Consider the following 115,343-nt stretch of genomic DNA (forward strand, 5'->3'; position numbering starts at 1 on the left):
GCCGAACATGTCGAGCGCCGACGTGACCTGGGGCGAGGTCCACCTGAGGTCGCCGGAGAAGAGCCGCTCGTAGGAGTCGGCGCCGAGCTCGCCGAGCAGGACGGTCTCCATGAGGTGCTTCTGGGTCCACTCGGGGCCGACGGCGAGCGGCACCTTGCCCTTGCCCTTGATGACGGCGGCCTGGGCCAGGAAGTCCGACCACGTCTTCGGCGGACCCGCGATGCCGAGCTCGCGAAGGACGCGCGGGTTGAACCAGATGAGGTTCGCGCGGTGGATGTTGACCGGGACGGCGTAGATCTTGCCGTCGATGGTCAGGTTGTCCAGCAGGCCCTTCGGGAAGACCTTCCGCCAGCCCTGCTCCTCGTACAACGTTGTCAGGTCCTGTACCTTGCCTGACCGGACGTCGTCGAGCAGCTCCAGCCCGGCATGACGCTGGTAGGAGTCGGGTGGGTCGTTGGCGAGCAGCCGGCTGGCGAGAATCGCCTTGGCGTTGGAGCCGGCACCGCCGGAGACGGCGGCGTTGACGAACCGGATGCCGGGGTTGGATGCCTCGAAGGCCTCGGCCATCGCGGCCAGGCCTTCCTCCTCACCGGGTCCGGTCCACCATGAGTAGACCTCGAGCTGGTCGTCGCTCGCACCGCCGACGGTGAACATCGACAGCGACGCGAGCAGTGACACGACAAGCAGCGAGATGATGGCCAGGCGGCCCTTCCACACTTCGAACCTCCCGTGGCCTCGCTGGCGGGCGAATCCGGGTCACTCATGTCGTCGAGTGAACCTAGTGCTCACGGAAGTCGTTTGGTGATAAACGTCCGGTTCGATCAACAGCGTCATCCGGGGGATAACCCAGGACGCACGGATGACTTATATCACAACCCAAAGTATGGTTCGATCCGCCGAATAGCCCGAGGTCAGACCACGACCTCGGGCTATTCGTGCCAGGTGGCAAACAGCAGTGGGCTAAAGGCTGTATGCCTCCACTTCGGACAGTTGGCCGGCGGGCCAGCCGCTGTTCGCGGTGATGGTGATCCGCAGGTACCGGACGTTCCCCGCCGGGAAGGAGAGGATCGCGGTGTTGCCGCTCGCCGGGTCGAAGGCGACGACCGCCGAGCTGCGGAGGATCGTGCCGGTCGCGCCGTCGGTGATCGTCACCGTCTGGGTGCGGGCCGCCCACGCCGTCGACGGGGGCAGGCGCAGCGTGACCTTGCCGACGGACACGGACGAGCCGAGGTCGACCTGGATCCACTGCGGGAAGGCGTTGTTGGTGCTCTCCCAGTAGGTGTTGGCGTTGCCGTCGACGGCGTTGCCGGAGCCGTACGCCTGGGTGTTGGACGACTGGGTGGTCGGCCGGCCCAGCGCCAGGTTCTGCCCGCTCGCCGAGGCGCCCTGCCCGGACAGGACCACGCTCAGCGTGGCCGCGCCGTAGGTGACGGTCAGCGAGCCGGTCCGGGTGCCGGTCGCGGTGGGGCGGAAGGTGACGTTGACGGTGCAGTTCGCCCCGGCCGCGATCGACGTACCGCAGCCGCTCGTCATCGTGTAGTCGCCGGCGACGGTGATCGAGGCGACGGACGCCGCGGCGGTGCCGGTGTTGCTGATCGTCACGGCCTGCGCCCCGCTGAACGAGCCGACGGTCGTGGCGGCGAAGCTCAGCGACGCCGGGTTCGCGGTCAGCGTCGCCGTGCCCGCCGACACGCCCTTGCCGGACAGCGCCACCGAGGCCGACGAGCCGCCGTACGCGACGGTCAGCGAACCGGTCCGAGTGCCGGCCGCGGCCGGGTGGAAGGTGACGGTGACCGTGCAGTTGGCGCCGGCGGCGATGACCGTCCCGCACGTGGTCGTCCGGGTGAAGTCGCCGGTGGCGGTGATCCCGGAGACCGTGGCCGGGCCGGTGCCGGTGTTGGTGACCAGCACCGTCTGCCAGTCGCTGTTGTCGTTGACCGTGGTGTCCTCGAACGACAGCGACGTCGGGCTGAGCGTCAGCGCGGGGGTCCCGCCGCCGGAGCCGTACACCTCCAGGCTCGACACCTGCCCGGCCGGCCAGCCGGTGTTCCCGGTGATCTGCAGCCGCAGGTAGCGCACCGAGGCCGTGACCGGAATGTCCGCCGTGTTGCCGGAAGCGGGGTCGAACGCCACGTCGGCCGCGGGTCGGAGGACCGCGCCGGTGGCGCCGTCGAGAACCGCGACCGTCTGCCGCCGGGCAGCCCACGCGGCGGCGGGCGGAAGACGAAGCGTCACCTTCCCGACCGTCGCGGTGGTGCCGAGGTCGACCTGGATCCACTGCGGGAACGCGTTGTTGGCGCTCTCCCAGTACGAGTTGACGTCGCCGTCGACCGCGTTGGTCGCCGGGTAGCCGCCCTGCGCGCTCGACGAGGTCACCGGCTTGCCCAGCGCCAGGTTCGTGGTGCCGGCGGTGACGCCGGTGCCGGTGAGCTGCACGAGGACCGCGCCCTGCCCGTCGTCGCCGGTGATCGAGTACACCGCCGACTGCGGTCCGGCCGACGACGGCGTGAACGTCACCGTCTGGTGGATGATGTCGCCGGGCGACAGCTGCTGCCCCTCCGACACGGGCGTGGTGGTGTTGAACGCGCCGACCGGCGGCGCCGCCTTGGTCAGGGTCAGCGTGATGTTGCCGGTGTTCGCGATGTCGAAGACCGCGGTCGCCGTCTGCCCGACCGGCACCTGACCGAACTGGACCGGGTTGGGGGTGATCGTCAGCTGCGGCGCGCCGGTGACGGCGGTGCCGGTGACCGGGACGGTGACGGAGCCGGCGCTGCTGGTGACGATGAACGTGCTGTTCGCCGTGCCGGCCGCGGTCGGCGCGTACCGGACGGAGACCGACACGGAGGCGCCCGCGGCGAGGGTCGTGCCGGTGGCGGGGACGCCGGTGGCGGTGAACGGCGCGGCCGGCGGCGTGAAGCCGGTGATCGTCACCGCGGACGTGCCGGTGTTGGTCACGCTGACGCCGAGGGTCTTGTTGGCCCCGGTCGGCACGGTGCCGAAGGACAGCGTCGACGGGGTGGCGCCGAGCCCGGGCCTGGTGCCGATGCCGTGCAGGTCGAACGGCACGGTGCCGGCGTTGGTGGTGAAGGTCAGGCTGCCGGTGGCGCCGCCGGTCGCGGACGGCGTGAAGCGCACCGGCACCGACAGCGTCTGCCCGGTCGTGAGGTTCACCGGCAGGGCGGGCGGCGTGGCGGCGAACGGCGCGGCGGTCGAGATCGCGGTGATCGAGACGGCGCGGGTCGCGGTGACGGTGACGGTCGCGTTGGCGGTGCTGCCGACCGCGACGCTGCCGAAGTCGGTGGGCCCGCTGGTCAGCGCCGCAGTGGTCGGCCGGCCGAAGCCGACGACGTGCCCGTCGCGGGTGCCGACGAAGACCCGCCCGCCGTCGGTCGCCGGGGTGACGAACTTGGTCGCGACCCCGATCGGCGCGCTGTAGCGCAGGTTGAGCCGGCCGTTGACCGGCAGCGCGTCGTAGGCGCGCAGCTGGCCGTTGGCGCCGCTGGACCCGTCGCTGTAGACGGCCCACACGATGGCGCTTCCGGAGGTGGTACCGGTGGACGTCACGACCGGTGAGCCCGAGGTGTAGCCGAAGGTCGACGCGCTGGTCCCGGCGGAGGTGAGCACGGGCAGGCCGGCGCCGTTGACCCCGTACTTGAACGCGCGCAGGAAGCCCTGGTTCTCGACCTGGTACACGTAGCCGCCGTCGCCGCCCCAGAACGCGGGGTGGCCCCAGACGCCGTTGTACGGACCGGCCGGCGGGCCGACGGACGCGTCGCCGCCGCCCGGCCCCTGCGCGTTGCCGCCCAGGTTGTCGCGGTCCAGCAGGTACACGCGGCCGTCCTTGCCGGTCTGCACCAGCAGCTTGGGGTGGGCGGCGGTGCCGAAGCCGGCGGGCAGCGCCATGGGGCCGCCGGAGCCGAAGTCGGTGTCGTCCTGGTCGAGGCGGCTGTTGTTGAACGGGCTGAAGAAGTCCTTCGCGGTGAGGGAGCCGTCGCCGTTGACCTGCAGGCGGATGATCGACTCGGCCAGGGTGCCGGGCGGGCTGGTGCCGGGCCCGGGCGCCGGCGAGACGCCGTTGCCGGTGGAGACGATGATCCGGCCGGGGCCGTCGGAGACGAGGCCGCCGCCGGACTGCCAGATGCCGGCCATGCCGTTGCTGCGGCCCGCCTCGGTGGACCACAGCGTCGTCATCTGCGGCGTCGTGGTGCGCACGCCCGCGACGTAGCCGACGTACGGGCCGTAGTCGCAGTGGCTGGCGAACCCGGCGTAGACGACGCCGTCGAGCAGCAGCAGGCCGGGGCGCTGCGCGGCGGTCTTCGGGTTGAACGTGTTGCCCGGGTCGTTGGTCGGCGAGCCCTGGATCGTCACCGGCCAGCCGGCCCGCTCGACGCCGGTCGCGGGGTTGACCGAGTGCAGGTAGAAGTGCGGGTGGTCGGCGTCGGGGCCGTCGTTGACCTTCGCCATGAAGAACACGGCGTCGGTCGCCGGATCGTAGACGGGCGTGCTCGTGATGCCGATGTTGGGCACCAGGTCGCCGCAGCCGATCGCCGACGCGGGCCACGCCGGCCCGACGCTGCGCGACCAGTTCACGGCGCCGGTCGCCGGGTTGAGCCCGTAGACCCAGTTGTTCTCCGTGACGGTGATCAGGGTGCCGCCGGCGACGATCGGCTGCGCGTACACCTGGCCGTTGACGGTCGCCGAGAACAGCTGCCCGAAGTCGGAGGCGGACACGGCCGACGGCGCCAGGCCGGGCTCGTTGCTGTCCCAGCCGGTGCGCAGGTTGTCGACCGAGACGGTGGTGATGTCGGCATTGGACGGTTGGGGCGCGATGACCACCAATGCCGACAGCGTCAGCGCTGCCGGCAGGAGGCGGATGAGGGCACGACGCATGACACGCTCCTGGCGGGGAACGGCAACGATGAAGGATCGAACCGTAACTTGGTCGATCCTTCACCGCAAGATGCTGACTGCCCTATGAAATTTTGCGACGCCCCTATGTCAACGTTGGAACTGCCACGCGACCGGCCACCGCGGCCGGTCGAACAGGATTCAGCGGGGGCCGTAGCGCTCGGCGGCGCGGGCCTTCGCCTTGGCGGCCTCGATCTTGCGGTCGCGCGGCGGCGTGTTGGTGACGAGCTGGCCGAGCAGCTCGCGGGTCGCGGCCGTGACGGCGGCGACGGCGGCGTCGAACGCGGCCTGGTTCGCCTGCGAGGGGCGGGTCATGCCGGCGACCTTGCGCACGTACTGGATGGCGGCGGCCTCGATCTCGTCCTCGGTCGCCGGCGGCTCGAAGTTGTTCAGTACCCGGATGTTCCTGCACATGCCTCCACCATGCCAGGTCGCCCGCCGGCCGGCAGACCCGCCAGGGTCGCGGCGACGTCCGGCGGTGCGGGCATGGCGGCGATCTCGTCGCGGACCCGCCCGGCGCGGCGGGTGACGGCGGAGTCGGCCAGCAGCGCCCGGACGGCGGCGCGGACCGCGGCCGGGGACCGGTCGGCGAAGGCGACGGTGCGCGCGACCCCGGCGGCCGTCAGCCGCTCGGCGATGCTGAACTGGTCGCACATCTGCGGCAGTACCAGCTGCGGACGGCCCGCACCGAGCGCGGCCATCGAGCTGCCCGAGCCGCCGTGGTGCACGAACAGGTCGCAGGTCGGCAGCAGCACGTGGTGCGGCAGCCAGCCGGCGCGGCGGGCGTTGGCCGGCAGGTCCTCGATGCCGTGCACGCCGGCGCCGCTGACGACGACCTCGACGTCGAGGTCCCGCATGCCTTCGACGGCGGCGGTGAGCCCGTCGACGCCCTCCGGGATCGGCACGGTGCCCATCGAGACGCAGACGCGGGGGCGCACGCGCGGCGCGAAGAGCCACTCCGGCAGCGTGCTGGCGCTGTTGTACGGGATGTACCGCATCGGCAGCCGTACACCGGGATCCGCCGACGACGGGCCCAGCGACGGCGGGCAGGTGTCCACGGTCGCCAGGGGCGCGTCGGTCGGCTGGGCCACGCCGAGGGTGTCGGCGAGGCGCAGCAGCCGGTCGGCGATGTCGGCGAGCGCGGCGCGGTGGACCGCGTCGGGGACGGGCAGCCCCCAGTGGTGCAGCACCCACGGGATGCGCAGCAGCGTGGCGGCGAGCGGCGCGGCGTACTCGACGGGCTCGGTGACGATGAGGTCGGGCCGCCACGCGCGGGCGAGGGCGACGACGTCGGGGCCGGTGCGTTCGGCGATGGCGGCGAAGACGGCGAGGTCGAGGGTGTCGTTGCCGCCGAGGCGCAGGTGCGGCGGCCACAGCTCGAAGAACGACGCGTCGCCGCCGACGACGACGTGGCTGAGCCCGGCCCGGCGGATCTGCTGGCCCATCGACTGGGGCGCGGCGACGAGCACGTCGTGGCCGCGCAGGTGCATCGCCCACGCCAGGGGCGCCAGCGCGTACAGGTGCCCCGGCGCCGGGTTGATGGTGAACAGCACCCGCATCAGCATGCCTCTCGGTTCACGACGGGGAGATCTTCGATGCCGCGCAGCATCGTGCCGGGCGCGCGGAAGCGCGGCGGGCCGGCCAGGCGCAGGCCCGGGAAGCGGCGCAGCAGCATGGGGAACAGCACCCGGGCGTGCGTGCGGGCGAGGGCCGAGCCGGGGCAGTAGTGCCGTCCGGTCCCGAACGACAGCGGCGGCCGGGCGGTGCGCCGGGTGATGTCGAACGCGTCGGGGTCCGCGGTGTACGAGCGGTCGCGGTTGGCCGCCCCGAGGATGCCGAGCAGCGCCGTGCCGGGCGCGACGGGCACGCCGCCGAACTCGCACGGCGCGGTCGCGATCCGCACCGCCACCTGCACCGGCGGGTCGAAGCGCAGGATCTCCTCGACGGCCCGGTCGGCGAGCGCCGGGTCGTCGCGCAGCGCCGCCGCCTGCGCGGGGTGCTCCAGCAGCAGCCGCGCGCCGAGCGTGATGAGGCTCGCCGGGGAGTCGTAGGCGGCGCCGTAGAGCAGGGCGAGGTCGCCCTGGTACTGCTCGCCGCCGCCCGGCCGGTGCTCGCGGACCAGCGCCAGGAGCCCGTTGCCGGCGTGCGCCTCCAGCACGTTGATGATCGTCTCGCCGGCCGCGTCCATCGCGGTGCGCTGCCGGGGCGTCATGAACGGCTCGAACGCGGCGCTCCCGGCGCGGGCGGCGGCCCCGAGGCGCAGCGCGTCGGCGTCCGGTATGCCCAGCAGCCGCCCCGTGACCAGGGAGGCGAACGGCACCGCGACCGCGTCGGCGAGGTTGACCGTCGCCCCGCCCGCCAACCGTGCGGCGAAGTCGTCCAGTACCGACGTGGCGACGGCGACGACGTCGGCCTGCTGCACGGGGCAGCGGCGCGGGGTGAGCCGCCGGGCGAGGGCGGTGCGCAGCGGCAGGTGCGCGGGGCCTTCCCGCCAGCCGAACGACTGGTAGAGGCAGCGGACCAGCCGGTGCTCGCGCCAGCTGGGGGTGAGCAGCTCGGGCGCCTCGCCGGCGCTGACGAACGCGGCGTCCTGCAGGAGGCGGGCGCAGTCGGCGTACCGGGTGAGCACCACCGCCTCCGTCTTGCCGGGCAGCTGCACGGGCAGGACCGGGGCGACCCGGCGCAGCCGCTCGTAGGCCGGGTACGGGTCGGCGTGCGCGGACGGGCGGACCAGGTCCACGAACGTCCGCAGGGCGCGCCGCCGGTCGGTCCCGGCCCAGAACCGCAGCAGCGCCTCGGCGGTGACGCCGGGCCGCTCGAGGTTGGGGCTGTGCGAGGCGCCGTCGATGACCGCGAGGGTCGCGCCGGCCCGTTCGGCGTAGCCGGCGAACTCGGCCGCCGACCACAGCTTCCGGTCCCGGTGCCCGTGCATGACCAGCAGCGACAGCCGGGTGGCACGCAGCTCGTCGGCACGGTCGGACTCCCCCGCCAGGGCGGCGAGGGCGCCGCGGACGAACGCGGGGCGCATCAGCCGCAGCCGGGTCCGCCAGAACTCGCGCCGGGCGACGTCGTCCTCGGGGATGAGCCGCCGCACGACCGGCCACATGACGGCGTTGCCCTCCAGCGACAGCGTGTGGTCGAAGCCGCCGAGGATCTTGCGGTGCTTCGGGCCGTCCATGCCCGGGCCGCTGCCGATGAACGCGGCGGAGCCGAGCCGGCGCGGCTGGGCGAGCGCGGCGGCCCGGACCACGAACCCGCCGTACGAGTGGCCGACGACGTGCGGCGGGTCGGCGCCGCCGACACTGTCCAGGACGGCGATCAGGTCCTCGGCGTGCCGGCGGATGCTGTGGTCGCCGGTGCGGTCGTCCTGATAGTGGCCGCGGTAGTCGTACGCGTAGGCACGGTAGCCGGCGGCGGCCAGGGCCGGCAGCAGCGGGAGGAAGTCCTCCTTGGAGCCGATCAGACCCGGGCACAGGACGACGGGGACGCCGGTGTCGGCGGCCGGCGACGGCAGCGCGCGCAGCGCCGACACGGCACCCCGGGCGGTCTCCAGCACAGCGTCACATACCGTGGTCACCGCATCACGGTACGGCACCTTTCGGACATAACCGGCATTACACGCCGATAAGCGTCCAGGCGCGGGACCCGCCGCGGACCCCCGCCTGGTTGGCGACCAGCCGCACGTCGTCCGGCATCGCCACGACGAGGCGCTCGGCGTTGCCGCCGCCGAGGTACAGCCGGTCCCAGCGGAACACCGGCCGCAGCCCGTCGACGATCCGCAGCACCCGCCGCGACCACCGCCGGTCGCCGAGCCGCCGGCGCTCCAGCTCGCCGAGGAAGTCGTCGTAGGTGCGGCCCCGCGAGTACGGCGCGTGCGACAGCTCCAGGTGCGGCGCCAGCCGCCCCTCGTCGAACAGCGCGCTGCCGAGCCCGGTGCCGAGCGTGAGCACCAGCTCCAGGCCGCGCCCCTCGACGAGCGCCGCGCCGTGCACCTCCGCGTCGTTGAGGACCAGGACCGGCCGGGCGAAGGCGCGCCCGAGCTCGGCCCGCGCGTCGTACCCCTTCCACAGCGCGAACAGCTCCGGGTCGACCGGGGTGTGCGGGCCGGCCTCGTTGACGTAGTGCGGGGTGGCGACGACGACCCCGTGCCGGATCATCCCCGGCAGCCCGACGGTGACCCGGTCCGCCGCCGGCAGGCCCTCCGCGATGCCGAGCAGCACCTCGACGAGCCGGGCGGGCGGCAGCGGGTACGGCGTCGGCACCCGCACCGGCTCGCAGCACAGCGTGTCGGCGTCGTCGACCACGGCGGCCTTGAGCCCACCGCCCCCGCAGTCGATCGTCAGCGTCGTCACCATCCCAGGATTCTGCCTCGGCGCACCCGGGCCGCCGCGATGCGACAGGACACTGCACAGACTCCGCAGAGTTTATGGGGACGACAGTTGACAGGCTACATCGTGTCACCTCTCATGGAAGGTGAGTCCTCCACCCACCCGCAGATCGCCGCCGCCCTCCCCGACCTGCGGCAGATGCCGGTCCGGTTCACCCCCAACGGCTCCCACGTCGTCACGTCGATCGTCTGACGCCGCGCCTGCCCGGGTGACGGCCGGGTGAAAGCGGCACTCGGCGCCGGCGGCGCGGTCTAGCTTCGACGGCATGACCGCCACGAAGATCATGCTGGACGAGGGCGAGATGCCGCGTCGCTGGTACAACCTCATGGCCGACCTGCCGGCGCCGCCCCCGCCGGTGCTGCACCCCGGCACGCTGGAGCCGGTCGGCCCGCAGGACCTGGCGCCACTGTTCCCCATGGCGCTGATCGAGCAGGAGGTCACCCAGGAGCGCTACGTCGACATCCCCGACGACGTGCTGGACGTGTACCGCCTCTGGCGCCCGTCGCCGCTGTTCCGCGCGCACCGCCTGGAGAAGGCCCTCGGCACGCCGGCCCGGATCTACTACAAGTACGAGGGCGTGTCGCCGGCCGGCTCGCACAAGCCGAACACCGCCGTCCCGCAGGCGTACTACAACGCGGCCGCGGGCATCCGCCGGCTCACCACCGAGACCGGCGCCGGCCAGTGGGGCACGGCGCTGGCGTTCGCGGGCGCGCAGTTCGGCCTCGACGTGGAGATCTGGCAGGTGCGCGCGTCGTACGACCAGAAGCCCTACCGCAAGATGATGATCGAGACGTTCGGCGGCACGATCCACCCGTCCCCCTCGGACCGCACCGAGGCGGGCCGCCGCGTCCTCGCCGCCGACCCCGGCTCGCCCGGCTCCCTCGGCATCGCGATCAGCGAGGCCGTCGAGGTCGCCGCCGCCCGCCCCGACACCAACTACGCCCTGGGCAGCGTCCTCAACCACGTGCTCCTGCACCAGACGATCATCGGCGAGGAGGCGCTGCTCCAACTGGCGAAGGTCGGCGCCACACCGGACGTCATCGTCGGGTGTACCGGCGGCGGCTCCAACTTCGCCGGCCTCGCCTTCCCGTTCCTGCGCGAGAAGCTGGCGGGCCGGATGGCGCCCGTCGTCCGCGCCGTCGAACCCGCCGCGTGCCCGTCGCTGACGAAGGGCGTCTACGCGTACGACTTCGGCGACACCGCCGGCATGACGCCGCTGATGAAGATGCACACCCTCGGCCACGACTTCATCCCCGACCCGATCCACGCCGGCGGCCTGCGGTACCACGGCATGGCGCCGCTCATCTCGCACGTCTACGACCTCGGCCTCATCGAAGCGGTCAGCAAGACCCAGCGCGAGTGCTTCGAGGCGGGGGTGCGCTTCGCCCGCGCCGAGGGCATCATCCCCGCCCCGGAGCCGACCCACGCCCTGGCCGCCTGCATCGAGGAGGCGCTGCGCTGCAAGGAGACCGGCGAGGAGAAGGTCATCCTGACCGCCCTGTGCGGCCACGGCCACCTCGACCTGCCCGCCTACGGCCGCTACCTCGCCGGCGACATGGTCGACAAGGAGCTCTCCGACGACGCGGTCGCCGCCGCCGTGGCGCAACTGCCGAAGGTGCCGGCCTGACGGCGCGGGCCTGACCGTGCCGACCTGACGGGTCATGGCCGCTCGAAGCCGCCGAGGCCGCCACGGTACGACTTCCGCGGCGGCCGGGCGTGTTCGCAGGCCCGCGCAGCCCGGCACCGCGGCCCGTGGGAGTGGAACCCACGGGCCGCGGTGGACGGAGGTGCGGGACGGGTCAGAGGCCGGTGTTGAGGGCCGTCATCAGGGTGCCGGACGTGGTGTCGCCGGACATCTCCCAGATCATGCCGCCGAGCAGGTTCTGCTGCTTCACCCAGGCGGTCTTCTGCGCGATGGACCAGGTGTCGTCGAAGGTCCACCACTGCCCGCCGGGGCCGGTGTAGCAGGACGTGGCGATCGACTGCACGTCGTGGTAGACGGTGCAGTTGGGCACCATCGCCAGGAGGTTGGCGTAGCCGCGGGTGCCGGCCTCCTCGGCGAACTGGCCGGGTGCGGCCCCGGTGGCCGTCTGCCACTCACCGTTGGCGGAGCCGGCGGCGACGCCCTGCCAGCCGCGGCCGTAGAAGGCGAAGCCGACGGTCAGCTGGCGCGGGTTGACGCCGGCGGAGGTGTAGGCCGCCACCGCGTTCTGGACGCTGAAGGTGAAGGAGTAGGGGTCCTGGGCGTCGCCGTACAGGTTGCCCTGGTGGCCCGTCCGGTTGGGCTCCCAGGAGTTGTCGCTGCCGGCACCGTGGAAGTCGTAGCCCTGCACGTTGGCGAAGTCCAGGGAGTCGAAGACGCTCGGGGTGCCGTCGGTGCGGCTGATGTCCCAGCCGGCCGCGATCTTCGCCGGGTCGGCGGGGGTGAAGGCGGTCAGCAGGTAGCGCTTGCCGGTGGTGGCGCTCAGCGCGTCCATCTGCCTGCGGAACTCCGCGAGGAGCAGCGTGTTGTTGGCCTTGTCCTGCGCGCCCCAGTGGTTGCCGGCGTGGCCCTCGGCGCCGGGCCACTCCCAGTCCAGGTCGATGCCGTCGAAGATGCCGGCGGCCGAGCCCGCGCCGCCCGCGTTGTTGTAGGTCGGCAGGTTGCCCTTGAGGTACATGTCGATGCAGGAGCGCACCAGCTTCTCCCGCGAGGCCGGGGTGGCGGCCGCATCGGAGAAGTACTTCGAGTAGGTCCAGCCGCCGAGCGAGATGAGCACCTTCAGGTTCGGGTACTTCGCCTTGAGCTTGCGCAGCTGGTTGTAGTTGCCGCGCAGGTTCTCCCAGCCGGTGTCGGCGACGCCGTCGACGGACTGGGCGGCGCTGAACGGGCGGCCGTAGTCGGCGTCCGCGTCGCCCGCGCCGGTGCCCTGGTCGGGGTCCTGCGGGTTGGCGGTGGTGCCGCGGGTGACACCCTGCAGGCAGGTCAGGTTGACCGGGTCGAGGTTGGCGAACGCGTAGTTGAGGTGGGTGAGCTTGGCCGCGGCGCCGGACGTGTCGAGGTTCTTCACGAAGTACTGGCGGCCGTAGATGCCCCACTGCACGAAGTAGCCGACCTTGGCGTAGTTGCCACCGCCGACCGCGTCGTCCGTGGTGACGGTGACGGCCGCACTGGCGGGTGAGGCGTTGTCGTAGGTGTCGCGGGCCTTCACCGTGAACGTGTAGGCCGTCAGCGGCGCCAGCCCGGTCACCGTCGCCGTCGTCCCGGTGGCGGTCGTGACGAGCGTGCCACCGCGGTACACGTCGTAGCCGGCGATGCCGCTGGGGTCGGTGACCGCGTTCCAGGCGAGCGTGACGCTGACCGAGGTCTTGGCCGTGCTGCGCAGGCTGCCGGGCGCCGCCGGCGCGGTGGTGTCGTCCGCGGGGTTGAGCGTGGTCGCGGAGACGGCGGCGCTGTCGGCGGACACGTTGCCGCGGGTGTCCCGCGCCCGCACCGTGAAGCTGTACGCGGTGTTCGGCGTGAGCCCGTTCACCACGGCCGACGGAGCGGTGGAGGAAGCGACCACCGTGGAGCCGCGGTAGACGTCGTAGCCCGCGATCGGGAAGTCGGTCGCCGCGGGGGCGGTCCACGCCAGCGACACGGTCTTCGTCGTGCGGCCGGTGACGGACAGGCCGGCGGGCGCGTTCGGGGCGCGGTCCGGGCTGCCGTCGCACTTGTTGCCGTTGATGCGGCAGTTCAGCGGTTCGGCGTTGGTACCGGTGGCGATGAACCAGAAACTGTAGGGCTCGGTGTTGCGTCCGGCCGCCACGGTCCCGTTGTAGTGCGCGTTCACGACCGTGACGTGGTTGCCGGTCCGCGTGACGGTGCCGTTGTACCCGGTGCCGACGTTCAGCCCGGCCGGCACGTCGAACTCGAGGGTCCACCCGGTGATCGAGGCGCTGGTCGGGTTGCTGACTGTGTACTTGTCGACCCAGTAGGTGCCGTAGTCCGCGGCGGAGAACGCGGCGGTGAGCCCCGCGGGAGCGGCGTGGGCGGTGCCGGGTATCGCTACCGCGGCGGAGACGGTGAGCAGGATGGCTGCGAAGAGCCTGGTGGGGTGCACTCGTGCCTCCTATTAGGAAAGTTTCCTAATAGTCCTCGCGGGACCTGCAGAAAGTCAAGAATATCGATTTGCTTAAAGCATTTAAGGTCTTCGAGGCATGAGCGATATTCGTACCGCGACACCCCATCGCCTGGCCGTCCCCGGCATGCTCGCCATCGGCGGGCTGGCCCTCGCCGGCCTGGCGCACGCGTTCACCATCGCCGAGTCCCTGAAGGGCGCCGACGCGCCCGCCGAGGACGCGGGCCGCGAGGTGGCCTTCGCGTCCAACTTCGGCGTCAGCACGTACGTCTCCGGCGACACCGCCTCCGGGATCCTCGGCGCGGCCAGGCTGCTGGTCCTGGTGCTGGTCATCGTCTGGCTGTACCTCGCCCGGGACAACTTCGACCGGCGCGGCGACCGCAGCGTCGAGTGGAAGAAGGGCTGGACGATCGGCGGCTGGTTCGTCCCGTTCGCCAACCTCGTCATCCCCAACCGGGTCGTCGCGGAGATCCACCGCCGCAGCGCGCCCGACGGGACGTGGCCCTCCGACCGGATCGTCAACGCCTGGTGGGTCGCGCTGCTGATCAGCTTCATCGGCTACACCGAGACCTCGAAGTACGCCAGCGGCGAGGTCATCGTCTACAGCCCGCCGTTCTTCGCCGTCGTCTCCGGCGTCGCCGGGATCGCCGCCGCGGTCCTCCTGGCGCTGATCGTCCGCAAGGTGTCGACGTGGCAGGACAACATTCCGACGAGCTGACGGAAAGTTCTGCCGGCGGACGGGTCGATTTCTTGCATCCATCGGCGCGAGTTAGTAACGTCGGCTCACCAACCATCGCGACGTGTGGATGTGTGGGGCTTCGGCGGCCCGCGCACCTGCCGCCGGCGCGCCCGCCAAGCACCTGCGCCGGCATCGCGTGACCCCCCGACCCTTCGGGAAGGACACCCGCCGATGCACCCCGCGTTCAGAAGAGCCGCGGCGGCGTTGCTGATCAGCAGCGCCGCGGTGGCCCTGCCCAGCCCCGCGCACGCCCACACCTCCATCAACCCGGCCCTGTTCCAGCAGGTCGAGCTCGCCAAGGGGATCAACGAGCTCGGCGAGCCGATGTCGATCGCCGTGCTGCCCGACCGGTCGGTGCTGCACACGGCGCGCAACGGGACGCTGCGGCGTACCGACGCCGCCGGCAACACCTCGGTGATCGGAACGCTGCCCGTCTACACCCACGACGAGGAAGGCCTGCAGGGCGTGGCCGCCGATCCCGGCTTCGCCACCAACCGGCAGATCTACCTGTACTACGCGCCGCCGCTGAACACCCCGGGCGGCGACGCGCCGGCCGCGGGCGCGGACTGGACGCCGTGGAAGGGCGTCAACCGGCTGTCGCGCTTCACGCTCAACACCGACAACACGCTCAACACGGCGAGCGAGCGCACGGTCCTCGAGGTCGGCACCGACCGCGGCATGTGCTGCCACGTCGGCGGCGACATCGACTTCGACGCGGCCGGCAACCTGTACCTGTCGACCGGCGACGACTCCAACCCGTTCGACTCCGCCGGCTACGCGCCCATCGACGAGCGCACCGACCGCAACCCGGCCTACGACGCGCAGCGCTCGGCGGCGAACACCAACGACCTGCGCGGCAAGATCCTGCGGATCAAGGTCAACGCCGACGGCTCGTACGGCATCCCGAGCGGCAACCTGTTCCCGCAGGGCACCGCGAACACCCGGCCCGAGATCTACGCGATGGGGCTGCGCAACCCGTTCCGGATGAGCGTCGACAAGGCCACCGGCGCCGTCTACGTCGGCGACTACGGCCCGGACGCCGGCACCACCGACCCCAACCGCGGCCCGTCGGGGCAGGTCGAGTTCGACCGGATCACGTCGCCCGGCAACTACGGCTGGCCGTACTGCACCGGCACGAACACCAGCACCGAGACCTACAACGAGTGGAACTTCGCCAGCAACAGCACGGGCCCCAAGTACAACTGCGCGGGCGGGCCGACGAACAACTCGTTCCGCAACACGGGCCAGGGCACGCTGCCCGCCGCGAAGCCCGCCTGGATCCGCTACGCCGGTGACGCCGGCAGCCCGCCCGAGTTCGGCAGCGGCTCCGAGTCGCCGATGGCCGGCCCCGTGTACCGCTACGACCCGGCGAACCCGTCGGCCGTCAAGTTCCCCGCCGACCTCGACGGGCACTTCTTCGCCGGCGAGTTCGGCCGCCGCTGGATCAAGGCGATCGACGTCAACGGCGACGGCTCCCCCGGCGCGATCGCGAACTTCCCGTGGTCGGGCATGCAGATCATGGACCAGGCGTTCGGCCCCGACGGCGCGCTGTACGTCCTGGATTACGGCGCCGGCTTCGGCAACGGCGACGCCAACTCGGCGCTGTACCGCATCGAGTACACCGGCGGCGGCAACCGGGCGCCCGTCGCGGTCGCCGCCGCGAACCCGACCTCGGGCCCGGCGCCGCTGACCGTGAACTTCAGCTCGGCCGGCAGCAACGACCCCGAAGGCCAGGCGCTGACCTACAGCTGGGCGTTCGGCGACGGCACCACGTCCACCGCCGCCAACCCGACGAAGACCTACGCGACGGCCGGCACCTACACCGCCACGCTGACCGTCCGCGACCCGCAGGGCGCCACCGGCAGCGCCAGCGTCCGCGTCTCCGCCGGCAACACCGCACCCGTCGTGCGGATCGTGGCGCCCGCCAACGGTTCGCTCGTCTCGTTCGGCGACACCGTGCCGTACCAGATCACCGTCACCGACCCCGAGGACGGCACCGTCGACTGTGGACGGGTGCGGATGACGTACATCCTCGGCCACGACACCCACGGCCACCAGATCACGTCGCAGACCGGCTGCACCGGCTCGATCACCATCCCGCTCGACGGCGAGCACGACGCGGCCGCGAACATCTTCGCCGTCTTCGACGCGGAGTACACCGACAACGGCGGGATCACCACGCACACGCAGCACACGCTGCAGCCGCGGCACCGGCAGGCCGAGCACTTCGCCACCCAGCAGGGCGTGCAGACCTTCGACAAGGCCGGCGCCGAGGGCGGCAAGACCGTCGGGCAGATCGAGAACGGCGACTGGATCGCGTTCAGCCCGTACCTGCTGAACAACGCCACCTCGTTCACCGCGCGCGTCTCCTCCGGTGGCGCCGGCGGCACCCTGTCGCTGCGCGCCGGGTCACCGACCGGCACGCTGCTCGGCTCGACCACCGTCCCGGTGACCGGCAGCTGGGACACGTTCGTCGACGTCACCGGCACCGTCTCCGGCGCGCCCGCCACCGCCGGGCAGCTGTACCTGGTGTTCACCGGCGGCGCCGGCGCGCTGTTCGACCTGGACGCCTTCACCGTCAACACCGGTGGCACGCAGCCGCCGGCCGGGCGGGTCGAGGCGGAGTCGTACACCTCCCAGAACGGCGTGCAGGTCGTCGCCGACGGCACCGCGCACGGCGGCAACCGCGTCGGCTACATCGACAACGGCGACTGGGTCGGCTACGCGGGCGTCAACGTGTCGGGCAAGACGGGCTTCACCGCGCGGGTCGCGTCCGGCGGCACCGGCGGCACCATCCAGATCCGCTCCGGCTCGCAGACCGGCCCGCTGCTGGGCTCCGTCAACGTCGGCAACACCGGCGGCTACGGCACGTTCGTCGACGTCACCACCACGCTGACCGCGGGCAGTGGCGCGCTGTTCCTGGTGTTCGTCGGTACCGGCACCGGCGGCCTCTTCGACGTCGACGACTTCGCCCTCACCGGCGGGTCCACGCCACCGGCGACGAACCTCGCGCTGAACAAGACCGCCACCGCCGATAGCCAATGCGCCGCCACCGAAGGCCCGGCGAAGGCCGTCAACGGCACCGTCAACGGCGGCAACGCCGACAAGTGGTGCTCCCTCGGCACGTCGAAGTGGTGGCGGGTCGACCTGGGCTCGGTCACGAGCGTGGGCCGGGTCGTGCTCCGGCACGCCGGCGCGGGCGGCGAGAACACCGCCTTCAACACCCGCGACTTCGACGTGCAGACCAGCACCGACGGCACCACCTGGACGACCGTGTCCCAGGTGCGTGGCAACACCGGCAACGTCACCACCTCCACGTTCGCCGCCGCCGGCGTGCGGTACGTGCGGGTCAACGTCATCGCACCCACCAGCAACGCCGACACCGCCGCCCGTCTCTACGAAGTCGAGGTCTACGCGTCATGAGAAAGCTCCTCGCGCTCGCCGCGGTCACCGCGACGCTCCTGGCCGCCGCGCCGGCACCCGCCTTCGCCGACACCGCGTTCGACGTCCTCGTGTTCTCCAAGACGGCCGGGTTCCGGCACGACTCCATCCCGGCCGGCATCACCGCCATCCAGCAGCTCGGCGCGGCGAACGGCTTCACCGTCACCGCCACCGAGGACGCGAACGCGTTCACCACGGCGAACCTCGCCCAGTACGAGGCCGTCGTCTTCCTCAGCACCACCGGCGACGTCCTCAACGCCACGCAGCAGACCGCGTTCGAGTCCTACATCCGCGGCGGCGGCGGGTACGCCGGGGTCCACGCCGCCGCCGACACCGAGTACGACTGGCCGTTCTACGGCGACCTCGTCGGTGCCTGGTTCTCCTCCCACCCGGCGATCCAGCAGGCCACGATGAAGATCGAGGACCGCACCCACCCGGCGACCGCGCACCTCGGCGCCACCTGGGTCCGCACCGACGAGCTGTACAACTACCGCACCAACCCCCGCTCGACCGCCCACGTCCTCGCCACCCTCGACGAGACCACGTACTCCGGCGGCACGATGGGCGCCGACCACCCGTTCGCCTGGTGCAAGACGATCCAGAGTGGACGGTCCTTCTACACCGGCGCCGGCCACACCCAGGAGTCCTACTCGGACGCCGCGTTCCGGGCGCACCTGCTCGGCGGCATCCGCTACGCCGGCGGCAAGGCGGCCGCCGACTGCTCGGCCGGCACCACCCAGCCGCCCACCGGCCGGGTCGAGGCGGAGTCCTTCACCTCCCAGAACGGCGTCCAGGTTGTCGGCGACGGCGCCGCGCACGGCGGCAACCGCGTCGGCTACATCGACAACGGCGACTGGGTCGGCTACGCGGGCGTCAACGTGTCGGGCAAGACGGGCTTCACCGCGCGGGTCGCGTCCGGCGGCACCGGCGGCACCATCCAGATCCGCTCCGGCTCGCAGACCGGCCCGCTGCTGGGCTCCGTCAACGTCGGCAACACCGGCGGCTACGGCACGTTCGTCGACGTCACCACCACGCTGACCGCGGGCAGTGGCGCGCTGTTCCTGGTGTTCGTCGGTACCGGCACCGGCGGCCTCTTCGACGTCGACGACTTCGCCCTCACCGGCGGGTCCACGCCACCGGCGACGAACCTCGCGCTGAACAAGACCGCCACCGCCGACAGCCAGTGCGCCGCCACGGAGGGCCCGGCGAAGGCCGTCAACGGCACCGTCAACGGCGGCAACGCCGACAAGTGGTGCTCCCTCGGCGCCTCCAAGTGGTGGCGCGTCGACCTGGGCGCCGCGGTCTCCGTGAGCCGGGTGGTCATCCGGCACGCGGGCGCGGGCGGCGAGAACACCGCCTTCAACACCCGCGACTTCGACCTGCAGACCAGCACCGACGGCACCACCTGGACCACGGTGGCGCAGGTCCGCGGCAACACGGCGAACGTCACCACCACCACGTTCACCCCGACCAGCGCCCGCCACCTGCGGGTCAACGTCATCGCCCCGACGAACAACACCGACGCCGCCGCCCGCCTCTACGAGGTCGAGGCGTACGCCGTGTAGGTTTCACACCCGCCGGTGCCCGGGACCTGCGCGAGCGGTCCCGGGCATTGAGCGGTGTCGAACGAGCCTGCTCTACTGCGCGGATGCGGACCCTTCTCGCGCTTCTCACCGCGGCCGTCGTCGGTGCGGTGCTGTTCCTGACGTTGCCGGCCGGGCCGGCCAGTGCCGCGGCGGTGCGGATCATGCCGCTCGGCGACTCGATCACCGGCAATCCCGGGTGCTGGCGGGCGTTGCTGTGGAACGACCTGCAGAGCGGCGGGAACACGAACATCGACTTCGTGGGGACCCAGCCGCCGCAGGGCTGTGCGGTCCCGTACGACGGGGACGGCGAAGGGCACGGCGGGGCGCTCGTCACCGCCGTCGCCGACCAGAACCAGCTGCCCGCGTGGCTCGCGGCGAGCCGGCCCGACGTGGTGCTCATGCACTTCGGCACCAACGACGTGTGGAGCAACCGGTCCACCGACACGATCCTCGCCGCTTACGGCAAGCTCGTCGACCAGATGCGGGCCAGCAACCCGGCGATGCGGGTCCTCGTCGCCCAGATCATCCCGATGAACCCGTCCAGCTGCGCCGAGTGCGCGCAGCGGGTGGTGGCGCTGAACGCGGCCATCCCCGGCTGGGCCGCGGGCAAGACCACCGCCGCGTCGCCGGTGACCGTGGTGGACCAGTGGACCGGGTTCAGCACGGCCACCGACACCGGCGACGGCGTGCACCCCAACGCCTCCGGCGACCGCAAGATCGCGGACCGCTGGCTGCCGGCGGTCGTCCGGGCCCTGAACGGCACCCTGCCGTCCGGCTCGGCGTCGCCGTCGCGGTCCGTGTCCCCCTCCCCGTCGCGGTCCGTGTCGCCGTCGCCGTCGCGGTCCGTGCTGCCCTCCGACAGCGTGCCGCCGGTGCCGGGGTGCTCGGCCACGTACAAGGTGGTCGGCCAGTGGCAGGGCGGCTTCCAGGGCGAGGTCACCGTCCGCAACGGCGGCACGTCGGGTGTGGCCGGGTGGACGGCGCGGTACACGTACAGCGGCGGCGAACGGATCACGCAGTCCTGGGGCGCCACCGTCACCCAGACCGGCACCGCCGTGACCGCGGACAACGCCGCCTGGAACGGCGCGCTCGCACCGGGCGCCACCGCCACGTTCGGCTTCATCGGCAGCGGTACGCCGGGCATTCCCCCGATCACCTGCGTCTTCCGCTGACCGTCGTGTGACAGGGTGTGCCGGTGAACCGACCGGCGGTCCTGCGAGGGTTGGCCGCCAACCCTGCCCTGGATCCGGTGCTGCTGGCACCCCTGCTCACGGCCGGTGACCTGGCCGTCCTCGACGCGCTCGCCGCGCGCCCCGACCTGACGGCGGCCATGGCGCGGGCCCTCGCCCGGCACCCGGACCTGGACGTGCGGCTGGCGCTCGCCCGCAACCCGGTGGCCGCTCCGCACGTCTGGCGGCTGTTCGCCGAGGACCCGGACGAGGCGGTGCGGGTGGCGCTCGCCCAAGGGCACAGCGCCGACCACCGGCCGGCGGTCGACCTGCCGTTGCCGGGGGACGCGCAGCTCGCGCTCGCCGCCGATGCCGCTGTCCCGGTCCGGCTGGCGCTCGCGCGGCGGCGGGACCTGTCCGAACCGGCCAGGCTGTGGCTCGCCACCGACCCGTCCGCCCAGGTGCGGGAGGCCCTGGCCCGGTCCTGGCCGGCGCCGCCGGAGCCGGTCCTGCGGCAGCTGCTCACCGACCCCGACCCGGCGGTGCGCCGGGCGGCCGTCTCGGACGCGGTGCCCCCGGACCTGGTCGCCGGCCTGCTCGCCGACCCGGCCACCCGGGAGGACGCCGCCCGGCACACGCTCCTGCCGCCCGCCACCGACCCGGCGGCGTGCGGGACGGCGGCCGGCGACGCCGGGCCGGCGCGTGGGGTGGGGGTCGACGTCGCCGGGCTGGTGGGGGACGCCGACCCGGCGGTCCGCGAGGCGGTGGCCGGGAACCCGCGGGTGCCGCTCGCCGCGGTGCTGCCGCTCGCCGACGACCCGGACGAGGACGTCCGCGTCGCGGTCATGCTGCGCTCCGACCTGCCCGACGCCGACCGGTCGCGCATCGCAGCCGGGGTCGAGCCGCAGACCTACCACGTCGCCGGCTGGCTGCTGCCCTCGCACGCGTCGCCGGCGGTCCGTGCGGCGCACGCGCGGTCGCCGTTCGTGTGGTGCCGCCGGGCCGTGGCGTTCTCGTCCGACCTGCCCGCCGAGGCCGTCGCGGTGCTGGCCGCCGACGAGGACCACAGCGTCCGGCTGCTGCTCGCCGAGCACCACCCAGACGTCCCCGGCCACATCCTGCCCGACCTCGTCTGCAGCACCGGCCACGCCCGCTGGGCCCTGGCCCGCCACCCCGCCATGCCGGCCGGCGCCCTGGCGGCCATGGCCCTGGGCGACGACGCCGACCTGCGCCGGGTCGCGGCGACCGCCCCGAACCTGCCGCCGGCCGTCGCCGAGGCCCTCGCCGGCCACGCCGACGACACCACCCGGGCGTACGTGGCGGCCAACCCCGCCCTGCCCGTCCCGGCGGTCATCGCCCTGCTCGACGACCCCGACCCCCGGGTCGCCGAGGCCGCCGCCCGCAACCCCCGCCTGCCGGCCGCCACCGCCGGGCGCCTCCTCGCCGCGGGCGCTCCCCGATGATCCGGAAGACGTCGTCGCTCTGGCGGCAACCATGGTGGGGTCAGGCGGGGACGGCGAGGGTGCCGAGGGCGAGGGCGGCGGCGCCGTAGAGGCCGCCGTCGCGGCCGAGGGTGCTGGCCTCGACGCGGAGGCGGCGCAGGAACGCCATGCCGTCCCGGTCGGCGAGGGCGCGGCGGATCGGGGTGAGCAGGACGTCGCCCGCCGCGGCCACGCCGCCGCCGATGACGACCCGGTCGATGTCGCACAGGGCGGCGGTGGTCAGCAGGGCCGTCGCCAGGGCGCCCGCCGCCCGGTCGAACGCGGCGACCGCCACCGGCACGCCCCGCCGCGCGTCCCCGGCGAGCGCCCGCGCGTCGGCGGCGGGACCTGGCTCCCAGCCGTTGGTGAGGGCCCAGCGGACCATGGCGGGGCCGCTGGCGATGGTCTCGACGCAGCCGGTGGCGCCGCAGGGGCAGGGGGCGCCGTGCGGGTCGACGGTGATGTGGCCGATGTGGCCGGCGTTGCCGGTCGTGCCGAGCCACGGGCGGCCGTCGATGACGAGGCCGCCGCCGATGCCGGTCGACACCACGATGCCCAGCAGTGAGCCGGTGGCGGGGGTGCGCCACCACTCGCCGAGGGCGACGCACTGGGCGTCGCCGGCCATGGTGACCGGGACGTCCGGGAGCCAGCTGGACAGGGTGCCGGTGAGCGGGAAGTCGCGCCAGGCAGGGATGTTGACGGGGCTGACGGTGCCGCGGACCCGGTCGAGGGGGCCGGCGGTGCCGACGCCCACCGCCGCCACCCCGCCGCCCGCCAGGGCCGTGACCAGGTGGCGCAGGACCGACGTGGGGTCCCGGCCGGCGAGCGGCACCTCGAGGCGGTCCTGGATGACGCCGCCGGCGGTGACCACGGCCGCCGCGAACTTCGTGCCGCCGACGTCGACGGCGAGCACGGCGGTCACGGCCGGGCCTCGTTGACGCAGCGCAGCACCGGGTGGCTGAGCAGGTCGGCCGCGCGCAACGACGCGGCGGTGGTGACGGTGAAGGTCGCGGACTCCCCCGGCAGCAGCGTGACGAGCATGTCGTCGACCACCGCGGCAGGGCCGAGCCGGTCGGGGAACAGCGCCAGCTCCCGCAGGACCGTGGTCGCCGTGACCGTCACCTCGTACCCGCCCGGCACCGCGGCGACCGTGCCGGTGAATGCCGCGACCGGATAGTCCACCGCGGGGTCCTCCTCGAAGAACCGGATCGCCCGGGCCGGGCCCGCGGACGCCACGACCAGCTCCCGCCGCGGGTCACCCGCCGCGGCCAGCGCCGGCGGCAGCGGCACCTCGAGGACTTCCCGCGGCGGCACCGTCACCGGCACGTTCGACGAGGCGAGCACGGCGCCGGACAGCGAGCGCCGGGACAGCTCCAGCGTGCCCGTCCACGGTGCCGCGTCGTCGTTGACGAGCGCCAGCGCGGAGCCCTGGAACGTGAGCAGGCGCGGGGCGTAGGCGCGGCGCAGCTCGTACCAGAGCGGCTTGCGCCGGCCGGCGCCGTCGACGGCCGCCCAGGAGGTGACCGGCCAGCAGTCGTTGAGCTGCCAGATGACCGTGCCCATGCAGTACGGCATGAGCGAGCGAAACCGTTGGACCCCGAACGACACCGCGCGGGCCTGGTTGAGCTGCGTCAGGTAGTGCCAGTCTTCAAAGGTGGCCGGCGCGGGCAGGTGCGCGCCCAGGCCGCGCAGCAGCTTCTCGTTGCCGCCCGCGGCCTTCTGGTGGTGGAGCACCCCCGGCGAGTCCGGGGTGAGCGGGTCGTCCGAGACGGCGGCCCGCAGCGTCGCGTACACAGGCGGCCCCTGGAACCCGAACTCCGCCACGAACCGTGGGGTGTAGTCCGCATACCGCGTGTAGTCGTCGCTGCCCCAGACGGTCCAGATGTGCACGGTGCCGGTGCTCGGGTCCTTCACGTCGCGGTCGGGCGCGCCGGAGTAGGGGCTGCCCGGCCAGTACGGACGGCCCGGGTCCAGCGCGGCGACCACGCCCGGCAGCACCGAGTGGTAGAGCGACGCGCCCCAGGTCAGCTCGCCCAGCGAGGACTGCCAGCCCCAGTGCTGGTAGCCCTCGATGTTCTCGTTGTTGCCGCACCACAGCACGAGGCTCGGGTGCGGCATGAGGCGCTCGACGTTGTCGCGGGCCTCGGCCTCCACCTCGGCGGCGAGGTCGTCGGGGTAGGCGGCGCACGCGAACGGGAAGTCCTGCCAGACGAGCAGGCCGAGCCGGTCGGCGAGGTCGTAGAAGGCGTCGGACTCGTAGACCCCGCCGCCCCACACCCGCAGCAGGTTGGCGCCCGCCCCGACCGCCTGCCCGAACCTCGTTTCGAGCGTCGCGGCGTCGGTACGGGCGGGGAAGCAGTCGTCAGGGATCCAGTTGAACCCGCGGACGAAGACGGGGGTGCCGTTGACGACGATCCGGAAGGCGTCCGGGTCGATGGTGACGGTGCGCAGCCCGATCATCCGGGACCAGGTGTCGTCGGCGGCGGTGACGGTCAGCTCGTAGCGGTGCGGCTCGCCGTAGCCGAGCGGCCACCACAGCCGCGGGTCGGCGACGTCGAGCGACAGGGTGGCCGTGGTCGCGCCCTCGGGGACCTTGACCTCGACGCCGGTGCCGTCGATGGTCGCGGTGACGGCGACGGCCTCCGCCGTGCGGCCGCGCTCGATCTCGACCGTGACGTCGACGCCGTCGGCGCGGACCTGGGGGCGGACGGCGGCGAGCCGCGCGCCGGACCACGAGTGCAGGCCGACGGGCCGCCAGATGCCGGACGTGACGAGGGTCGGCCCCCAGTCCCACCCGAAGTTGCAGGCCATCTTGCGGATGAACTGGTACGGCTCGTCGTACGGCCCGGGGCGGGCGCCGAGCCGCGCCTCCTCCGCCTCGGCGTACGCGTACGGGGCGGTGAACGTGACCCGCAGGACGTTGCCGCCCTCGTGCAGGTGGGCCGTGGCGTCGAACCGGTAGCGGCGGTGCATGTTGGCGGTCCGGCCGAGGACGGTGCCGTTGAGCTCGACCTCGGCGACCGTGTCGAGGCCGTCGAAGACCAGGTCGGCGCGGTCGTGGCCGTCCGGCGCCCACTGGAAGGTGGTGGTGTAGGTCCAGTCCGTCCGGCCGATCCAGCCGAGCCGGTTCTCGTTGTCGTCGATGTACGGGTCGTCGATCAGTCCGGCCCGCAGCAGGTCGGTGTGCACGCAGCCGGGCACGGTGGCGGGGACGCCGGCATGGTCGGGCCCGGACAGCGTCCAGTTGTCGTGCAGCGCGCGGTACATGCTCAACCTCGTCGCGTTAGTGAACCGAGTAAGTGGAGATTGACGGTAACGGCGGTCCTCGCGACCTGTCAACGAGGGGCCGCGAGCGGCTAGCATCGGTGAACCGAGAAAGGCGGCCGCAGGTGAAACGACCGACCATCGCCGACATCGCCCGGGAGGCGGGCGTGTCCAAGGGGGCCGTCTCGTACGCGCTGAACGGCCGGCCGGGCGTGTCCGCGGCCACCCGGGAGCGCATCCTGGCCGTCGCCGAGCGCCTGCAGTTCCACGCCGACAGCAACGCCCGGGCCCTGGCCGGCGCGAAGACCCGGGTCGTCGGCCTGACGCTGCGCCGGCCGCCGAGCACCCTCGGGGTCGAGCCGTTCTTCATGGAGCTGATCAGCGGCCTGGAGCTGGAGCTGTCCCGGCAGTCCTACGCGCTGCTGCTGCAGATGGCGCCGGGGCGCGACGAGGAGCTCGCGTTCTACCGGCGGTGGTTCAGCGAGGGGCGCGTCGACGGCGTGCTGGTCTGCGACGTCAACGTCGGCGACCCGCGGGTGAGCACCCTGCAGGAGCTCGGCCTGCCCGCGGTCGTGGTCGGCCCGCCCGGCGTCAGCGGGTCGCTGACCAGCGTCTGGAGCGACGACGAGCAGTCCATGGTGGAGGCGGTGGAGTACCTGGCGGCGCTCGGACACCGCCGGATCGCCCGGGTCGGGGGCATCCCGCAGCTGGCGCACACCGCGATCCGCACGGCCGCGTTCGCCGGCGTGTGCGCCCGGCTCGGGATCGCCGACGCGGTGACCGTCCCGGCGGACTACACCGGCGAGGCGGCCGCGCGGGCGACCCGCAAGCTGCTCGACGGGGCGCGTCCGCCGACCGCACTGCTCTACGACAACGACGTGATGGCCGTCGCGGGCCTGACCGCGGCCCGCGAGCTGGGCGTCTCCGTGCCGGCCGAGCTGTCGATCGTGGCCTGGGACGACTCGCCGATCTGCCGGCTGCTGCACCCGCCGCTGACGGCGCTGACCCGCGACATCGGCGCGTACGGCGAGCTGGCCGCCCGCACCCTCCTCGCGGCGATCGCCGGCGAGCCCGTGACCAGCGCACACGGCGCCCCGGCGCACCTGACCCCGCGCGGCAGCACCGCCCCGCCCCGCTGACGCCGCTCAGGTCACGGATCGGTTAAGGGCTCTTCCCATTCGCCTGACAACGGTGTCATCCTGCGTTCGCTCGAACTAAAACGCTTTAGACACCCCTCGAATGGAGCGCCCATGTTCCGCCGAACACTTGCGGTCGCGCTTGCCCTCTCCCTCGCGGCGTGCGGCAGCGGATCCGACCCGAAGCAGTCCGCCGACGCCGTCTCCCCGACCGACCCCGCCGCCGTCTCCGGCGAGATCACCGTGCTGACCAACCGCACCGACCTCGTCACCGACGGCACCATGCAGAAGTACGCCGACCAGTTCAAGCAGCTGTACCCCAAGGTCACCGTCAAGTTCGAGGGCGTCACCGACTACGAGGGCGAAGTCAAGATCCGGATGAACACCGAGAACTACGGTGACGTCCTGCTGATCCCCAACACCGTCGTCACCGACGACTACCCGAAGTACTTCGCGCCCCTCGGCTCCGCCGCCGACCTCGGCGCGAAGTACAGCTTCACCGACAAGGCCAAGGTCGGCGACAAGGTCTACGGCGTCGCCGGCTTCGCGTACGTCAACGGCTTCGTCTACAACAAGGACGTCTGGACCCAGGCCGGCGTCACGACGTGGCCGACCACGCCCGCCGAGTTCATCACCGCGCTGCAGGCCATCAAGTCGAAGACCGCGGCCACCCCGTACTACACCAACTACCACGACGGGTGGCCGCTGAGCTCCTGGTCGCAGGTCGTCGGCTCGGTCAGCTGCGACCCGAAGGCCAACGACAACCTGGTCAAGGGCGACCCGTGGGCCGCCGGCGCCGACCTCGCCACCGGCGACACGCTGCTGTTCGACATCGTGAAGAACAAGCTCTCCGAGGCCGACCCGACCACCACCAACTGGGAGGACTCGAAGGGGCAGATCGCCACCGGCAAGATCGCGACGATGTGGCTCGGCTCGTGGGCGATCGCGCAGATGCAGGACGCGGCGAAGAAGGCCGGCAAGGACCCCTCGGTCATCGGCTACATGCCGTTCCCGAAGCAGGTGGACGGCAAGTTCTGCTCCGTCGTCGCGCCCGACTACCAGTACGCGATCAACAGCCACTCGAAGAACAAGGCGGCCGCCCGGGCCTGGTTCGACTGGTTCATCGACAAGTCCGACAGCGCCACCGTCAACCAGGCGATCTCCGCCGTCAAGGGCGCCCCGCTGCCGCCGGCGATGCAGCCGTTCACCGCCGCCGGCGTCAAGTTCATCGAGCTGTCGCAGGCCGAGTCCGCGAAGCTCACCAAGGTCGACAACGCCTCCGAGGTCGGCATCAGCAAGCCCGACTACCGGCAGAAGCTGGTCGACACCGCCCGCGGCGCCGCATCCGGTGACCTGCGCGGGGTCCTCGCCGACCTGTCGAAGCGGTGGACCGAGGCCGCCAAGACCCTCTGACGTCTGTCGTGGCGTCGCTTTCGGGCGGCGCCACCCTTCTGCTGTGTTCGGAGCGCCGTGAGAACCCGACTCCTCCCCTGGCTCTACCTGTTGCCCGCCCTCGCGCTGCTGGTCGTCTTCACGTACATCCCCGTCGGCAGCATGATCACCTACAGCTTCACCGACTGGGACGGCCTCGACCCCGACCCCGCGTTCGTCGGCGTGGACAACTACGTGCAGCTCTTCACCCGCCCGGAGCTGTTCAGCGTCTTCGTCGTCAGCGTGTACTACCTGCTCGCCGCCTTCGTGCAGACCGCGGTCGCGATGTACTTCGCGTTCATCCTGAGCTTCAAGCTGCGGCTGCGGAACCTGTTCAAGGGGATCCTGTTCTTCCCGTACCTCATCAACGGCGTCGCGGTCTCGTTCGTGTTCCTGTACTTCTTCCGCCCCGGCGGGACCCTCGACGCGGTGCTCGCGCTGTTCGGCGTGCACCACGAGCTGCTCTGGCTCGGCGACCCCGACCTGGTCAACGTGTCGCTGAGCGGGGTGTCCGTGTGGCGCTTCCTGGGGCTGAACTTCGTGCTCTTCCTCGGCGCGATCCAGGCGATCCCGCCGGAGCTGCACGAGGCCGCCGAGCTCGACGGCGCCAACCGCTGGCACGTGTTCCGGCACATCGTCGCGCCCGGCATCAAGCCGATCCTCAGCCTCAGCGTGATCCTGGCCGTGTCCGGGTCGCTGTCGGTGTTCGAGATCCCGTTCGTGATGACCGGCGGCGCGGGCGACAGCAAGACCTTCGTCATCCAGACCGTGAAGCTCGCCTTCCAGTTCAACAAGTTCGGGCTCGCCTCGGCGGCCGCGGTCGTGCTGCTCCTGATCGTGCTGCTGGTCACGTGGGTGCAGCGGCGGCTGGTACCAGAGGAGAGGACCGACCTGACATGACCAAGGCCTTGAAGTATCTCTCGCTCGTCGTCGCCTCCGTCGTCGTGCTGCTGCCGCTCGTGTCGGTGTTCCTCACCTCGCTGAAGACGCCGGAGGAGATGGTGGGCGGCGGCGACCCCCTCGCCCTGCCGCACGACTGGACGAACCTCTCCAACTACGCCACCGCGTTCACCAACGGGCGGATGCTGACCGCCTTCGCCAACACCGCGCTCATCCTGGTCGTCTCCGTCGTCGGCACCGTGTTCGTCGGTACCCTCGCCGCCTACGCCATCGACCGCTTCACCTTCCGCTTCAAGAAGGTCGTCGTCGGCGCCTTCCTCGTCGCGACCCTCGTGCCCGGTGTCACCACCCAGGTGACCACCTTCCAGGTCGTGGACGCGCTGGGCGCCTTCGACAGCCGGTGGGCGCCGATCCTGCTGTACCTGGGGACCGACATCGTCGCGATCTACATCTTCGTCCAGTTCATGCGCGGCATCCCCGTCTCGCTGGACGAGGCGGCGCGCCTCGACGGCGCCTCCACCTTCCGCATCTACCGCAGCGTCATCCTGCCGCTGCTGCGCCCCGCGATCGCCACCGTCGTCATCATCAAGGGCATCTTCGTCTACAACGACTTCTACATCCCGTTCCTCTACATGCCGTCGGAGGGGCTCGGGACGATCTCCACGTCGCTGTTCCGCTTCAAGGGCCCGTTCGGGGCGCACTGGGAGACCATCTCCGCCGGCGCGATCCTGGTCATCGTGCCGACGCTGCTGCTGTTCCTGTTCCTGCAGCGGTTCATCTACAACGGCTTCACCTCCGGAGCCACGAAATGACGGGTTGTTGGAGAATGGGTTGGTGACGCGACGGCCGACCATCAACGACATCGCCGAGGCCGCCGGGGTCTCGATCGGGGCCGTATCGTTCGCGCTCAACGACCGGCCCGGCGTGTCCGCCCGCACCCGCGAGCGGATCCTCGCCATCGCCGCCGAGATGGGCTGGCAGCCCAGCGCCGCCGCCCGCGGCCTGTCGGTGTCCCGCGCCGAGGCGATCGGCCTGGTCGTCGCCCGCGACGCGGCCACCCTCGGCGTCGAGCCGTTCTACATGAAGTTCATCGCCGGCCTGGAGACCGAGCTGTCGGCGACCGGCACCGCGCTCGTCCTGCAGGTCGTCGCCGACCACGACCGGGCGATCGAGGCCCTGCGCGGCCTGTGGGCGGCCCGCCGCATCGACGCCACCATCCTCACCGACCTGTGGGCCGACGACACCCGGATCGCCGCGCTGTCGTCGATGGGGCTGCCCGCCGTCCTCGTCGGCCACCCGCGCCCCGGCTCCTCGATCCCCGCCGTCTGGAGCGACGACGCCGCCGCGCTCACCGAGGCGCTCGCGTACCTCGCCGCCATCGGCCACCGGCGGATCGCCCGCGTGGCCGGGCTCGCGGCCCTCGAACACACCCGCATCCGCACCCTGGCCTTCCGCGCCGCCGCCGCCCGGCACCACCTGGAAAGCGCCGAGGTCATCGACACCGACTACACCTGGGAGGCCGGCGCCTGGGCCACCGAGCAGCTGCTCACCTCGGCCCGCCCACCGACCGCCATCACCTACGACAACGACATCATGGCGACCGCCGGCCTGCACGTCGCCCGCAAACTGGGCCTCGACGTCCCCGCCAACCTGTCCATCATCGCGGGCGACGACTCGCAGCTGTGCGAGATGGCGTACCCGGCGCTGAGCGCCCTGGCCCGCGACGTGCTCGCCTACGGCGCCAACGCCGCCCGCACCCTGCTCGCCCACCTCGACGGCGCCCCCGCCACCGACTTCCAGGACACCACCCCCCGCCTCCTCCTCCGCGACAGCTGCTCGCCTGTTGCTCCGCAATAGCGCTGTCACCCGCCGGTGGCCTTCGGCCATGGGCTCGCCGCCCCACCGCTGGCGCGGCGGGTCCCGCCGGGGATTCTCACCCGGACCCCAATGCTCGCTTCGCTCGCACAGCCAGCGCTCCGCGCGGCCGGATTGCGCGTGCGCGCCGCACCCGGTGGCCGGCCGCCGCGCCCACCCCGTGATCCGGAAGACCTTGTGCACCCCTGACTACACAACCTCTTCCGGATCACGAGAAACCGGGCCCGCCCAGTACCCGCGGTGACCGGCCGCCGCGGCCCCACCATGATCCGGAAGACTTTGTGTCGCTCTAGGATCACAAACTCTTCCGGATCATGAGAAGCGACCCCGGTATCAACCAGCCCAGCAAGCGAGGGCTGCCGCTGCCCCATGGTCCCGTGCGATTTCAGTAGTCAGAGCGACCACAATCGTTCGGGATCACGGATCCGCTGCAACGCGGCACGTCCGTCCTCGTGATCCGGAAGACCTTGTGCAGCCCTGGGTGCACAAGGTTTACCGGATCATGGAAAGCAGGGCCCACGCGGCGTTTGTGGGGGTTGGGCGCGGCCGGCTTTCTCGTGATCCGGAAGGGTTATTGTCGCGCTGGCGACCAGGAGTCTTCCGGATCATGAGGGTGGGAGCGGCTAGGATGCTGCGGATGGGGCGGCGGCCGACGATGAGTGACATCGCTCAGCGTGTCGGGGTGTCGAGGGTCGCGGTCTCGTATGCGCTGAACGGGCGGCCCGGGGTGTCCGAGGACCTGCGCAGGCAGATCCAGGACGTGGCGGCGGAGCTCGGGTTCGCGGTGCACCGGCCGGCGGTGGCGATGCACGGGGCGTCGTCCGACGCGGTGGGGCTGACGCTGCGGCGTACGTCGGCGGCGTTCAGCATCGAGGTGTTCCGGCGGCAGCTGATCAGCGGCATCCAGGTGGAGCTGTCGGCGCGCGGGTTCGGGCTGGCCCTGCAGTTCGTGGCGAACGCCGAGGAGGAGATCGCCGTCCACCGCAGGTGGCACGCCGAGCGGCGGGTCGACGGGGTGGTGCTGTGTGACCTGCAGCGCGACGACCCGCGGGTGCCGGCCGTGCTCGCGCTCGACCTGCCGGCGGTGGTGGTCGGCGGCACCGGGGAGATCCCGGGGCTGGCCAACCTGTGGACCGACGAAGCGGCGTCGGCCGGGAAGGTCGTCGGGTACCTCGCGTCGCTCGGGCACCGGCGGGTCACGCGGGTCAGCGGGCCGCCGGACATGTTGCACACGCAGGCGCGTACCGACGCGATCGCGGCGACGACGAGGGGCACCGCCATGACGGTGACGGTGGTCGCCGCGGACTACACGGGCGACGCCGCCGCGCAGGCGACCCGGCGGATCCTCAGCGGCAAGCAGCGGCCGACCGCGATCGTCTACGACAGCGACGTGATGGCCCTCGCCGGGCTCGGCGTCGCGGCGGAGATGGGCGTCCGCGTGCCGCACGAGGTGTCGATGCTCGCGTGGGAGGACTCGCCGCTGTGCGAGGTGGTCCACCCGGCGCTGACCGTGCTGCGCCGCAACATCGCCGACTACGGTGCCCGCGCGGCCAGGCTCCTGCTGGAGTGCGTCGACGGGCGGCCGCCGCGCAGCGTCCGGTACACCAACCCCACCCTTGCCGTCCGGGACAGCACCGCCCCCGCAGCCGCCTGAGCAAAAGGCCCAAGCGACCGCGGGGACGGGTACACCGGAAACTCACGCAGGCAGGGTCCAGCGCTGGTTGGTCTGGCCGTTGCAGGTCCAGATCTGGATCTGGGTGCCGTCGGCGCTGGACTGTCCCGTCGCGTCCAGGCACCGGCCGGTCGCCGGGTTGACCAGGGTCTGCCCCACCCGGCTCCACCGCTGGTGGTCGTTGCCGACGCAGTCCCAGAGCTGGACCTTCGTGCCGTCCGCGTTGACGCCGCCGGCGACGTCGAGGCACTTGCCGAGGGCCCGGATCGTGCCGTCGGTCCCGACGGTCCACTGCTGCGCGCTGGTGCCGTTGCAGCTGTACAGCTGGACCTTGGTGCCGTTGGCGGTGCCGGCCGCGGCCACGTCGAGGCACTTGCCGGCGAGGCCGGTGATCTGGCCGGTCCCCGAGCCGCCCCCGCCGCCGGAGCCGGGCACGGTGAACTCGCCCCGGACCAGGACCCGGCTGTTGAAGTACGTGTTCTGCACGGCCGCGTTGTTGTTGTACGCCGGGTCCGTGAGGTACTCCGCCCACACCATGAAGTACGTCCACCGCGGCTGCGCCTGCAGCAGCGCGACGCTCGGCACCTGGCCGACCTCGGCGAGGGCGATCGGCTTGCCGCCGGCGACGTTCAGCATCGCCTGGTAGTCCGAGGTGCTCGGCGCGTACTTCACCCACATGTCGAGCGTCGCCAGGTCCACATAGGACGGGCCGGGCCAGTAGTCGGCGATCGAGCCCATGTTGACGTCCTTGACGTTCCACACCCACACGAGGTTGGTGAGGCCCTGGCCGGCGTAGTGGTCGTGCACGATCTGGAAGAGCTTGCGGCTGCCGTTCGCGCCCGGCCGGCCGCCCCACCACGACCAGCCCTCGTTCATCTCGTGGACCGGGCGGAAGAGCACCGGCACGCCGGCGTTCTGCAGCTGCCGCAGGTAGGGCACGGCCTCGTTGAGGCGGTTCTTGAAGGCGGTGTTCAGCGACGTACCGTCGGTGACCAGCTGGCTCCACTGGGCGTCGCTCAGGTGGCTGAGCACGCCGGCGCTGTCCCAGCCGCAGGTCGAGCCCACGGTCGGCGGGCACATGTGCCAGGTCAGCGCGACGAGCGAGCCGCCCTGCCACTGCCGGATCGCCTCGCTGACCATCGTCTGGCGGGACGACACGTCGGCGGACTGGAACAGGAAGTCGCCGCCCCACAGGCCCGGCGTCTGGCCGGTGAGCTGCTGGGCGACCCTGGTCCACTTGGTCGGGTCGGCGTTGGGTTCACGGTTGTGCTGGCCGGTGACGGTGTACTGCCCGCTGATCCCGCTCAGATAGCTGATCAGCGCGCTGCGCGACGACGCGGGGAACGCTTCGGCGGACTGGGGCCGCGGCTGGGCGGCGACGGCGACGACGGCGGTCACTGCGGTCGCCAGGGCGGTGACGACCACGATCCAGGCTCTTCGCACGGGGGCTCCTTGAAGAAGGTTTACTGAACCGAGTAAGTGCAGGAAACGTACGTCGACCCCTCGAACGCTGTCAATAGAGGTGAACAAATGAAAGTGACGTCGGACGCCGGAGCCACCTGCCGCTCCGGCCGGGGGCCTATGGTTGGACCCGATGGGCACCGATGGTCGGCTGGAGCGTGGATGCGGCTGCGAACGCTGGAGAAACAGGTCAAGCGGATGCTGGCCGGGCTCGACGTCCCGGACCCGTTCGACCTGCGGGCGTTCTGCGCGTCCGTCGCCGCCGCGCGCGGGCGCGACCTGCACCTGCACCAGCTGCCGGCCGCGGGCGTCGACGGCACCGCGTGCGGGCTGTGGCTGGCGACCGACAAGGCCGACCACGTCTTCTACGCGGCCGGCGCCGGCTGGCTGCACCAGCAGCACATCATCCTGCACGAGATCGGCCACATCCTGTGCGACCACGTCGCGCCCGAGCCGGAGCCCGAGGACGTGACCGCGCTGCTGCTGCCCGACCTGGACCCGGCGACCGTCGCCCGGGTGCTGCGCCGCTCGTCGTACAGCGCGCCGCAGGAGCAGGTCGCGGAGATGATCGCCACGATGCTCAACGAGCGGGCCGCCACCACGGCCGCCGCCCGGCCGCCCGCCGACCCCGCCCTGGGCAACCTGTACGACGCCCTCGCCGAGCCGTTCCTGGTCGAGCGCCGTGGCCGGTGACGCCGTCGACTTCGTCGAGATCCTGGTCCTGACCACGTTCTGGGCGTTCACGATCTGGCGGTTCGCGACGCCGCAGACCCCGCGGGGCAAGGCCATCCGGCTCGTCGTGCTGCTGGCGACGGTGTCGTTCACGTTCAACCGGCGGGAGATCTCGTACGCGACCGACACCCTGCTGCACGTGCCGGACATCTCGGTACCGCTGAAGAACCTGGCGACCGTCGCCGCGTCCGCCGGAATGGTCAACCTCGTCGGGCTGCTGTCCCCGGACCCGGCCCGCTTCGCCAGGCTCCGCCGCGCCGCGTACGTGCTGCTGAGCGTGACGGGCGTGGCGATGACCGTGCTGTTCCTGCTCGCCCCGCGCCGCCCCGAGCGCTACGACTTCGTCTACGAGCAGGCCGGGACGCCGCTGGTCACCGCGTACGCCACGCTGACGCAGCTCGGGCTGACCGTCGGGCTGATCTGCGCGCTGGTCCTCTTCCGCCCCGCCGGCCGAGGTGCCGCGCCGTGGCGGCTGCGGATCGGGATGTGGCTGCTCAGCGCCGGTGCCGTGGTCGGGCTGCTGTTCATGGCGAACCGCGTGATCTACCAGATCAGCCACGCCGCCGGCAGCCGCGCCCTCGACCACCCCGTCGCGCAGAGCGTCTCCCGGATGCTGCTGGCCTTGATGCTGCTGTTCTTCGGCACCGGCGCCGCCCTGCCCGCGATGGGCGGCCTGCGGCGCTGGACGTCACGCTACGTGGCCCTGCAGCGACTGCGCCCGCTGTGGCGGGACCTGGCGACCGCCGCGCCCGGTGTCGTGCTCGGCGACCCACCCGGCCGGCTCGGCGAGTTGGTCGCTCTGCGCAGCGTCGAGCTCCGCCTGTACCGCCGGATCATCGAGATCCGTGACGCCCAGTGGCTCCTCGCCGGCCGCGCGGGCGACACCGACGCCGACGCCACCGCCCTGCGGGCCGCGGTCCTGCGCTCCCGCGGCTTCATGGATGACTCCGGCGGGTCCGTGACCGCCGGTGACGATGTGGTGGCGCCGGGCTTGCCCCCCGGCAGCGGCCCGGCACCAGCTCAGGAGCCGGCACCCGTGCATGCTCCGGTGCACACCGCAGAGCAGGCCCCCGGCCCGCCGAACGCCTCCCAGTCGGCCGGCGGGCCCGATGTCGACGCCGAGGTCCGGGCGTTGCTCGGCCTCGCACGGCGGTACCGCGTCGCGGCCGCGCAGGGTCTCGTGGCCACCCCCGTTGCCTTCGCCGGCCACGATCCGTCCCACCCGGAAGGATGACGTCAACTTCAGTTTATGGGGCGACATCGTCCATAAATCTGAGCTTATGATGGAGATTTCCATCGCAGGGGTGCGATTGTCAAGCGTCTACGTCCCAGGAGGCCATGTGACCCTCGCGGAGAAGCTCGACCGTCTCTTCAGCACGGTCCACCCGCCGGGTCGCGGCGAGTACAGCTACGAGGAGGTCGCCGCCGCCATCCGGGCACGCGGAGTGATGATCTCCCACACGTACATCTGGCAACTGCGCAAAGGAGCACGGGACAACCCGACCAAACGGCACCTCGAGGCGCTCGCCGAGTTCTTCGGGGTCAACGCCGCATACTTCCTCGACGACGAGGCCGCGCGGCGCATCGACGAGCAGCTGGAGCTGCTCGCCGCGCTGCGGGACAACGCGGTGCGGACCATGGCGCTGCGCGCGGCCGGGCTGTCGGGGCCGAGCCTCGAGGCGATCCACGGCATGATCGAGCACGCGCGCAGGATCGAGGGCCTTCCGGACGATCCTCCGGCCACCGATGTGGTGCGAAACTGACACGCCGGGCGGGGTGTTGGCCCGAGGGCAGGCGACGGTAGCGTGGCGGCGGATCGCGCTCGCGATGGTATGGAGGGTTGGCACATGTCCCAGGGCGGAGAGCTGGCGACGGCTCGCGAGGATTCCGGCGCGCGGCCGGCCTTCAAGGTCGCGCTTCGCGGGTACGACCAGGGACAGGTCGACCAGTACCTCGCAAAGCGGGACCGCGAGCTGGCCCAGCTCGCGCAGGAACGCCGGCGGATCGACGCGGACCGGCAGGACCTCGACACCCGGCTGCGGTCGATGCAGGCGCAGCGCCAGCAGCTGCAGCAGGAGCTGAACGAGGTCAAGGACCGGCCGGCGCAGGTCGACAAGGCCTCGTTCCGGCACCTCGGGCCGATGGTCGACGACATCCTCGCGCTCGCCGAGAAGCAGGCCAACCAGATCACCAGCACCACCCAGGAGCGGGCCACGAAGCACCAGGCCGAGGCCGAGAAGGTCCTCGCCGACGCCCGTGAGCTGGCCGCGAAGACCCTGCAGGACCTCGAGGACGAGCTGGCGAAGCGCCGCACCGAGGAGCAGCAGGCGTACGAGGAGCGCCGCGCCGCCGCACAGGCCGAGCTCGCCGAGATCCGTGAGGTCGCCGAGCGGCTCCGGGCCAACAGTGAGGCCGCGCAGCAGCGCGCCGAGCAGGAGGCCGCCAGGATCAACGAGCAGAGCGCCGCCCAGATCAAGCACACCCAGGCGCAGGCGAAGGCCCTCCTGGAGGCGGCCCACCTCAAGATCCAGCAGGAGATCGAGGCCGCCCGCAAGCAGACCCAGCAGGAGCTGGCCCAGTGGAAGGCGCAGGCCGAGAAGGAGATCGCCGACCACCGCGAGGCGACCGAGAAGGAGATCGCCGACCACCGTGAGGCGGTCGAGGAGGAGCTGGTGCGCCAGCGGACCGGCGTCGACGAGCAGTGCGCCGCCGTCAAGGCCGAGGCCGAGCAGCACGTCGCCGAGCTGCGCCGCCGCGGCGACGAGCAGAACACCGCCGCCCAGCACCAGCTCGCCACCGTCCAGCGCGAGATCCAGGCCCGCCGGCAGGCCCTGTCCCAGCTGCAGGCCGAGCTCGAGACCAACCAGCAGCGCCTGGCCCAGACCCGCCGCGAGGGTGCGACCACCGAGCGTGAGGTCCAGCAGTTCCAGCAGCGCCTGAAGGAGACCCGGCAGGACCTGGCCGAGGAGATGGCCCGCCTCGAGGAGGCCCGCTCGGCCGCCGAGGGCGCGGAGCGGCACGCCAAGGAGGTCCGCGCCCGCGTCCAGCGCGAGGCGAAGCGGGTCGCCGACCTGGCCGCCGCCGCCGTCATGGCCGCCGCCGCGGGCGGCGAGACCGGCGAGTACGCGAAGATCCCGGTCCGCACCCCCGCGGAACGCGCCGCCGACCAGCAGCGCCTCGCCGAGCAGCAGCGCCTGGCCGAGCAGGAGCCGGGCGGCGGCCAGCCGTCGGCCGGGCCCTCGCCGCAGCCCGCTTCTGGTCAGCCTTCCGGCCAGCCTTCCGGCCAGCCTTCCGCTCAGCCTTCCGCGCAGCCTTCCGGCCAGCCTTCCGGTCAGCCGCAGCCCGTGGCCGGCCAGCCGGCGCCCCAGCCGGTCGCCGTGAACCCGCTGACCGGCCAGCCCGTCGCGGTCCGCCCGCACACCGGCCAGCCCATCACCGGCACGGGCCACCCCCTCGCCGGCCGCCCGCTCGCCGGCATCCCTGTGACCACGAACGGCACCGACCCCGCGGCCCAGGACACCGAAGCCGCCGACGCCGACCCGGCCGACGACAGCGCATCCGGCGAGCACGCGTCACTCAGCACCCCCAACGGCGCCAACGGCAACGGCAACAGCGGCCTCAACGGCAACGCCGCCGAGAGCGACCCCGACGCCGACAGCCGCTCCGGCGAGCACGCCCCGCTCGCCCCCAACGGCCGCAGCGAGACCAGGCCACGCAGCCTGTTCGAGCCGAGGTCCGCCGCACACGAGGCACAGGACGCCGACCGCCCCACCGCCGGCAACGGCTACGCCCGCCACTCCTCGGACCACCCGGTCCCCACCCAGCGCGACGCCCGCGACCAGTCGGACGCCACCCGCTAGACCCCTACGGTCGGCCCCACGCCCGACCCGAAGTTCCACCCACCGGCCCGGAGCAGCGACCCCGCAGCTCCGGGCCGTCGCACGCCCGCCAGCTCAGCGCCGCCGCACGCTCGCCGGCTCCGCCAACCGCCTGCCTCACCGGACCGGTCCGGGCCGCGCACCCGCGCCAGCTCCGCCAACCGCATTCCTGGCAGGTCTGGGCCGCGCACACGCCGGCTCCGCCAACCGCACCCCTGCCGGGTCCGGGTCGCCCCATGGTCGTCGGCTCCGCGCCGACCGCATACCCGCCAGATCGCCCCAACCGCGCACTCGCCAGATCCGGGTTGCCGCGCATCCGCCAGATCCGGCCCGCCGCGCATCCGCCAGATCCGGGCCGCCGCCTGATCGTCGGCTCCGCGCACAACCGCACACTCCCCCAGGTCCGGGTTGCCGCACAACCGCCGGGTCCGCGCCAACCGCAGGTCCGCTGGTTCCGGGCAGCCGCATGACCGCCGGTCCGCGCCAGTCCACCTCGGCATCCGTCACACCCACGACGCTGGCAACCGCAGCACAGACCGACACGCCCGGAGCGACCACCACGCGAGTCCGGCCCCGCATGCCCGCCGGGGTCCCCGTCCACACGTTCGCCGGTCCGCCGGTCCGCCGGGGGTCCGCGCAAATCGCACGCCCGCCGGGTCGGCGCTCCGCCATGTCGACGGGTCCAGAAACTGTCCACCTCGGCATCGGTCACACCCACGTCGCTGGCATCCGCGAGACAGACCGCCGCCCCCAGGCAGACACCACACACGGCTCCGGGGCGTCACACGGCCGCCGCGTCTGGTCCGCCGATGCCCTGCGCCAGCGACGTTCGCACCATGTGGGCGCCGGCGCCCGAGTCGCGCAGCACGCGCTTGCTGCATCCCTGGGGCCGTGACCGTTCGGCCTCGCGCCGACGGCATGCCCGAAGGGTCCGCGCCAACCGCACGACCGATAGGCCGGCGCCAAGGCCACGCCGCGCCCGGGCCGCGCCCGCCAATGCCGCGCCCGTCTGGGCCGTGCCGCGGGCATGTGCCGCCGGTCCGGGCTCGTCCAACCCGGTGCCGGTCACGCCTGCGGCGCTGGCAGTCCGCAGAGCAGAGACGATGCGGCGGGGGTGCTGGCAGCCTGCGGCGAAGAGGTAGTCGGTGACGGGCCGACCGCTTTCACGACCGTACCACCGCCGGGGAAATCGGCGTCTGGCGTCGTCACCGACCGTAACACCTCGCGGTCACGACTACAAAGCAGTGTCACCGGGGCGCTACAGGGTGCGATGAATGTCGGTGGGGAATTGCGTAAGGCGGCAGAAGTCGCAGAGGTGGGGGAAGCCGGAAGGCGCCACCCCTGGAGGTCCGGGGGTGGCGCCTGGGAGGCGGTGCGGTGCGTGTGGCCAGCGCCGTGCCGACATAAATAGGCCGCTCTCTAAGCGACTTGTGCCCCGACTTGGAATCGGGGGGCCTGTCGGCGAGGCCTGGCGCAGTCCCGCAACACCTGTGATTCAACCGGATCCGTGGCGTGGCGCCAACCGAATTACAGGGTCGTGGCGAACAGTGACGCGTACACGAGACGGGAGCCGTCCGTCACGACCTGGCCGGTGGCTGCGGGGCCGGACACAGTGGACAGTCGCAGGTCGAGGTAGCGCTCGTCCTCGATGACCGAGTCCGGCTGCCATGCGGCGCGCGACAGCCACTCGCTCACCTCGTCCGCCACGGACTGGCGGCGGCGGTGCAGTGCGGCCCGGATGTCGTCCAGCGAGCCGGCCTCGCAAGCGGCGTCAGAAACAACAGCAGCGGCAGGGGTGGAGGCGAACCACGCGGCCGGGCCGTAGGCGAAGCAGACCAGCGCCATCCAGACCTCCGCGAAGTAGACGGGGTCCGGCGCGATCTCCACGCCGGCGAGGGTGTCGCCGACGAAGAAGAGGGCGCCGAGCTGGCCGTCCAGCAGCTCCAGGCGGCTCTGGTACTGGGTGAGCACCGCACGCTTGCGGGTCAGCACCTGCTCGAGGTGGCCGCGGGCGGGCAGGCCGTACCGGCCGTTGAACCGCGCGATGTCGCCCCAGAGCTTGCTGTACTGGTTCGTCCCCCGCAGCCCCAGCGCCGCCGTGCGCAGCTCGACCGGCAGGATGAAGAACCACTGGTCGCGCTCGGACAGGTAACCGCCCTGGCTCTCCTGCACGCAGCACGCGTCGTCGAAGCGCAGCGTCTGACCGGCCGCGATGAACGCCGACCGGCACAGGGCGTGGTTCTGCGCCGCGTCCTGGATGTAGCCGACGTGCAGCGGCACGATGGCCACCCCGGAGGCCGACGGGTTGGTCAGCTCGACCTGGCCGTACGTGACGACCCGGCTGAGCTTCAGCCCGCTGCGCGGCGGCGCGATGCCCGGGTAGGATGGCCCGAAGACCGGCACCATGGTCAGCGCGCCCGCCCGCTGCGGCGGGCCGAGCCGGTAGCCGGTGGTGTCCACCCCGGCCGGGACTGGCAGGTTCACGACGACGCCCCTTCCACGACAGTCTCGAAGGCCGACAGACGGCGGCGCAGCTCCGCGACGATCCACCGGTCCGCGGCGGCACCGTCCACATGGGACAGCAGCCACAGTACGAGCGGCGCCAGGTCATCGGTGTGCCAGAACGGCAGCTGCGGCAGTGCGGGCGCGGGCCGGCGCAGCGTCAGGTCGTCGGCGGGGCCGTACGTGGCCTGGCAGAACACGACCGGCGTACGCACGCCCGCACCCGGCAGCGCCGCGGTGACCCACGCCAGGTCGCCCGGGTACACGTTCTCGTACCCGTCGGAGGCGACCACGACGATGTCCGGCGCCTCCGCACCGGACAACGCGTCCAGCACCCCGGTGGCAAGATCGGTAGCCCCACCAAACCCGCCCGTCAAAAAGCCCGAAAAAGACCCCGACGAGGAACCGCCGACCGGCACCACGACGAGCCGCGCGCACACCCGCTCCAGGACCAGCCGCAGCGCGGCGACCTGCGACGCCACGGCCCACTCACGCTCCCCGTACCCGCGCATCGACGCCGAGTCGTCCAACACCAGCGCGACCGTGCCCTCGTAGCGCGGCAGCCCGGCGACGGCCGCGTCGGTGTAGCGCTCGACCGCCGGCCGCAGGTCGTCGCTCGGCCCGCCGCGCAGCAGGTGTACGAGCGTCGCCGCCAGGTCGCCCCGGTTGGTGGCGGTCACGGTCGCCGGCCGCTCCGTGCGCAGGTCGAGACCGCCACCCGCCGCCGGGAGCGGCACAAGCGACGTGCCCGCGCGGTGCTCGTACACCAGCGGCACCAGCGACGCGACGGTGCCGGCGGACGGCACGGACCGCAGCAGGCGGTGCCGCGGCGCAGCGCCACGGCGCACCGCGTCGAGCACGGCACGGGCGGTGCCGCGGCCGAGGGCGTGCTCGAAGCAGTCCTGCACGACGGCCCGCCGCGCGGCCACGATCTCGGCGGCCCGCGGGTGCTCGAGCAGCACGGTGAGCGCGGTCCGGGTGACGTGCTTGTGGTTGGCCCGGCGGCGCCGGACGGCGAGCAGCACGGTCAGCACGTCGGCGGGCGCCAGCCCGAGCGCCAGCACGCGGGTCACCCGGGCGAGGGTGTCGCGGACGGCGTCGCCGAGCCCGGCCCGGGAGGCGAGGAGCAGCTGCAGCAGCAGACGGGCCCGCTGCGGGGCGAGGATCCCCGGGGTGAGGGCGGTCAGCGCGTACCGCTGCGGGTCGGCGAGGTACGCCGAGGCGTGCACCGCCTCGTCGTCGAACAGCACGGCTCCGGCGCGCGGGACCCGCAGCGCCGTGTCGTGCCGCTGGAGGTGCCGCACGAAGTCGTTCATGCCCGTACGGTGGCATGCGGAAAATCACTGGAACGAATGCTTTTCCGTATGCAACCGGGCGCCCGCCGGCGGCGTGTTCCTGGGCATGGCAGACGCCGACACGTTCGCGGAGTTCTACCGGGACACCTACCGGGGGCTCGTCGCGCAGCTCGTCGCGTACACGGGCGACCTCGGCGAGGCGCAGGACGTGGCGCAGGAGGTGTACGTGCGGGCCTGGTCGCGGTGGCGGCGGATCAGCGCGTACGACGATCCGCGGGCCTGGATCGGCCGGGTCGGGCACAACCTCGTCATCAGCAGGTGGCGGCGGGCCCGGACCGCGCTCGCGGGCTGGACCAGGCACGGCCCGCCGGCGCCGGTGCCCGGGCCGGACCCGGCGACGCTGGACCTCGTGGCCGCGCTGCGCCGGCTGCCCGAGCCGCAGCGCCGCGCCCTCGTGCTGTACCACCTCGGCGGGTTCGCGGTCGCGGAGATCGCCCGGATGGAGGGCGCGCCGGAGAACACCGTGAAGGCGCGCCTGGCCCGCGGCCGGCAGGCCCTCGCCCCGATGCTGACCGTTGCCGACCCGACCGGCGACCCGACCGGCGACCCGACCGGCGACCCGCAGGATGTGAGGCAACCATGACCGGCGTCGACGACGCGTTCTCGAAGCTCCGGCAGCACGTCGACGCGGCCGCGGTCGCGCCGCCGGCGGCTCGGATCGCGACCCTGGGGCGGCGCCGCCGCGCGGGGCGCGTGGTGGTCGCCGGGCTGACCGTCCTCGCGGTCCTCACCGGCGGGTGGTCGGTCCTGCACGACCCCGACCGGCAGGCCGCGCCGATCCTGCCTGCGGTTTCGGCGTCGGTACCGGCGGCGCCGACCCCGACCGGAAACCGCCCCGAACGCGTCCCGCCGGGCTTCCTGGTGGGCGAGGCGGGCGGCGTGGGCGACACGGGCGACGCGGGCGCCGAGCAGGCGATCGACAATCATGACTACAACGCGGGGTGCTTCGGCACCCCCGTCGCCCGCCGGTCCCTCGCGCTGTTCTTCGGGAAGGAGGCGCAGCGGGTCCAGGCCACCCAGTCCCTGTACGTGTACGCGGACGAGGACGCCGCCAAGGCCGTCATGCGGGACCTCCGCCCGCGGCTGCGGCAGTGCAGCGGCTTCGGGGACGCAGAGGTGCTGCAGCCCGTGGCGAGCCCGCCGCTGGGCGCCGAGGCGCTGACCGTCACCGTGGCGCTGCCGCGCGACGGGGCCGGTGAGCACACCGGGGAGCCGTACAGGTTCGTGGTGGTCCGGGTCGGCACCGCGATCGCCGTGCTCGACGGCCTCGGCGCCGACAGGTGGGAGGCGCTGCTGACCCAGGAGCTCGTCGGCCGGATGTGCCCGTACAAGCCGAACTGCGCCCCGCCGCCGTCGACGGTGCGGGCCGTGGAGCCGGTGAACGGGGGCGAGGCGTGGGCGGTGGTCGCCGGCGTCGAGGGCGTCCCGGTCACCGAGAAGGCCGGCGACCTCGGCCGGCTCGGGTACCGCGCCTCGGTCGTGCCGACCGGCTGCGACGTGGGGTCCGCGGCGGCGCTCGGTGGCCTGCCGGCGACCGGCTACACGGTCGTGTACTTCGCCACCGAGCAGGACGCCAGGACCGTCGCCGGCCCCCTGGGGCTGCAGGTCGTCAAGGTCCGCACGTACTGCCTGTGAGCGGCCCGGGGACCGTACGGACCCCTGCATATACAGCTTCCCGGCGCCGTCGACACGGCCGCCGTGGTGCACAAGACTCGGGTCTTCGGCGGGCTACACGGTGGGAGTGCGGCATGGCAGTGGTGGAGATCCAGGCGGACCGGCGGTCGGAGGTCACGTTCAGCGGCGGGCGGGCCGGGTCGGGGCCGGCGACGTGGGGGCAGCAGGCGATCTGGGACGTGGTGCGCAACCTCGGCACCGACGCCGCACGGTACAACGTCTCCGGCGGCATGCCAATGCCGTCGCCGGTCCCCGCGGACCGCGTCGAGACCGCGGTGCGGACGCTGGTGCTGCTGCACGAGTCGCTGCGGACGCGGCTGCGCTCGGCCGACGACGGCTGCCTCGACCAGGTCGTGCACGCCTCGGGCGGCATCCCGCTCGTGACCCGTTTCGCCACCGGGGAGACGGTCACCGAGGCCGCGTACGCGCTGCGCGACGAGCTGCTCGCCGTCCCGTTCGACGCGACCCGGGACTGGCCGCTGCGGGTCGGCGTCGTCCACGCCGGCGGCGGTGTCCGCTACGTCGTGTTCTTCCTGTCGCACACCGCCTCCGACGGGTGGGGTCTGCGCAACCTCCTCGCGGACTTCGCGGCGCTCGTACACGGGACGCTGCCGCGACGGGACCTGCTGCAGCCCCTGGAGGAGGCGGCGTTCCAGACCTCCGACCGGGGCCGCCGGCGCGACGCCGCCGCCCGCCGCTCGTGGCTGTCGAAGCTCGGCAGCGGCCCGGCCAGCATGTTCCCGGCCCGGGCCGGCGCCGCGCCGGCGGCCACGTTCCCGAACGCGGTGCTCAACTCCCCCGCGCTCGGCCTGGCGCTGGACCGGGTCGCGGCGGACCTGTCCGTCACCCCCGCCTCGGTGGTCCTCGCCGCGGCCGCCGCCTCCGCCACCCGGATCACCGGCGTCGACGAGGCCGTCTTCCAGGTCGTCGTCAACAACCGGTTCCTGCCGGGCATGGCGGACGGGGTCACCACGATCGCCCAGGAAGGGCTGTTCCACCTCACCGGCACCCGGGTCGCGTTCCCGGACCTCGTGCGCCGCACGTTCGGCGCCGCCATGTCCGCGCAGCGTCACGCGTACTACGACAAGCTCGCCCTCGACCGTGACGTCGCCGCCGTCGACCGCCCCTGCGACCATTCGTGCTTCGTCAACGACCAGCGGGGGCTGATGCCGGCGCTGGGCTTCGCCGCCCCCGCGCCGGCGCCGCTGCGCGAGGCCCTCACCCGCACCACGCTCACCTGGCCGGTGGAGCACGAGCCGCGCAGGGGCGTGTCGTTCGCCCTGGACGCCCAGGACGCCCCCGGCGCACTGGAGCTCGCCATGACCGCCGACAGCGCCCTCATGCCCCGCGACGACATGACCACGTTCCTCTACGGGATCGAGGAGCTGATCGTCGCCCAGGCGCTCGGCACCCAGGCGCTCGACGCCTAGTGCTGCACCTTCCAGACCCACACGTCGGCGATGTGCTCGCCGGGGCCGAAAAGCTGGTCGGCGGTCTGGCGGACGGCGTCGCTGTTGCCGTGGCTGTCGGCGAGGATGACGCGGTCCGCCTTCCAGTACGCGAGGTCGGTGCGGGCCTGGGCGACGTACTCGGGGCCGAGCTGGGGCACGACGCCGTCGTTGCCGACCTGGCCCAGCAGGCTCCACGTCGGCGGGTACGTCGGGCCGAACATGGCCTTGCGCTCGGGGTCGTTCGGGTCGGGGGCGAGGAAGTAGCCACCGGCGATCTTGAAGTCGATGTCCGAGTCGACGGCCCAGCGCATCGCGTCGAGGCCCTCCCACCAACCGCCGGGGATGACGACGACGGTGGCCTGGTCCGGCACGTGCTCGCGCCAGATGCCGCTGCTGAAGAACACGGGCGCCGCCGGCCGGTCGTTCGTCGGTTGCGGCGTCGGTACGAGCGGCAGCAGCGCCATCGCGAGGGCGGCGGCCCACAGCCAGCGGCCCGCGTACGGCAGCGGCTCCTCGTCGTCGTCCTGGAACGTGTCCCTGGCCTTGTCTCTGGCCTTGCCGTCGTCCGTGCCGGCGGTGTCCGCGACGGCGTCCGTGGCCGGCGCCTCCGAGGCGAACGCGGCCTCCTCGACCGGCTCCGGCCGGGTGACCGGCGGCACCACGAACCGGTCGGCGAGGATCGCCAGCAGCACGCCCACGAGCGGGGTCACGACGAGCGCGACCCGGGTCGGCACCACCGAGTCGAACAGCGGCAGGTCGACCAGGAAGCGCCACGGGCCGTGCCAGGTGGTCTCCTCGCCCTTGTACCGCACGACCGGGCCGAGCGACAGCAGCGAGAACACGACCGCGGTGACGAACAGCGCCCGGGCGCCCCGGTGCCGCCAGAGGGAGGCCGCGGCGGCGGGCAGGAGCAGCAGCAGCGGCCAGCCGAAGAACGTGTTCTCCTCCGTCGGGCCGCCGAGCTTCTCGATGCGCGGGATGTCACCGAGGATGGAGCGCCGGCTGAAGTTCGAGAACCCGTACAGGTCGGCGCTGAAGCCGTGCACGAAGTCGGGCAGCCCGTGGTACGCCTGCGGGCCGGTGAACTGGTGCCAGAGCGGGTACGCCATGACCAGCCCCGCGGCGAGGGCGGTGACGCCGAGCGCCGGCAGTGCCGCCCGCGCGGCCGGGAGCATCTGGCTGGGCCGCAGGTACACCAGCAGGAACACCAGCAACGCGAACGCCGCGAGGAACAGGACCTCTTCGTTGATGAAGCACTGGTACACGACGAGCCCGGCCAGCACGAGACCCTTGCGGACCGTGTCGCCCGGCTCGCGCATCCGGAACACGGCCCACAGGATCAGCGGGATCATGAACTGGCCGGCGATGTTGGGGTGACCGGTCGTCTGCGAGATCATCGCGGGGCCGAAGCCGCAGAAGAGCGCTCCCAGGTAGGCTGCCACGCGGGACCGGACCACGCCGCAGCGCAGCAGCATGAAGAACCAGGCGACGGCGGTGCCGGCCGGCGCGATCGTGCTGATGACGGCGAACGTGACCGGCGCCCCGAACAGCAGCGTGATCGGGGCGAGCGGCAGGGCGAGACCCAGGATGGACGTGTTGGCCATCAGGTTCACGCCCAGCGGCGCGTTGAGCTGGTCGGTGAAGAACGGGGTGTCACCATGGGTGAACAGCCGCGCGGCGTGCGTGAGCACCCACTCGAAGAAGACCTGGTCCTGGTTGTTGTCGGCCAGCATCCGGGTCTGGGGTGCCGCCCACAGATGGTGGAAGAGCACGACGGAGAAGACCACGTAGCTCACGACGACAAGCGCGTTCTTTCCGCCGGTTTTCACGGGTGAGACCATAGCTGTCCAGGGGCCCGTGACGCACGCACTGGCCTCCCGGCATCGACGCCGATAAACTACGCCAATTCCGGATAACATGATCAGACCGTTGGATCGCCGAGCTACCGAGGAGAACGCCGTGCCGCCTGGAGGCGATCGGGATCGCAGTTCGGAGATCCTCGGTGACCAGCTCATCCAGTCCGAGGTGCTCGAGGGCCTCGCGATGGCGAAGAACCACCGCAAGTGGTTCGTCGCGTTCGCGACGCCGTACCTGGGCGACGACCCCATCGAGGTCAGCGCCGGCCTGGGCGACTATGCGGCGGAGTGGCTGGAGCACGCCCCGCGCATGACCGTCACGGAGGCCGACCCGGACCGGCTGCTCGCGCTCAAGGAGCGCTTCTCGGCCAACCGCGAGGTGTCGATCCGCGAGCTCATGCTGCCCAGCGACATCACCGCCGAGCACAGCGCCGCCGTGTCGTACAACGTCCTGGAGCACATCGAGGACCACCTCGGCGCCCTGCGCACCATGCGCTCCCTGGTCCGCCCCGGCGGCCACGTGATCATCGTCGTGCCGGCGTTCCCCTTCGCGATGGGCCCCGCCGACATCGCGACCGGCCACGTCCGCCGGTACACCAAGAAGACCATGCGTGAGGTGCTGCTCGCCGCCGACCTGGAGATCGAGAAGCTGCACTACGCCAACTCGCTCGGCCTGATCGGCTACTACGTCTCCACCTGCCTCCTGCGCCAGAAGCCCGGCCCCGGCATGATGGTCAAGTTCTACGACTCGACGGTCGCCCCGATGACCCGCTTCGCCGAGCGCTTCGTCACCCCGCCCTTCGGCCAGTCCGTGATCGCGATCGCCCGCCGCCCCGCCTGAAAGTTTCGCCCTCCCGAAGATTCGCCACCGCCGCCCGGAGCCCAGCCACACAGCACCACCGGCGGTGGCGGTCAGGCACCCTCCGGCGGCCAAGCGTCAGCCGGGAAACTTTCGCAACGACACCCGGTAGCAGGCCGGGTACGCCCACGCCCCGGCACCCCGAGGCCACGCTTCACATGGTGCACAAAACTCCGACAACCCCGGCGAAGAACCCTCGACCGCAGGTCCGTCAGAAACCCCAGTGCACCGGAACCGGCGCCCCGCACCCCGCCCCGACAAGACCGCATCCGGACACGGGGAGACCTCCACCCGTCCAGCCCGCACCACTTCCAGCCCGCGCCACTCCAGCCCGCGCGCTTTCTCCCGCTCGCACCACTCCAGCCTGCGCCGCTCTGGCCCGCGCCGCTTCTCCTGCCCGCGCCGCTTCTCCTGCCCGTGCCGCTTCTTCTGCCCGTGCCGCTTCTTCTGCCCCGACCTGACCGCTTCCCCAGAGCAGGCCAGCTACTCGAGCCACAGCTCTCGCACCACCGCCCACGCGCCCAACCTCAGCCACATCCCAGGCCCAACCGCCCACGCGCCCCAACCTCAGCCACATCCCAGGCCCAACCGCTCACACACCCCGACGTCAGCCGCATCCCAGGCCCAACCGCCCACGCGCCGCCGACGTCAGCCCCAGGCCCAACCGCCCACGCACCGCAGCCGCTCCACCACCGCCCCAGCCTGTGCGCCACACTCACCAACGCAGGCACCCCCACCGACGCCCGCAACTCCCCACAGCACCCCACTCCACCCGTCCGACCTCCCCCTGCACCCCCACAGACGTTGGTCAATACCCACGTTTGCGGCTTTTGCGCAATAGACATTGCGCGATCCACCCCCAAGATGATCTTCAAATGAAGGGGTAGATCGCGCAGCGTCGATCCCAGAAATCGGACATCTCTGGGCATTGACCAACGTCTGCGCGAGAGCGAGGCGCGAGGGGTCGCGCCAGACCGGCCGGCAAGGTTGATCCCGGAAATCGGACGGCTCGGGCATTGACCACCGTCTGCGCAAGAGTGATGCGCGAAGGGTCACGCCGGAATGGCCGGCGAGATCGATCTCAGAAGTGGACATATCTGGGCATTGATCGACGTCGATGTGAGGGTGGCGCGTGAGGGGCATGTCGGACCGGGCAGCGAGATTGCGCCAGGGACGCATCAGGACGCGGCGCGGCAAGACGAGGCGGGCTGCGACGAGGCGAGGCAGGACGTAGCGGAGCGCGACGCGATGGGCCGCGGCGTGCAGGAGCCGGGCGTGTTCGCGGCCGCTCCGGTGCACGGGACTCAGCCTGCCGCCGGAGCAGTGGACGCAGCCTGCCGAAGGGCCCACCGGGCACAGCCAGCCGCCGGAGACACCGGGCGCAGTCTGCCGCGGGTGCACCGGGCACGGCCAGGCGTCGAAGGCATTGGGCGCAATGCCTGCTGTGGCGACCCGAACGCGGCAAGGGGTGGCAGTGGCCTGAGGGGGCCGGAGGAAATGTGTTACGGGTCGTGGGGTGCGCGGGTCTGTGGATCCGGACCGTCGAACCGAAGGGGAAGAAGTGAACCTGCGCCACCTGTCCGCGGCCGGGGTTGCGGCCGTTGTGCTGCTTGCCGGGTCGGGGTGCGAACCCCAGGGCCAGAACCAGGGCCACGGCCAAGGCCGGAGTCAGACCGGCATGGCTCCGTCCGCCGGGGGCGGGGCCGCCGGGGGCGGCACACCGTCGAACAGTCCGTCCAGCGCCGCCACGGCGTCGCGCGGGGTGTCCGGGGACGCGCCGCCGCCGTCCTTCGGCGGCGTGCCTGCGGTGCCGGGGGTGAGCGAGGCCGTGGCGGTGGGTGCGGTACGGCAGCAGCAGCGGGTGGCGGGGCGCGACAACGGGCAGAGCACCCGGTACGGCGACCGCTCCGTTGCCGTACCGCACCCGCGGGCGCGAACTCGGCAACCTTCGGCACCGCGGGCACGGTGGCGAAGAACGGCGGCACGGACGGGGCCGATGTGGCCGGGGAGGCGGCGGGCGAGAACGGCGCGGGCGCCTGGGCGGTCGCGGGCGGACGGGCGGCCGGCACCTCCCGCCGCGGCTCGTCCGGCTGCCGCCACACCGTCACACCCACGACAATGGCGAGGGCCAGGGCCGCGGCCCCGCCGGCCAGCGCGAAGGCCTTGAGCGCCCACCCGCCGGCGGTCGCCTTCGGCGGGGGCACCAGGAGCGGCAGGCAGGCGAGGAGACCCTCCGCCGCCGGGAGCCGGCGGGACCGCTCCGTGCACTGTGGACAGTCGCGGACGTGCCGGGCGATCCGCTTGCGCCACAACGGGTCCGGCTCGCCGGCCCAGCCGGCCACCACCTCGCGCAGCGCCGGGCAGCCGGGCGGCGCGTCCAGGGCGCGGACCACCGAGCGGGCCACGTCGAGCTGCTCGCGCATCCGCTGCACCCGCACTCCGGCGTGCGCGGCCGGCAGGTCGAGGGCGTCGGCGACCTCGGCGCGGGTCAGGTGACCGCCGGCCTCCAGCCACCACAGCGACAGCACCGTGCGGTGCGCCGGGTCCAGCCAGCGGGCCGCCTCCGCGATCCCCCGCTGCTCGACGTCCAGGACCTGCCGCAGGACGGCGAGGCCGACGAAGTCCGCCGCCGGGTCGGCGGTGTCGGGCAGGCTGTCCGGCTGGTCCTCGCCGCGGGTCAGCCTGGCCAGGCGGGCCTCCGCGCGGGCGTCGGCGAGCTGCCGCAGGGCGATCGTCACCACCCACGACCGGAAACGCCCGGCCTGCCGTACCGTCGAAACCCCCGTCACGACCCGGACCATCGCGTCCTGGACGATGTCGTCGACGTCGAGGTCCCGGTCGGCGCCGCGGCCGACGACGGAGTAGACCAGCGGCAGGTAGCGCGCGGCGAGGGCCTCCACGGCGGCCCGGTCACCGTCGCGGGCCGCCGCCACGAGGACCTCGTCGGACTGTGCCACTGTCGTTCCCGTCTGTTCGTTCACCCTCTGGCGGACGTCCTCCGGTCACGTGTCATAACACTTTTCCGGGCTTGACGGGGCGGTGCGGCGGGACTTACGGTCCTGACCACAACCGCATATCGCGCTGCACGACCCGCGACGGGAGAGCCCTCGGTCAGTCCGAGGCGCCGAAGGAGCAACGTTCTCCCCAGAATCTCTCAGGCATCGGTACCGCCGCGGTCAGGCGACTCTGGAAAGTCAGGACGATCCGTGTCCTGCGCCCACGGTGCAAACCGTCCCGCTCGTCGGGGGCGGCGAAGCTCTCAGGCTCCGATGACAGAGCGGGGAGGTCACCCAGCAGGGGTGCCGTCCGCGACGGCATCCGGACCCAGGGAGCCTCCGTGACACCGCTCTTCGACGTGCACCGCGATCTGGGTGCCACCTTCACCTCCTTCGCCGGCTGGCGCATGCCGCTGCGCTACCAGGGGGACCTCGCCGAGCACCACGCGGTGCGGCGCGCCGCCGGGTTGTTCGACCTGTCGCACATGGGCCAGCTCGAGGTCACCGGCGCCGACGCGGGCCGGTTCCTCGACTACGCGCTCGTCGGCAGGCTGTCGGCGATCGAGGTGGGGCGCGCCCGGTACACGATGCTGTGCCACGACACCGGCGGGATCCTCGACGACCTCGTCGTCTACCGCCTCGCGGACCGGCGATACCTGGTGGTCGCGAACGCCGCCAACACCGCCGTCGTCTTCGCGATGCTCCGCGAGCACGCCGACGGTTTCCACGTCACCGTCCGCGACGCGTCCGCCGACTGGGCGCTGATCGCCGTGCAGGGGCCTTCGGCCGCGTCCATGCTCGACCCGGGGCCGCTGCGGTACTACGCGATCCGCCCCTTCTCGGTCGCCGGGCGGGACGTGCTGCTGGCGCGGACCGGGTACACCGGCGAGGACGGCTTCGAGGTCTACTGCCGCCCGGGTGACGCCGTCGCCGTGTGGCGGGCGCTGCTCGACCACGGCCCGACGCCGGCGGGGCTCGCCTGCCGCGACACGCTGCGCCTCGAGGCGGGGATGGCGCTGTACGGGCACGAGCTGTCCGTCCGGCGGACCCCGCTGCAGGCCGGCCTCGCCCGCCTCGTCGACTTCTCCAAACGCGACTTCGTCGGCGCCGCCGCCCTGCGCCGCCAACGCGACTCGGCGCCGGTCGAGGTCCTGGCCGGGCTCGTCACCGGGTCCCGGCGGGCGCCGCGGGCCGGTTACCAGGTGCTCGACCCGACGACCGGTGCGGTGGCCGGCGCCGTCACCAGCGGCGCGCTGTCGCCGACCCTCGGCCATCCCGTCGCGATGGCGTACGTGCCGCCCGCCCTCGCCGAGCCCGGCACCCGGCTCGCCGTCGACGTCCGCGGCACGCGCGTCGACGCCACCGTCGTGCAACTGCCCTTCTACCGCGCTTCGCAGCACTGAGCGCCATGTCCGCGATCCCGCCGCAGCCGTCCGAGGTGAGTGTCATGTCCGCGATCCCGTCGCACCTGTCCTACACGCGCGACCACGAGTGGTTCTCCGACGGCGTCGTCGGCATCACCGCGTTCGCCGCGTCCGCGCTCGGCGACATCGTCTACGTGCAGCTGCCCGAGGTCGGCACGCTGGTCACCGCCGGCGAGCCGTGCGGGGAGATCGAGTCGACGAAGTCCGTCAGCGACCTCGTCGCGCCCGCCGACGGCGTCGTCGTCTCGGTCAACCCGCTCATCGCCACCGAACCGGGAGCGGTCAACGACGACCCGTACCGGCGCGGCTGGCTCTTCACGCTCCGCCTCACGGGCGCCGCCCCCGAGCTGCTCGACGCCGCCGCCTACGCCGCCCTGGTCGGGTGAGCCCGGTGGCGCTGAGCGCGTTCGACCTGTACTCCGTCGGCATCGGCCCGTCGTCGTCGCACACCGTCGGCCCGATGCGCGCCGCCCGCCGCTTCGCGTCGGCGCTGGAGTCGCTGCCGGTCGCCCGGGTGCGGGCGGAGCTGTTCGGTTCGCTCGGCGCCACCGGTCACGGCCACGGCTCCGCGAAGGCCGTCGTCCTCGGACTGCTCGGGGAGGACCCGGCGACCGTCGACACCGACACCGCCGACGAACGCGTCGACGACATCCGCCGCACCGGCCTGCTCCGCCTCGCCACCGGCCGTGCCGTCGCGTTCTCCGCCGACGACGACGTCGTCCTGCACCGGCGCAAGTCGCTGCCCGAGCACCCGAACGGCATGCGGTTCGCCGCCTTCTCCGCCGACGGCGCGCCGCTGCTCGAACGGACGTACTTCTCCGTCGGCGGCGGCTTCGTGGTCGGCGACACCGGCATCGTGCCCGACACCACGCGGCTGCCGCACCCGTTCGCGACCGGCGGCGAGCTGCTGGCCCTGTGCGCCTCGCTGGACCTGCCGGTGAGCGCCGTCATGTACGCCAACGAACGCGCCTGGCGCCCCGACGCCGAGACCCGGGCCGGGCTACTGCACCTGTGGTCCGTCATGCAGGCGTGCGTCGACCGGGGCTGCTCCCGCGACGGCGTCCTGCCCGGTGGGCTGCGCGTGCCGCGGCGGGCGCCGGCACTGTACCGCGACCTGAAGGCCTCCGCCGACGGCGCCGACCCGCTGAAGGTCCTCGACTGGGTGAACCTCTACGCCCTCGCCGTCAACGAGGAGAACGCCTCCGGCGGCCGCATCGTCACCGCCCCGACCAACGGCGCCGCCGGCATCATCCCCGCCGTCCTGCACTACTACACGCGCTTCGTCCCCGGCGCCACCGACGACGGCGTCGCCCGCTTCCTCCTCACCGCCGCCGCCATCGGCATCCTCATCAAGGGCAACGCCTCCATCTCCGGCGCGGAGGTGGGCTGCCAGGGCGAGGTGGGCTCGGCGTGCGCGATGGCCGCGGCCGGCCTGTGCGAGGTCCTCGGCGGCACCCCCGCCCAGGTGGAGAACGCGGCCGAGATCGGCCTGGAGCACAACCTGGGCCTCACCTGCGACCCGGTGGGCGGCCTCGTCCAGATCCCCTGCATCGAACGCAACGCCATCGCCAGCGTGAAGGCCATCAACGCCGCCCGCCTCGCCCTGAACGGCGACGGCAGCCACAAGGTCACCCTCGACAAGGCGATCCGCACCATGCGCGACACCGGCCGCGACATGTCCGTGAAGTACAAGGAAACCGCCCGCGGCGGCCTGGCCGTCACCGTCATCGAGTGCTGAGCTGTCATTCCCCCCACCGCTGACGCGGCGGGGCCCGGCGGGGATTCTCACCCGCGCCGCTGCACGTCGTTCCGCACCGCACAGCCCCCGCGGCACGTGCCCGGAATTGTCCGCGCGCAGCATCCCGGCCGCCCTCTCTTCGTGTTTTCGCCTGTCTGCGCCCTCCTCGCCCTGCCCATGCCTCCTCGCTCTGCCGCCGTCTTGCTCTACCTCCGTCTTCTTGCTCTACCCGTGCCTCCTCGCTCTGCCTGCGCGTCCTCGCTCTGCCTGCGCGTCCTCGCTCTGCCTGCGCGTCCTCGTTCTACCTCCATCTTCTTGCGCTACCCGCGCCTCCTCGCTCTGCGTGCGCCTCCGCGTCTCTCCCTGCTACGCGTCCCCGCCCTGTTGCACCAGCCGCTCGGTCTGGCACCGCACAAACCCACACCGACGTTGGTCAATGCCCTGAAATGCCCCTTTTCGAGATCGACGTTGCGCGATCCACCCCCAATTCAGGGATCGAAATGTGGGTGGATCGCGCAACGTCTATTGAACAAATGCCGTAAACCTGGGCATTGATCAACGTCTGTGCGAACGCGCAACGACGAGCGACGCGGCACGGAGAGGTGCGCGACCCAGAGCGAGCACGCCGGCGTACATGAGGCGATCGGGGACCTGTCCATTCACGGTGATCCATGGCGCGGGTATCATGTGGGTGGGAGCCGCACAGCGCCGCGGACAGCATCTGAGCTGCACCGCAGGCGTCGCCATGCATGCAACTCGCATCGACGTGACGGAGTTCCCAGTGCAACTTTCAGCCCGTATGAGACCGTTCGCCATCGGCGCGGTCGCCGCTCTGGCCGCCGCCGTGGCCGCGGTCGTCGTCGCACAGAGTCCCGCCGCCGCGCACGGCTCGGTCACCGACCCGCCGTCGCGAAACTACGGCTGCTGGGCCAGGTGGGGCAGCGACTTCCAGAACCCGAACATGTCCCAGACCGACCCGATGTGCGCCCAGGCCTGGCAGGCCAACCCGGACACGATGTGGAACTGGAACGGCCTCTACCGTGAGGGCGTCGCCGGCAACCACCAGGCCGCCATCCCCGACGGTCAGCTGTGCAGCGGCGGCCGTACGCAGAACGGCCGGTACGCCTCCATGGACACCGTCGGGGCGTGGGTCGCCGCGACGAAGCCGAACAACTTCACGCTGACCCTCACCGACGCCGCCCAGCACGGCGCCGACTACCTGCGCATCTACATCACCAAGCAGGGCTTCGACCCGACCACGCAGCCGCTGACGTGGGCGAGCCTCGAGCTGGTCAACAGCACCGGCCGGTACGCGCCTGCGCCGCAGTACCAGGCGCAGGTCAACGCCGGGAGCCGGACCGGCCGGCACGTCATGTACACGATCTGGCAGGCCAGCCACCTGGACCAGTCGTACTACTTCTGCAGCGACGTGATCTTCACCGGCGGGCCCGGGCCCTCGAACAGCGCGTCGCCGTCGCGGTCGCCCTCCACGTCGCCGTCGGCCTCGCGGTCGCCGTCGACGTCACCGTCGGCGTCGGTCTCGGTGCCGCCCGGCGGCTGCTCGGCGAGCTACGCCAAGACCAGTGAGTGGAGCGGCGGCTTCGGCGCCAACGTCACCGTCACCGCCGGCGCGGCCGGGACCAACGGCTGGACGGTCCGGCTGACCTGGGCCAACGGCCAGACGATCAGCTCGTTCTGGAACGCGGCGATCACGTCCAGCGGGGCCGTCTCGACGGCCACGAACGTGAGCTACAACGGCAAGCTGGGCGCCGGGCAGTCCACGAGCTTCGGGTTCAACGGCTCCTGGAACGGCACCAACTCGGCGCCGGCGGTGACCTGCACCGCCACCTGACCCCGCGCCTTGCGTCGCACACGACTTTCGAGATAGCTTTCACAAAAGCTTTTCTCGGAGGTGTACGTGCATCGTCAGGTGCTCATTCAGAACGCTCACGTCGTGCCCGGCAACGGTCCGGAGTTGCCGGGCACCGACGTCCTCTGTACCGACGGCGTGATCACGGCCGTCGCCCCCGACCTGGCCGCCCGCGCCGATCCCTCGTGCGACGTCATCGACGCGACGGGGCTCACCGTGACCGCGGGGTTCGTCGACGCGCACCGGCACGTGTGGCAGGCGCCGCTGCGCGGCTCCGGCGCCGACATGCCGATGTCCCGGTACTTCGTGGAGGTGCTCGGCGCCGCCCTGGCCGCGATGTCCCCCGCCGACGCCGGCCGGGCGACGCTCCTCGGCGCCCGCGCTGCGCTCAACGCGGGCGTCACCACCGTCTTCGACTACAGCAACGCGACCCACTCCCCCGAGCACACCGACGCGGTGGTCGAGGCGTTCGAGACGTCCGGCATCCGCGCCGTGGTCGGGTTCTGCGACCCCGCCTCGCTCGGCCGCGCCACCGGCCGCGCCACCGGCCGGGTGACGGGCGCGCTGTCGATCCTCGGCCCCGAGTACGGCGACTGGGACACCGCCGTCGCCGAGATCAGGCGGGGCCGGGACCTCGGCGTGATGGTCGCGGCGCACGTCGCCGGCCCGTGCGTGCGGCGGCTGCGCGACGAGGGGCTGCTCGGCCCGCACCTGCAGCTCGTGCACCTCAACGCGGTCACCGCCGACGACGCGAAGCTGCTCGCCGAGTCGGGCACGGCCGTGGTGGTGACGCCGACGGTCGAGGCGGTGATGGGGCACGGCGGGTCCGCGTACGGGCGGCTGGCGGAGGCTGGCGCACGACCCGCGTTCGGGGTCGACGTCGTGATCAACAACCCGCCGGACCTGTTCGAGCCGCTGCGCGACACGCTGCGCACGGCCCGGCTGGCGACGGGTTCCACGTCGGTGCCGCCGGCCGGGGACCTGCTGCTCGCGGCGACACTCGACGGCGCCAGGGCCGTGGGTCTCGCCGGCGTCGTCGGTACCGTCGAAGCGGGCGGACGCGCCGACCTGCTGCTCCTGGACGGCCTCGGCCACCTGCGGGGCGACCGGGCGGGCGCGGTCGTGTCGTGCGTGACCGCGTCGGACGTGCGCACGGTGCTGGTGGACGGCCGCGTGGTGAAGCGGGACTTCGCCCTGCTGGTCTGACGTGCGTCGGGGGCGGGACGCGACCCTGCTGGTCTGACGTGCTTCGGGGGCGGGACGCGTGCGCGTCCCGCCCCCTGTTTCGCGGGTGGATCAGAAGTTGTCGGCGGTGCGGATCCGGCCGCGCATGAAGGCGCCGGAGGTGGTCAGCTGGTTCGGGTTCGTCCAACTGCCCGCCGAGCAGGTGCCCGGCTTGAACGCGGCGCTGCTCTCGTTCGCGTCCGAGTACGTCCAGTTCGCGTAGCTGATCTTCTTCGAGTCGAGCAGGTCCAGCCACGCGGCGCTGCTGTTGAGGTCGACATTGCCGCCGCCGGTGTAGGTGACCGTGCCGAACTCGGTCACGAAGAGCGGCAGCCGGCCGGCCGCCCGCGACACCACGTTGCGGTAGTTGTCCAGGTGCGACGCGGCGTAGAAGTGGAACGTGTACATGATGTTCTGCGCGTTCACCGGGTTGGCGACGATCTCGTTCTCGTCGGTGCCGTCGGACACGCCGAGCGACGACCAGCCGCGGGTGCCGACGATCACGACCGCGTCGGGGTCGGCCGCCCGGATGACCGGGATGACCTGCTCCGCGTAGGACTTGATCCCCTGCCACGACACGTTGTTGGGCTCGTTGGCGATCTCGTAGATGACGTTCTTCTTGTTCGCGTTGCGCTGCGCCACCGAGGCGAAGAACGTCTTGGCCCGGTCCAGGTTGTAGTTCGGGTCACCCGGCGTCAGCGTGTGGAAGTCGATGATCGCGTACATGCCCTTGGACTCGGCCAGGTCGACGTACTGGTTGACCTGGTTGGTGAACCCGGCCGGGTTCGTCTCGTAGCCCTGCTCCTGCACGTACATCGCGATCCGCAGCAGGTCCGCCTTCCAGTCGTCGGCGAGGGCGGCCACGGAGGCGTTGGTGATGCAGGAGGCGAACCACTGGATGCCGTGGCTGCTCATGCCCCGCAGCTGGATCGCCTTGTTGTTCTGGTTGCAGAGGTTGACGCCGCAGACGTGCAGCTGCCCGTTGGCCGCCAGCGGCGTACCACCCTGCGGCGGCGTGCTCGGGCTCGGGCTGGTGCTCGCCGACGGGCTGCTCGACGGCGACTTCGACGGCGTCGGGCTGTTCGTGACCCCGCCGGTGCAGGTCACGCCGTTGAGCGTGAACGTCGCCGGCGTCGGGTTGGCGGCGGTCCACGTACCGTTGAAGCCGATGCTCGTCGACGCGCCGGTCGCCAGGCTGCCGTTGTAGTCCAGGCTGCGGGCGGTGACCGCGGTGCCGCTCTGGCTGAACGTCGCCGACCAGCCCTGCCCGACCTTCTGCCCCGCGTCGGGGAACGCGAAGCCGAGCGTCCAGCCGTTCACGGCGTCGCCGAGGTTGGTGATCGTGATGTTGCCGGTGAATCCGCCCGGCCACTGGTTCACCGTGTACGCGACGCGGCAGCCGCTGGCCGCGGACGCGTTGACGGCGGGCAGGACGATGATCCCGGTGACCGCGAGGGCGGTGGCGGCGCCCACCGCGAGGAGTCCACGTTTGTGCAAGACCTTCATGACCGGCGATCCTGGGTGCTCCTTCCGGGTGACGCCAGTAACACCGATGTCCCGGGACACCCCTGACCTGGTCCTTTTCCCAGCTCAACGCCCTTGCCGCCGGCCTTGTCGGCACCACGACGGTCGTGAAACGTTCATGCCCGCTACCGTTGAGGCGTGAGCGGACTGCAGCGGTTTGAGAAGCGTCTCGAGGGCCTGGTCGAGGGCGCCTTCGCCAAGGTGTTCAAAGGCGTCGTCCACCCGGTGGAGATCCTCAACGCGATGCAGACCGAGGCGAACGCCGGGAAGACCAGCATCGCCGGCGGCCGCATCCTGGTCCCCAACCGCTACGTGATCGTCCTGTCCCCCGCCGACCACGAGCGCCTGGCCGCGTATGCCGCCGCCCTCGCCCGCGAGCTCGCCCAGTCGCAGGCCGAGTACATCGGCGAGCAGGGCTGGGCCGTCTACGGCGACATCCTCGTCGAGGTGTCCCGCGGCGAGAACCTGGAGACCGGCCTCTTCCGCGTCGACGCCCAGGTGTACACCGGCGCGGACCAGCGCACCCGCCGCGGCCCCGACAGCGGCGTCCGCCTCGTCACCGACGACGGCTACGCCCACGCCGTCCAGCGCGGCAGCACCGTCATCGGCCGCGGCGACCAGGCCGACCTGCGCCTCGCCGACACGGGCGCCTCCCGCCAGCACGCCCGCCTCGACTTCGACGGCAACCGGCTCACCCTGACCGACCTGGGCTCCGCCAACGGCTCCCGGGTCAACGGCCAGAAGGTCACCACCACCACCGTCAACCCCGGCGACGAGATCGTCATCGGCACAACCCGCCTCTCCGTCCGCGTCGAGCACCCCCCGTCCTGAACAGCCTTTATCACCTCTCGTCATTGATCCATCACACGACACGCCGACGATTTGCAGCGTGGTGCTAGGGTCGCTGACAAGAGGAACGCCCGGCGCCGCCCCACCCCTCGTCGATTCAGGTTGGCGGCTTCCCGCAACCACGGGGCCAAGCTCACCGGAGCCTGCCTGTGACGCGCGCCTGTCCCGCCCCGTGACACGCGCGCCCGGCTCGCGCGCCTGTCACGCGCACCTGTCCCGCGTGCCTGGCCAGGCCCGCGCGCGCGTGATCACGTCCGCGCGTGGCACGTCACGCGCGGATCGTGGGATGGGCGCATCGTGGGCACGAGCCCCTTGGCTGGCACCTCGAAGCGGTCGTCGCACGTCACGCGCGCATCGTGGCCGCGGGCACGACGGCGTCACAGGTGCTCCCGCTCTGCGACACGCGCGCCTGTCACGCGTGCCTGGCCAGGCCCGCGCGCGCGTGATCACGTCCGCGCGTGGCACGTCACGCGCGCATCGTGGGCGCGGCACGACGGCGTCACAGGCGCACGGCACGACGCGGACGGTGGGCGCGGCACGACGGCGTCACAGGCGCACGGCACGACGCGGGCGCCCAGAGGGTCAACACCGCCACCGTCAACCCCGGCGACGAGATCATCATCGGCACGAGCGGGACGCGCGCCACAGGCCGGCTCCGGTGAGCTTGGCCGTGCCCGCCTCTCAGTCCGCGTCGAGCACCCCCGTCCCGACCAGCCCGTTTCGCCTTCCGTCACAACGCCCTCACACGACGCGGGCGCGCGGGCGCGGCACGACGCGGGCGCGTGATGAGGTCTTCGTGGACGGCAGTGCGGCACCGGTGACACGGGTCCAAGAGGGTGCCGGGCCGGCGCGCAACGCAACGGCCGGCGCGCAACGCAACGCGGGCCCGCCCCTGAGGGCGGACCCGCGTCGATCGAACAGGTGATCAGCCGCCGTTGATGACGAACTGTGAGCCGGGCTCCTTGACGATGTTGCCGTCGAAGGAGTTGGTGATGGTCACGTTGGTCAGGTTGGCGTTGCCGCGCGCGCCGGACATGGCGAGGATGCCCGCGCCGTTGTTGGACTTGTCGATGCGCACGTTGGTGATCGCGACGTTCGGCATGTTGCCGCCGCCGTTCTTGAACTGGATGCCGTCGTACGTGGAGTCGAAGATGTCGGTGTCGCGGATGGTGACGCCGACGATGTCGAGCGACGACGGGAACAGCGTGATCGCGCCGAACTCCTGGTCCTCGTTCCAGAAGACGCCGCCGCACCGGTAGAGGCCGTTGTTGGCGATGACCGTGGTGCCGCTGAAGGGCTGCGGGGAGTGGTCGGTCGCCAGCATGATGCCGGGGTAGTTCATGGTGTCGGAGACGAGGTTGTTCTCGATGCCGTTGCCGTACCCGCCGTAGATGGCGATGCCGTTGGCGCGCCACGGCAGCTGGACGGTGTTGTTGGTGAAGTGGTTGTCGTGGGCGATGTCCACGGCCGCGTCCTTCACCCGCGGGTTGGCCCACACGGCGAGCGAGTCGTCACCGGTGGTGCGGAAGGAGGAGTTGAACACGCGGGAGTTCTTCGTGCCGTTGGAGAAGTTGATGCCGTCGGCGAACGTGTCGCGGATGCGCATCCCGGTGAACTCGAGGCCGTCGCCCGGGTTCCAGTAGGCGGGGGTGTCGCTGTAGTCGCGGCCGACCCACGCGCCGACGTTGACGTGCTCGATCCACACGTTGCTGATCTTCGTGTTCTTCCCGAACCGGCCGTTCAGACCGTGACCGCGGTTGGCGCGGTTGGTCGTACCGCCGAAGATCGCGAGATCGGAGATCTGCGTGTTGTCGTCGATGTCGAAGCCGACGTTGCCCTCGTGGGGGTGGTTGATGTTGCCGACGACGTTCTGCGGCTCGGTGAGCGTGTAGAGCTGCGAGTGCCACATGCCGGCGCCGCGGATGGTGACGTTGCGGATGCCCTTCTGGTTGTACTGGCCGCGGGTCGGGTCGACGGACAGGATCTTCTGCTCCTGCCGCCACTGCCCGGCCGGGATCCAGACGCAGCTGATGACGCCGTTCATGTCGTCGTTGACGGCGCGCTGGATGGCGGCGGAGTCGTCGATGCCGTCGTTGGGGACCGCACCGTACGTGGTGATCGACGTGCACCCGGCGGGCTGGCTGAGCGCCGGCGCGACCTGCTCCAGGTCGATCAGGTCGATGTAGTAGAAGGACGCGGTGTCACCGGCGTCGCGCTGCAGCTTGAACTTGGTGCCGGGCGGGTAGGACGACGCCAGCAGCGCGTGCGACTCGTCGAACAGGCGGCGGGCGTTGGCCTGCGGCGAGTTCGACAGCGACTCGGTGTCGTCCGTCGTGCCGTACAGCCAGCTGTACTTCGAGGACAGCGTGATCTTCTGGACGAAGACGTTGTTGGCGTACAGGCTGATCGTGTAGTCCTGGCCACCGCCGGAGGCGGAGTCCGGGACGGAGTTGCGCACGACGATCGAGTTCGCCTGGTTGGTCGAGGTGAACTCGACGTAGTTGCCCTGGCTGTTCAGGCGCACCGACGCGCGGCCCGAGGACTCGGTGCCGAAGTTGGTGTGCCCGAACGTGCGCAGCGAGTCGGCGGTCACCAGGGTGCCCTGGTAGGTGCCGGCCTCCGCCTCGTACGAGGTGTACGGCACCGCCGCGCCCCGCCCGACGACGATCGACTGCGTGAAGGTGTTGTTGCTCTCGTTGGTCTCGGTGAGCACGCCGGTGGCGTCGGCGGTCGCGGTGATGGTCGCGCCGCCGCTGGTCGCGGTCCAGGTGCCGCTGATCGCGACGTTGGCGGTGGCGCCGGCCGCGATCGAGGCGGTGGTGCCGTTGAGCGTGGTGCCGCCGACGGTGACGCGGGTGACCGTGTTGACGCCGGACGCGGTGGTACCGCGGTTGTTGACGGCGACGGTGAAGCTGACGGCAGCGCCGACCGCGGGGTTCGCCGGGTTCGACGACACGCTCAGCACCTGCAGGTCGGGGCCGGGCGCCTGGGCGACGACGAGCTGCGACGACGCGGTGAACGCGTTGTTGGACTCGTCCTGCTCGGCGACCGTGTTCGCGGGGTCGACGGTCGCGGACACCGGGTAGCTGCCCATGACGCGGGTGCCGGCGTTGACGGTGACGGTCGTGGACGCGCCGGCGGCGAGCGCACCGACGGCGGCGGTCCCGGCGGAGGCCCCGCCGACGTTGACGTTGACCGTGGTGGCGGCGGACGTGGCGGTGCCGGCGTTGCGCACCGTCGCGGAGACCGTGACCGGGGTGACCTCGGTCGGGGCCGACGGCGACCACGTGAGGGCGGTGACGACGAGGTCCGGGTTCGGCGCCGGGGTGCCGATGACCTGGAGCTCGGCGACCTGGCCGCCGGGGGCGCCGTTGTTGGTGAAGATCTGCAGCTGCACGTCGGCGACGCGGCCGCTGACGGGGATCGACACCGTGTTCTGGTTGCCGGTCGGGCTGAAGCCGTAGTCGGCGCGGGCCTTCAGCGACGTGAACCCGGTCGCGGACTGCTCGCGGCCGAGGACCTGGATCGCCTGGGTGCGCGGGCCCCACGCGGTGTCGGGGTTGAGCTTCACGACGACGGAGCTGATGTCGGCGTTGGAGCCGAGCTTCACCGTCAGGATGCCCGGGAAGCCGTTGGACTCCCAGTAGGAGCCGACGTTGCCGTCGTTGGCGTTGGTCGCCACGAACGAGAACACCGACGAGTTCGCCTCGATCGTCTTGCCCTGGGCCAGGTTCGTCCCGTTCGGCGGGGTGGTCCCGGTCCGGGTGACGTGGTTGCTCTCCGCCGACGTGTTACCCGCCGGGTCGGTCGCCTTCACGTAGTACTCGACCGTCGCCGTGTCCGGCTGCGTGTCGGTGTACACCAGGACGTTGCCGCCGACCGTCGCCCGCAGCGCGCCGTTGGCGAAGACCTGGTAGCTGGCGATGCCCGCCGCCGAGGTCGACGCGGTCCACGTGAGCCGGATCTGCCCCGACGCGGGCTGGGTGTAGGCGAGGTTGCCGGGTGCGGTCGGCGGCTGGACGGTGCCGGCGGCGCCGTAGATCTCGAACTCCGACAGCTGCCCGGCGGGCCAGCCGGTGTTCGCGGAGATGGTGACCCGCACGTACCGGACGCTGGCCGCGGTGAAGTTGATGGTCACCACGTTCTGCGCGGACTGGTTGAACTCCCGCCCGGCCGACGGCGACAGGTCGTTGAACGCGGTGCCGTTGACGCTGCCCTGCACGGCCAGGGTCTGCGTGCGGGTGCCCCAGTTCGAGGGCAGCTTCAGCACCACCTGGTCGATGGCCGTGTTGGCGCCCAGGTCGACCTGGATCCACTGCGGGAACACGTTGTTGGTGCTCTCCCAGTACGACCCGGCGTTGTTGTCGTTGACGTTGCCGGTGCCGTACGGGCCGTTGGAGCTGCTGGCCTGCACGGACTTGCCGAGGGCGAGGTTGGGCCCGCCGGCGGCCTGCGCGGCCGGGGGCATCGTGGCGGCGATGACCGCGGTCGCCAGGACCGCGGCAAAGAGCCGCCACCTGGTCTTTCGAGTTCTCATGACGTCTTGGCCTCTCGGGGCGGGGGGCGCGACGCACCGAGCCCGCGGGAGGACGTCCAGCGGGCTGTCGGAGCTTGTCTGGTCGCGGCGGCGGGGACGGACGGTGAGGTGTACGGAGCAGGCGGTGGCGGTCGACTGCTACGCGGCTTGCACAGCGGCACACAAAATCTTGACGGGTTATGCAAATTTCTTGCGTCGCTGGGCATCCAAGATTTCAGATGGCTGACGGTTCGTCAACATGCGCGACACCGGTTCGTTGACAAGGCATTGATAGGAGTGTTTATTGTTAACCACTTTGCCTAATCCCCCGCCCGCAAGGACACCCCATGAAGAGACCCACCCTCGCCGGCGCCGCCCTGCTGGCGGCCAGCGCCGCGGTCGTCGCCGTGGCGCTCGGCGGTACCGACGCCAACGCCGCCACCGCGGGCCCCATCACGGGACTCGGCGGCAAGTGCGTGGACGTGGCCGCGGCCAGCCCCGCCAACGGCACCGCGGTCCAGCTCTACGACTGCAACGGCACCGCCGCCCAGACCTGGACCGTCGACGGCACGACCATCAAGGCGCTCGGCAAGTGCCTCGACGTGACCGCCGCGTCGACCGCGAACGGCGCCCTCATCCAGCTGTACGACTGCAACGGCACCGGGGCGCAGCAGTGGACCGCCTCGAACGGCGCCCTGGTCAACGCCGGCTCCGGCAAGTGCCTCGACGCGACCGGGCAGAGCTCGGCGAACGGCACCCGGCTGCAGATCTGGACGTGCACCGGCACCGCCAACCAGGCGTGGACCCTGCCCGGCGGCACCGTGCCGCCACCCTCCGGCGGCCTGAACCCCGCGGTCGCGCCCGGCGGCAACTTCGACCTGTCGATCTGGCAGCTGCAGCTGCCCGTCGGCTCCCCCGGCGCACCCACGACCATCCCGTCGTCGCAGCTGCGCGGGCCGAACGGGTACACGAACCCGGCGTACTTCTTCACCGACAAGAACGACGGCTCGATGACCTTCTGGGCCCCGGAGAAGGGCGTCACCACCCCGAACTCCAACTACGCCCGCTCCGAGCTGCGCGAGATGAACGCCAACGGCACCGCCGCGGACTGGCGCCTTGCCGGGTCACACCGCATGAGCGCGACCCTGCGCATCCCGAACGTGACGAAGAACGTCTGCGTCGGCCAGGTCCACCTCGGCACCGGCGGCCCGTCGACGAAGCCGCTGCTGGAGCTGTACTACCGCCCCAACGGCGACATCTACCTCGGCACCGAGAACTCCCCCGACGGCGGCCAGACCCTGCACCTCGTCGGCAACGTCCCGCTCGGCGTCAAGTGGTCCTACGTCATCGCCATCTCCGGCGGCAACCGGATCAACCTGACCGTCAACGGCAGCACCACCAGCTACCCGATCCCGTCGTCGTTCAACCAGTACGGCATGTACTTCAAGGCCGGCTCCTACAACCAGTCCTCCTCCGACAGCACCACCAACGGCGCGAAGGTCAAGTTCTACGCCCTGACCGTGTCACACGCCTGATCTTCGTCTGGCGCGCCTGATCTTTCGGAACGGCCGAGGGCCGGCCTCCTGCTCGGGAGACCGGCCCTCGGTGTGTTGTGCGGGCTTGCTTGTTGTCAGACGGTGATCAGGGGTAGCTGATCACGTTGGACGGGGTCACCGCGGACGGGAGGGCGGGGGCGCCCGTGTCGTTGATGACGTGGGTGATGGAGCCCTTGCCCAGGGACACGGTCATGATGTTGTGGAACTTCACGTTCGGGGTGTTGGGCACTTCGAACGAGTGGTAGGCGGCGATCGACGAGTCCGTGGTGAACACGCAGTAGCTGCCCATGCCCCAGCCCTCGTGGCTGGTGACGTTGGCGCCGACCTTGTAGGCGGCGTAGCCGACGATCCCGTCGTGGGACCAGGCGGCGGCCGACGGCGGGTCGTACGGCAGCTCGTTCTGGAAGAAGATCGTGCGGCCGCCGTTGCCGTTCCAGACCACGTTGTACTTGTTGAAGTGCTCGACGAACAGGCCGTAGGCGAGGACGTTCTGGCCGTTGACGATCAGGCCGTTGTCGGACGGGTTGGAGGTCCAGCCCGCGCCGTCGCCGTGGTCCGCGCGCCACGCCCAGATGTGGTCGATGATCGTGTTGTTGTTGTTGACGATCAGGGCCGCGCTCGCCTTGGCCGCGCCCGCGCCGCCGACGCGCAGGAACACGTCGGAGATGAGGTTCGGGGCGGTGGCGTGGTTGCCGCTGGCGCCGTTCGGGCCGACCTGCAGCAGCGCCGGGGAGTTCGTCGGGCCGGCGTCGAAGAGCAGGCTGGCGATCTTGACCCCGTCGACGTCGCCGATGGCCATCGGCAGGGCGCCGTTGTCCGCGACGATCGTGGCGTAGCCGAGGCCGAGCACGACCGTGTTGGCGCGGTTGATGTTGACGGTGCTGTTCAGGTGGTACACGCCGGGCGTGAAGAGCAGGTTGAGGCCCTGCGCGACGGCGGCGTTGAGGGTCGCGGCCGTGACGCCCGGCTTGGCGACGTAGAACTGGGTCAGCGCGAGCGAGGTGCCCGGGGTCTGGCCGTTGATCCAGGTGGCGCCGCTGCTGTTGGTGCGCAGCGACGGCACGAACACCCGGTACGCGCCGGAGGCGTCCATGTACAGGTACGGCTTCTCCTGCGTGATCGGGCTCTGGTTGATCGTGGTGTACGGCGGGTTCGGGAAGCTGTTCGCCGGGGCGCCCTGCACGCCGGAGAACACCATGTTCCAGACCGAGCCGTTCCAGCTGCCGATCGTGCTGTCCCGGGTGAACCACTGCTGCTGCGAGCAGGGGTTGATGTTGCCCGTGACGCGGGAGTCGGCGATGTAGCCGCCGGACGCCCAGCCGCAGTTCGGCGACGCGAGGGTCATGCCGCCGTGGATGTCCATGCGGCGGAACGGGGCGGCCTGCGCGACGGCCCACCGGTCGATGCCGTTGACCGGGTACACGGACAGGTTCTCCGCCGAGCGCCAGAAGTTCTGCGTCGCGTTGCCCCCGAACCAGCCGGCGTCGACGGTGATGTCACCGTTGATCCGGACGTCCTGCGGGTTCTGGCCGAGGCCGTTGATCGAGGTGTAGAAACCGATCTGGGCGTTGAGGCCGCTGTACGTGCCGGGCTTGAACAGGAACTGGATGCGGCCGGGGCCGAACTGCGCCGTCTCCTGCTGCGTGAAGACCTGGTCGAGCTTCGCCTGGATCGTCGCGCTGGACTGCGACGGGTCGAAGACGATCACGTTGGCGCCGAGGTCGCCGCCGCCCTGGATCGGGCCGGTGGACGTCGACGGGGTCGTCGACGGGGACGGGGACGTCGGCTGCGACGGCGTGTTCGACGTCGGGCCGGTGCCGGTCCGGACGATGAACTCCCAGATCGAGTAGCCGTAGCCGGTCGCGCGGGCCGTGCCGTACACCCGGACGAAGCGACCGGTGCCAGTCACGTCGAGGGTCTGGATGCCGCCGGTGCCGCCGGTCACGGTCTTGATCGTGGTGTACGTGCCGCCGTCCGGCGACGTCTGGATCTGGAAGTCCTTGCCGTACGCGGCCTCCCAGTTGATCGTCACCTGACAGATCGACTGGCTGCTGCCGAGGTCGACGGCCAGCCACTGCGGGTCGCTGAACTGGCTGGACCAGCGGGTGCCGGTGTCGCCGTCCACGGCCGCGCCGGCGGCGTTGGCGCCCGCGTTCTCGGCGCTCGACGCCGTGGCGGGCTTGCCCTGCGCGGCGTTGGCCGTCGTGTTGCAGGTGCCGGGGTTGGTGCCGCCGAACGACCCGTAGACCTGGAACTCCCACAGCGAGTAGCCGTAGCCGGTGGCGCGGGCGGTGCCGTACATCCGCACGTACCGGCCGGAGCCGGTGACGTCGTAGGTCTGCGCGCCGCCGGTCGCCCCGGTCACCGACTTGATGTCGGTCCAGGTGTTGCCGTCCGGTGAGGTCTGCAGCTTGAACGCCGTCGCGTACGCGGTCTCCCAGTACAGCTTGATCTGCGTGATCGTCGCGGTCTGGCCCAGGTCGACACGCAGCCACTGCGGGTCGGACGCGGCCGACGACCAGCGGGTGCCGGTCGTGTTGCCGTCGAACGCGGCGGAGGCGGGGGTGCCGCCGTTCTCGTCGGACGACGACAGCGCGGTCTTGCCTTGCGAGAGGAGGGTGTCGGCCGCGGAGGCCGTCAAGGTCGTGGTCACCGCGTACGTCGCCAGCATGAGCATGGCGGCGGCGGACGCGATGATCAGATTCCGGCGGCGGCGGCGCGCCGGTCGTGCGGCGGTCAGCATCAATTGCTCCCGGTTTCAGGGCGGGCGGCAGCCGGCAGCGCCACCGTAGGGGTACGGTGGTGCTCGGTCCGGCCATCCGGGGGGTGTGTCACTCCGGCACCGTGAACGGCGGCTCCGGAGTCGGGGTGGGAGAGCGCTCTCCAAGGACGAGGGTTGCCCGATCGAGCGGCCCTGTCAAGAGGCCAGCCGCCCCGCGCCACACTTATTTTTCGATCCGTACGAAGCGTGATGCCCTCTGACCTGCCTCTTACCCTTCCCCCGCTGCGCCGATCACTGGAGAGCGCTCTCTCGTAACCGCCGGTGACCCCCTATGCCCGCTTGCGGCACCTGTACTGGTGCACTACGTTCTGCATCTGCGTAGATCCTCGCCGTAGTCACGATTTGCAGGCATGCGTTACGGTGTTGAAGAAGGAACGCCGCCACCGAGAACCTCCGGCCGTCCTCCGCCATGGGGTGGTCGAAGCAGCTTGCAGCAAGGCCTCCCTGGCACCACCCAGCCGCCCGGTCGCCCGCAACGCCCGCGCCCGCGACGCCCGCGCGACCTACGCGCGCGATTTCGCGACCGCGCGGTCGGTCGGGTCGGGCGCACGGTCAGGTCGGGCGCGCGATCGGACCAGCGGCCCGGGATGGCTCCGGAGTGGTCGGGCCAGCAGCCCCGGGGAGCTCCGGATCAGTCTCGGGAGCTCCGGATCGATGGCACGGAGAGGCTTCCGGCAGGCGCCGGGGGTTTCGCGGGTCGGCGGCCCTGGAACGGCGTCGAGCCAGCAGCCTGAGCTGTGGCCTCGGTCAGCGGCCGGGTAGCTTCAGGCCGAGCTTGAGTGACTTCAGGCCGGTGGCCCAGTTGGCTTGGACTTCGGCGCACGGGTGGCTTCGAGGCAGTGGCCTGGGTGGTTTCAGGCCGGCGGCTCGGGTGGCAGCGGCAGCAGGCTGGCTGGCCAGACTCGGGCGGACTCGGGCGGACGCGACAGTTTCCGTACACGGGCGGACTCGGGCGGACGCGACAGTTTCCGTACACGGGCGGACTCGGGCGGACGCAACAGTTTTCCGGACACGGGCGGGCGTGGCAGAGCCAGGCCGTGCTCGGGTGGTTCAGGGCCGGGCCCGAGTGACCTCGGCGGCCCGTCTGGTCGCTGCAACGGGTGCACCCCTCGCCGCGCGGCTTCGACCGCCGGCGCGAGGCCCTGCGTCAGTGGCTGGAGAGGCGGAGGTCGCCGACCGCGGTGACGGCTGGGCCCGTGCCGAGCGTGAATCCGAGGTGCCGTAGGCGCGCGACCTGACCTGGGTCGCGGACGCCGCTGATCACCGTCTCTACGCCCGTTGTGGCGATCAAGCGGGCCACGGCGTCGACGAGGGCCTCGCGCCGGCGGTCGAGGCCGTCTGCGGCGAAGTGGCCACCCGGAGAGAAGTGACCATCCGGGGAAAAGTGGCGTTCCGGAGAAAAGGGAACATCCGTCGGAAAGTGGCCATCCGCGGGAAAGGGAGCATCAGTAACGAAACGCCCGTCCGCAGCGAAAGGAGTGTCCGCGGGAAAGGGGGCGTTCGCGGGAAAGGGGGCGTTCGCGGGGACTGGGGCGGCCGTGGGGAACAGGGCGGCGTCCAGCACCAGGCGTGTGAACGGTAACGAGACCAGCAGGTCGAGGCGGGCGTGTGCGGTGCCGGTGTGGTCCAGGGCCAGGCCGACGCCGATCGCTCGGAGCTCCTGCAGTGCGCCGCGGACCCCCGTGCCCTCGCCGGTGTCCTCGCCCGCGAGAGCGGCCGGCACGGCCAGGGTGAGGTTGGCGGGGGCGACGGCCGCGGCGGCCAGGATGCCGGCGACGTCGTGCGGGAAGCCCGGGGCGAGCAGCGCCGAGCGGCTCACGTCGACGGTGAACGGGCGGCCCGGGGGTGTCACGCGGCACGCCTCGGTGAGCAGCCAGCGGACGAGGGGCACGGTCAGGTCGGCGACGTCGACGGAGGGCCAGCGGGCGCTGAGGCGGCGTTCGACCTCGGCGCCGTCGGTGAGGCGGGCGATCGGCTCGCCGGTGAGCTCGACGCGGCCCGCGTTGATCGCGGCGCGGAGTTCGTCGGCGCGCTGGGCCGGGGTGGCGAGCAGGCCCGCCAGCGAGGGGCTGTACCGGGCGAACTGTCCCTTGCCGGCCTGTTTCGCGGCGTACATGGCGATGTCCGCGTGGCGGAGCAGCAGCTGGGGGTCGTCGGAGGCGGGGCGCTGTGCCACGCCGACGCTGGCGTTCACGGTCAGCAGGTGGCCGTGCGTCGTGATGGGGTTGGCGAGTTCGGCCAGGATCCGTTCGGCGACCTCACCGGCGGCGGCCTCGTCGGCGAGGGGCAGCAGGACCGCGAACTCGTCGCCGCCGAGGCGGGCCACGAGGTCGCCGGGGCGCACGGCGGCGCGCAGCCGGCGGCCGACCTCGACGAGCAGGCCGTCGCCGACGTGGTGGCCGAGGGTGTCGTTGACGGTCTTGAAGTCGTCGAGGTCGACCAGGATCGCGGCGCCGTGGAAGGCCGCGTCGAGGGTGTCGTTGAACAGGGACCGGTTCGGCAGGCCGGTGAGCGCGTCGTGGGTCGCCTGCTCGTGCAGGAGCCGCTGGTGCTCGCGGACGGTGCCGAGCAGCGCGTCGTTGTCCCGGAACGCGAGCAGCTGCCGGAGCACGACGGTGGCGGTCGCGGCGACCGCGCCGGCGAGGACGGGGCCGTCGCCGCTGTTCGCGACGAGCAGCAGGTAGACGCCGACGACCGCGGAGTAGGGCAGGATGCTGTACGGGCGGCGCCGCCGGCGCACCACGGTCGCCGGCCGGACGCGGTGCAGCTGCACGACCCCGGCGAGGCCGACCATCGTGCCCTCGGCGGTGGTGATGATGTCGGAGACGCCGGCGAGCCGGTCGTTCTGCAGCACGGGCACGAGCGCGGACCCGACCGCGCCGAGCAGGACGACGCCGGCGAGGGACTGCAGCGCGAGCATGTCGACGGCGTCGGTGCCGACGAGGATGAGCTTCACGACGGCGAGGACGGCGAGCAGGCACAGCAGGCTCAGCACCAGCAGCCCCAGGGCGCGCGGCAGGTCGGCGCGGGCGTCGGAGATCGGTTCGAGCACGAACTGCCACAGGAACGTCGCCGAGCACACCAGGACGGTGGCGGCGTCGAGGCCGAGGCGCAGCCAGTCGCCGCGACTTCGGCTGCGGGTCGGCAGCCGGAGCAGCCCCCACAGCACCAGCAGCAGCGCGATGCTGAGCAGCAGCACGGCGCCGGCGAGGACGGGCCCGGACTTGCGGCCGCCGAGGCTCGCCTCGGTCAGGGGTTTCGTGGCGGGCGCGATGAGCAGCGCGGCGATGCCCATGAGCCGCCAGAAGCGTCGGCCGGCGGGGGCGAGCCGGTCGAGGCGGGACGCCTGGAACAGGAACCAGGAGGCGACGGCGAGGGACAGCGCCCCGGGCAGCCACCCGAGGATCGTCATGCCGCTGTACCCGAGCACGCGGTAGCCGGCGAAGCCGACGGCGACGGCGAAGAGCGGGGCGTAGAGCAGCAGCAGCCGACGGAGACCGTCGGCCAGCGTGTCAGCGCGCCGCTCCGGCTCGTCCAACGCCTGACCTCACCGCCTCGTCCTGTGCCGGTGTTTCCCGGCCGACGTCTTGTTCGGCCGGAGTGGTGCCGAGCTGAGCGGTATCGCGTGCGGACAGGGTAGCGGTCCGTCACCGCTCACGTCGACCGAAGATCTGCCGATGAGGGGGGTATGAATCTCCGACGGCTCGCGCCGCCGAAGCAGCTCGGCGGGCGGATCCGCTGGCTCTTCGTGATCTTCGGAGTATTCAACCTCGTCACCGTGCTGCCCCGGGTGCTGGGTCACGGCACGGGGCCGGTCACGGCGCGGGTCGCCGCCGCCGTGGCCGCGGTCGCGCTCGCCGGGTGGTGGTTGCGCCAGTACCGGCTGGGCACGTTCCCCGCGTGGATGATCCCGTTCGAGGCCCTGGCCCTGCTCGCGATCGGTCTCGGCATGCGGGACTGGGTGGCGACGCTGGGGCTGCTGTTCGTGTTCGTGTCGTTCCGCGGCCTGTACGGCACGTGGCGGCACGTGCTCGCGTTCACGGTGCTCGTCTTCGCCGCCGCGGTCGCCGGGGTGGCGTTGACGGAGCCGTCGCACGTCGCGCAGTTCCTCCAGCAGGCGCCCGGGGTGCCGCCGCTCGCGCTGTTCACGGCGGCGGTCGCGGAGTCGACCCGGCGCCAGGAGCGGGCCGCGGCCCGGGAGCGGGTGTTCGCCCGGCTCGGCTCGACGCTCGCGACCACGCAGGACCGGGAGACGATCCTGCGGCTGAGCGCGGAGGCGGCGGTCGAGCTGCTCGACGGCATCCCCGGCGGGTGGGCCGTCACCGTCGTCGACGACCTCGTGGTGACCGCCGCCGGTCCTGTACCGGTGGAGCTCCTGACCGGCCCGGTGCCGCCGGCGGCGGAGGGTGGCGGCGTCCGGATCCCGCTGCGCTCCGACAAGCAGCACTTCGGTGACCTTCTGGTCGGCAACGGGTCCGCCGAGGTGCGCCCGTCGCTCGCGACCCTCGCCGCGCAGACGTCGCTCGGCCTGGTCAACGCCGAGCACGCCGCCGACCTGCACTATCAGGCGTTCCACGACAACCTCACGGGGCTGGCGAACCGGTCGCTGCTGCGCGAGCACCTCGGCCACGCCCTCGCCCGGGCGCGCCACGGCAGCCCGGTCGCGGTGCTGCTCATCGACCTGGACGGGTTCAAGCAGGTCAACGACACCCACGGGCACGCCGCCGGCGACCAGCTCCTGGTCGCGGTCGCGCAGCGGCTCCGGGACGGCATCCGCGGCGCCGACACCGCCGCCCGGCTCGGCGGCGACGAGTTCGCGGTGGTGCTGGACGGCATGGACGCCGCGGGCGACGCCGTGAACGTCGCCGGCCGGCTCCTCGCGGCGATCCAGGAGCCGGTCCCGAACGCGGCCCTGGGACCAGCACCTGGACCGGCCGGCACCACCGGGACGGCGCTGCTGCCGCAGGCCAGCATCGGGGTCGCGGGCTGGCGCGGGCACGCCGGGATCGACGAGCTGCTGCACGACGCGGACGTCGCGATGTACGCGGCGAAAACCGCCGGCAAGGGGCGCGTCGCGCACCTCGACGAGACCGGCACGGTGCGGCTCGCGGCGGCTCTGACCTCCTGAGATCCCGGGACGGAGATCCGCACATATTGACCTAAGTGATAGTGAGGACGACACTGGCTACAAACCTGTGACATCGATGTCACGATGTCACGAACCGGCCGCCACCGGGAGTAGTCATGAGACGTTCCATCCATCCGCACCGCCTCCTGCTCGCCGCCGCCGCACTCGTGCTGGTCGCGGCGGGGCTCGGAGCCCACACCGCGGTCGCCAACGCCGGCGAAACCGCGACGTTCAAGATGCCCGCCGACGACCCCGCCCGGGGTCTCGTCTACGGCGGGTTCAAGGCAGGCACCGGCCGCTGCGCCGGCCTGCTCGAGGTCAAGGCCGTGCCGGGCGCCTGCACGCACGGCCCCGACGCGCCGTTCCAGGGCCTCGACGTGTCCAAGTCGGTGCCGCCGCTGACGGGGCTCGCGGTCAACCCGCTCAGCGTCGTCTGCGACGGCGACGGCGTGTCCGGCAACCGCGTGCAGGTCCTGTACGTGCGCGGCTCCGGCAACGCCGACCGCTACAACCAGTACCTCGCGTCGATCCGCACCTGGTCCTCCCAGGTCGACGACATCTACAGCGCCTCCGCCGCGCAGACCGGCGGGACCCGGCACGTTCGGTTCGTCACCGACAGCAGCTGCAACATCACGGTCACGAACGTCGCGATCGCCAACAGCGCGCTCAGCGACTTCGGCAACTCGGTCAACGCGATCAAGGCCCTCGGCTACAACCGCACCGACCGCAAGTACCTCATGTACGTGGACGCCACCGCGCTGTGCGGCGTCGCGTACGTCACCCTCGACGACCGGCCCGGGCAGGACAACGCCAACAACTCCGGCGCCTCGTTCAGCCGGGTCGACTCGGGCTGCTGGTCGGCGGGTCCGGCCGCGCACGAGCTGACCCACGCGATGGGCGCGGTGATGAGCTCGTCGCCGAACCACACCGCGTACGGCCACTGCACCGACGACTACGACATCATGTGCTACAACGACGGCCCCGGCACGGTCATGCGGATCGTCTGCACCGACCAGGCCCAGGACAACCGTCTGGACTGCAACAAGAACGACTACTTCAACACCAACCCGCCCGCCGGGTCCTACCTGGCGACGCACTGGAACACCGCCAACAACCGCTTCCTGATCTCCAGTGGCGGAGGCGGCGGCGGTACGGGCGGGCCGCTCACCCTGACCGGCGTGGGCAAGTGCGTGGACGTCAACGCCGGCGCCACCGCCAACGGCACCAAGGTCCAGATCTGGACGTGCAACGGCACCGCCGCCCAGAAGTGGACGCTGCCCGGCGACAGGACCGTCCGCGCGCTGGGCAAGTGCCTCGACGTCAGCGCCAGCGGCACCGCCAACGGCACCAAGGTCCAGCTGTGGGACTGCAACGGCACCGGGGCGCAGCAGTGGACGTACGTGTCCGCCAGCCAGGCGCTGCGCAACCCGCAGTCGGGACGCTGCCTGGACGACCCGTCAGGCAGTACCACCGACGGAACCCAGATGCAGATCTGGGACTGCAACGGGACCAACGCGCAGCGGGTGACGCTGCCGTAGGTACGCTGTGACAAGACGGACCCGCCGGGAATGTTTCCCCCCTCCCGGCGGGTCCTGCTTGTGTACTGACGGACGGAATTCGTCAGCCCGAGTGCGGGCAGGTGTCGCGGTACTCCTCGATCGCCGACCCGGACGGCTTGGGGCACAGGAACTGCTCGTAGCGGGTGTCGTTGTCGACGAACCGCTTGAGCCAGGAGATGCTGTACTTCGCGACCGTCACGTTGCTGGACGTGGGCGCCGAGTGCGAGGCGTTGTCGAGTTCCAGGTACGCCTTGTCGAGGCTCGCCGGCAGGCTCGTGTAGAACGGCTCGGCGTGCGAGGCGACCGGCGCGACGCTGTCGTTCTCGGCGCCGATGATGAGCGTCGGGACCTGCACCGACGACCAGGTCTTCGTGGTGTTCCAGGGCGTGAGCGGGATGGCGGCCTGCAGCGCGGGCCGGGTCGTGGCCGCGGCGAGGCTGCCGCCGCCACCCATGGAGTGGCCCATGACGCCGAGCCGGCTCGCGTCGATGCGGGTGCGCACGGAGCTGCCGCCGGTCAGGTAGTCCAGCGCGGCGAGCAGCTGGCGGCCGCGACTGGCCGGCTGGTCCAGGGTGGACAGGGTGTCGATGGTGATGATGACGAAGCCCTGCGAGGCGAGGCGCGGGCCGAGCCAGGCGACGCTGGACTGCGACGCGGTGTAGCCGGGTGAGATCGCGACGGCGCCGAAGGTGCCGGCGGTCGTGCTGGTCGGGTAGTAGATGGTGCCGCCGCCGAACCCGGTGACGCTGCCGCGCGCCACCGTGGTCTGGGCGATGGCGAACGACCCGCGGGTGGCCTCGATGGAGGCGACGGTGGGTGCGGGGCCGCGCTCGTACGGGTTGGCCGCGAGCGCGGGCATGGCCTGGCCGCCGCCGAACGTCACGGCGAGCGCCGCGACGACGACCAGGGCGAGCCGTCTGAGGTGGTGCATGGCGGGCTCCTCATATTGGCATCGATAAATGCCAGGCCAGTCTGGAGCCACTCCGCTACCGGTGGGTAATCCCGCGACGGACCATCCTCCGGCACTATGACGGCGCCCGCCCTTCATGAAAACCCGTTATGAAAGCGCATTCCTGAGGCGCTCGGGTCTTGCCGGGGCAGCAAACGTTTGCAAAGCTCGATGGATGACCTCCCGCCGAACCCTGCTCACCGCCGCGCTCGGCGCGGTCGCCGGTAGCGCCACCGCCGGCCTCGCCGCGTCCCCCGCCGGCGCGTGGCCGGGCCCGCACCTGACGGTCGCCGCCGACGGCTCGGGCGACCACACCAGCATCCAGGCCGCCGTGGACGCCGTGCCGTCCGGGAACCCCGGCCCGTTCACCATCAAGGTCAGGCCCGGCGTCTACCGCGGTCAGGTGATCATCCCCGCCGACAAGCCCGGCATCGTGCTGCGCGGCCAGGGCGCCGACCCGACCCAGGTGGTGATCGTCGACGACCGCGCCAACGGCACCCCTCGCCCGGACGGCGGCACGTGGGGCACCTCGGGCAGCGCCTCGGTCACCATCTCCGGCGCCGGCTTCTCCGCCCGCAACCTGACCTTCGCCAACGACTTCGACGAGGCCGCCCACCCCGAGATCACCTCGAAGCAGGCCGTCGCCGTGCTCACCCGCGCCGACCGCGTCGCCTTCGACAACGTCCGCTTCCTCGGCAACCAGGACACCCTGTACGTCAACACCCCCGACGCCACCACCATCAGCCGCGTCTACCTGCGCAAGTGCTACGTCGAGGGCGACGTCGACTTCATCTTCGGCCGCGCCACCGCCGTCTTCGACCGCTGCGAGATCCGCTCCCTGAACCGCGGCTCGACCACCAACAACGGCTACGTGACCGCCGCGAGCACGTCGATCGCCAACCCGTACGGCTTCCTGATCGTCAACAGCAAGCTGACCAGCGACGCCCCCGCCGGAACGGTCTTCCTGGGCCGTCCGTGGCACCCGAGCAACGACCCGAACGCGATCGCCCAGACCGTCATCCGCGACTCGACCCTGGGCGCGCACATCGCCGCCGCCCCGTGGACCGACTTCGGCACCTGGTCGTGGCGCGACGCCCGCTACGCCGAGTTCCACAACCGCGGCCCCGGCGCCGCGATCACCGCCGACCGCCCCCAACTGACCCCGGACCAGGCCGCCGCGACCACCATCGACGCCTACCTCGGCGACTGGCACCCGCAGCACTGACCACAGCCCGGAGCACGTCGCCGACCCGACCCGACTCGCCCGCCTGCCGACCCAGACGTTGGTCAATACCCCGCCCCACATAGACGTCGCGCGATCCACCTACATTTTGAAGATCATCTCGTAGGTGGATCGCACACCTTCAATGGAACAAAGGCCTCATACGGGGGCATTGACCAATGTCTGCGTCCGGGAACGGAAGCAACCCAGAGCCGGAAGGCAACCCCGGACGCCGCGTCGTTCCACCAACTGCACAACAAGCACGGGACGGCGACACCCGCAGCGCAAAGGCGGCCGGCAGCGGCGAGCACCCGCGTGACCGGCTCCGACGGCGAGTTCAAACTGGTCGGCGACCTGACCCTCCGCGACGCCACGCGTGAGGTCAGATCCGGTCGAGGCGTTCCGGCACGTCAGGCGGGCGGCCCGGCTACCCGAGCACGTCGGGCGGGCGGCCCCGCTACCCGAGCACGTCGGGCGGGCGGGCCCGGCTACCCGAGCACGTCGGGCGGGCGGCCCGGCTGCCCGAGCGAGAGTTGCCGCGGCGGCGGACTCGACGGGGCGGGCGCGGCAGCGCCGCGGTGACGGCGCGCGCGGCCCGGGTTGCTGCGATTCGCCGGCAGGGAGGGGACGGCTGGCGTGGGCGGTTGCGGCGGACGGAACGGAGGGCGGCGGCGGTGGCGCACGGTTTTCAACACACCGTAACGCACGCAAAAAAATCGGACAGCGAATCTGTCCACCGGTCAGGCACCGAGTGTAGTGCGTGCTGGTGGGTGTCGTGCAAACCGTGCTGGGGTGGGGTTTCAGGGGGTGACGGTGGGGGTGCCCAGGGCGACGGTCAGCAGGAGGAGCCACTCGGGGTCGCGGAGGCGGTCGCCGTACAGCTCGCGGAGCTTGGCCACGCGGTAGCGGACGGTCTGCGGGTGGACGAAGAGGTCGGCGGCCACCTCGTCGCGGCGGCCCTGGTGCAGCAGCCAGCTGCGCAGGGTCTCGACGAGCTTCGTGACGGTGGACTCGCGCTCGCCGGCGAGCGGGGCCAGAGCCTGTTCGCGCAGGTCGGCCAGGGCGCGGGGGTCGGCGGTGACGACCAGGTCGACCAGGTGCTCCTCGGTGTCGACGGGGGCGGCGCCCGGGAAGAGCCGGGACACGCGGACGGCGCGCTCGAACGAGTGGCGGGCCAGGGACCACGGCACGGGCGGGCCGGTGACGGCGCCGTGCGGGGCGACGAGGCGCAGCAGGTGGCCGCGGGCGGCGCCGTGGGCGTCGGGGACGAGCAGGACCGACGTGTCGCGGAGGTGCTCGACGGTGGTCTGCAGGGTCCGCGGGTCGAGCAGGTCGACGACGGGCCGGATGGCGCGGATGCCGCTGTCCGGGAGCAGGACCGCGGTCAGGGTCTGCGGCGCGGTCCAGTCGGCGGCCTCGGCGGCGACCGCGGCCGCCGCGACGGCCTGGGCGGGCTCGCCCACCAGGAGGCTCTGCGCGAGGCGGTCCAGGGCGCGGCGGCGGGCGCGGCCGGAGGTCGCGAGCTCGTCGGAGTGGCCGGTGACGCTCGCCGCGGACAGCTCGTCGATGTACGCGAAGGTCAGCTCGGCGAAGCGCGCGAGGGCCGGTGCCGCCATGCCGGCGCCGACGGTGACGGCGGCGAGCTCCCGCCACGCGACCCTGGCGCCGACCCGGTACGCGGCGAGGAGCGCGTCGAGGCTGCGGCCGGAGCGGGCCTCGCCCCGGCCGAGCGCGTACGCGCCCTCGAGGGACGCGGCCATGGGTGAGGGGCCGGTCTTGCGGGAGGCCAGGTTCAGGAAGCCGCCGAGCGCGGCGCGGACCGCCAGCTCGATCTTCGTGCCCATCTCGCCGGTGAGGGCTCCGGCGTACGCGGGAACCTCCTGGACGATGGCGGCCACGGCGTGACCGGCGACCTCCGGCAGGGCGTGACGGAGTGACTCGGTGACGCCGGCCTGCAACCGGAAGGCGCCGAGCGCGGTGGTTTTGTCTTCAGGGAACAAGAATCACGCCTCGATTCACGCGGACCGGTCATGATTTTATCCTGAACATCCCCTCATGCTGGAGCCATGGTCGCTGCTCAAGCCCTACGCGCCGGCGCCTGGCGGGTCGTCGAGCTCCTGACGACGCCGCTGGTGCCGGGCGACTACCTCGACGTGATCGCGCCGCTGCGCAACGCCGACGTGTTGCGGGCGAAGGTCGTCGCGGTCCACCGGGAGACGGAGCGGGCGGTCACCCTCACGCTGCGGCCGGGGCGCGGCTGGCGGCGGCACGAGCCCGGGCAGTACCTGCGGCTCGGCGTGGACGTCGACGGGGTCCGCCTGTGGCGGGCGTACTCGCTGACCAGCGCGCCCGACCGGCCCGACGGGCTGGTGACGGTCACGGTGAACGCGGTCGCCGGCGGTGCGGTGAGCCGCCACCTGATCGACCGGGCCCGCCCCGGCATGCTGCTCGGCCTGGAGCGCCCCACCGGCGAGTTCACCGGCGCGGACGCGGCGGCGAAGGTCCTGTTCGTCACGGCCGGCAGCGGTCTCACCCCGGTGATGGGCATGTTGCGCTCCACCCGTCTGGCGGATGCGGTACTCGTACACTCCGCGCCGACACGACACGACGTCCTCTTCGGCGACGAGCTGCGGGGGCTCGCCCGCGACGGCAGGGTCAGGCTGGTCGAGCGGCACACCCGCGTCGACGGCCGCCTCTCCCCCGCCGACCTCGAGACGCTCGTCCCGGACCTCGCGGAGCGCGACACGTGGGCCTGCGGCCCCAGCGACATGCTCGACGAGCTGACGCGGCACTGGACGGGCCGGCGGGAGCTCCGCGTCGAGCGGTTCCGGCCCGCGATCGTCGCCGGTGACGGCGACGGCGGCACGGTGACGTTCCAGCGGTCCGGCAAGGTCGTCGAGGCCGGCCCGGGCACGCCGCTGCTGGAGGCCGGCGAGGCCGCCGGGGTCCTGATGCCGTCCGGCTGCCGGATGGGCATCTGCTTCGGCTGCGTGCTGCCGCTGCGCGAGGGCGCCGTCAGGGACCTGCGCGACGGCCGGGTCACCACCGCCACGGAGGGCGACAACGTCCTCGTCCAGACGTGCATCTCCGCCGCCGCAGGCCCCTGCCGGCTCGAAGCCTGAAACCGGCAGCCGACCCAGACCGGCCCCGAAGCAAGAAGCACCACCGGCCCGGAGCAAGAAGCACCACAGGCCCTGAAGCAAGAAGCACCACCGGCCCGAAGCAAGAAGCACCACAGGCCCCGGAGCAAGAAGCACCACCGGCCCGGAGCACGAAACCCCGCCCCGAAGCACGAAAAACCGACGCCGACCCCCGCCGGCCGAATCACGAACGCCGCCCCCGGCCCACCGCTGAAAGGACCCCGCCGAACGTGACCACGTTGCAGCGCAAGCCCGTCAACCCCGTCGGCCACCTGACGCCGCAGGACATCGAGGCGATCGGCCGCGAACTCGACGCGATCCGCGACGAGGTCATCAGCAGCCGGGGCGAGCGCGACGCGGCGTACATCCGGCGGGTCATCAAGGTCCAGCGCTGGCTGGAGCTCGGCAGCCGCGGCGTCCTGCTGTTCTCGATCCTGCCGCCGGCGTGGCTGGTCGGCACGGCCGGCCTGGCGGTGGCGAAGATCCTCGAGAACATGGAGATCGGCCACAACGTCATGCACGGCCAGTGGGACTGGATGCGCGACCCGAAGATCCACTCGACGACGTGGGAGTGGGACAACGCGTCACCGTCGGAGCAGTGGAAACACTCCCACAACGAGCTGCACCACACGTACACGAACGTCATCGGCCGCGACAACGACCTCGGCTACGGGATCATGCGCGTCGACGAGGACCAGCGGTGGCACCCGGTCCACCTGGGCCAGCCGCTGTGGAACTTCGTCAACGCGTGCTTCTTCGAGTACGGCATCGCCGCGTACGACCTGGAGCTCGGCCGGAACCTGTCGACGAAGGAACGCCGTCGCAGCCCGCAGTTCAAGGCCGGCGTCCGGCAGGTGCTGCGCAAGATCGGGCGCCAGGTGGCGAAGGACTACGTGCTGCACCCGCTGCTGTCGGGCCCGTCGTTCCTGCACACGATCGCGGCGAACGCGGTCGCGAACCTGATCCGCAACCTGTGGACGCACTCCGTCATCATGTGCGGGCACTTCCCGAAGGGCGTCGAGACGTTCGAGAAGTCGTCGATCGAGGGCGAGACCCGCGGCGAGTGGTACCTGCGCCAGATGCTCGGCTCGGCGAACATCTCCGGCGGGCGGCTGATGCACCTCATGACCGGCAACCTGTCGTTCCAGATCGAGCACCACCTGTTCCCGGACCTGCCGAGCAACCGCTACCAGGAGATCGCCCCGAAGATCCAGGACCTGTTCCAGCGGTACGGCCTGTCGTACACGAGCGGTCCGCTGCCGAAGCAGGTCGCCTCCGCGTGGGCGAAGGTGTTCCGGCTCGCGCTGCCGAACCGGCGGACCGCGCCGAAGCCACCGGCGCCCACACGGCGCCGCGAGCCCGTGGGCGTCTCCTGACAGCGTCTCGGAGCAGCGTCTCGGAGCGGCGCTACGCGCGGTCGTCCGGGCGGCCCTTGCCGATGCGGCGCAGGTAGTGGTCGACGGCGGCCTTGTCGTAGCCGCGCCACGAGGCGGACGGGAAGCTGACGGCGTTCGCCGCGGCCGCCGCCTCGGCCCGCCGGGCCGGGTCGCCGGACTCCAGCGCCGCGGTCGTGGACGCCACGAACGCGTCGACGCGGGCCCGGTCGTAGCCGCGGAAGATGACCGGAAATTCGCTCATGTTCCCAGTCTGCGCCGCGGGACCCGCCGGCGCCACGCTAGGGTGCGTCGATGACACGTCGGTTCGAGGAGCTCGACTGGCAGCAGACCCCCATCGGCGAGGTCAGCCTGCGCCGGCGGCGGGAGCCGTCGCTCGGCGTCGAGGTGCACGAGGTGAAGCTCGGCGACGAGTACCTCATGTCGAGCCTGTTCACGGTCGCGGAGGTCGAGCTGGCCCGGCTGGGCCTCGCCGCGCTGCCCGAAGGCCCCCTCGACGTGGTCGTCGGCGGGCTCGGCCTCGGGTACACCGCCCACGCCGTGCTCCAGGACCAGCGGGTCCGGTCCCTGGTGGTCGTCGACTTCCTCGACGCCGTCATCGGCTGGCACCGGCGGGGGCTGCTGCCCCTGTCGGAGGCGCTGACCGGGGACCCGCGCTGCCGGTTCGTCCACGGCGACTTCTTCGCCCTGACCGACGGCGGCGCGGGCTACGGCCCGGCGGACGCCGTCCTCGTCGACATCGACCACTCCCCGCGGCACCTGCTGCACCCCGGCAACGGCGGCTTCTACACCGTCGCCGGGCTGCGCCGCCTCGCCGGGCACCTGCGGCCCGGCGGCGTCTTCGGGCTCTGGTCCGACGACCCGCCGGACGAGGCGTTCACGGCCACCCTGTCCGAGGTGTTCGCCGGCGTACGGGCATCGGTCGTCACGTTCGACAACCCGCTGCTGCGCCGCACGTCGGCGAACACCGTCTACACCGCGGTCAGGTCACCGTAGGGTGCACGCCGTGCCGTTGAGCGTGAACGCCGACGGGTCGGTGTTGCCGCCGGTGTACGAGGCGAGGAAGCCGAAGTTCGCCGACGCCCCGGCGGGGATGGTGCCGTTCCAGGCGGCGTTGACGGCGGTGACCGCGGCGCCGGACTGGGTCAGGACCGTGCTCCAGGCCTGACTCACCTGCTGGTTCCCGGCGAACGTCCAGCGCAGCGTCCACCCGTTCACGGCCGCCGAGCCGGTGTTGGTGACCGTGACGTCGCCGGCGAACCCGCCGCCCCAGTCGTTCTTCGCGTAGTGCACGGCGCAGCCTGTACCGCCGGAAGACGCCGACGACGAGGGCGACACCGACGGCGACCTGGACGGCGACCTCGACGCGGACGGGGAGACCGAAGCGGACGGGGACCTCGACGCGGACGGCGACACCGAGACCGACGCGGACGCCGAGGCCGAGCCCGACGTCGGGGTGCCCTCGGTCTGGATGGTGACGTCGTCGAGGTACAGGTCGCCGGTCGTGTCCGTCGTCTCCAGGTACACCGACAGCGCCGTCGCGCCCGGCAGGAACAGGTAGTCGCCGGAGAGCCGGGTCCACGTGGTGCTGATCGCCGTGTTGGCGCTGACGTTCTCGTAGCGGGTGGCGGTGCCGTTCTGCCGCTGCATGCTGAGCCTGGCGGTGCCCGACCCGGACGCGGTGCGCGCCCACGCGGAGACCGTGTACAGCTTGCCGGGGGTGAGCAGGTCCAGGACCGGGCGGGTCGGGCCCTGCCACGTCGCGGTCCGGCCCGACGACAGGACGCTGCCGGTGCCGCCGTGCGCGGCCGCGGTGCTGGCCGCCGTGACCTCGCTGCCGCGCGAACCCCAGCCGGCCAGGCCCGCCTCGAACGGCCACGACGCGACCGTCACCAGGCTCGGCGTCGCCGGCGGCTCCGGCACGCTCGGGGTGCCGCCGAGCGCCTCGACGACCGCCGAGTACGCGGGCCGGGCCCGCCACTGCTCGTCGAAGAGGAGGGCGGCGCCGTACCCGGGGAAGAACGCCGGCACCCACGAGTCGGCCTCGCCGACGCCCCACGTCGTCACCCCCGTGCACCCGGCGACGGCGGCGCACGCCCCGACGACCGCCCGGTAGTCCGCGGCCTGCTGGGTGAGCTCCGACGCGTCGGCGGGCAGCGGGATCCGCACGTCGAGCTCCGTGATCTCGACCTTCAGGCCGAGCGCGGTGAACCGCTCGATGTTCTGCCGCAGCGTCGACGGGACCTGCCCGACGATCAGGTGCGCCTGCAGGCCGACACCGTCGATCGGCACGCCGCGGGCCTGGAGGCGCTGCACCAGGTTGTACAGCCCGGTGCTCTTCGCGTTGACGCCCTCGACGTTGTAGTCGTTGATGTACAGCTTCGCCGCCGGGTCCGCGGCCCGCGCCGCGGTGAGCGCGTCGGCGATGTAGTCCTCACCGAGCCGCTGGTACCAGACGGACGAGCGGAACGTGCCGTCCTCGTTGAACGGCTCGTTGACGACGTCCCACTGGGCGACCTTGTTCTTGAAGTGCCCGGCCACCCCGGTCACGTGGTCGAGGAGCACCTGGCGCTGTTCCGCGGCGGTACGGTCGGCGCTCACCCACGCCGGCAGCTGGCTGTGCCACACGAGCGTGTGCCCCCGCAGCCGCTTCCCGGTCGTGCGCGCGTAGTCGGCGATGAAGTCGGCGGCCGCGAAGTCGAACTGGCCCTGCGCCGGCTCGGTCGCGTCCCACTTGCCCTCGTTGCCCATCGTCACCGAGTTGAACTGCGTGTCGGCGACGTACCGCCACTGGCTGGACGCGAGGGTCTTGACCCCGGCGGCCGTCCCGATCGAGAACCCGCGCGCCGTGGCCACCTGGGCCAGGGTCGGCCCGGCCGCGGCGAGCGCGGGCAGCACGCTCACCCCACCGGCCACCAGTGCCACCACGGCGGCCGCGATCCCCGCGGCGCGCACCCGTCGTTGCCTCATGCCTGTCGCCTCCTTCATCGGCGGCGCTCACGCCGTCACCTCCGCTGCGCTCCGGCGCCGGCCTGAGCCACACCTGCAACACCGGTGAGCGGCCCGAGCCGCTTCGCTGGCCGCTCACGACAGCACGGGTCGATGTCCCGGGACAACGGGGCCACCCCGCCCCCGCAGGTCGGCGCGGGTGCGGCCGGTGAAAGATGCACGGGTGAGCTGTTATCTGCTGGAGTTCTCGGTCGGCCCGGGCGGCGCCCGCCAGGGCGACATCCACGCCGGCCGCGACCTCGCCGCGCTCCGGGCCGCGTTCGACCGCCGGTACGACGACGACCACCTCGCGTACATGACGCTCTGGTACGGGGCGGTGCTGCACCTCTGGGTCGTGCAGGACGGCACCCTCGCCGGCGGGTTCGACCTGCACCCGTTCCTGCGTACCGGCGACCCCCGGCACGACGCGACGGTCGCCGCCCTCCTGGAGTCCCAGCGCGACGGCGAGCCATGGGACCTGTTCGACCGGATCACCGACCCCGGCGACATCGAGTCCCTGGACGCGGTCCGGATCGTCACACACTTCCTGGACCTGCAGGCCCGCGCGGCGACGGACCCGGCCGCGGCGGCCGCGCTGGAGGCCCTCGACGAGGCGGTCCTCGACGGGGACGTGCCACCCGTCCCCGGCCCGCCGTGCCGCCTCACCCTCGACTGGCCGGCGATCGAGTCCCAGCTGCCGCCGCTGCGCGAGCCGCTGCTGCGCCCGGGCCAGCCGACCACCTTCACGTGGACCGACGCCACCGCCCCTACCGCCGACAGCTACCTGCACCACGCCGACGAGCTGTACCTGGGCTTCAACGACGTCGAGAGCGGCTACGACGAACTCGACCCCGTCACCACCCCGTCACCCGCCGCAACCCAACTCGCCGTGTCACACCACCACGCCGACGACCGTGACGGTGCGTAACCCACCCAGCCGCCGATTTGCAGGGCGTTGCTACGGTATTTAGAGCGGTACCGATACCGGCACCCGCCACGTCCTCCCGACGTACGGCGGCCCACGCCGGGCCCGTGACCTCTGGCACCACCCGCACTCGCACCCCATCGCACCCACCACCCGCCCGCGCCCGCGCGGTCACCGGGCAGCCTCCTCGCCATCCTCGCCGAGGAGGCGGTCCCGCCCGCCGCGGTCACCGAGCGACAACCTCGGCGTCGGAGCTCACGCGGCCACCGACGCAGCAGGCCCGTCGCATCGTCGCCGCCGGTCGCCGCGGACCTGGGTCAGCACCGCAGCGTCGATGCCCCTGGGTCAGCACGCAGCGTCCGTGCCTCCGGGTCAGCACCACGGCGTCCGTGCCTCTGGGTCAGCACCACGGCGTCCGTGCCTCTGGGTCAGCAACGCGGCGTCGGTGCCGAGGCGGGCCAGGGCGACGGCGACGTTGGCGGGGCTGCCGCCGGGGTACGCCTCGGGGCGGCCGGTGGACCCTCGATCAGGTCCACCGGGGCCTCGCCGAGGACGGTGATCACGCGTCACCGTCGTTGCGGCCGTCAGAGCGGCCCGGGATCTCGGCCGGCGTCGTGGGGCCGGTCGTGACGGCGGCGGTGATCACGCGTCACCGTCCTCAGCGCCGTCAGAGTGGCCTCGGGGGTTCGGCCGGCGTCGTGGGGCCGGGCGCGACGGCGGCGGTGATCACGCGTCACCGTCCTCAGCGCCGTCAGAGTGGCCTCGGGGGTTCGGCCGGCGTCGTGGGGCTGGTCGTGACGGCGGCGGTGATCACGCGTCACCGTCCTTGCCGCCGGCAGGGCGGCCCGGGGTTTCGGTCAGCGTCGTGGCGCCGGTCATGACGGCGACCGCCTCCGACATGGTGTGGGAGCGGGGGGTGATGAGGCCGGCGCAGCGGCCGAGGCGCTGGATGTGGATGCGGTCGGCGACCTCGAAGACGTGGGGCATGTTGTGGCTGATGAGGATGACGGGCAGGCCGCGGGAGCGGACCTCGTCGATCATCTTCAGGACCTGGTTGGACTCGCGGACGCCGAGGGCGGCGGTCGGCTCGTCCAGGACGATGACCTTGCTGCCGAAGGCGGCGGCGCGGGCGACGGCGACGGCCTGGCGCTGGCCGCCGGAGAGGGTCTCGACGGGCTGGGTCATGTTTTGCAGGGTGCCGATGCCCAGGTCGGCGAGGGCTTGGGCGGCGTCGCGGCGCATGCCCTTCTTGTCGAGCATCCGCAGGACGGTGCCGAGCGGGCCGGGGCGCAGGCGTTCCCGGCCGAGGTAGAGGTTGCTGGCGATGTCGAGGGCGGGGGCGACCGCGAGGGTCTGGTAGACGGTTTCGATGCCGGCGTCGCGGGCGTCCTGCGGCCGTTTGAAGTGCACCGGCCTGCCGTCCAGCAGCAGAGTGCCGGCGTCGGGGACCAGGGCGCCGGTGAGGCACTTGATGAGTGTGGACTTGCCGGCGCCGTTGTCGCCGATGACGGCGAGGACCTCGCCCGGGTGCAGGTCGATGTCGACGCCGTCGAGGCCTACGACCCGGCCGAAGGTCTTCACCAGGCCGCGGGCGGAGAGCACGGGGGCGGTCATGCGCGGACCCTCCTGATCCACTGGTCGACGGCGACGGCGAGCAGGACGAGCAGGCCGACGGCGAGGACGCGGTACTGGTCGTCGACGCCGGCGAGGGACAGGCCGCTGCGGAAGAAGCCGACGATGAGGGCGCCGAGCAGGGTACCGAGGACGGCGCCGCGGCCGCCGAAGAGGCTGGTGCCGCCGATGACGACGGCGGTGATGCTTTCCAGGTTGGCGTCGGTGATCGCGTTGGGGCTGGCGGCGCCGGCGCGGCCGATGAGGATCCAGGCGGTGAGGCCGTAGATGGCGCCGGCGGTGACGTAGACGCTGAGCAGGACCCGGTCGACGCGGATGCCGGCGAGCCGGGCGGCCTCCTTGTCGTCGCCGACCGCGTACACGTGCCGGCCCCATGCGGTGTTGGCGAGGGCGAAGCCGACCACGACGTACAGGACGGCGACGAGGACCACGCCGGCGGTGATGCGGAAGCGGCCGATCGCGAACGTCTCCCCGGTCCAGTTGAGCAGTGCCGGCAGGTCGGCGGACTGGACGCTCTGGCCCTTCGAGTACAGCAGCCCGATCGCGGTGAAGACGCTGAGGGTGCCGAGCGTGACGATGAACGGTGGCAGCCCGATGCGGGTGACGAGCGCGCCGTTGAGGGTGCCGGCGGCGACGCCGACGGCGATGCCGACGAGCACGGCGAGGACGCCGGGGATGCCGCCGTCCGAGGCGAGCTTCGCGGACAGCATCATGGCGAGGATCGTGACGGCGCCGACGGAGAGGTCGATGCCGGCGGTGAGGATGACCAGGGTCTGCCCGACGGCGAGGGCGCCGATGACGGCGACCTGCTGCAGCACCAGCGACAGCGCGTTCGGCTGGGCGAAGCGCGGGTTGATGAGCGAGAACACGGCGAAGGAGAGGACGAGCACCAGGAACGGGCTGATCGCCGGGTACGAGTGCAGCACGTGCTGGACCCGCTGGATCGGCGACCGGCGGCGGAGCGCGAACTGCTCGGCGGCGGTGCTCGCGAGCGCGGTCACGACGTACCCCAGCAGCGACCGGCGACGGCAGAACCGACGAGCGCGGTCATGACTTGCCCCAGCAGCGGCTGGTGGCGGCGGTGCTGTCGATGCTCTCCACGCCCGCGGCCGGCTTGTCCGTGACGAGGGTGACGCCAGTGTCGAAGAAGTCGAGGCCGCCGGTGACCTTCGGCTTCTCGCCGCCGGTGGCGATCTGCTTGATCGCCTTCACGCCGAGCTCGGCCATCTTCGTCGGGTACTGCTGCGACGTCGCGTTGATGAGCCCGTCCTTGACCTGCTTGACGCCGTCGCAGCCGCCGTCGATGGAGACGACGAGGACGTTCTGCGTGCCGGCGGCCTTGAGGGCCTTCTGCGCGCCGACGGCGGCCGGCTCGTTGATGGTATAGACGACGTTGACCGAGGGGTTCTTCGTCAGGCAGCGTTCCATGGCGGTACGCCCACCGTCCTCCGCCCCGCCCGTCGGCTCGTTGCACACGATGCTGTACGTGCCGCCGGAGTAGCTGCCGGTCTTCGCCTCGTCGCCGTTGCGTTTCTTGTCCTTGACGTCGATCCCCATGCCGGTCAGGAAGCCCTGGTCCCGGTTGTAGTCCACCGAGACGATCTTGTCGTTGAACAGGTCGAGCATGGCGATCGTGGCGGGTTTGCCGCCGAGTTGCGCGGCGGTCCACTTGCCGATGAGCTCGCCGGCCTTGAAGTTGTCGGTGGCGAACGTGATGTCCACGGTGTTCGCCGGGTCCGGCGGGGTGTCGAGGGCGATGACGTACAGGCCGGCGTCGCGGGCCTTCTTGATCGCCGGGTTGACGCCCGGGCCGTTCGGCGTGATGAGGATGCCCTTGTCGCCGCGGGCGATGGCGTCCTCGATGGCCTGCACCTGGCCGGCCTCGTCGCCGTCGGCCTTGCCCGCGGCGACGGTCAGCTTGACGCCTTCGGCGGCGGCGGCCTGCTTCGCGCCGTCCTGCATGGTGACGAAGAAGGGGTTGGTCGAGTTCTTCGTGATCAGCGAGACCGACACCTGGCCGTCACCGCTGTCGTCGCCGCACGCGCCGGTAAGGCCGGCGGCGACCAGCGCGACGGCGAGCAGCCCTGCCGCCGGACGGTTGCGTGGGATCATGTCAACTCCTCGAGGCAGCTTTGACAACGATGTCAAGGAGTGTCGACTCACCTCATCATGATTGTCAATATGACGGCGCTGATGCTCTTGGCGCTGTACGGCAGCAACTTGACATCGTTGTCAAAGCGACCTGCGTCGGGGACACTTGGCGGGCCCGGCGATAATGGTGCAGCCGATCTTGCCGCGAGGGAGTGCCGTGGACAGCGCCGCCCGTGCCCGCCCGACGCTGCGCGACGTGGCGCAGCTGGCGGGGGTCAGCCCGAAGACGGTGTCGCGGGTCGTCAACGGCGAGCCGGGCGTCAGCCCGTCGAAGGCGGGCGCCGTCGAGCGGGCGATCAGGCAGCTGGAGTACCGGCCCAACATCACCGCGAGCAGCCTGCGCCGCGCGGGCGGCCGCACCGCCGCCGTCGCCGCCGTCCTCGAGGACGTCTCCAACCCGTTCTCCTCGGCGCTGTACCGGGCGCTCGAGGACGTCGCGCACGCCCGCGACGTGATGGTCTTCGCCGGCAGCGTCGAGGAGGACCCGTCGCGCGAGCGTGCCCTCGTCCGGGCGTTCGCGATGCGCCAGGCCGACGCGATGCTGATCGTGCCGGCCAGCGACAACCAGGCGTACCTGACCCGCGAGGTCACCACCGGGACGCCGCTCGTCTTCGTCGACCGCCCGCCCGTCGGCCTGCACGCCGACGCCGTCCTCGTCGACAACGAGTCAGGCGCCGCCGACGCGGTCCGCCACCTCGCCGCCCACGGGCACCGCGACATCGCCTTCCTCGGCGACCTGCACACGATCGCGACGGCCCGGCGCCGCTTCCAGGGCTACAAGGAGGCCCTCAGCGACCACGGCATCCGGCCCGACCCCGCGCACATCGCGCACGACCTGCACACCACCGAGGCGGCCGAGGCCGCGTTCGGCCGGCTCCTGGACTCCGCCACCCCGCCGACGGCGTGCTTCAGCGCGCAGAACCTCATCACGATCGGCGCGATCCGCGCCCTGCGCGCCAGGGGGCTGCAGCACCGGGTCGCGGTCGTCGGCTTCGACGACTTCCCCCTGGCGGACCTGCTGGAGCCGGCGGTGACGGTGGTGTCGCAGGACCCGTACCGGATGGGCCGGGTCGCCGCCGACATCCTGTTCCGCCGCCTCGACGGCGAGGACTGGGAGCCAACCACCCACCTGGTCGAGACCCGCCTGATCGTCCGCGGCTCCGGCGAGCTCCCCCCACCCACCTGAACACCCGAGCCCCGCTGGTCGATGCACGAATGCCGCGAACCCGGGCATTGACCAGCGTCTGGTCCGGCGGAACCGCGATCCGAAGAGGAGCGGCGACTGCGGGCGGGGTAAGGCCGCGTTGCGGCGGCGGGTGGTTGTGGCGGGGCGAACGAGTGCGGTCCCGGGCGGCGAGCGCCACCCGGGACCGGTCGGATCGTCAGTTCGGACGGGTCAGCGGCCGCCGCCCATGCCGCCGAAGAAGTTGTTGCCCTGCATGCCGCCCTGCTGGCCGAGGCCGAAGCGGCCGGCCATGTTGGTGCCGGCGAGGGCGTCGTAGGGCGGCATGAGCTCGGCCGGCTGGACCACGACGAAGCCTTCGCCGGTGAACTGCATCTGCCAGCTCTCGCCCGTGTTGCCGCGGGGGCGCCACACCGACGAGGACGTGACCGCCGCCTGCATGCTGACCTGCAGGCTCGAGCTCCAGGCGATGACCGCGTCGGCGTCGGCGAAGTAGTAGTTGTTCGGGGTGACCCGCATGACCAGCGGCGCGCCGGTCGTGGTGACCGCCACCTTGCCGTTGCCGTTGAGGTCGATGTTGTAGCCGCCGGCGCCGGCGATCTCCACCTGCGAGTCGATGCGGACGATGTCCCAGCGCAGCTGGGTCTCGAAGGCGAGGACGTTGTTGCCGTCGACGGTGAGGCCGTCGCCGGTGAGGTCGAGGACGTGGATGTCCTGGGCCTGGTTGGCCAGGAACACCGTGCCGCTGCCGGAGACCTTCATCAGGTTCAGGCCCTCGCCGGTGAAGTGCCGGGCGATGTGCGAGCCCCAGCCCTGGTACTGCGCGTCGAAGTTCACGCCGCCCTGGTAGGCGACCATCGCGCCCTTGCGGGCGTAGAACTCCCGCATGCCGCTGGCCTGGCCGAGGGTGGCCTTGAGCATCTTGCCGTTCTGCAGCGCGAAGCGCTCGTTGCTCTGGACTTCCTGGTTGGCCAGCAGGGAACTCTGATACATGTCTGCCTCCTCAGCCCCGGACCGAGACCGCGGGGCGCGCGTCCTCGCTCGGCTGGACCATCACGAAACCCTGCCCGGAGAAGCCGAGCTGGAACGACTCACCGGAGCCACGGCCGATGAGGCTGCCGAAGCGGGCGGTGCGCTTGGGGCTGATGCTCAGCCCGTCGGTGAAGCCGACGAGCGCGTCGGTGTCCACGTAGGTCGGCGCCTCGCGGGTGTCGAGGACGACGGGCGTGCCCTTGCTGGTCAGCGCGACCCAGCCGTTGCCGCGGATGACCACGTTGAACATGCCCATGCCGGACAGCATGCTGACGCCCTTGACCCGCTCGATGCTCCACTGGAGGGTCGCGTCGAAGGCGAGGATGTTCTTGCCGTTGACGGACAGGCCCTCGCCGGCGAGCTGCACGACGACGACCTCCTTGCCGTAGTCGGCGAGGTAGAGCTCGCCCTGGCCGGTGGCGGTCATCAGCGGCACGCCCTCGCCGGTCGCCCAGGAGCGGGCCATCTGGCCCAGCTGCGGCGGGTTGGGGTTGAAGTCGATGAGCCCCTCGTAGGCGATCATCGAGCCGGTGCGGGCCATGAGATCCTGACCCGGCCCCATGATGATCTTGGCGATCTTGCTGCCGTGAAGACTCATCCGGTCCCGGACCTGCGTCTGGCCATAGTGTTGGAGCAGCGGACTCTGCACAGCGTCCCCTTTCAGACCTCGTAGGGCTGGACCACGACGAAGTGGCCCTGCATTCCCATGAACTGGAGCGCGACGGACTCGCCGCTGGCGCCGGCGTAGATCTGCCGGGACACCCGGACCTGCGTCGACACCGCGACCCGCATGCCGGCGGTCCAGGCGACGACGGCGTTCATGTCACCGAACGTCGGGCCCTGGCACTGCAGCGTGACCGGGGTGCCCTTGGTCATGACCACGACGGTGCCCTGGCCCCTGACCTCCAGGTGGAACATGCCGCCACCCGGGATGCCGGGGCTCTCGATCCGCTTGACCTCGGTCTGGAGGGTCGAGTCGAAGGCGAGCACGTTGTTGGCGTTGATGCACAGCGCCTGGCCCTGCAGCTCGACGATGTGCAGGTCGTTGGCGTTCTCGGCGAGGAACACCTCGCCCTGGCCCTTCAGCGTCATGAGCTTCAGGCCCTGGCCGGTCATCGCGCCCTCGAACATCGCCTTCAGGCCGCCGGAGCCCTTGTACTCGAACTCGACGTTGCCCTGGTAGGCGACCATCGACCCGCGCCGCGCGTGGGCGTCCGGGCCGAGGGTGACCTTGACGAGCTTGCCGTTCTGCTTCGTCCAGCGGCCGGTGGTCGGCGCTTCCTTGTACTTCTGGATGCTGTGCATGACGCCGGGCTGGACCCGCTGCGCCTGCGACGGCAGCAGGTCGCCCTGCTGCGGCGGGTAACCGGGCTGGCCCTGCGGCGGGTACCCAGGCTGGCCCTGCGGCGGGAAGCCCTGCTGCTGGGGCGGGTAACCAGGCTGGCCCTGCGGCGGATAGCCGGGCTGCTGCGGCGGGTACCCGGGCTGGCCCTGCGGCGGGAAGCCCTGCTGCTGCGGCGCCGGCGCGAACTGCTGCTGCTGGGGCGGCGGAGGCGGCGGCGCGAACTGCTGGGTCGGCGGCGGGGGCGGCGGGGCGAAACCCTGCTGCGGCGCAGCGCCACCGGGCGGCGGCGCGAAGCCGGGCGCGGGACCCGCAGGCGCCGGCGCGGGCTCGTCGTCGACGTTGCCACCGTACGAGCGGATCAGGTCGGCGAGACCGCCGGCGAAGCCCTGCCCGACGGCGGCGGCGCGCCAGACACCCTTGCGGTAGAGGTCGCCGATGATGATCGCCCGCTCGGTGCCGAAGTCGGCGCCGGTGAAGCTGTACCGCATGACCTCCTGCCCGCCCGCGACGATGCGCAGGTAGCCGGACTGGAGCTGGCTGGCGGTGCCGGACGTCTCGATCGCCGCGCAGAACGACAGCTTCGCGACCTTCTCCGGCACGGCGTTGAGCGTCGCCCGGAACGAGTCGGTGTCACCGGACTGCGGGCCCAGCTTCTGGATCGACCCCTCGGGCGACTTCGGCTGGTTGAAGAAGATGAAGTAGTTGTCGTCCACGAGCTTGTCGTCGGCATCCAGCCCGAAGCACGAGATGTCCCACGTGATCCCGGGAGCGTTCAACTGGATGCCTACATACAGATCATCTCCCGTGGTGAAGTTCGAAATCGGGCTCTTCTGCCCCCGAGTGAATGACTGAGACACGTGATCTCCTCGGCTACAACGACAGCGCGTCTGCGATCAACTTATAGCGGCACCGGACAACCCCCGCGGGACACGGCCGGTTCATTGCCCGTTCGCCTGACGGGCGAGGCGGGCCAGGATCTCGTCGACGGCGGCGCTGCCCGTGGTCACGTCCGGCGTGAACGTCCAGGTCAGCCCCACCCACGGGTCGCCCATGTGGTCGCCGGACAGGACCGGCAGCCGGGCCATCGAGCGCCACACCGCCCCGACCATCGGGCCGAGCGTGGAGGAGTCCGCCGGGTCGGCGACCATCAGCACGTGCACGCCGGCCTCGGGGCCCTCGTTGAGCAGGTACTGCAGGCGGGCGAAGGTGGCCTCGTCGAAACCGTACGGGAAGTCGTGCAGCACGAGCAGCCGCCGCCCGCCGTCGATGTTCTCGTAGGGCGAGCCCATCGCGCCGGCGCGCATCGCCATCTGCACCAGGTCGACCCGCTCGACGAGGTGCTCCAGCATGTCGCTGAGCGCCTGCGGGGTCGCGGCGACCGGCACCGACGCCGCCCCGCCGGGCGCGCCGCCGAGGTGGGCGCCGTCGAAGGCGCGGCCCGCGGCGCCGCCGCCGGCGAGGTCCGCCACCTGCACGCTGAGCTGGCCCGGCGGGTGCGCGGCGAGGAGCCGCACGACGACGGAGCGGGCCATCGCCTGGGCCGCGGCCCGGTCGGCGCCGGTCGAGTCGATCCACAGCGCCCGCATCAGCGGCAGCCGGAACAGCAGCGGGATCCGCAGCTCCGGCGACTCCGGCACGTGCACGTCACCGACGCGGATGCCGGCGGTCATCGTCTCCGGCAGGCGCCAGTCCCGCCAGCGCGGGCTGTCCCAGGCGGCCATCGGCGCCGGGAGTGTCCCCGAGAGGCTCCTGAGCTCGGTGACGAGCTGGTCGACGTCGCGGCGGCGGTCCGTCTCGGCGCGGCGGACGAGCTCGTCGTGGCGGCGGTCGGCCTCGGCGCGGGCCGCGGCCGTCTGCGGCGAGTTGCGCAGCCGCGGGTCGTTGAGCAGCTCGCCGACCTCGTTGTCGCGGCGCTGCTCCGCGTAGCCGACGGCGGAGCGCAGCGCCGACGTGGACCGGGCCGCGTCCTGGAAGATCGACCACACCTGCTGGTAGAGGCGCTCCTCCAGGGGGCCGCCGACCTCCGGCAGCGGCTGCTGCGAGGCGGCGGCGGCCGGGGCCGCGCCGGTGCCGGGGAAGTGCGGCGACGACGTCACCGGCCCCGACGTGCCCGGGAAGTGCGGGGACGACGTCACCGGCGCCGGTGGCGGCTCCTCCTGCTCGACGTCCACCCCGTGCGCCGCGATCAGCTGGGCCAGGCCGCCGGAGTAGCCCTGGCCGATGGCGCGGACCTTCCAGGCGCCGCCCCGGCGGTACAGCTCCCAGGCGATGACGGCCCGTTCCTCGCTGAGGCCCTGCATGGTGAACGTCCCCAGCTCCGTGCCGGTCGCCTCGACGAGCCGGGCGACCGGCGCCGGGCCGGACCCGAACGTCATGGTGCGGTCGTCGGGGCTGATGACGGCGATGACCCGGTCGACGTCGGCGGGGATCTTCGCCAGGTCGATCTCGACCCGTTGCGCCCCGCCGGCGCCGCCGGTCAGCCACGTCAGCCCCGGCGCCGCCGGCTGGTTGTAGAAGACGAAGTCACCGTCGGTCCGGACGCGTCCCGTCTCCGCGAGCAGCAACGCCGACAGGTCGACCGCGACGCTCGCGTCGACCATGATCCTGACCTGCTGCGCCGCCAGGGGCGCGTTCTGCCCCTTGACGAAGACCACCGTCATTGTTCCCCCTCCTGATGCCGACGGATCCTGACTTCTGACTGCCGGGGCCCTACAGGAAGCGGCCGAGCTGCGGGATCATCTCCAGCGGCTGCTTGGCGTTCTGGGGCTCGCCGATCGCCGTCATCTTCCAGGCGTTGCCGTCGCGGTGCAGCTTGGCCATGACCATGCCGGTGCTCGGCGTGCCGCCGGAGAGCGTATAGCGGGTGAGCTCCGCGCGGGTCGTCTCGTCCACCAGCCGACAGAAGGCCTGCTCGACCTGCGCGAAGGTGTGCCCCTCGTACGACGTGACCACGAAGATGATCGAGGTGACGTGGGCGGGGACGCGGTTGAGGTCCACGACGATCGACTCGTCGTCGCCGTCGCCGGCGCCGGTGCGGTTGTCACCGGTGTGCTGGACGGAGCCGTCCTTGCTGCGCAGCTGGTTGAAGAACGCGATGTCCACCGGCTGCTTGTCGGCGAACAGGATCGCCGAGGCGTCCAGGTCGATCTCGACCTCGCGGTTGCCGAACAGGCCGCGCTTCTTCAGCGGGTCCCAGCCGAGACCCATCCGGACCAGGCTGAGCGACGTGCCGTCCTGCTTGCGCAGCGACACCCGCTGGCCCTTGCTGAGGTTGACGGGGCCGCCGGGGCCGCCGACCGGGGCGTCCTGCGGCGGGGCGGCGGGCTGCGGCGGCGCGACCGGCGGCATCTGCTGGGTCGGCTGCCCGTACGGGGCGGCGGGAGGCTGCTGACCGTAGGCCGGGGCGGCCGGCGGCTGCTGGCCGTACGGGGCGGCGGGAGGCTGCTGCCCGTAGGCCGGGGCGGCCGGGGGCTGCTGGCCGTACGGCGGCGGGTTGTGCTGCGGGGTCTGCTGCCCGTACGCCGGCGTCTCCTGCGGCGGTGCGACGTGCGCGGGCGCCGTCTGCGCGGGCATCGTGTACACCGGCGCGGCGGGCGGCGGCGGCGTGGCGGGCGGCTGGGCCACCGGCGGCGCGGACTGCGGGGCCGGCGGGGCGGACTGCGGGGTCGCGGCCGGCGCCGGCGCGTCGTCGACCGACACGCCGTGGTCGCGGACCAGGTCGGCGAGGCCGCCGGCGTAGCCCTGGCCGACGGCCCGGACCTTCCAGTCGGCGCCGCGGCGGTAGATCTCCAGCGCGATGACCATGCTCTCGGTGTCCAGCCCGGTGATCACGTACTGGACGAGCTCGGCGCCGGCCTGGTCGAACACCTTGGCGACCGGCGGGGCGAACTGCCCGAACCGCTGGCCGGTGCCGTCGACGCTGACCACGACGCGGACCTTGTCGACGTCGGCCGGGATCGCGCCGGTGGTGACCGACGCCTGCCACCTGCCGCCGCCGGTGTCACTGACGGAGACACCGGGGCCCTGCGGCTGGTTGTAGAAGACGAAGTCGGCGTCGGTGCGCACCTTGCCGGCCGCCGTCACCAGCAGCGCGGACAGGTCGGTGGCGACGCCGACCTCCACCACGACGCGCACGTCGTTGGCGGTCAGCGCGGTGTTCTGGCCCTTCACCAGCACGGTGGCCATGCTCTGTTCTCCTCTTGTCAGATGTCCCTCAAGGCCGACCGTCACCGGTCTGCGCCACGTACCAGTCCAGAATCTCGTCGCCGGCCGCCGCCCCCGCGGAGGCCGTGGTCAGGCAGTGCGGCGAGGTGAAGCCCGTGAGGTGCAGCTCTCCGTGCGCCGGCCGGATCGCCGCGTGCGCCGCCCGGAGCATGTCGGCGTCCAGTAGGGAGTCCCCGCCGGCGACGACCCGGTCCGCGCCCAGCCGCTCGGCGGCGTGCGCCACCGCCGCGGCCTTGTCCAGCCCGGTGGGCAGAAGATACAGCTTCCGGCCCTGCAGTGAGACCCTCCAGCCGTTGATCCGCCCCCAGCCTGCGGTCTCCTCGGCGAAGTCCGTCAGCCACGGCTCGCGGACCTTGACGGTGAGGTAGATGAAGAAGTCCTCGACCGCGCGGACCGCGTCGAAGCCGCGCTGGTCGCGCCAGCGCTGCGCCTCCCGCCACACGTCGTCGAACGACGCGCCGCCCGCGCCGAGGCGCCCGCGCACCTGCCGCTCCCAGGCCGGGTCGGACTCGCCGTCGACCAGCAGGCGGGCGCCGTTGCACACGACCGCCGCCGCGGGGCGCTGCCCGGGCAGGCGCAGCCGCTGGTACTGCTCGACGGAGCGGGTCGTGGCGGGCACGACCACGCCGGCGTCGGCGAGCCCGGTCCACTGCCGCACGACCCTGGTGGTCATGTACGCGTAGATCCGGTCACCGTCGACGTCGACGGGCACGAGGTCCTCGTCGGCGGGGCGGACCGGCCCGTGCGACATCGCCTTCTCGGAGAAGATCACGGTCCCGTCGAGGTCCGTGGCGACCACGGTCGTCATTGCGTGGCCCCCTTCGGCCCCTTGGGGCGGATCAGGCCGACGCACGCGTAGGGCAGGTCGGCGACCTCGTCGACCGGCACGCCGGTGTCCTTGGCGAGGAGCAGGATGTGGCCGAGCTCGGCGTGCGCGTCCGGTCGGATCAGGATCCGCCACGGGCTGCGGCGCAGCAGCACCCGGGTGGTCTCGCCGACGCCGGGCTTGAGCAGGTTGACGTCGTCGAGGCCGTACTCGGCGGCGAGCCGCACCGCGATGTTCCAGCCGCTCCAGTCGGGGGTGCGGTCGGTGGCGGCGAGCACGGGCCAGTCGGCGGCGACGCCGGCGGCGACCGCCGGGAAGTGCGCCTCGACGGCGTCGAGGAACAGGTTCGACACGTCGCCGGGGGCGAGCTCCCGGTAGAACTTCGCGCCGTGGAACTGGCCGGGCCCGATGTACCGGTCGTTGAGCACCGTCCGCGACACGAGGCCCGACACGGTCGAGTTGAGGCAGGCGGACGGGATGAGGAAGTCGTCGCGGGTGCCGAAGATCTCCGTGCAGCCGCCGGGGTCGGCCAGCACCGCGAGCGTCGGGTCGAAGGGCAGCCCCGCGACGGCCTCGCGCAGCTCGCGGCAGATCGCGCCCTTGCCGGTCCACCCGTCGACGAACATGACCTGGGCCGGGTCGTGGTGCCGGGCGAGGTACCGCATCGCCTCACCGTCGATGCCGCGGCCGCGCACGATCGACACCGCGTAGTGCGGCAGTTCCACGCCGTGCGCGTACTGCGCCCAGCGGCGCATGAGGATCCCGACCGGCGTGCCGGCCCGGGCGAGGGACACGAGCACCGCGTCCGACGAGCGCGCCTTGATGACCAGCTCGGTGACGACGCCGACGGCGTGCGCGACCCGCGCCGCCGACGCGGCCAGGGCCTCGTGGAACAGCTCGAGGTACTCCCCCGTCGGCTGGTACTCGATCGGCAGCGACTCGGCGTAGTGGCCGGCCTTCGCCTGCATCATCGCCTCGCGCTCCTCCGCGGGCGCTTCGAGGGTCACGTGCGAAAGGTCGGTCAGCAGCCAGCTCACCTCGGACGCGGCGTAGGACGAGAAGTCCGGGCCGTGCAGCGGCGGTGGGGGTTGGACGTTCACCGGGTACCTTCCTGCGGATCCGTTGCTCGGGTGACTGCCGGCCGGAGGTCCGGGATGACCACGACCGTGACACCTTGGCAGACTCCGCGCAGCGCCGCCACCAGCCCCCCGTCCTCCCACAGTGCGGGAGAATCGCCGGTCCGGTCGACGACGAGCACGATCCGGTCGAAGCCGCGCACGTTGTACGCGAAGCGGGGCTTGTCGGTGTCGGTGCCGTCGTGCGCGGCGAACGTGAGCCTGGTGCGGATCGCGTACCCGGGCGTGTCGACCGGCAGGACCGGCGAGCGGGTCGTGGAGGAGAAGCGGACCGGCCGGTGCCGGGCGAGCGCGCGGGCCAGCAGCAGCGGCGCGTACATCAGCTCCTCGCTGCCCAGGACCAGCACCGGCGCGTCGGAGTCGTCGGTGGGCAGCCCCGCGGACACCAGCGACGCGAGCCGGTCGGCGGTGTCCAGCAGCGTGGGGCGGTGCACGGCGGCGAACCCGTGCCGGCCGCCCTCGGGCAGGCCGGCCGGCCATTCGGCGTCGATCCTGGTCACGGGGGCGTCCCCGGGTCCCTGCGGCGGCTGCGGTACGTCCAGCGCCGCCACCAGGTCCCGCCCGCGCTCGAGGGCGTCGCCGGGCAGGACGGCCTCACCGGCGGCGAGGGACACCACGTCGATGCGGGTGCCGAGCTCCTCGCCGAGCGCGGCGAAGCCGGTCCGGTCCGCGGCGGTCCGCAGGTCGAGCAGGGCGGCGACGACGTACCGGTCGCGGGGGCGCACGGCGTGCAGCTCACGGATCGTCGCCTGGGCGGTGCGGCCCGTGGTCAGCTCGTCGTCGACGAGGACGAGCGGGCCGTCACGGTCGAGCCAGGCGGCGTCGGCGGGCAGCAGCAGGTGTTCGGTGGCGTGGCTGTGCGCCTCGTCGAACCGGCCCAGCAGCGCCACGCCGGGCACGGACCGGCGGGTGGAGTGCAGGTAGTCGGCGTCGGCGAACGTGTCGGCGACGACGTGCCCGAGGGAGGTGGCGGTCTCGGCGTACCCGACCACCAGCGGCGGCCCGTCGGGGACCTTGACCTCGTCGAAGTCGCGCGTGTCCCAGCCGGCGGCCGGGTCGGTCTCGGCGCCGAGGACGGCGGCCGCCCGGAGGCCGAGGAGCCGGCCCGCGGCGTAGATCGTGTGCGGGTCGGCGGGCACGTGCTTGCCGAGGACCTGCGAGACCACCAGGTGGGCGCGCCGCGGGTTGCGCCGCACGGCGAGGCCCGCCAGGTCGGCGACGCGGGGCGCTTCGGCGTCCGCGTCGACGAGCCGGACGTCCAGGCGCTCCGTCACCCACGTGCCGGACCAGATCTCGCTCACGCGACCCGCTCCCTGCTGCTGACCGAGGCTTCGAGGAAGTCCACGAAGTCGAGGCCCTCGGCGGCCACGCCGAAGATGTCGGCGCGCACCAGGGTCCGCTCCGCCCACGACAGGTGCGGCCGGACCTCGTTCATCTTGTTCATGTAGACGCTGCGCAGCACCCCGCCGCCGCCGTCGCCGGCGTAGTCCTCGCAGATCGACTTCGCGTCGCAGTACTCCTCGTGGCTGACGACGCTCAGCGCGTGCACAGCCGCCGCGTGGCTGGGGTGGATGACGGTCTTGCCGACCATGCCGTTGGCCTTGTCGAGCACGATCTCGCGGATCAGCCCGTCCAGGGACTGGCGCACCAGCTTCGTGCGGAGCATCGGGTCGTGGTCCTCGAACGGCGTGACCCGCAGCTGCGGTTTGAGCACCCGCTCGCCGCCGGAGAAGTACTCCCACACCGGACCCGTCACCTCGTAACCTGCTCCCGTGGCGGGTGACCCCGGGGCGCCCCGGCCCGCCCGGCGGGCCAGCACGTTGACGATGTCGGTCAGGATGCCGGCCACGACGTTGACGTCCCACGCGGTCAGCTCCGCCGTCCGGCGCAGGGCGTAGATGCTGCTCAGATCGGTCGCGCCGACCCTGACGGCCAGGACCCGGTCGCGGTTGCCATCGAGCATGTCACGGACGGCGAGCAGGGTCGGCATCCGGGTCTCCGCGTAGGCGATCTCCGGGGTCTCGAGGACCGGCATCGCGTACAGGGGCAGGCCGCTGCCCTCGGCGATCTCCCGGACCGCCTTCAGCCCCGCCTGGCCGGACTCGTCGGGGCGGAACTTCGGCAGCACGAACCCGCTGAGAATCCGCAGATCGTCACCGAGCCGGTCGGCGAGCCGGTAGATTTGGTCGGAGTGGCGGACCCGCACGAAGACCAGCGGCCCGCCCGACTCCATGCGCGCGAGCAGGCGCAGCTGGTGCGCGAGGTTCAGCTCGGCCTCGTCGACCTCACTGTCGCGGATCGAGTCCTCGAGGCAGCCGACCATGCTCATCACGCCCTCGGCGTGGCAGCGCAGGATGTCCTCGGCCAGGCGCGGCCGCACCGCCGGGGAGTACAGGGTGGCGCCGAGCGCCATGGCGAGCACTTCGGGGGGACTGTCCTGGGAGAACGTGGCAGGCAGCCGGTGGAACAGTGCCCCGGCGGACAACCCGTCCAGGTGGGAGAAGTAGCGCACTCGGTGTCCTTTCTTCTCTGACCCGGGCGGGACTGCGTGCTGCGGTGCCGCCGCGCGACCTGGACCTTAGGTCAGGTTTGTGAATTCGAGCGGCATGGACCTGAAAACCCCCGTGGCGGATATCGGACTGCGTGAGTCTGCGGTCGCTGCCCGTAACGGACCGGTGGGTACGGAACCGCGGGCCGTCCGTCCGTGTGGATGGGCGACCCGCGGCGGTGGTGCTGGGACCCGTCAGGGTCAGACGTTGATGCCGAAGTCCCGGGCGATGCCGGCGAGGCCGGACGCGTAGCCCTGACCGACGGCGCGGAACTTCCACTCGCCGCCGTTGCGGTAGAGCTCGCCGAACACCATCGCGGTCTCGGTCGACGCGTCCTCCGACAGGTCGTAGCGGGTGAGCTCGGCGCCGGTGTTCTGGTCGACGACCCGGATGTAGGCGTTGGATACCTGACCGAAGGACTGCGAGCGGCCGTCCGCGTCGTAGATCGACACGAGGAAGGCGATCTTGCTCACCTCGGCGGCCATGCCGGCCAGGTTGACGTTGATCTGCTCGTCGTCGCCCTCGCCCTCACCGGTCAGGTTGTCACCCTGGTGCTGGACCGTGCTGTCCGGCGACGCGAGGTTGTTGAAGAACACGAAGTGCTTGTCCGAGAGGGACTTGCCGGACTCGCCGCAGATGATCGCGCTCGCGTCCAGGTCGAACTCGGCGCCGGTCGTGGTCCGGACATCCCAGCCCAGACCGACGGACACGGCCGTCAGGCCGGGCGCCTGCTTGGTGAGGCTGACGTTGCCGCCCTTGCTGAGGCTGACTCCCACGAACTCCTCCAACTACTCGGTATGCGGGGCATCCCCGCTGTTGCAAATGCGGTCCGAACCGTCCGGACCTTTTCGAAAGGCCGCCATGAACGTGCCGACTGCCGCGAAAAGAGTCGCAGATCAGTGGAGCCGCCGACGACAGGAGCTATCGATTGCACCGGAAATTCATGTGCGAGTGTAGTGGCTGCCCCCAAGCCCCTGATCAACCTCCCGCGCGGACCCGGCCCCGCCGGGGGCTGGCACGGTCCACGTCGTCGCAGGTCACGGCCGAGCATACCGATCGGGACGGCGACGGCGGCGGCGCTTGGCGCAGGCCCGCGGGCGTTGCTGCGAATTCGCTGGGAACCCGGTCAGGCACCCGGTCAGGGGGTGTCGGCGGGGTCGGGCGCGTCCGGCGCGGCCTGCGCCGGGTCGCCGGCGCGGCCCGGGCGCCAGCCGGCCTCGTTGAGGCGGCGCAGCCGGGCGACCCGCTCGGTCAGGTCCGCGGTGATCTCGTCGGGGCTGGCGCCTTCCTCCATCGCCGCCGACCGCGCGGTGCGCAGCTCCCGGTGCAGCAGCTCGGTGATCCGGTCAGCCGGCGGGTCCGTGGGCGGGGTGGCCATGCCCCTATGCTCCCAGACCGTCGCCCGAAGGGTCGGCCGCAGCCGGGGACCGCCGCGCGGACGCCGGTCCGGCGGCCCTCCCACCGGCGACCGGAAATGCCGGCCAGGTGCAACTGCGCATGACCACCCCTCCACGCTCAGTCCTCGGGCGCGCCCTCACGGCCCGGATGTTCTTTGACGGACGGCACACGAAATCACATTGACCATCGACGATCACATGACCCCAAAGCGGGCGAACCGCACGCATTGGCCGGCACCGTCGGTCGCGATCCACCGCGGTGGCGGCCCGGCCGCCCGGGCAGGGTCGTTCGTTCATGAACGGCGGAAGGCGATCCGTTGACGCCGCGGTGCCGATCGACGGAACCGGTGGCCGAAAGGCCGAGCCGCACCGGTCTGATCGATCTCCGATTCGCCGGTTCGTGCCGTTCCCTTGCAAATATGCAATGCCAGACTGACATGTGCGTGCAACACGGCGATTCGGCGCAGCATCACCTCCTGCCTGCCCGCTCACGCGAGCCTGGAAATTGTCGAAGGGGAATCGTCATGCCTCGACTTCTGGCGACGGCGGCCGATGAGGTCCGCAGCCTGGCCAGGCTCGGCACGCTCGCGGCGACCGTCGCCGGAGCGGACGAGCCGGAGCGCCTCCGGCTGACCGGCGGCGCCTACTCGGTGGTCTACCCGGTCGTCTACACGGGGCTCACCCAGGGCATGGAGCGCAGGCGCGGCCACCCGGCGTGCGCGGTGTCGGTCCGTCACCTGACCGACGACTGCCTGGACCGATTCCACGACGACGTCGAGGCGGTCGTCCACGACGTCGTCCGGCGGGCGACCGCCCCCATCGACAACCTCGACGCGTGGATCTGCGGCCTCATCAACTCCGCGACCGTCAACGGGCACCGCCGCCGGCGCGGCGAGATCGGCGCCCTGCAGCGCCCCCGCGCCCCGAAATGGCTGGTCGACGGGCTCGGCGGCGACCGCTGGCTGGTCCACCTCGCCGTGCAGATGCTCAACTGGGTCGGCAACCCGGTCACCGCGGGGACCAACGTGTGGCCCGTCGACAGCTGGACCATGCTGCGCTGCCGGTTCACCGGCGACTGGGACGCCGCCGCCGACGTGCGCCACGACATCGAGGCGGTGCTGCGGGTCATGCGGACGAAACGGGAGTGGTACGAGCGCTACGTCGAGGGCCCCCTCGGGCACAAGCACGTGCCGGTGCCCCGGTACGCCCCGGAGTGCCCCGCCGGCGACCAGGACACCCCCGCCCTCAGCCTCGTCGACATCGGCGAGCGCGACGACCTGTACATGCGGGAGCTCGCCCACCTGGCGATGACCGCGATGCGCACCCGGCTGCGGGCCGGCGAGGACCCGGCCACCGTCGTCGCCGAGGTCATCGCCGTCGCGTTCGGTGACGGCGCCGTGCCCGCCCTGGACGGCGGGCCCCGCCTGAGCGACACCGCGGGCGACCACGTCGGCCGCATCCTGCGCGACCAGGGCCGCATCCGGGACATCGTGGCCGCGGTGCTGGCCGTCGTCGAGGACCTGTAGACCTTCCGCTCCCTTCTCTGACGGACCGGTCCGTCAGAGAGCGCCGAACCGTGGGGCGGCGAGGACGGGAGCGACGGCATGGACGACGAGACGCGGCGGGAGCGGTCCGCGGCAACCTTCCGCGGGGGGACGCGCGCCGTGCGCACGGTGCTGCTGTACGAGCCGGCGGGGCGGGACGAGCCCGGTGCCGGGGACCCGCCGCAGCCGTCGTTCCGCCACGTCGCGGCCGGCGGCTCGTTCGCCACGACGCTCCGCCGGCACCTGGACGACGCCGGCCAGGTCAGCCACGGCATCGTCACCGACGACCCCGCCGACTACGGCACGCTGCGGCCGGCGCAGCTCTTCGGCGCCCCGCTGTGGTCCCCGCCCCCCGCATCGGCCCCGCCCCTCGCACCGGCCCCGCCGGTCGCATCCGGCTCGCCGGTCGCGGCCGCGCCGCCGGTCGGGTCCGTCCCGCCGGCTGCCGGGGCGCCGGACTCCCCCATGTCACCGCCGCCGGGGCCGCGCATCCCGGGCGGGGCGCTCGCGGGCGGCGGGCCGGCCACGACGCTGACCCCGGCGCTGGTCCGGGAGCGCGTCGTGGCCCAGCCGGGCGGCGCCGCGATGCTCCTGGCGCTGGTGTCCGCCCTGGACCGGGCCGGCGAGCCGGACGCGCCGGTGGTCGTGCTCGTCGGCGCGGAGGTCACCCGGATCGTCGAATGGATCGTCGCCGGCACGCTGCTGCTGCCGCCGGCACGGGCCCTCGCCCTCGGCTTCGAGGTCAAGGCCGGCGACCCCGCCACCGCGGGCGTCCCCGTGGTCGGCGTCGACCCCGCCACGGCCGCCGGGCTCACCGGCCGCGGCTACGCCGTCTTCGACCTGGCGGCCGGCGCGTTCCCGGCCACGACGCCGACGGCGCACGCGCTGCGATGGGTCGGCGGGTTCCTGCAGGACGACCCGCGGGCCGTCGTCGAGGCGCTCGACCTGGCCGCCGCCAGCGGCCTCGAGCCGGACGCCGCCGCCGCGCTCGGCCTCGCCGCCGTGCTGCGCCGCGAGCCGGCTCTGGCGCACGCCCCGGCGGTCGCCGGCTGGTTGCGCGACGGCCCGCAGGCGCTTCGCCGCGCGTACACCGGCGGCATCACCGACATGTTCACCAGCTCCGTCACGGCATGGCCGCGACCGGTCCTCGAGGCGCTGGACGACGCCGCCGCCGACGGGCTCCTGCCGGGGCGGGCCGCCGCCGTCCGGCTGGCGCTGCTGCGCGGCGAGACCGACGCCGCCGCGCTGCGCGCCGAGGTCGCCACCCGCGTGCCGCCCGCGCTGCCCGCCGGCGAGTGGACGGCCGCGGACAACACCACGGCCCGCCGGCTCGTCCTCGCCGCCCTCAACGCCGGGCCCGCGCCGCTCGGGTCGGAGGCGCTGCTGCGGGTCGCGGGCCGCTTCGGCATCGACGTCCAGCCGTCCGACCTCGCCGACCGCGGGCGGGACCTCGTCGAGTTCTGGGCCGGGCACCCGCGGGCCGGCTTCGACCCCGGGCTGTGGCCGTGCGGCGACCGGCTCACGGCCGCGCTCGTCGACGAGCTGACCCGGCGGGTCAAGGCCGTCCCGGTGCGCCGCCACGACATCGCCGCCGGCTGGTGGCGGTGGCTCCTGCCGCGCATCGCCACCCTGGAGCCGCCGCTCGCCGAGGCCGTCCTCGCGGGCGCGGTCAGCGACGGCGGCGCGGACGGCGCCGGCCGCGCCGTGCTCGTCGAGCACCACCTGACCGCGGCGTCCCACGACCCCGACCGGTTCCTGTCGACGGCCGCCGCCCTGTGGAGCCTGGCCGACCCGTCCGTGGACGAGCTGCGGCTGCTCAAGCGCCTGGCGCCGGCGGGTGTGGTGCTGCCGGCGAAGACCCTGGAAGGGCTCATCGGCCGGCTGGTCGGCGACGCGCCGCTGGCGCACGAGGACGTGGACGTCGCCCACCGGCTCGTCGACGCCGGGCTGGTCCCCCGCCACCGCCGGCTCTTCCAGCTGCTCGCCGACGACCGCGCCCTGCGCGCCGTGGTGCGCCGCCTGACCACGGCCCCCGCCGGTCCGGCCGGCCGGCCGCTCGGTGACGGACCGGTCGTCGCGCTGCTGCACGAGCTGGAGGAGCTGCCGGCCCGCCTGGTCGCGCTGCACGCCCCCGGCGTGGCCGCCGCCCTCGCCCGCAGCGCCCCGCCCCGCGAGCTCCTCGCGGTCCTGCGCCGCCACCCCGGCGTCGTCGAGCACTACGTCACCCTGCTCAGCGACCTGCTCCGCAAGCCGGGCGACGAGCGGCACGCGGTCATCGCCTACCACCTGATGCACAACAACGACAGCCGCGGCCTCCGCCCCGTCCTGACCGCCCCCGTCCTGCGCTGGGCGACCCGCGCCTCGAGCCGCCAGCTGCGCCGCGTCGGCGAGCTCATCGCCGGCTTCGGCCCCGCCTGGTCCGCGTCGTGGGCGGCCTACCTGGAGCACGTCCGCTCGCAGCGCCGCATCTGCCGCCTCATCCACCCGTTCGGCAACCACTGACCGCGCCCCGGCGCGGCGGGCGTCACCGGCGGGCGCGGAGGGCGGCCAGGTTGCCGGCGGCGAGGAGGGTCAGCAGCGTGACCGCGATCCAGAAGCCGGGCCCGGTGCCGACCATGTCGCCGGGCGTCCGGCCCTCCGGCAGGCGGCTCTGCTCGGCGACGGCGGCGGCGAGCCGGTCGGTGACGAGCAGCTGACCCGCGACGAGGGCGAGGCCGGCGAGCCCGGCGAGGACGGCGGCGGCCACCCGGCGGCGCCGGTCCTGCGCGAGCCCGACCGTGACGGCGAGGACGGCACCGAGCAGCAGGAGTCCGGCGATGTACGACGGCTGCGGCGCGAGCCGGTCCGGCCGCCGCTCGCCGTCGGGGCGGAGCTGGTCGGACGCGACGTCGGGGGTCCCGCCCGACGCGAGGTCGAAGCCGGTGTACTGGGTCGTGCCGCCGGGTTTCGCGCGGCCGTAACCGTCGGGGAGTCCACAGGAGACGGTCGCGAACGGCAGCGCGAAGCACAGCAGGATCAGCAGCACCGTCGCCGGGCTCAGCCACCTGCGCCGCAGCGGCGTGGCCGCCGGTGGCGCCGGCGGCGGGTGCGCGCCGGGGTCGGCCGCGGCCGGCGGCGCGGTCGCGTGGAGGGCGCCCTCGGCGACGACGGTCTCGGGCCGTTCGACCGTGGTGGGCGCGACGCCGAGCCGCGCGTGCAGCAACCGCGCCAGCGACGGCAGCCGGCTGCCCCCGCCGACGAGCAGGACCTCCGCCGGCTCCCCGCCCTCGGCGCCGGACGCGGCGACGAGATCGGCGGCCAGCTCGGCGACCGGGGCGAGGAGCGGGGTGGCGACCGACTCCAGCTCCTCGCGGGTCAGGTGCGGGTCCGACGGGTAGCCGGGGACGTGGACGGGGGCGACGCTGAGCCGGGACAGGCTCTCCTTCGCCGCCCGCACCTCCTGCCACAGCAGCAGCCGGTCGCGGCGGTCGGCGGCGGTCAGCGGCGACTCCAGCCGCCGCCAGGCGGCGGGTGCGGCCGCGCCCACCACGGCACCCAGGACGCCGACCAGCGCGGCGTCGACGTCGAGGCCGCCGACGTCCAGGCCGCCCTGCGCCACCACCTGACCGTCGCGGACCACGGCGAGGTCGGCGGTGCCGGCGCCGAGGTCGACGACGAGCAGCGCGGCACCCGGCGGCACCGGGGCACCCGCCGCGGTCAGGTACGCGGCGGCGGCGAGCGGCTCACTCACCAGCTCCACCGCACCGAGCCCGGCGCGCGCGGCCGCCTCGGTGAGGACCTCCCGCCGCGGCGCGCCCCACCCCGCGGGCACGGTCAGCACCACGTGACCGCCCGGCGCGCGGGCGGCGACCACGCGGAGGACCGCGGCGAGGGCGTCGGGGACGGCGACGGCGTGCGGGCCGAGCAGGACGGTGCCGTCGTCGATGCGGCGCTTCGGGTTGGGTTCGAAGGCGGCCGGGTCGGCGCGGGCCAGCCGCTCCGCGTCGAGGCCCGCGACCAGGGCACCGTCCGCACCGGCGTGGACCGCGGACGGCAGCTGCTCCCGGCCGTCGAACAGGACCGGCCGGATCCGGCCGTCGGCGCCGCACACCACCGCGACCGTGCTGGAGGTGCCGAGGTCGATGGCGAGCCGGTCCACGACCAGCAGCGTACGCCCGCCGGCCATCGACCGCCGCGCACGCAACGACCGCGGGACACCCACCGGCCGTCGGCACCGCCGCACACCCCACCGACGCGAGACACTCACCGGCCATCGGCGCCGCGCACCTGACCGCGGCGGGACGCCCACCGGCATCGGCCGCCGCGCACCTGACCGACGCGGAGCACCCGCCGGCCGCCGGCGCGCACAACCGGCACGGGACGCCCATCGGCCACCGGCCGCCGCCGCCGGAAGCCCGGCGGGGCGGCGCTACACGATGGCGGCCAGCTGGGCGGCGACCTCGTCGGGGTGCGGGCGGGCGGCGATGCTGGCCTTGAACCTGCCGGCGGTCACCCGCAGCCCGTAGTCGGACAGGAGGCGGCGCAGCTGGTCGGCGGTGATCGCGGACGCCGACATCGCCCAGCCGGCGCCGGAGCGCTCCACCACGCCCGCGTTGTGCCGGCGGTCGCCGGGGCCGGGGACGACGAGCTGCGGGACGCCGGCGGCGAGCGCGCCGAGGACGGTGCCGGCGCCGCCGTGGTGCACGACGGCGTCGAGGGTCGGCATGAGCGCGTCGAGCTGCACCCATCCGGTGGTGTACACGTTGCCCGGCAGCGGGTCCGGCAGCCCGCGCTCGGGGCGGACGAGGAGGATGTCGGCGTCGACGCCGGCCGCGACGGCGACGATCGCACGCATGATGCCGCCGCTGCCCGGCCCGTCCACGGTGCTGCGGGTGACCGCGATCCGCGGGCGCGCCCCGGCGGGCGGCAGCGGCGTGACCGGCTCGCCACCGGGGCCCGCCGAGCCACCCGGACGCACAGCGGCGCCGCCCACACCAGCGAACGGGCCGCCCAGCTCCGCGGACAGGCCGCCCGAGAGCGCGGCGGAACCGCGCAGGTCGGCGAACGGGCCGCGCGGGTGGGCGGGCGAGCCGGTCCGGTTCGGGGACAAGCCGACCGGCAGGCGCCGCATCGGCAGGCCGGGCCGCTCCCCCACGAGCTCGGCCGGCGCGATCTGCACCACGGCCGCCGGGTCGGGCAGGCCGTCGACGCGGTGCCGGCGCAGCGCCGGCCCGGCGGTCACGGCGGTGAGGACGGCGCCGTCGAAGAGGTTGTTCTCGTGCCGGACGGCGGGGACCCCGCGCCGCGCGGCCACCACTGCCCCAGCCACCGCGAGGGGCTCGTGCACCACCAGGTCGGGGCGGAACCGGTCGGCGGTCGCCGCGACACCGTCGACGAGCTGCTCGTTGACGGTGCCGAACAGCAGGCCGACGCCGCGGGTCCCGCCGGTGCCGGCCAGCTCGGCGCGCGCGACGAAGGGGTGCCGCAGCATCGTCCGCCGGGCGATCCGGGCGAAGGAGAAGCCCGGCGCGACGTCGACGACCGGCAGCTTCGCGGTCCGCCCGGCGGTGAGCGCGTCGGCGGCGGTGGCGATCAGCACGTCGTGCCCGGCCCGCCGGAACGCCTCAGCGAGCGGCACGAGCGGCAGCATGTGGCCCAGCAGCGGCGCGGACACGAACAGCACACGCATGGGGTGGACTCTAATCGATCTCCTCGGATCGCAGGTCCCGGATGGTGCGTTGGGCCGCTTCGAGCTGGTCCTCAAGGTCGATGATGCGGCACGCCGCCTCGAGCGGGGTGCCGCCGTCGCACAGCTCGCGGGCGCGGGCGGCGAGCCGCAGCTGGTGCCGGGAATACCTGCGGTGCCCGCCGTCGGAGCGCAGCGGGCTGATGAGCTTCAGGTCGCCGAGACGGCGGAGGAAGTCGTGCGAGACGCCGATGATCGCCGCTGCGCGGCCCATGGTGTAGGCGGGGAAGTCGTCGTCGTCTAAAGGATGGTCCGAGGGGGACACTTCACCTCCGCGTCGAGGGCCCCGGCGCTCTCGCGCCGGGGCCCAGGGTATTGGGTCGTTACACCATCTACCGACACGAATGCCGGATTGTCATGTCCACACCTGCCGCGATGTGCGGCGACGGTGCGGGGATCGCATCTGCCAGACCGGAGACCACCTCTCGTTCGATGGATACTGCGGTGCTCGCCGGACCGTGTGCACGGTCCACAGCGGGCGATCCAACGGTGTGAACCCTCCCCTTTCTCTCGTCGTTCCCTTCCAATCGTGCCGGACGAGTCGCAGCCAGTCGCGGCTCTGTCCCTTCACCCTCGGAGGGGTGGCATCGTCAGCGTCGTTTTCCGACTCTCTTGACCCCAGTAACGCTACCCCCGTCCACCACGAAAATCTAGCGCCGACGTACCAGGTTTTCTTGCTTCACCCATGCGGGTTCACTGACGGCGAACCGCCGGCACCGGCCGCCGGGCAGTGGTACAGCCCCACCGCGGCGAGGTGGCCGTCAGCCGGCCGCGCGGTAGGCCTGCCCGGCGGGGGTCGGCGTGGTGCCGTCCTTGTACAGGCCGTAGGGCAGCGAGTCGCCGACCGCCGGCAGCGAGAACCAGGCGTATCGTTCGATGTAGGACGTCGCCTGCATGCGGGTGGTCGTCGCGGTGATGAACGCGGTGATCTGCGCGGTGTTCGGGAACTTGGGCGTGCCGGAGAAGTTCATCAGGCCGTACTCGGTGACCCAGATCGGCAGGCGGTACCGGTCGTACACGGCCTGCAGGTAGCCGGCGAACTGCCCGGCGGCGGCGTCGCTGAAGTCGGAGCCGTACCAGTGCAGGGTGATGAAGTCGACCCGCCGGTTCTGCTGCCGCGCACCGGTCATGAAGCGGTCCAGCCATCCGCCCGGGGTGTTGCCGCCGTACGCGACGGCGGGGCTGCCCAGCCGCATGCCGGTCGACTCGAGCCGCGGCCACAGCGAGAGGGCCTGCTCGACGGTCATGTTGGCCTGTCCGGCCAGGTCCGGCTCGTTGAAGCCGAGCAGCACCTTACCCTCGCTCTTGGCCTTCGCCAGGGTCGAGTCGGTGACGTTGGCGGCGCCCCAGATCATCGGCACGAACTCCGCGGCGGCGGGCATGCTGTCGTTGCTCGGCGACCAGTTGTAGTACCAGCCGGCGCCGACGTTCGTGACGGCCTGCGACAGCCCCGGGAACTCCCAGGTGCTGACGCCCTTCTTCTTCGCCGTCACCGGCGGCTGGGACGAGCCGGGCGGGGTGGTCGGGCCGGTCGGGGTGGTGGTGCCGCCGGGCAGCTTCCAGGCCTGGTTGGCGCCGCCGGTGCAGGCCCAGATCTGCAGGCGGGTGCCGTCGGCGGAGCTGTTGCCCGACGCGTCCAGGCACTTGCCGGAGTTCGGGTTGACGAGGCGGCCGCTGCTCGCCGTCCACCGCTGCGCGCCGGTGCCGTTGCACGCCCACAGCTGGACCTTGGTGCCGTCCGCGGTGCCGGACGCGGCCACGTCGAGGCACTTGCCGAGCGCGCGGACGCTGCCGTCGGACTCGACGGTCCACTGCTGCGCGCCGGTGCCGTTGCAGGTGTACAGCTGGACCGCGGTCCCGTTGGCGGAGTTGGCGCCGGCGACGTCGACGCACTTGCCGCCGATCCCGGTGATCGGCCCGGCGGTGGCGGCAGCGGCATTGGTGAGCCCGAAACCGAGCCCGACCACGCCGAGCGCGGCGACGGCGGCGGTCGAGACGATGAGCGCGAGGGTCCGTCGGCGGACGGTCCGATGGAGCTTCATGCGCTCAAGCTCGCCGATGCGTTCGGGCACGTCAAGCCGGAGAACCCGACTTCATCAAAGTCTAAGCCAAACTTGAGAGAGCGCTCTCCGACCTGTCTTTCCGGAGCGGCCCGCGCTGTCCGGCGTCGCCGCCGCAACGCCGGACAGCGGTCCCGGGGTTACCGCCGTGGCAGCTGCCGCGGCGCCTGCGGGATGCGCGGCTGGACGAGCGGCGGCCCGGCCGCCACCAGGTCACCCTGCACCGTCCGCAGCGACTTCTTCGGGTTGTACGAGGCGTCCCACAGGCACCCGAGACCCTCCGGCGGGCTCTTGAACCAGCCCGGGATCCACGAGTACCTGTCGGTGAAGCCCCACACCGTGAACGACAGGCAGTGCCGGTTCATCAGGCACGCCTGGAGCAGCACGTGGTAGTTGTACGCGGCCGCCTGGTCCCGGGCGGCGACGTCGGCACTGTTGGCGGGCAGTGTCTGGTCGTCGGCGTTCTGGGTGAGGCTGCGCGCGTCGACCTCGGTGAGCGCGACCGCGAGGCCCAGGTCCGTGAAGCGCCGCAGCGCGTCGGCCACCTGGAAGACGTCGTAGTTGCCGTACCGCGTCGACAGGTGCCCCTGGCTGCCGACACCGTCGATCGGCACGCCGCCGGCCCGCAGCCGCTTGACCATGTCGTAGACGAACTGGGTCTTGTCACCGGCCCCGCCGTCGCCGAACGCCTCGATGTTGTAGTCGTTGTAGAACAGCAGCGCCTTCGGGTCGGCGGCCCGCGCCGCCCGGAACGCCTCGGCCAGGTAGTCCGGGCCGAGCAGGTCGGCCCACTTCTGCTTGAACGACCCAGCATTGCCGCCCAGATGGATGGCGCTGGGCGTCTCCCACGGGTCGCTGACGGCCTCGTTGACGACGTCCCACTGCCAGATCCGGCCCTTGAAGTGCGTCACCACGGCGGTGATGTGCTGCTTCAGCAGCGCGCGCAGCTGCGGGCCGTCGATCGAGCCGTCGTTGATGCCGGCGCTCAGCCAGCCCGGCACCTGGCTGTGCCAGACCAGCACGTGCCCGCGGACCAGCTGCCGGTTGCGCACGGCGTTGTCGATCAGCGCGTCGGCCGGCCCCCAGTTGTACGTGCCGCGGGTCGGCTCCAGGCTCTCCCACTTCATCGCGTTCTCGGCGGTGACGGTCGAGAACTGGGTGTCGACCATCGTCTTGTAGGTGGCGTCGGCCGCGTACGCGGCGGGGTCGACGGCGGTGCCGAAGGACAGCCCGTGCCGCGCGGCGAGCGAGCGCAGCGTCTGCTCCTGCGGCTTCGCCGGCGTGGCGTCGTGCGCCGACGCCGCGACGGTGCCCAGCGAGCCGGCCGCCACGACGGCGAGGACGCCCGCGTGCACCAGTCTTCGCAATCGCATGCATGCTCCGTTTCAGGGTGAACCGTCGGGCGCGACCGCCCGCCCGGTGGCGGTGGAGATCATGCCGGCGCGCAGGCCGCGGGCGGTGAGGTCCGCGACGATCTGCGGCACGGCGTCGATCGTGGCCTGGTGGCCGTCGTGCATGAGCAGCACGCCGCCCGGCTGGAGCGTCGAGGCGGCCCGCACGATCCGGTCCGTGCCCGCGCCGTTCCAGTCCTGCGTGTCGACGCTCCACAGGACCTCGGTCAGCCCGAGCCCGGATGCGACTGCCTGCAGGGCGGCGTTCGTCTCGCCGTACGGTGGCCGGAACAGCCTCGGCGTGGTGCCGGTCGCCCGGCGGACGGCCCGCTGGGTCCGCGCCAGCTCCGAGGTCATCCGCGCGGTGCCGAGCCGGGTCAGGTGCCCGTGCGTCCAGCTGTGGTTGGCGACCCACATGCCGGCCGCCCGCTGCGCCCGGGCGAGCGCCGGCGCGGCCTGGACGTGCCGGCCGACGTTGAAGCACGTGGCCCGCACCCCAGCCGACCGCAGGGCGTCCAGCAGCGCGCCCGTCGTCGCCGGGTTCGGCCCGTCGTCGTACGTCAGGGCGACGTAGCCGTTGCCGGCGCGGCTGTCCACATGGGTCACGGGCCCTCCGGGTGGCGGGTTGGCGGCGGGGTGCTTCGTTGATATCCGCCGATTCCCGGCCCGGGAATGAATTTCGGAAGCTTTCGAAAGCCCTTGACAGCTACGGCGCGCTGACGGTGCTCTGCTCGATCAGCGCGATGAGGTCGGTCCAGTCCTCGACCAGCTGCGCCTGGTCGATGCGGGCGAGGCGGCGCTGCGCGCCGCGGCCGGCGGTGGCGTCGGCGAGGTGCCGGCGCAGGACGTCGTCGACCTGGTCGATGGTGGAGTGCTCGCCGAGCAGGTCCTCGGCGCCGTCGAGGTCCAGGTACACGACGAGCTGGGCGCACAGGTCGCGGCAGCGGCAGACGAAGGACGGCAGCCAGCGCTGCGGCGGGCCGCTGAGGTGCTCGACCAGCAGCTCGAGGTCGAAGTGCAGCTCGTCGCCGCCGTCGGCGCGCACCTGCCACGGCGGCGTCGCGATGAGCCGGTCGGACGGGTCGGCGGCGGCGTGCCGGGCGAGCGCGGCCGGGTCGGGGAAGAGCAGCAGCCGGCCGTCGGGGTCGGCGGCGAACACGTGCTCGAACGCGTCGCCGCCGTGCAGCTGCCCGCGCAGCGTGACGCCATGCAGGCGCGGGGTGACGAGCTCGATCAGCTCGACGTTGACGAGCACGGTGCCGTCGGACCCCGGCGGCGCCGTCCAGACCGGCCCGTCCGGCCGCGGGACCTGCCATGACTGCTCGCCCTGCCACGCCGGAGGCTGCCCTTGTGGCGGCTGCGGCAGGTGTACGGGCGGCGCCGGCCACTGCTGCTGCGGCGGCACCCACTGCTGCCGCGACGGGACGGGCGTCTGCTGTGGCGGGACGGGTTGCTGGGGCGGCCATCCCGCGGGCTGTGCGGGAGCGGGCGGATGCGGTGGCCACC

The 115,343-nt window shown here is 72.4% G+C and carries 80 protein-coding genes and 1 riboswitch (2 of these 81 cut by a window edge); of the genes, 37 read left to right on the forward strand and 43 right to left on the reverse strand.

Annotated features, from left to right (window positions below; genetic code table 11):
- From AB0J72_RS22185 to AB0J72_RS22210, 6 genes are all read right to left on the reverse strand, one after another.
- Positions 1–717: the 5' portion of an ABC transporter substrate-binding protein gene (locus AB0J72_RS22185; RefSeq protein ID WP_363401513.1), read on the reverse strand. Its footprint begins 546 nt before the window's first position; the window shows 717 of its 1,263 coding nt (coding positions 1–717); its start codon is at positions 715–717; its stop codon lies off the left edge, out of view.
- A gap of 243 nt (positions 718–960) precedes the next feature.
- Entirely contained in the window at positions 961–4,890 is a 3,930-nt protein-coding gene (locus AB0J72_RS22190) for a choice-of-anchor D domain-containing protein (protein ID WP_363401515.1), read from the reverse strand.
- 159 nt (positions 4,891–5,049) lie between these two features.
- Positions 5,050–5,322 carry a DUF2277 domain-containing protein gene (locus tag AB0J72_RS22195; RefSeq protein ID WP_363401517.1) on the reverse strand — a complete coding sequence of 91 codons (273 nt, stop codon included), beginning with the start codon at positions 5,320–5,322 and terminating at the stop codon, positions 5,050–5,052.
- A complete protein-coding gene (locus tag AB0J72_RS22200; protein ID WP_363401682.1) occupies positions 5,298–6,467 on the reverse strand; it encodes a nucleotide disphospho-sugar-binding domain-containing protein in 1,170 nt (389 codons plus the stop codon). The genes AB0J72_RS22195 and AB0J72_RS22200 overlap by 25 nt, the downstream gene beginning before the upstream one ends.
- The gene (locus AB0J72_RS22205; protein ID WP_363401519.1) at positions 6,467–8,485 is read right to left on the reverse strand and encodes an alpha/beta fold hydrolase; all 2,019 of its coding nucleotides are present in this window, start codon (positions 8,483–8,485) and stop codon (positions 6,467–6,469) included. Before AB0J72_RS22205 ends, AB0J72_RS22200 begins: the two co-directional genes overlap by 1 nt.
- A gap of 37 nt (positions 8,486–8,522) precedes the next feature.
- Positions 8,523–9,263, reverse strand: a complete 741-nt coding sequence (locus AB0J72_RS22210; RefSeq protein ID WP_363401521.1) for an ROK family protein — start codon at positions 9,261–9,263, stop codon at positions 8,523–8,525.
- A gap of 298 nt (positions 9,264–9,561) precedes the next feature.
- Between AB0J72_RS22210 and AB0J72_RS22215 the strand changes: the two genes are divergently transcribed.
- Positions 9,562–10,923 carry a TrpB-like pyridoxal phosphate-dependent enzyme gene (locus AB0J72_RS22215; RefSeq protein ID WP_363401523.1) on the forward strand — a complete coding sequence of 454 codons (1,362 nt, stop codon included), beginning with the start codon at positions 9,562–9,564 and terminating at the stop codon, positions 10,921–10,923.
- 172 nt (positions 10,924–11,095) lie between these two features.
- On the opposite strand, the gene AB0J72_RS22220 is transcribed toward AB0J72_RS22215, so the two are convergent.
- On the reverse strand, positions 11,096–13,378 hold the full coding sequence (locus AB0J72_RS22220) for a glycosyl hydrolase family 18 protein (RefSeq protein ID WP_363401525.1): 2,283 nt from the start codon (positions 13,376–13,378) through the stop codon (positions 11,096–11,098).
- A gap of 97 nt (positions 13,379–13,475) precedes the next feature.
- Here AB0J72_RS22220 and AB0J72_RS22225 point away from each other — a divergent pair, with 97 nt between their 5' ends.
- The 5 genes from AB0J72_RS22225 (at position 13,476) to AB0J72_RS22245 (ending at position 21,794) form a co-directional block, all read left to right on the forward strand.
- The gene (locus AB0J72_RS22225; protein ID WP_363401527.1) at positions 13,476–14,114 is read left to right on the forward strand and encodes a DUF4328 domain-containing protein; all 639 of its coding nucleotides are present in this window, start codon (positions 13,476–13,478) and stop codon (positions 14,112–14,114) included.
- 192 nt (positions 14,115–14,306) lie between these two features.
- Entirely contained in the window at positions 14,307–17,558 is a 3,252-nt protein-coding gene (locus AB0J72_RS22230) for a carbohydrate-binding protein (RefSeq protein ID WP_363401529.1), read from the forward strand.
- Positions 17,555–19,141 carry a ThuA domain-containing protein gene (locus tag AB0J72_RS22235; RefSeq protein ID WP_363401531.1) on the forward strand — a complete coding sequence of 529 codons (1,587 nt, stop codon included), beginning with the start codon at positions 17,555–17,557 and terminating at the stop codon, positions 19,139–19,141. Before AB0J72_RS22230 ends, AB0J72_RS22235 begins: the two co-directional genes overlap by 4 nt.
- An 83-nt stretch (positions 19,142–19,224) precedes the next feature.
- Positions 19,225–20,334: a cellulose binding domain-containing protein gene (locus AB0J72_RS22240; protein WP_363401533.1), complete on the forward strand. Its 1,110-nt coding sequence runs from the start codon at positions 19,225–19,227 to the stop codon at positions 20,332–20,334.
- Positions 20,335–20,357: 23 nt separating this feature from the next.
- Positions 20,358–21,794, forward strand: a complete 1,437-nt coding sequence (locus AB0J72_RS22245; protein ID WP_363401535.1) for a hypothetical protein — start codon at positions 20,358–20,360, stop codon at positions 21,792–21,794.
- 40 nt (positions 21,795–21,834) lie between these two features.
- Here the strand turns inward: AB0J72_RS22245 and AB0J72_RS22250 are convergent, their stop codons facing one another.
- Together AB0J72_RS22250 and AB0J72_RS22255 are read right to left on the reverse strand one after the other, a co-directional pair.
- A complete protein-coding gene (locus AB0J72_RS22250) occupies positions 21,835–22,734 on the reverse strand; it encodes an ROK family protein (protein WP_363401537.1) in 900 nt (299 codons plus the stop codon).
- Entirely contained in the window at positions 22,731–25,079 is a 2,349-nt protein-coding gene (locus AB0J72_RS22255) for a glycoside hydrolase family 2 protein (protein WP_363401683.1), read from the reverse strand. Before AB0J72_RS22255 ends, AB0J72_RS22250 begins: the two co-directional genes overlap by 4 nt.
- A 122-nt stretch (positions 25,080–25,201) precedes the next feature.
- On the opposite strand from AB0J72_RS22255, the gene AB0J72_RS22260 reads away from it, so the two are divergent.
- From AB0J72_RS22260 to AB0J72_RS22285, 6 genes are all read left to right on the forward strand, one after another.
- Entirely contained in the window at positions 25,202–26,215 is a 1,014-nt protein-coding gene (locus AB0J72_RS22260; protein WP_363401539.1) for a LacI family DNA-binding transcriptional regulator, read from the forward strand.
- A 111-nt stretch (positions 26,216–26,326) separates the two neighbouring features.
- On the forward strand, positions 26,327–27,625 hold the full coding sequence (locus AB0J72_RS22265) for an extracellular solute-binding protein (RefSeq protein ID WP_363401541.1): 1,299 nt from the start codon (positions 26,327–26,329) through the stop codon (positions 27,623–27,625).
- Positions 27,626–27,682: 57 nt separating this feature from the next.
- Positions 27,683–28,543, forward strand: coding sequence for a sugar ABC transporter permease (locus AB0J72_RS22270; protein ID WP_363401543.1), 861 nt, complete (start codon positions 27,683–27,685; stop codon positions 28,541–28,543).
- Positions 28,540–29,355, forward strand: coding sequence for a carbohydrate ABC transporter permease (locus AB0J72_RS22275; protein WP_363401545.1), 816 nt, complete (start codon positions 28,540–28,542; stop codon positions 29,353–29,355). The genes AB0J72_RS22270 and AB0J72_RS22275 overlap by 4 nt, the downstream gene beginning before the upstream one ends.
- 22 nt (positions 29,356–29,377) lie before the next feature.
- Positions 29,378–30,400 (forward strand): LacI family DNA-binding transcriptional regulator, encoded by a 1,023-nt coding sequence (locus AB0J72_RS22280; protein ID WP_363401547.1) that lies wholly within the window; start codon positions 29,378–29,380, stop codon positions 30,398–30,400.
- A gap of 673 nt (positions 30,401–31,073) precedes the next feature.
- Entirely contained in the window at positions 31,074–32,072 is a 999-nt protein-coding gene (locus tag AB0J72_RS22285; RefSeq protein ID WP_354903392.1) for a LacI family DNA-binding transcriptional regulator, read from the forward strand.
- 42 nt (positions 32,073–32,114) lie between these two features.
- On the opposite strand, the gene AB0J72_RS22290 is transcribed toward AB0J72_RS22285, so the two are convergent.
- Positions 32,115–33,533, reverse strand: coding sequence for a glycosyl hydrolase (locus AB0J72_RS22290; RefSeq protein WP_363401550.1), 1,419 nt, complete (start codon positions 33,531–33,533; stop codon positions 32,115–32,117).
- 180 nt (positions 33,534–33,713) lie between these two features.
- Here AB0J72_RS22290 and AB0J72_RS22295 point away from each other — a divergent pair, with 180 nt between their 5' ends.
- The 4 genes from AB0J72_RS22295 (at position 33,714) to AB0J72_RS22310 (ending at position 38,143) form a co-directional block, all read left to right on the forward strand.
- Positions 33,714–34,244 carry a hypothetical protein gene (locus tag AB0J72_RS22295; protein ID WP_363401552.1) on the forward strand — a complete coding sequence of 177 codons (531 nt, stop codon included), beginning with the start codon at positions 33,714–33,716 and terminating at the stop codon, positions 34,242–34,244.
- Entirely contained in the window at positions 34,234–35,517 is a 1,284-nt protein-coding gene (locus AB0J72_RS22300; RefSeq protein WP_363401554.1) for an MAB_1171c family putative transporter, read from the forward strand. Before AB0J72_RS22295 ends, AB0J72_RS22300 begins: the two co-directional genes overlap by 11 nt.
- Positions 35,518–35,623: 106 nt before the next feature.
- Positions 35,624–36,046, forward strand: a complete 423-nt coding sequence (locus AB0J72_RS22305) for an XRE family transcriptional regulator (RefSeq protein WP_363401556.1) — start codon at positions 35,624–35,626, stop codon at positions 36,044–36,046.
- 84 nt (positions 36,047–36,130) lie between these two features.
- On the forward strand, positions 36,131–38,143 hold the full coding sequence (locus tag AB0J72_RS22310; RefSeq protein ID WP_363401558.1) for a hypothetical protein: 2,013 nt from the start codon (positions 36,131–36,133) through the stop codon (positions 38,141–38,143).
- Between the two features lie 1,545 nt (positions 38,144–39,688).
- On the opposite strand, the gene AB0J72_RS22315 is transcribed toward AB0J72_RS22310, so the two are convergent.
- Together AB0J72_RS22315 and AB0J72_RS22320 are read right to left on the reverse strand one after the other, a co-directional pair.
- Positions 39,689–40,645: a DUF6569 family protein gene (locus tag AB0J72_RS22315; RefSeq protein ID WP_363401560.1), complete on the reverse strand. Its 957-nt coding sequence runs from the start codon at positions 40,643–40,645 to the stop codon at positions 39,689–39,691.
- Positions 40,642–41,979, reverse strand: coding sequence for a hypothetical protein (locus tag AB0J72_RS22320; RefSeq protein ID WP_363401562.1), 1,338 nt, complete (start codon positions 41,977–41,979; stop codon positions 40,642–40,644). Before AB0J72_RS22320 ends, AB0J72_RS22315 begins: the two co-directional genes overlap by 4 nt.
- 85 nt (positions 41,980–42,064) lie before the next feature.
- Here AB0J72_RS22320 and AB0J72_RS22325 point away from each other — a divergent pair, with 85 nt between their 5' ends.
- The 3 genes from AB0J72_RS22325 (at position 42,065) to AB0J72_RS22335 (ending at position 45,122) form a co-directional block, all read left to right on the forward strand.
- Positions 42,065–42,601: a sigma factor-like helix-turn-helix DNA-binding protein gene (locus AB0J72_RS22325; protein WP_363401564.1), complete on the forward strand. Its 537-nt coding sequence runs from the start codon at positions 42,065–42,067 to the stop codon at positions 42,599–42,601.
- Entirely contained in the window at positions 42,598–43,653 is a 1,056-nt protein-coding gene (locus tag AB0J72_RS22330) for a hypothetical protein (protein ID WP_363401566.1), read from the forward strand. The genes AB0J72_RS22325 and AB0J72_RS22330 overlap by 4 nt, the downstream gene beginning before the upstream one ends.
- A gap of 113 nt (positions 43,654–43,766) precedes the next feature.
- A complete protein-coding gene (locus tag AB0J72_RS22335) occupies positions 43,767–45,122 on the forward strand; it encodes a condensation domain-containing protein (RefSeq protein ID WP_363401568.1) in 1,356 nt (451 codons plus the stop codon).
- Here AB0J72_RS22335 and AB0J72_RS22340 read toward each other — a convergent pair.
- Entirely contained in the window at positions 45,119–46,972 is a 1,854-nt protein-coding gene (locus AB0J72_RS22340; RefSeq protein WP_363401570.1) for a hypothetical protein, read from the reverse strand. The two genes, AB0J72_RS22335 and AB0J72_RS22340, sit on opposite strands and share 4 nt — an antisense overlap.
- A gap of 214 nt (positions 46,973–47,186) precedes the next feature.
- Here AB0J72_RS22340 and AB0J72_RS22345 point away from each other — a divergent pair, with 214 nt between their 5' ends.
- On the forward strand, positions 47,187–47,840 hold the full coding sequence (locus AB0J72_RS22345; protein WP_354903451.1) for a methyltransferase domain-containing protein: 654 nt from the start codon (positions 47,187–47,189) through the stop codon (positions 47,838–47,840).
- 1,520 nt (positions 47,841–49,360) lie between these two features.
- On the opposite strand, the gene AB0J72_RS22350 is transcribed toward AB0J72_RS22345, so the two are convergent.
- Positions 49,361–50,815, reverse strand: a complete 1,455-nt coding sequence (locus AB0J72_RS22350; RefSeq protein ID WP_363401572.1) for a sigma-70 family RNA polymerase sigma factor — start codon at positions 50,813–50,815, stop codon at positions 49,361–49,363.
- Between the two features lie 129 nt (positions 50,816–50,944).
- Positions 50,945–51,038: riboswitch (glycine riboswitch) on the forward strand.
- A gap of 157 nt (positions 51,039–51,195) precedes the next feature.
- Between AB0J72_RS22350 and gcvT the strand changes: the two genes are divergently transcribed.
- The 5 genes from gcvT to AB0J72_RS22375 all read left to right on the forward strand — a co-directional run bounded on the left by gcvT (position 51,196) and on the right by AB0J72_RS22375 (position 57,092).
- Complete coding sequence (gene gcvT / locus AB0J72_RS22355; protein ID WP_363401574.1) at positions 51,196–52,257, forward strand: glycine cleavage system aminomethyltransferase GcvT; 1,062 nt, start codon at positions 51,196–51,198, stop codon at positions 52,255–52,257.
- Between the two features lie 44 nt (positions 52,258–52,301).
- Positions 52,302–52,664 carry a glycine cleavage system H protein gene (locus AB0J72_RS22360; RefSeq protein ID WP_363401576.1) on the forward strand — a complete coding sequence of 121 codons (363 nt, stop codon included), beginning with the start codon at positions 52,302–52,304 and terminating at the stop codon, positions 52,662–52,664.
- Positions 52,665–52,669: 5 nt separating this feature from the next.
- Entirely contained in the window at positions 52,670–54,016 is a 1,347-nt protein-coding gene (locus AB0J72_RS22365) for an L-serine ammonia-lyase (protein WP_363401578.1), read from the forward strand.
- 799 nt (positions 54,017–54,815) lie between these two features.
- On the forward strand, positions 54,816–55,868 hold the full coding sequence (locus AB0J72_RS22370) for a lytic polysaccharide monooxygenase (protein WP_363401580.1): 1,053 nt from the start codon (positions 54,816–54,818) through the stop codon (positions 55,866–55,868).
- 102 nt (positions 55,869–55,970) lie between these two features.
- Positions 55,971–57,092 (forward strand): amidohydrolase family protein, encoded by a 1,122-nt coding sequence (locus AB0J72_RS22375; RefSeq protein WP_363401582.1) that lies wholly within the window; start codon positions 55,971–55,973, stop codon positions 57,090–57,092.
- 90 nt (positions 57,093–57,182) lie between these two features.
- Here the strand turns inward: AB0J72_RS22375 and AB0J72_RS22380 are convergent, their stop codons facing one another.
- Positions 57,183–58,616 (reverse strand): cellulase family glycosylhydrolase, encoded by a 1,434-nt coding sequence (locus AB0J72_RS22380; RefSeq protein ID WP_363401584.1) that lies wholly within the window; start codon positions 58,614–58,616, stop codon positions 57,183–57,185.
- A 156-nt stretch (positions 58,617–58,772) separates the two neighbouring features.
- On the opposite strand from AB0J72_RS22380, the gene AB0J72_RS22385 reads away from it, so the two are divergent.
- On the forward strand, positions 58,773–59,465 hold the full coding sequence (locus tag AB0J72_RS22385) for a DUF3662 and FHA domain-containing protein (protein ID WP_363401586.1): 693 nt from the start codon (positions 58,773–58,775) through the stop codon (positions 59,463–59,465).
- A gap of 943 nt (positions 59,466–60,408) precedes the next feature.
- On the opposite strand, the gene AB0J72_RS22390 is transcribed toward AB0J72_RS22385, so the two are convergent.
- Positions 60,409–64,020 carry a CARDB domain-containing protein gene (locus AB0J72_RS22390; RefSeq protein ID WP_363401587.1) on the reverse strand — a complete coding sequence of 1,204 codons (3,612 nt, stop codon included), beginning with the start codon at positions 64,018–64,020 and terminating at the stop codon, positions 60,409–60,411.
- Between the two features lie 326 nt (positions 64,021–64,346).
- On the opposite strand from AB0J72_RS22390, the gene AB0J72_RS22395 reads away from it, so the two are divergent.
- Positions 64,347–65,534, forward strand: coding sequence for a polysaccharide lyase family 7 protein (locus AB0J72_RS22395; RefSeq protein WP_363401589.1), 1,188 nt, complete (start codon positions 64,347–64,349; stop codon positions 65,532–65,534).
- Positions 65,535–65,640: 106 nt separating this feature from the next.
- Here AB0J72_RS22395 and AB0J72_RS22400 read toward each other — a convergent pair whose 3' ends face one another.
- Positions 65,641–68,298, reverse strand: coding sequence for a discoidin domain-containing protein (locus AB0J72_RS22400; RefSeq protein ID WP_363401591.1), 2,658 nt, complete (start codon positions 68,296–68,298; stop codon positions 65,641–65,643).
- Positions 68,299–69,484: 1,186 nt separating this feature from the next.
- Positions 69,485–71,875, reverse strand: a complete 2,391-nt coding sequence (locus AB0J72_RS22405) for a diguanylate cyclase (RefSeq protein WP_363401594.1) — start codon at positions 71,873–71,875, stop codon at positions 69,485–69,487.
- Positions 71,876–72,025: 150 nt separating this feature from the next.
- Here AB0J72_RS22405 and AB0J72_RS22410 point away from each other — a divergent pair, with 150 nt between their 5' ends.
- Entirely contained in the window at positions 72,026–73,465 is a 1,440-nt protein-coding gene (locus AB0J72_RS22410; RefSeq protein ID WP_363401596.1) for a GGDEF domain-containing protein, read from the forward strand.
- 116 nt (positions 73,466–73,581) lie between these two features.
- The gene (locus AB0J72_RS22415) at positions 73,582–75,003 is read left to right on the forward strand and encodes a ricin-type beta-trefoil lectin domain protein (RefSeq protein ID WP_363401598.1); all 1,422 of its coding nucleotides are present in this window, start codon (positions 73,582–73,584) and stop codon (positions 75,001–75,003) included.
- A gap of 82 nt (positions 75,004–75,085) precedes the next feature.
- Here AB0J72_RS22415 and AB0J72_RS22420 read toward each other — a convergent pair whose 3' ends face one another.
- Entirely contained in the window at positions 75,086–75,955 is an 870-nt protein-coding gene (locus AB0J72_RS22420; protein WP_363401600.1) for an alpha/beta hydrolase, read from the reverse strand.
- A 193-nt stretch (positions 75,956–76,148) separates the two neighbouring features.
- Between AB0J72_RS22420 and AB0J72_RS22425 the strand changes: the two genes are divergently transcribed.
- Positions 76,149–77,198 (forward strand): pectinesterase family protein, encoded by a 1,050-nt coding sequence (locus AB0J72_RS22425; RefSeq protein WP_363401602.1) that lies wholly within the window; start codon positions 76,149–76,151, stop codon positions 77,196–77,198.
- 797 nt (positions 77,199–77,995) lie between these two features.
- Here AB0J72_RS22425 and AB0J72_RS22430 read toward each other — a convergent pair.
- Positions 77,996–79,195 (reverse strand): helix-turn-helix domain-containing protein, encoded by a 1,200-nt coding sequence (locus AB0J72_RS22430; protein ID WP_363401604.1) that lies wholly within the window; start codon positions 79,193–79,195, stop codon positions 77,996–77,998.
- A gap of 66 nt (positions 79,196–79,261) precedes the next feature.
- On the opposite strand from AB0J72_RS22430, the gene AB0J72_RS22435 reads away from it, so the two are divergent.
- On the forward strand, positions 79,262–80,317 hold the full coding sequence (locus tag AB0J72_RS22435) for a ferredoxin reductase (RefSeq protein WP_363401606.1): 1,056 nt from the start codon (positions 79,262–79,264) through the stop codon (positions 80,315–80,317).
- Positions 80,318–80,565: 248 nt separating this feature from the next.
- A complete protein-coding gene (locus AB0J72_RS22440; protein WP_363401608.1) occupies positions 80,566–81,711 on the forward strand; it encodes an acyl-CoA desaturase in 1,146 nt (381 codons plus the stop codon).
- 31 nt (positions 81,712–81,742) lie between these two features.
- Here the strand turns inward: AB0J72_RS22440 and AB0J72_RS22445 are convergent, their stop codons facing one another.
- A complete protein-coding gene (locus AB0J72_RS22445) occupies positions 81,743–81,973 on the reverse strand; it encodes a DivIVA domain-containing protein (RefSeq protein WP_363401610.1) in 231 nt (76 codons plus the stop codon).
- Between the two features lie 50 nt (positions 81,974–82,023).
- On the opposite strand from AB0J72_RS22445, the gene AB0J72_RS22450 reads away from it, so the two are divergent.
- Positions 82,024–82,725, forward strand: a complete 702-nt coding sequence (locus AB0J72_RS22450; RefSeq protein WP_363401612.1) for a spermidine synthase — start codon at positions 82,024–82,026, stop codon at positions 82,723–82,725.
- Here AB0J72_RS22450 and AB0J72_RS22455 read toward each other — a convergent pair.
- Positions 82,717–84,699 carry an endo-1,4-beta-xylanase gene (locus AB0J72_RS22455; RefSeq protein WP_363401614.1) on the reverse strand — a complete coding sequence of 661 codons (1,983 nt, stop codon included), beginning with the start codon at positions 84,697–84,699 and terminating at the stop codon, positions 82,717–82,719. The genes AB0J72_RS22450 and AB0J72_RS22455 overlap by 9 nt on opposite strands.
- 202 nt (positions 84,700–84,901) lie before the next feature.
- Between AB0J72_RS22455 and AB0J72_RS22460 the strand changes: the two genes are divergently transcribed.
- Entirely contained in the window at positions 84,902–85,645 is a 744-nt protein-coding gene (locus tag AB0J72_RS22460; RefSeq protein ID WP_363401616.1) for a hypothetical protein, read from the forward strand.
- Positions 85,646–86,452: 807 nt separating this feature from the next.
- On the opposite strand, the gene AB0J72_RS22465 is transcribed toward AB0J72_RS22460, so the two are convergent.
- Genes AB0J72_RS22465 through AB0J72_RS22475 form a run of 3 tightly spaced genes read right to left on the reverse strand, consistent with a single transcriptional unit; the run spans position 86,453 to position 89,386 of the window.
- Positions 86,453–87,256: an ATP-binding cassette domain-containing protein gene (locus tag AB0J72_RS22465; RefSeq protein WP_363401618.1), complete on the reverse strand. Its 804-nt coding sequence runs from the start codon at positions 87,254–87,256 to the stop codon at positions 86,453–86,455.
- Positions 87,253–88,275, reverse strand: a complete 1,023-nt coding sequence (locus AB0J72_RS22470) for an ABC transporter permease (protein ID WP_344504534.1) — start codon at positions 88,273–88,275, stop codon at positions 87,253–87,255. The genes AB0J72_RS22465 and AB0J72_RS22470 overlap by 4 nt, the downstream gene beginning before the upstream one ends.
- A 46-nt stretch (positions 88,276–88,321) precedes the next feature.
- Positions 88,322–89,386 (reverse strand): substrate-binding domain-containing protein, encoded by a 1,065-nt coding sequence (locus tag AB0J72_RS22475; protein WP_363401621.1) that lies wholly within the window; start codon positions 89,384–89,386, stop codon positions 88,322–88,324.
- Positions 89,387–89,582: 196 nt separating this feature from the next.
- On the opposite strand from AB0J72_RS22475, the gene AB0J72_RS22480 reads away from it, so the two are divergent.
- A complete protein-coding gene (locus AB0J72_RS22480; RefSeq protein ID WP_363401623.1) occupies positions 89,583–90,611 on the forward strand; it encodes a LacI family DNA-binding transcriptional regulator in 1,029 nt (342 codons plus the stop codon).
- A gap of 210 nt (positions 90,612–90,821) precedes the next feature.
- Here AB0J72_RS22480 and AB0J72_RS22485 read toward each other — a convergent pair whose 3' ends face one another.
- From AB0J72_RS22485 to AB0J72_RS22535, 11 genes are all read right to left on the reverse strand, one after another.
- Positions 90,822–91,601: an AIM24 family protein gene (locus tag AB0J72_RS22485; RefSeq protein WP_363401625.1), complete on the reverse strand. Its 780-nt coding sequence runs from the start codon at positions 91,599–91,601 to the stop codon at positions 90,822–90,824.
- A 10-nt stretch (positions 91,602–91,611) separates the two neighbouring features.
- Positions 91,612–92,238, reverse strand: a complete 627-nt coding sequence (locus AB0J72_RS22490; RefSeq protein ID WP_344504530.1) for an AIM24 family protein — start codon at positions 92,236–92,238, stop codon at positions 91,612–91,614.
- 62 nt (positions 92,239–92,300) lie between these two features.
- Positions 92,301–93,842, reverse strand: a complete 1,542-nt coding sequence (locus AB0J72_RS22495) for a TerD family protein (RefSeq protein WP_363401627.1) — start codon at positions 93,840–93,842, stop codon at positions 92,301–92,303.
- 81 nt (positions 93,843–93,923) lie between these two features.
- Positions 93,924–95,645, reverse strand: a complete 1,722-nt coding sequence (locus AB0J72_RS22500; protein WP_363401629.1) for a TerD family protein — start codon at positions 95,643–95,645, stop codon at positions 93,924–93,926.
- Between the two features lie 49 nt (positions 95,646–95,694).
- The gene (locus AB0J72_RS22505) at positions 95,695–97,170 is read right to left on the reverse strand and encodes a TerD family protein (protein WP_363401631.1); all 1,476 of its coding nucleotides are present in this window, start codon (positions 97,168–97,170) and stop codon (positions 95,695–95,697) included.
- Positions 97,171–97,198: 28 nt separating this feature from the next.
- Positions 97,199–98,017: a hypothetical protein gene (locus tag AB0J72_RS22510; protein ID WP_363401633.1), complete on the reverse strand. Its 819-nt coding sequence runs from the start codon at positions 98,015–98,017 to the stop codon at positions 97,199–97,201.
- Positions 98,014–99,135, reverse strand: a complete 1,122-nt coding sequence (locus AB0J72_RS22515) for a cysteine protease StiP family protein (RefSeq protein WP_363401635.1) — start codon at positions 99,133–99,135, stop codon at positions 98,014–98,016. The genes AB0J72_RS22510 and AB0J72_RS22515 overlap by 4 nt, the downstream gene beginning before the upstream one ends.
- On the reverse strand, positions 99,132–100,472 hold the full coding sequence (locus tag AB0J72_RS22520; RefSeq protein ID WP_363401637.1) for a phosphoribosyltransferase family protein: 1,341 nt from the start codon (positions 100,470–100,472) through the stop codon (positions 99,132–99,134). The genes AB0J72_RS22515 and AB0J72_RS22520 overlap by 4 nt, the downstream gene beginning before the upstream one ends.
- Positions 100,469–101,683, reverse strand: a complete 1,215-nt coding sequence (locus AB0J72_RS22525; RefSeq protein ID WP_363401639.1) for an HpcH/HpaI aldolase/citrate lyase family protein — start codon at positions 101,681–101,683, stop codon at positions 100,469–100,471. Before AB0J72_RS22525 ends, AB0J72_RS22520 begins: the two co-directional genes overlap by 4 nt.
- A gap of 237 nt (positions 101,684–101,920) precedes the next feature.
- Positions 101,921–102,496, reverse strand: a complete 576-nt coding sequence (locus AB0J72_RS22530) for a TerD family protein (protein WP_363401641.1) — start codon at positions 102,494–102,496, stop codon at positions 101,921–101,923.
- Positions 102,497–102,858: 362 nt separating this feature from the next.
- Complete coding sequence (locus AB0J72_RS22535) at positions 102,859–103,098, reverse strand: hypothetical protein (protein WP_363401643.1); 240 nt, start codon at positions 103,096–103,098, stop codon at positions 102,859–102,861.
- Between the two features lie 543 nt (positions 103,099–103,641).
- Between AB0J72_RS22535 and AB0J72_RS22540 the strand changes: the two genes are divergently transcribed.
- Together AB0J72_RS22540 and AB0J72_RS22545 are read left to right on the forward strand one after the other, a co-directional pair.
- Positions 103,642–104,643, forward strand: coding sequence for a hypothetical protein (locus tag AB0J72_RS22540; RefSeq protein ID WP_363401645.1), 1,002 nt, complete (start codon positions 103,642–103,644; stop codon positions 104,641–104,643).
- A 78-nt stretch (positions 104,644–104,721) separates the two neighbouring features.
- The gene (locus AB0J72_RS22545; protein WP_363401647.1) at positions 104,722–107,163 is read left to right on the forward strand and encodes a GTPase-associated protein 1-related protein; all 2,442 of its coding nucleotides are present in this window, start codon (positions 104,722–104,724) and stop codon (positions 107,161–107,163) included.
- Between the two features lie 22 nt (positions 107,164–107,185).
- Here AB0J72_RS22545 and AB0J72_RS22550 read toward each other — a convergent pair whose 3' ends face one another.
- The 7 genes from AB0J72_RS22550 to AB0J72_RS22580 all read right to left on the reverse strand — a co-directional run.
- Positions 107,186–108,799: an Hsp70 family protein gene (locus AB0J72_RS22550; RefSeq protein WP_363401649.1), complete on the reverse strand. Its 1,614-nt coding sequence runs from the start codon at positions 108,797–108,799 to the stop codon at positions 107,186–107,188.
- Between the two features lie 270 nt (positions 108,800–109,069).
- Positions 109,070–110,329, reverse strand: a complete 1,260-nt coding sequence (locus AB0J72_RS22555; RefSeq protein WP_363401651.1) for a glycosyltransferase — start codon at positions 110,327–110,329, stop codon at positions 109,070–109,072.
- A gap of 10 nt (positions 110,330–110,339) precedes the next feature.
- Entirely contained in the window at positions 110,340–110,600 is a 261-nt protein-coding gene (locus AB0J72_RS22560) for a MerR family transcriptional regulator (protein WP_363401685.1), read from the reverse strand.
- 547 nt (positions 110,601–111,147) lie between these two features.
- Positions 111,148–112,428: a glycosyl hydrolase gene (locus AB0J72_RS22565; RefSeq protein WP_363401653.1), complete on the reverse strand. Its 1,281-nt coding sequence runs from the start codon at positions 112,426–112,428 to the stop codon at positions 111,148–111,150.
- A gap of 158 nt (positions 112,429–112,586) precedes the next feature.
- Positions 112,587–113,819, reverse strand: a complete 1,233-nt coding sequence (locus AB0J72_RS22570; protein ID WP_363401655.1) for an endo-1,4-beta-xylanase — start codon at positions 113,817–113,819, stop codon at positions 112,587–112,589.
- Positions 113,820–113,831: 12 nt separating this feature from the next.
- Positions 113,832–114,443, reverse strand: coding sequence for a polysaccharide deacetylase family protein (locus tag AB0J72_RS22575; protein WP_363401657.1), 612 nt, complete (start codon positions 114,441–114,443; stop codon positions 113,832–113,834).
- Positions 114,444–114,543: 100 nt separating this feature from the next.
- A protein-coding gene (locus AB0J72_RS22580; RefSeq protein WP_363401659.1) for an Hsp70 family protein crosses the window boundary here: on the reverse strand, positions 114,544–115,343 show its final stretch. 1,480 nt of this gene lie beyond the right edge of the window; 800 of the gene's 2,280 nt are visible here — the last part of the coding sequence; its start codon lies off the right edge, out of view; the stop codon is at positions 114,544–114,546.

The organism is Dactylosporangium sp. NPDC049742, from assembly GCF_040674675.1.
In the GTDB taxonomy this organism is placed as follows: Bacteria; Actinomycetota; Actinomycetes; order Mycobacteriales; family Micromonosporaceae; genus Dactylosporangium; species Dactylosporangium maewongense.

Excerpts from the sequence above, each read along its gene's own strand:
- AB0J72_RS22190 (WP_363401515.1), bottom strand. The coding sequence starts at position 4,890 with ATGCGTCGTGCCCTCATCCGCCTCCTGCCGGCAGCGCTGACGCTGTCG.
- AB0J72_RS22195 (WP_363401517.1), bottom strand. The coding sequence starts at position 5,322 with ATGTGCAGGAACATCCGGGTACTGAACAACTTCGAGCCGCCGGCGACC.
- AB0J72_RS22200 (WP_363401682.1), bottom strand. The coding sequence starts at position 6,467 with ATGCGGGTGCTGTTCACCATCAACCCGGCGCCGGGGCACCTGTACGCG.
- AB0J72_RS22210 (WP_363401521.1), bottom strand. The coding sequence starts at position 9,263 with ATGGTGACGACGCTGACGATCGACTGCGGGGGCGGTGGGCTCAAGGCC.
- AB0J72_RS22215 (WP_363401523.1), top strand. The coding sequence starts at position 9,562 with ATGACCGCCACGAAGATCATGCTGGACGAGGGCGAGATGCCGCGTCGC.
- AB0J72_RS22225 (WP_363401527.1), top strand. The coding sequence starts at position 13,476 with ATGAGCGATATTCGTACCGCGACACCCCATCGCCTGGCCGTCCCCGGC.
- AB0J72_RS22230 (WP_363401529.1), top strand. The coding sequence starts at position 14,307 with ATGCACCCCGCGTTCAGAAGAGCCGCGGCGGCGTTGCTGATCAGCAGC.
- AB0J72_RS22235 (WP_363401531.1), top strand. The coding sequence starts at position 17,555 with ATGAGAAAGCTCCTCGCGCTCGCCGCGGTCACCGCGACGCTCCTGGCC.
- AB0J72_RS22240 (WP_363401533.1), top strand. The coding sequence starts at position 19,225 with ATGCGGACCCTTCTCGCGCTTCTCACCGCGGCCGTCGTCGGTGCGGTG.
- AB0J72_RS22255 (WP_363401683.1), bottom strand. The coding sequence starts at position 25,079 with ATGTACCGCGCGCTGCACGACAACTGGACGCTGTCCGGGCCCGACCAT.
- AB0J72_RS22265 (WP_363401541.1), top strand. The coding sequence starts at position 26,327 with ATGTTCCGCCGAACACTTGCGGTCGCGCTTGCCCTCTCCCTCGCGGCG.
- AB0J72_RS22275 (WP_363401545.1), top strand. The coding sequence starts at position 28,540 with ATGACCAAGGCCTTGAAGTATCTCTCGCTCGTCGTCGCCTCCGTCGTC.
- AB0J72_RS22285 (WP_354903392.1), top strand. The coding sequence starts at position 31,074 with ATGAGTGACATCGCTCAGCGTGTCGGGGTGTCGAGGGTCGCGGTCTCG.
- AB0J72_RS22295 (WP_363401552.1), top strand. The coding sequence starts at position 33,714 with ATGCGGCTGCGAACGCTGGAGAAACAGGTCAAGCGGATGCTGGCCGGG.
- AB0J72_RS22310 (WP_363401558.1), top strand. The coding sequence starts at position 36,131 with ATGTCCCAGGGCGGAGAGCTGGCGACGGCTCGCGAGGATTCCGGCGCG.
- AB0J72_RS22320 (WP_363401562.1), bottom strand. The coding sequence starts at position 41,979 with ATGAACGACTTCGTGCGGCACCTCCAGCGGCACGACACGGCGCTGCGG.
- AB0J72_RS22325 (WP_363401564.1), top strand. The coding sequence starts at position 42,065 with ATGGCAGACGCCGACACGTTCGCGGAGTTCTACCGGGACACCTACCGG.
- AB0J72_RS22330 (WP_363401566.1), top strand. The coding sequence starts at position 42,598 with ATGACCGGCGTCGACGACGCGTTCTCGAAGCTCCGGCAGCACGTCGAC.
- AB0J72_RS22335 (WP_363401568.1), top strand. The coding sequence starts at position 43,767 with ATGGCAGTGGTGGAGATCCAGGCGGACCGGCGGTCGGAGGTCACGTTC.
- AB0J72_RS22345 (WP_354903451.1), top strand. The coding sequence starts at position 47,187 with ATGGCGAAGAACCACCGCAAGTGGTTCGTCGCGTTCGCGACGCCGTAC.
- AB0J72_RS22360 (WP_363401576.1), top strand. The coding sequence starts at position 52,302 with ATGTCCGCGATCCCGTCGCACCTGTCCTACACGCGCGACCACGAGTGG.
- AB0J72_RS22370 (WP_363401580.1), top strand. The coding sequence starts at position 54,816 with ATGAGACCGTTCGCCATCGGCGCGGTCGCCGCTCTGGCCGCCGCCGTG.
- AB0J72_RS22380 (WP_363401584.1), bottom strand. The coding sequence starts at position 58,616 with ATGAAGGTCTTGCACAAACGTGGACTCCTCGCGGTGGGCGCCGCCACC.
- AB0J72_RS22390 (WP_363401587.1), bottom strand. The coding sequence starts at position 64,020 with ATGAGAACTCGAAAGACCAGGTGGCGGCTCTTTGCCGCGGTCCTGGCG.
- AB0J72_RS22395 (WP_363401589.1), top strand. The coding sequence starts at position 64,347 with ATGAAGAGACCCACCCTCGCCGGCGCCGCCCTGCTGGCGGCCAGCGCC.
- AB0J72_RS22400 (WP_363401591.1), bottom strand. The coding sequence starts at position 68,298 with ATGCTGACCGCCGCACGACCGGCGCGCCGCCGCCGCCGGAATCTGATC.
- AB0J72_RS22410 (WP_363401596.1), top strand. The coding sequence starts at position 72,026 with ATGAATCTCCGACGGCTCGCGCCGCCGAAGCAGCTCGGCGGGCGGATC.
- AB0J72_RS22415 (WP_363401598.1), top strand. The coding sequence starts at position 73,582 with ATGAGACGTTCCATCCATCCGCACCGCCTCCTGCTCGCCGCCGCCGCA.
- AB0J72_RS22420 (WP_363401600.1), bottom strand. The coding sequence starts at position 75,955 with ATGCACCACCTCAGACGGCTCGCCCTGGTCGTCGTCGCGGCGCTCGCC.
- AB0J72_RS22425 (WP_363401602.1), top strand. The coding sequence starts at position 76,149 with ATGACCTCCCGCCGAACCCTGCTCACCGCCGCGCTCGGCGCGGTCGCC.
- AB0J72_RS22435 (WP_363401606.1), top strand. The coding sequence starts at position 79,262 with ATGGTCGCTGCTCAAGCCCTACGCGCCGGCGCCTGGCGGGTCGTCGAG.
- AB0J72_RS22445 (WP_363401610.1), bottom strand. The coding sequence starts at position 81,973 with ATGAGCGAATTTCCGGTCATCTTCCGCGGCTACGACCGGGCCCGCGTC.
- AB0J72_RS22450 (WP_363401612.1), top strand. The coding sequence starts at position 82,024 with ATGACACGTCGGTTCGAGGAGCTCGACTGGCAGCAGACCCCCATCGGC.
- AB0J72_RS22455 (WP_363401614.1), bottom strand. The coding sequence starts at position 84,699 with ATGAGGCAACGACGGGTGCGCGCCGCGGGGATCGCGGCCGCCGTGGTG.
- AB0J72_RS22465 (WP_363401618.1), bottom strand. The coding sequence starts at position 87,256 with ATGACCGCCCCCGTGCTCTCCGCCCGCGGCCTGGTGAAGACCTTCGGC.
- AB0J72_RS22475 (WP_363401621.1), bottom strand. The coding sequence starts at position 89,386 with ATGATCCCACGCAACCGTCCGGCGGCAGGGCTGCTCGCCGTCGCGCTG.
- AB0J72_RS22485 (WP_363401625.1), bottom strand. The coding sequence starts at position 91,601 with ATGTATCAGAGTTCCCTGCTGGCCAACCAGGAAGTCCAGAGCAACGAG.
- AB0J72_RS22490 (WP_344504530.1), bottom strand. The coding sequence starts at position 92,238 with ATGAGTCTTCACGGCAGCAAGATCGCCAAGATCATCATGGGGCCGGGT.
- AB0J72_RS22500 (WP_363401629.1), bottom strand. The coding sequence starts at position 95,645 with ATGACGGTGGTCTTCGTCAAGGGGCAGAACGCGCCCCTGGCGGCGCAG.
- AB0J72_RS22505 (WP_363401631.1), bottom strand. The coding sequence starts at position 97,170 with ATGGCCACCGTGCTGGTGAAGGGCCAGAACACCGCGCTGACCGCCAAC.
- AB0J72_RS22510 (WP_363401633.1), bottom strand. The coding sequence starts at position 98,017 with ATGACGACCGTGGTCGCCACGGACCTCGACGGGACCGTGATCTTCTCC.
- AB0J72_RS22535 (WP_363401643.1), bottom strand. The coding sequence starts at position 103,098 with ATGGCCACCCCGCCCACGGACCCGCCGGCTGACCGGATCACCGAGCTG.
- AB0J72_RS22540 (WP_363401645.1), top strand. The coding sequence starts at position 103,642 with ATGCCTCGACTTCTGGCGACGGCGGCCGATGAGGTCCGCAGCCTGGCC.
- AB0J72_RS22545 (WP_363401647.1), top strand. The coding sequence starts at position 104,722 with ATGGACGACGAGACGCGGCGGGAGCGGTCCGCGGCAACCTTCCGCGGG.
- AB0J72_RS22555 (WP_363401651.1), bottom strand. The coding sequence starts at position 110,329 with ATGCGTGTGCTGTTCGTGTCCGCGCCGCTGCTGGGCCACATGCTGCCG.
- AB0J72_RS22560 (WP_363401685.1), bottom strand. The coding sequence starts at position 110,600 with ATGGGCCGCGCAGCGGCGATCATCGGCGTCTCGCACGACTTCCTCCGC.
- AB0J72_RS22565 (WP_363401653.1), bottom strand. The coding sequence starts at position 112,428 with ATGAAGCTCCATCGGACCGTCCGCCGACGGACCCTCGCGCTCATCGTC.
- AB0J72_RS22570 (WP_363401655.1), bottom strand. The coding sequence starts at position 113,819 with ATGCGATTGCGAAGACTGGTGCACGCGGGCGTCCTCGCCGTCGTGGCG.